The organism is Lacticaseibacillus zeae DSM 20178 = KCTC 3804, assembly GCF_000260435.1.
GTDB classification, from domain to species: domain Bacteria; phylum Bacillota; class Bacilli; order Lactobacillales; family Lactobacillaceae; genus Lacticaseibacillus; species Lacticaseibacillus zeae.
In genome coordinates this window covers 1-88,594 of record NZ_BACQ01000014.1, presented here as the reverse complement: position 1 = coordinate 88,594, position 88,594 = coordinate 1, and the positions used below count along the sequence as shown (strand labels likewise).

The following is an 88,594-nucleotide window of genomic DNA, read 5'->3' as shown; positions in this document are numbered from 1 at the left end:
GCCAAACCCGGGCCATCACGCCCAAGGCCACTTACACTCCGGTTTCTAACCGGGCTGGTTCGCGCTCTTGAAACTTACTAACTTTTTGTCTATAATTCAACCCAGTCTAAATAACGGAAGGGGCCGGCTGATGATTTATTTTGATAATAGTGCGACGACTAAGATTTCGCCTGATGCGTTGGCGACTTACAATAAGGTCAGCACGGATTTTTTTGGTAATCCGAGTAGTTTGCATGCGCTGGGGACGAAGGCTGATGAGGTTTTGCAGAGTTCGCGGGCACAGATTGCCAAGTTGATTGGGGCTAAGCCGGATGAAATTTATTTTACCAGCGGCGGTACGGAAGGCGATAACTGGGTGATTAAGGGAACGGCCATGGCGAAGCGTGAGTTTGGCCGGCACTTGATCACGACCAGTATCGAGCACCCAGCCGTGATGAACAGCATGAAACAACTTGAGAAGTTGGGCTTTGAGGTCACATATCTGCCGGTTGATCATCGCGGTTTTATTCATATCGATGATTTGAAGGCCGCGATTCGGAAGGATACGATTCTGGTTTCAATCATGGCGGTGAACAATGAGATTGGCAGTATGCAGCCGATTGTTCAGGCTGCACGGGTTTTGGATGCTTATCCCAATATTCATTTCCACGTCGATGCGGTTCAGGCGGTTGGTAAGGGCTTGGATAGCGCATTGCAAGATCCTCGGATTGATTTTCTCAGTTTTTCCGGGCACAAATTCCATGCGCCGCGCGGTACCGGATTTATCTATGCCAAGGAAGGCCGCATGATCGATCCACTGCTGACCGGTGGCGGCCAGGAGCGTGATTGGCGTTCGGGAACCGAAAATGTGCCGGCAATTGCGGCGATGGCGAAGTCGTTGCGGTTGTTGTTAGCAAACGAAGACGACAATGTTGCCCAGCAGCAGGCGGTTCGCAAGCGTATTTATGATCATGTCAGCCAAAAGCCTAAAGTGACAATGTTTAGCCAGTTAACGCCGGACTTTGCGCCGCATGTTCTGTGTTTTGCTATTGCTGGTGTCCGCGGCGAAACGATTGTCCATGCGTTTGAAGATCATTCGATTTATATCTCGACAACTAGTGCCTGCTCAAGTAAAAAAGGCACGGAAAGCAGTACGCTGGCAGCGATGCATACTGATCCGAAAATTGCGACGTCGGCGATTCGGATTAGCCTTGATGAAGCCAATACGCTAGCCGAAGCTGATGCGTTTAATGACGCATTTGACCAGATTTACGCCAAGTTTGCCAAGCTTGATAAGGCGACCGTCTAACTGAAAGGATTTTAAGATGCAATATTCAGAAATTATGGTTCGTTACGGCGAACTTTCGACCAAAGGCAAGAATCGCCAAGCTTTCATCGGGCGCTTGAATGGAAATGTGACCCGTGCGTTGCATGAGTTTCCTAAGCTGACAATTCGGCCAAAACGCGACCGGATGCATATCGAATTGAATGGCGAACCGAGTGATCAGGTGATGGCACGGCTATCGCAGGTTTTTGGCATTCAGAATTTTTCCCCAAGTATTGCCGTTGAAAAAGATATGACCAAAGTGCATGAGGTTGCCTTGCAGCTGATGAACGAAACGGCACCTAAAGGCATTAGTTACAAGGTGAATACGCGGCGCAGTGACCATGATTTTGCGTTGGACACGAATGCGATGAATCTGGACCTCGGTGACTTTTTGACGGATAAGCGGCCGGATTTGGTGGTCAAAATGCATCATCCGGATATGATTTTGCGCGTCGAAGTTCGGCGTGAGGCCATTTATCTGTCAACCAAGACCATTCAGGGTGCAGGTGGCTTACCGGTCGGAACGGCTGGGCGTGCTGCGTTGATGCTTAGTGGCGGCATTGATTCGCCGGTGGCAGGTTATTATGCGTTGAAGCGTGGCGTGGACATTGAAATGGTGCACTTTTTCAGTCCGCCTTATACCAGTCAGCAGGCGTTAAATAAGGCCAAGCAGCTGACGGCCAAATTGACTCCGTATGTCGGGCGGATTTACTTTATTGAAGTACCGTTCACCGAAATTCAGGAAGATGTCAAGGCAAAAGTTCCGGAAGGCTATCTGATGACGGTTCAGCGGCGGATGATGTTGCGCCTCACCGAAGCAATTGCCAAGCAACGTGGCGATCTGGCCATTTTCAACGGTGAATCGGTCGGGCAGGTGGCGTCACAGACACTGGAGTCCATGGCAGCGATTAACGATGTGACGACCATGCCGATTATTCGGCCAGTGGCGACGATGGATAAGAATGAAATCATTGCCGAAGCGGAAAAAATCGATACGTATGACTTGTCGATCATGCCGTTTGAGGATTGTTGCACGATTTTTGCGCCGCCATCCCCAAAGACGAAGCCTAAGACCGATCGCGCGCGCTATTACGAAAGCAAACTGGATGTTGCCGGGCTGATGACGCGGGCATTAGCCGGAATCAAGATTCAGGAAATCAAGTCTTCCGACCAGTTTATGAATCAGGATCAGGACGTTATTGCAGAGTTGCTTTAAAGCTTGATGACACCGGACGCAGGTGGTGACGCATTTGTTGCCTCTGATGTCCGGTGTTATTTTGTTGTCTAAGGGAAAAAGTTCACAAAAAATCTCATTATTTTAGCCGTGGCTTCGCGGAACCGCTTTCGGATGCTTATAGATGCTGGGCTCCTGCATCGTTGGTAACTGAGTCAACATGAAGCAGAATCTGCCATTAGCCAATCTTTCGGCATGAAAAAGGTGGCTAAAATCGCTTACATCTGTTAAAATGAATATGTGAAATATTTAACAAATAGGTGCGGAGGTGTTCATCTTGGTCGTCAATAAACAAGCATTGTCGCAAGCAACGATTAAGCGCATTCCGGTTTACTATCGAACGGTCAAAGCTTTACAACAATCGGGTGTCAAACGGGTGCGCTCGGATCGGTTAAGCAAGTTGGTTCATATCGCGCCAGCCACTATTCGCCGCGATTTTTCCAATTTTGGCGACCTGGGCCGCAGTGGTTACGGCTATTCGGTTGATTTGCTTGCGGAAGTTTTTGGCGAGCTATTAGAGGTTCACTCCGAAGAGCAGATGCTGCTGGTAGGGTGCGGCAATCTGGGGCGGGCGCTGCTGACCAACAATTTTCGGCGTAATCCCGATTTATCCATTGTGATGGGTTTTGACACGGATCCCAGCTTGATCGGGACAACGATTGCGGGTATTCCGATTTATAACTTGGCGACCTTATCCGAAAAAATCCGTCCGGGCATGCACACCGCGATTGTCTGCGTGCCGAGTTCTGCGCAGGCAGCAGTGATTAGCGAACTTGAAGCTAATGGCATAACGGCGATTTTGACCTTTGCACCCAAGCCCGTTCCCGCCCAACCCGAGACAACAATTCGCTATATTGATCTGACCAGTGAATTACAGGCGTTACTATTTGTTGACCATCAAAATAAGTTAACGCAAGAGCGAAAAGCACCTTTGAAGCAATCATGACAAAAGCACCTTTGAAGCAATCATGACAACGTTGACCCTGCCATGTCCGCGGGTTATAATGCAGCTAATGCAATGATCAAGAGGGTCATGATCTTTTTTCCCAGCGACGAGATGGTTGGTGTGAATCTCGAAAAGGGGTCGTGATTGTAGCTTGTGAGCTGCCGTCCTGAAGTGAGTAAGGAACGGCCGGTGACAGCCGTTATCCTGAATTAAGTGGGGAAGTCATTCCCAATTTAGGTGGTACCGCGAGTGAAATCGTCCTAATTTTGTATAAATTAGGGCTTTTTTTGTGTGAGCGTGAGCTGGCGCGCTTAGGAGTCGGAGTATAAGCGACCTTGGGCGTAATGGCCCGGGTTTGGCCATTGCGACCAAGGTCCTTATACGCAGACTCCTGCGCCAGCGAACGCGTTATGGTGTGAGCGTGAGCCGGCGCGCTTAGAAGCTGGAGTGTAAGTGGCCTTGGGCGTGATGGCCCGGTTTAGGTCATCGCGACCGAGGTCCTTACACGCAAGCTTCTGCGCCGGCGAACGCGTTATAGGAAGCGCAAACCAACGCAGGCGACAAACTGTATACCGCGGTTCTGAAAACCTGGATGGACAGAAAAAATTTGTGAGGTGGAGCCAGTGAGTGATGAAACATTAGCACCAAAATATGATCATAAAGCGGTCGAAGCAGGCCGATATCAGGAATGGCTGGACGAAGATGTTTTTAAACCAAGTGGCGATCCAAAAGCCAAGCCGTATTCGATTGTTATTCCGCCGCCCAATGTAACCGGCAAGCTGCACATGGGCCATGCCTGGGATACAACCTTGCAGGACATTGTGATTCGCCAGAAGCGGATGCAAGGCTTCGATACGCTATGGCTGCCGGGGATGGACCATGCCGGAATTGCCACGCAAGCGAAAGTTGAAGCCAAGTTGCGCAAGGAAGGCATCAGTCGCTATGACTTAGGCCGCGAAAAGTTTGTCCAGAAGGTGTGGGAATGGAAAGATGAATTTGCCAAAACCATTCACGGTCAATGGGCAAAGATGGGCTTGTCACTGGATTACAGCCGTGAGCGATTCACCTTGGATAAAGGCTTGAACGAAGCCGTTCGAAAGGTGTTTGTCGAACTCTATAAACAAGGCCTGATTTACCGCGGTGAATATATCGTTAACTGGGATCCGCAAGCCCGCACGGCATTGTCCGATATCGAAGTCATCCATAAAGACGATAAAGGTGCTTTTTATCACGTCAAGTATCCGTTTGCCGATGGTAGCGGCTATATCGAAATCGCCACGACTCGTCCGGAGACAATGATGGGCGATACCGCGGTGGCCGTTCATCCTGGTGACAAGCGCTACAAAGATATGGTCGGCAAGGAATTGATTTTGCCGCTGGCTAACCGCAAAATTCCAATCATTGAGGATGCCTACGTTGATCCTGACTTCGGAACCGGGGCCGTTAAAATCACCCCAGCGCACGATCCTAACGACTTTCAGGTTGGCAATCGCCATGATCTCAAGCGCATCAATACCATGAATGACGACGGCACGATGAATGAAAATGCCGGCAAGTACAATGGGATGGATCGTTTCGAAGCCCGTAAGGCCATGGTGGCGGATTTGGATAAGGAAGGCCTGTTACTTAAAGTCGAACCGATTGTGCACAGTGTTGGTCACAGCGAGCGGACCGGCGTTCAAGTCGAAGCACGGTTGTCGACGCAGTGGTTTGTCAAAATGAAGCCACTTGCCGAAGCAGCCATTAAGGCGCAACAGGAAAGTGATAAGAAAGTAACTTTTGTGCCTGAGCGTTTTGAGCACACTTATTTGCAATGGATGGAAAACATTCATGACTGGGTCATTTCCCGCCAATTATGGTGGGGTCACCGGATTCCGGCTTGGTACAACAAGCACACCGGTGAAACTTACGTCGGTATGGAAGCGCCGAAAGATATTGAAAATTGGCAACAGGATCCTGATGTACTGGACACGTGGTTTTCCAGTGCCTTGTGGCCATTTTCAACGATGGGGTGGCCGAATACCGATGCGCCGGATTATAAGCGGTATTATCCGACCAACACCTTGGTTACCGGCTACGACATTATTCCATTTTGGGTTGCCCGCATGATCTTCCAAGGATTGCACTTCACGGGTGAGCGGCCATTCCAATACACGCTGATTCACGGCCTGATGCGGGACGAACAAGGCCGCAAGATGAGCAAGTCGCTAGGAAACGGGATTGACCCGATGGACGTCATTGAAAAATATGGCGCCGATGCTTTGCGATGGTTCCTGATCACAGGTAATAAGCCAGGACAGGATACGCGATTTAGTTACAAACAGGTTGAAGCTGCCTGGAATTTCATCAACAAGATTTGGAACATTTCACGTTTCGTGATGATGAACCTGGGCGATCTGGACAAGCCACAGCAGCCTGATCCAAGCACGTTCGACTTATCCGATAAGTGGCTCTTTTCGCAATTAAACGAAACCATTAAACAGGTCACCGATCTGTCCGAACGGTTTGAATTCGGCGAAATGGGCCGGACCCTGTATAACTTTACCTGGAATGTTTTTGCCGATTGGTATGTTGAAATGAGCAAGGAAGTCCTATACGGTGATGATGAACAGGCCAAGGCAGCAAAGCGGGTTAATCTGGCCTATGCCCTTGATCAGATTTTGCGGCTTTTGCACCCAGTGATGCCGTTTGTGACCGAGAAGTTGTGGTTGGCTTTGCCGCACACTGGCAAGTCCATTGTGACTGCCAGCTACCCGGTTGAAAACACTGCGTTTGAAAATGCCGACGCAACCAGTGCGATGGACGCCATTATTGCGCTTATCCGCGGCGTTCGCAGTATTCGTAAAGAAGCAGGTGCACCACTGAAGACCAAGGTTGATATTATCGTGAAGTTGACAGATCCAGCTTTGAAGCCGATTTTTGACCAGAACTTCGATTTCATCGATCGGTTTGTCAACAGTAAAGAATTCACCGTTGGCACCGATGTAGCAGAGCCGAAAATGGCTGGCAGCGCCGTCATTACCGGAGCAACGATTTTTGTTCCGCTCAATGAGTTGGTCGATCTGGACGAAGAAAAGGCCAAGTTAACCAAAGATGCTAAGAAGCTTGAGCAGGAAATTGCCCGGATTGACAAGAAACTCAACAATCAAGGCTTCCTGTCCAAAGCACCTGAAGCGGTTGTCGCCGAACAGTGCACCAAGCGCAGCGACTTCGCTGACCAACTCAGCAGCACCCAGCAGCGACTTGAGCAGTTGCAGCAGGCGTAAGAGGTCGAAGCTCTTTCTTGCTGTTAAAGTATTTTGCCCGCCAACATTCAAGTGGTGAGCGTGAACAATACGTTAGGCTACTAAAAAAGATCGCCTCCCAAATTGGTGCGATCTTTTTTGTACACGTAAATCCGTGTGTTCACCTGAATCTGACAAAAATTTCTGTTGTCAGTGAACGAGCCGACCAGCATTTTCTGGTATGATTAAGCCATATTGAGGCGCTGCAAAAGCGGTGTCTGCATGGATGTCACGATTGAAGGAAGTTAACGATGAACTACTCTGAAAGTGTTGCTTATATTCATTCTTTTCCGCGTTTAGCCAAAACCGGCGATCATCATCGTATCCTGACGCTGTTGCATGCGCTCGGTGACCCGCAGAAAGAAGGTCGCTATATCCACATTACCGGCACGAACGGGAAAGGATCGACGGCTAATGCCATTGCCCATGTGCTGGAAGCTAGCGGGCTGAAAGTGGGGTTGTTTACCTCGCCGTTTATTATGCGTTTCAATGAACGCATGATGATTGACCATAAGCCGATTCCCGATGATGAACTGGTACAGGCGGTTGCGGTCGCCCGGGCAGCACTTGATGGCTTGCGCACCGCTCAGCCTGACTTTAATGTGACCGAGTTTGAATTTGTCACCGCTTTGGCTTTTTGGTATTTTCGCCAACGTCGCGTTGATGTGGCGGTCATTGAAGTCGGCATTGGCGGAGATACGGATTCAACCAATGTCATCACGCCGGTTGTGAGTGTGTTGACAGAGGTGGCGCTGGATCATCAGAAGTTGTTAGGCAATACCATTACGGCGATTGCGACACATAAGGCTGGCATCATCACGCCGGGAGTTCCGGTAGTCACCGGCGACTTGGTACCCGATGCAACGGCAGTGGTAGCGGCCAAAGCGCAATCCACCGGCAGTCAGTGGTTTCGCTTCGGTCGGGATTTCACGGTTCCCAAAGCCAAGCTGCACGGCTGGGGACAGCGTTTGACATACCAAGACGAAGACGGATCGTTACCGGATCTGATCGTTCCATTAGTTGGGGACTATCAACAGCGCAATATGGCGATTGCGATTAAAACCGCTAAAGTTTATGCGCAGGCAACCCACTGGCCATTGACGGCGCGCGATATTCGCCAAGGACTTGCGGCTAGTCGCTGGCCGGCGCGGCTTGAAAAGATTAGCGATTCACCGTTTATTGTACTGGATGGCGCGCATAATCCGGACGGTATTAAGGGCCTGGTCGCTGCGTTGCAAGAACTGTTTTCCGGACCGGTCACGGTGATTGCCGGTATTTTGGCTGACAAGGACTATGAAGCGATGGCAGATATGCTGACACGGGCATTTGCGACTGTTTACCTCGTGCCAGTGCCGGGGACACCACGTGCATTACCTGAAGCCGGATACCAAAGGCTTCATGAAGGACAGTTAAGAGACTCATGGCAGGCGGCATTGGCAGCCAGTTTGGACGATGATCCGGAGCAACCGATTGTGATCACGGGATCCTTGTACCTTGCTGCTGCCGTGCGCCAAACTTTATTGGAGGGAAAGTCGTGACAGCAACCGTGATTTTTGATCTAGACGGGACCTTGGTTGATACCGAAGCAATTTATCTTCAAAGCAATGTGCGTGCTGCAGCTGAGTTGGGTTTAAAGCGAACCGAAGATGATTTTCGCCCGTTAGTCGGTTCGGCGGGGCCAAACGAAGCCAAGATTATTGCAGATCTTGTGGGAGCGGAAAACGCTGCGTGGTTTCAAGAATTTTCGACCAAGGATGTGTTGGATCGGATTCGCAATGGTGCGGATTTTGTGTTGCCTGGAGCTGATGAAGCCTTGAGAACGCTGCGGGCTGCTCATTATCGGCTGGCATTGGCAACCAGTAGTGCTCAGCATTATGTTGATGTGGTTTTGGCAGCAGCCGGTTGGCAAGACTGGTTTGACCCGATTTTGACTGGCAGTGATGTCAAGGCGCATAAGCCAGATCCCGAAGTGTATCAGGTCATGAAAAGACATTTAGGCGCTGGCCCGGCGATCGTCATCGAAGACACGCACGTCGGGGTGGCGGCCGCAGAGGGTGCCGGTCTGCCTGTGATCATGATTCCCGGCATTGCCCAACAACCGGATGAGAAAGCGACGGCCATTTTATCGGCCATCACCGAACTGCCGAACTGGCTGCAAAAACATACCACATTTGCGTAATCTTCCTAATGAGTCATGAATTGGCTTAAAATCGCAGCGCGCAACCAGGATATTCAATTAGTATCAGCTCGAAACGCAATGTGCGACTTGAACTGATGCGACCTGCACGTGTGCTACCAGGGGGAAAACGATGGCAGATGCAACTGAACAACCGCGTGAACGGTTATTGGCGCATGGACCGGCAGCACTGACAGATGCGGAATTGCTGCAACTGATTGTGCGGGCGGGAAACCAGCATTATCCGGTCAAAGAAATCGTGAGTGAGGTGTTGGCAACTTATCCGGCTTTGCAGGGTTTGGCAGAAGGTGATTGTGACTCACTGGATCACATTCGCGGACTGGGCGCCGCCAAACGCGCCAGCATTTTGGCTGGTGTGGAATTGGGCCGCCGGGTGATGCGCCGACAATCCGTGCGTTATGGGCAGATTAAAAATAGCGAACAGTTGGGTAAGACCATGGTTTCGCGTTTTGCCGGTGCCAATCAGGAGTCCATGCTGATTTTGTTTTTAGATGTTAAAAATCAGATTATTACCGAACAGACGGTGGCGATTGGTACAGTCGATTCTGCATTGGCTGATCCACGGGTGGTATTTCGTGAAGCCTTAAAGTTGAGTGCCACGAATCTCATTATGGTTCACAATCATCCCAGTGGCGATCCGGCGCCGAGTCAGGCAGATCGCGACACGACAACCCGTTTTCAGTTGGCAGCAGCGTTGCTAGGGATGAATTTGCTGGATCATTTGATTATCGGCGGGAAGGCGTTTTATTCTTTTGCCCGAGACGATCCGGACTTTAATTAATTCAAGAAAATTGTAAGGTTTTTTGAAATTGGCGGTAAGGTGCCAAAATCAGGCGGTTTCACATTTTGTCACAGAAATAAATATGCTATAATGCATGGAGTTAATACGAAATGAGTCAGCATAAGGAGAGAACGTCTTGTTTGGATTTGGATCAAAGAATATCGGGATCGATCTTGGCACCGCAAATACCTTAGTTTACGTCGACGGCAAGGGCATTGTCTTAAATGAGCCTTCCGTGGTCGCGAAGAATACCCAGACGGAAGAAGTCATTGCCGTTGGTGAAGAAGCCCGCGACATGATCGGTCGTACCCCGACCAATATCGTGGCGATCCGACCAATGAAAGATGGGGTCATCGCTGACTACGACACAACTGCGGCCATGTTGAAATACTTCATGCAAAAAGCATTGGGTAATGGCAGCCATCCGCAGGTAATGATTTGCGTGCCAAGTGGGGTTACCGAAGTTGAAAAACGTGCCGTCATTGATGCGGCTAAAGTAGCTGGCGCACGGGATGCGTTTGTGATTGAAGAACCATACGCCGCGGCGATCGGTGCGGGCTTGCCGGTCATGGATCCGACAGGCAGTATGGTCGTTGATATCGGTGGTGGCACAACCGATGTTGCCACGATTTCATTAGGTGGCATCGTTTCGAGCCGCTCCATTCGGGTGGCCGGCGATAAGTTTGACGAAGCCATTATCAATCATCTGCGCCAGAATTTTAATTTATTAATCGGCGAACGAACCGCTGAAGCGATGAAAATTCAAATCGGTTCGGCATCGGTTGAAAAAGCTGCCGACATTGACGGGATGACCGTACGCGGCCGTGACTTATTAAGTGGCCTGCCTAAGACGATCGATATTTCGGCAACGGATATTGCGTCGGCGATTCATGAAAACGTGCTTGATATCATTACCGCCATTAAGGAAACGCTGGAAGAAACATCTCCGGAAATTGCGGCTGATGTGATTGATCACGGTATCGTCTTGACTGGTGGCGGGGCGCTCTTGAAGCATCTGCCGGATGTCATTTCCGATGAAACCAAGGTACCGGTTTTCATCGCGCAGGACCCGTTAGATTGCGTTGCGATCGGAACTGGCGAATCGTTGAAGAATATTGACGTTTTAAAGAAACGTTAACAGCCCATAAATGAAGATGGTTTGCGTGTGGCAAGAGGCTGGGATGAAGGATCCTGGCCTCTTTTCGCGAGTGTGACGGAGGAACCAATGCAGAAATTCTTTTCCAATAAAAAATTGATCGCCCTCATGATCGCTTTGCTGGTCAGTATTGGTCTGGTCGCTGGGTCGATTTATGCGAGCAATAATCGCAACACCCCGCCGTTTATTCAGCGGATTGCCAATGATGTTGTTGGCATCGGTGGCCGCCTGGTTGCCTTACCGGGGGATTTTGCCCGCAACGGGTTGGATGACGTGCATAGCCTGATGGATACGTTCCAGGAGAATCAGCACCTGAAACAACAACTAGATAGTCTGGCCCAGACCAAAGTTCAGGTTCAAACCCTCAAACGCGAAAACAAACAGCTGAAACAACAGTTGAAATTGAATGGTACTTTGACTGATTACTCGCAGATCAGCGCCGCCGTTATTTTGCGAACGCCGAGTGATTGGCGGAACATGGTGGTGATTAACCAAGGAAGCGCAGCAGGGGTTAAAAAAGGCATGCCGGTGATGGCCGGATCCGGATTGGTTGGCCGGATCGTTGAAGTCAACCGAACCAGTTCAAAAGTCGAAATGCTATCGACTGCCAATAAATCCAGTGATCGCGTCGCTGCCGCCGTTGAAACAAGTGAGGATAAAGAAGTTAACGGGATCATCACCGGCTATGATGAAAAGTCGGGTGACTTGGTTCTTGGCGAACTGAACAGCGAGCATGCGATTAAAAAAGGCGATAAAGTCGTGACCAGCGGCTTGGGCGGTATGACTCCTAAAGGCCTGCTTATCGGCGAAGTCACTAGTGTTAAAAAAGATGACTATGGGCTTGCCAATACCGTTTATTTGTCACCGGCTGCGAATCTGAATGATGTAACGGTTGTGACGGTCATTTCGCGGACAATCAAGGGTGACTGATATATGTTGAACGAAAAACACTTTACAGGGCATTGGTGGATTATTTCAATCCTGCTTTTGCTGTTATTAATTGATGGCAGTCTGGCATCCGTGTTAGCTCAGTGGATTATGCAGCCGAGTTTCATGGGTACCCCGCAGCTGACCTTGTTAGGCTTGGTCATGGTGACCTTGCTGGTGCCAGAAGAGAAGTACACGACCTGGATTGCCGCTTTGATCGGGTTGATTTTCGACAGCTTTTACACTGGCATATTAGGCGTCAATGCTTTATTGTTCGCGCTAGTGATTTATATCGTTCGCCAGATTCGACCATACATTCCGCACACTGCGGTTTTTGTCGGGATGGTGTATATCATTGCGCTGCTGCTGTATGGTGTCGCCAATTATTTTGTGAATCATTTTATTGGCTATGGTAGTTCCAGTGTGGTGATGCTGATTGCCAATCATTTGGGGCCGGGGTTGACGGTCAATCTGATTCTTTTCGTCATTGTGTATGGTCCATTGCATCGGGTATTGATTAACTTAGCGGAAGAATAGTTTGGGGTGATGATGTGGACAGTGTGGTCTTAAAAGGTCGAAACGACAGTCTGGCACTGCAGCTTCAGGATACGGCGGATTTTATGCAGATCATCAGGACGCTGAAAACGTTACTGGGGAAGCTGTATGAAGAAACGCCGACTGGTGAAGTCAGTTATCGCTTGGAAACCGGTAATCGTTTGTTGACTGAAGAGCAGCTTGCCCAAATTCAATCGGTTTTCGCTGATTATCCGCGTTTTTCAATCAATGGCATTACCAGTGCGGTCGTTGATAAAGATGTGGTGGCCGATATGGTGACGGCCAAAATGACGCATCGTATTGGTGGCGTGGTTCGGTCTGGCCAAACGATTGACATCATGGGTGACGTCCTGTTCTTGGGCGATCTGCATTCCGGTGCGACTCTATGTGCTTCCGGGAATGTTTTTGTGATGGGTAAGGTCAGCGGCGTGGTGCAGGCTGGCAGCCAAGGGGATACGCGCGCCGTTGTGGTTGGCGATCTTGAAGGGGCCAGTCAGGTGCGGATTGCCGATGTGATCGAGATTGTCGCTGATCACTATGATCCCCTCAAGCCGGTTGCTTATTTAAGTGAGTTACATACAATGACACACGCCAAAATGGCTGAACTGGCGAATCTTCGGCCGCGATTATTCAAGCAAATGGAGGCAATGTAGATGGGTACAGCGTTAGTGGTTACTTCCGGTAAAGGTGGCGTCGGCAAAACGACCACCTCGGCTAACATCGGCACCGCATTGGCTTTGCAAGGCAAGCGGGTGGTTTTATTGGACCTTGATATTGGCCTGCGTAATTTGGATGTGGTCATGGGGCTCTCTAATCGGATTATTTATGACATTGTCGATGTCGCTACCGGCCGGGCTAAATTGCATCAAGCCTTGATCAAAGACAAACGCTTTGATGATCTTTTATACTTATTGCCAGCGGCGCAGAATGCTGAAAAAGATGCCATAGAGCCAGAGCAGGTTGTCGAAATTGTTGAACAGTTGCGGCCGGATTTTGACTATATCATTCTTGATTCGCCTGCTGGGATTGAGCAAGGCTTTCGCAATGCCACGGGGGCTGCTGATGGGGCGATTGTGGTCACCACACCGGAAATTTCGGCAGTCAGTGATGCCGATCGGGTGGTTGGTTTGCTTGAGCAGCGGGATATGCCGCTAAAACCGCGACTGATCATCAACCGCATTCGGCAAAATATGCTGGCAGATGGCCGCTCGATGGACATTGACGAAATCACCAGTCATTTGGGGCTCGATTTGTTGGGGATCATCGTTGATGACGACGGTGTGATTGAGAGCTCCAACAAAGGTGAAGCGATTGTCATGGATCCCGATGATTTGGCCAGCAAAGGTTATCGCAATATTGCCCGGCGACTTTTGGGTGACAGTGTACCGCTCATGGACATTCGCCTTAAAAAGCAAGGCTTCTGGTCAAAGCTTTTTCATCGGCATAACTAATTAATCCACGCGGGGTGGTGCGTCGACGCTAGGATTCGGCCATCACGTTTCCGGGAAAAGCTGCACAAATTTTTAGCAATAGTTGACTTTCGCTGATTTTCGGTGTAATTTAGTGACAATTCATTAAAGCGTTGAGTGGAATCGATCAGCGGTCATGATTTTAAGCGAGTCCGGGTTGATGGGAACCGGATAGTCATCCGTTGATCACACATCCATGAGTGGACGATTGAACTTTAGTAGGTCGTCTCGGTTGGGCTCGTTATCGCCGTGGTTGAAACAACTACATGAGACTGATTGTGTGAGCAATTGGTAAATCTGAGGTGGAACCGCGGTTTAAGCCGTCCTCTTACAGCAACTTGCTGTAAGAGGATTTTTTTATGACTGCGATTTCGAATGAGGCTTATGAAGTTGATTTCAACCACATGAGGTCGGCTGTGTGAACAGTCGTCAAACTGAGGTGGTACCGCGCAAAAAAGCGTCCTCTTGCAAGCAGAGCAAGAGGGCGCTTTTTTGCATTATTAGTCGGTCACCGGGTGCGGCCCGCCAACCACAAAACGCGTTTAATAAAATGAACAGAAACCATGGCAGTAAAGTTGCCACGGATTTGAAGGAGGAAGCACCATGACTTATATTTTTCAGATTTTACCGGCCTTATTATCTGGTGTGAAAATGACTTTGGGGATTTTTGCCATCACGTTGGTAGGCGCCATTCCACTTGGCTTGATTTTGTCAGTGGGACTCATTCCCAAGCCTAAATCGATTCTGGGCAAGGCAGGGAAAGGTCTTTTGGAAGGCTATGTTTGGGTCTTTCGGGGCACGCCATTATTGTTGCAATTAATGTTTATCTTTTACGGCTTACCGATTATCGGGATTGTTTTTGATCGGTTCTCAGCGGCCTTAGTTGCCTTTATTCTGAATTACGCCGCCTACTTTGCAGAAATCTTTCGTGGCGGTTTTGGCGCCGTTGATGAAGGGCAATTTGAAGCCAGTACCGTTTTGAACATGACGCGCTGGCAGGCATTGCGGTATGTCGTTATCCCGCAAGTCGTCAAAATCGTGCTGCCGTCCATTGGTAACGAAGTCATCAACCTCGTGAAAGATTCCAGCTTGGTTTATGTCATCGGATTAGGCGATCTGTTGCGGGCCGGGAACATTGCCAGTGCCCGCGATGTCACCTTGTTGCCGCTTGTGCTGGTCGGGGTCATTTACCTGTTGCTGACGCTGATCCTGACGTTCCTGCAAAAACGGATCGAAGCAGCATTTTCATACTATCGCTAGGAGGTGGCGAACATGTTAGAGCTGAAAAATATCAACAAATCTTTTAACGGCCGACCGGTCTTGAAAAATGTCACAGTGACGATTGAAGACCGCAAGACTCTAGCGATTGTGGGCCCAAGTGGTGCCGGGAAAACCACCTTGCTGCGGATTATCAGCGGATTGGAGCAGGCTGATTCAGGCACCATGATCTGGAACGGCGAACCGACAACTGCTCAGGCTATGCGTAAACAAGGGATCATCGGGGTTGTCTTTCAAAACTTCGAACTTTTTCCGAATTTGTCAGTGATGCGGAATATTACGTTGGCGCCGACACTGCAGGGGATTGACCAACAGCAGGCAGACGCGACTGCCAAGAAATTATTGGATCAATTAGCGCTCACCGATCAAGCAAAGGCGTACCCGTATTCACTCTCCGGTGGGCAAAAACAACGGGTTGCGATCGCGCGGGCATTGGCGTTGAATCCGCAAATTCTTTTGTATGATGAACCAACCAGCGCACTAGATCCGTTGTTGCGGGAGAACGTGGCCGAAATGGTCAATCAGTTTAAGGCTTCCGGGATGACGCAGGTCGTGGTCACCCATGATATGGACTTTGCCAAAAGTGTTGCGGACACGACTTATCACGTTGGCAAAGGCGGTGATGGCCAATGAAACGGCGAATTTTATTAGCCGTCATGGTCGTTTTGGCCATGGCAGGTTTCATCATCAGCGGCTGTGCGCGAGAAACCGTCAGCAATTCCTGGCCGCGGATTGAGCGCACGAAAAAAGTCGTGATCGGTTTAGATGACACGTTCGTACCGATGGGTTTTCGGCAAAAGAATGGTCAGCTGGCCGGATATGACATTGATTTGGCAAAGGCAGTCTTTAAGCGCTATGGCATCAAAGCTGATTTTCAGACAATTGACTGGTCCATGAAAGAAACCGAACTGAAAAATCAAACCATTGACCTGATTTGGAACGGTTATTCCGTCACGCCGGAACGCAAAGAAAAGGTTGCTTTTTCCGATAATTACCTGATTAATCACCAGATCCTGGTGACCAAAACCAAGAGTCAAATCAATTCGTTGCAGGATATGAAAGGGAAAACCCTAGGCGTGCAGACGGGATCAAGCGGCGCGTTTGACCTGGATGCCCAACCGAAAATCTTAAAGAACATGATTGCTAACAAAACCCCGATTCTTTACGATACGTTCAATGATGCCTTTATTGACTTAGATGCAGGGCGAATTCAAGGCATTTTGATGGATGAAGTGTATGCGCGTTATTACATTGCCCACAAAGCGGACCCGTCAAGCTATCACATCGTTAATGATCCGTTTCCGCCAGAAGATTTTGCTGTGGGGATGCGTAAATCTGACAACGTTTTGCGCGGTAAAATTAACGCTGGCTTGAAGGCGCTGAAGGCCGATGGCACCATCGCAAAACTGCAAAAGAAGTGGTTCGGCAAGGTTGAAGATTGATTGGCGAGCGTGGCCAAATGAGCTTTGTTTAGTCATGTGTCATCGTTGATCAATCATTTATAAACGCTGAGAGAAATGCTGTGTCAGATACTGATTCATCTGATCGTAGCATTTCCCCCGGCGTTTTTATTGTCAGAAGATGTGGGTAGGCACCAATCTTTAGAAAGAAAACGGAGCGAGAATGAGCCGTCGTTACGTCAGCGCCACTGGACTTTTACGCTGCCTTGTCGGTAAAGTAGAGTATAATCATTGCCATCTGATTGGCTGACAAGCAGTCTGATATGGCATCATTTAGCGCGAATCTGGCGAGGAGGCAAGTTTATGTGGCTTGGGCTGATTTTTGGCGGGCTTTATCTTGTGAATGCATTGATTGCGATTGTGACGGTTTTTCGCTCGCATCGTGACATCTCCGCGGTATGGGCGTGGTTGTTGGTATTGATGCTGCTGCCGTTTGTGGGTTTTATCATTTATTTTGTGTTTGGTCGTAAGCTGCGGGCTAATCGCATGCAAGACTTGATGACGCAACGACTTTTAGGCATCAATGACTTGGTCGTTCAGCAGCAAGAAGCCCTTGCAGCCGGCCAGCCGTTAATTGGCACCCCTGGTAGTGGCGGCGTTTCCGAGTTGGTTCGCACGTTACTGCGGGCCGATGATGCTTTGGTGACCACCCATAACGAGGTTCAGGTTTTGGCGTTGCGCGAAGCTTTTTTCAAGCAACTGTTTGAAGACATCGGATTGGCGACTGAGCATATTCATATTGAAGCTTACACGATTCAGCCGGATGCTGTGGGCCGGCAGTTACGGGATCTGTTAATTGAAAAGGCCCATGCCGGCATTACCGTGCGCGTTTTGTACGATACTTTTGGCTCTCACGGCTTGCCGATCAGCTTCTGGAAAGGCTTGACCGATGCAGGTGGCCAGGTTGAGCGGTTTGTGGCGACGAAACTTGGACGGTGGAATCCGCGAATTAACTTTCGGAATCACCGTAAGCTGATTGTCATCGATGGGCATCTGGCATACTTGGGGGGCTTTAATTTAGGCAAAGAGCATCATGGCTTGCCCACGTTACGCGATACCCAGCTGCGGATTCAGGGTAAGGCCGTTGCCGTGATTCAAGCGCGTTTTCTGATGGACTGGAATGGTACCAGCCGAAAGCAACAGGTTAAAAATGTTGACGTTCTTTTCCGTGAGCCGGTTGTCACTGGTAATACGACGATGCAGGTGGTTGCCGGGGGACCGGAGCAACAGGTTGAGGCGATTAAACTAGGTTATCTGGGTCTCATCAATCAGGCTAAGCGCAGTATCTGGATTGAGTCGCCATATTTCGTGCCGGATGACAGCTTGCTGGATGCGTTGACGATTGCGGCCAATGCTGGTGTCGATGTCCGCATTATGATTCCGAAGAAAACCAATCAGGAATTGATGGCCAAAGCTTCGCAGTTTTACCTGAACCAAGTCGTGGCTAATGGTGGTCAGGCGTTCTTGTATGAGAAAGGTTTCCTGCATGCCAAAACGATTGTAGTCGATGGTAAATACGTTTCTACCGGAACCGCCAACTTTGACATTCGTTCCTTTAAACTAAACTTTGAAATTGCCGCGTTTATTTATGATCATCGGATCGGCAAAACATTCCAGAAACTTTTTCTTGCCGACATGGAGCGGGCGATGCCGTATACGCAAAAGGTTATCGATGCCAAAAAACGGCCTGCCCGACTGGGAGAGGAACTCTCGCGGTTACTGGCACCGATTCTGTGAAAGGGTTGGTGCGGAGGTCGAAAAAGTGGCTGGATCAAAATTCACATGAGCAATATAAAACGAACATACTCTTGCAGCTGCATAGAGTATGTTCGTTTTTGTTTTCCCGAGAGTAATTTGTTGGGGATGTTAAGATGTTAGTGCCAAAGCGGAGCAATCGTAGGCTAGATGGGGCTCAGCCGTGCAAACAACACAGCGACTGGTCTTGTCGCTGATGTTGTTAGGCGACTTTGAGACAGCGGTTTTTCTGGCTCAAAGCGCCGTCACAGCGTTCCAGCACCATCTGGCCGGAGATTGCGGAGTTTGGCGCGACTTGGAACCTAATTGCCTGAGCCTTTTCTATATCGTTCGAAATTTATTAAACTGTCAATGCTCTTACAGAATTATGGCTCAGCCTCTTGCAAGTCATTCCACTAAAGTCCTTGGGTAATCGGTTTAGATAAGTTGTAAACTAGCGAGGGCACCGAGAACGACGCCGAGCACAGTAATGATAATCATCACCCAAGCGCTGATGATCGTCATTTTTTGAAATTTAGACTTTTTCTTTTTCTGCACCGAAAACACCACCTTTGTTATTCTGCTGGCTCTCATTGTACTGGTTTTTGCAAGGATCGGCAACTGAGATGCTGGATGGATTTTGAAAAAAATTGTCATTTTTAACGGTTCGCAAAGTTCTACTTTTTGACGAATGACAGTAGCGTTGAAATTGTTCGACATGAGTTGGCACTGCGACCGGCCATCTTTCAACTAAATCGAGCTTGACGCTTATCCTTGCTTTGGGTAGGGTTAATTAGAATAGTATCAACAGACAGCGCTTCAGGCGGCTGCCTCCAGGAGGACTCATCATGGTGTTTCTTGCGTTGGGATTGCCGATTTTAGTGTGGTGCATGGTTGTCGCGGCAGTTGTGTACTTTGATTTTCATGGCGGTTCTTGGTTCTTCTTATTGACGGTGGTTAATTTTTGGGCGATTTTTCAGCTGACTTTTACGAAAACCCCGAATTTTATTTGGGTGATTTTGTTTACGGCTATGGTGATCGCTTTGATCCTGGTTATCTGGCAGGTCGTTCGTGAATATGATCTCATTATCCACCGTTATTGGCGCATGTTGACCCGAATCCTCTCATTGGCCACCACTTGTTGGTGGTTCGGCGGTATATTGATCTATTTTTTGGGATAAGCCCCCACTTTCTACCCACGTTTTAAAAAAGTCCGTGATCCTTGTGATCACGGACTTTTTTGCGTCTTAAAAGTTTTTTAAAACATAAAATAACTAAATTTTGTTTCAATTGTGGTTAGATGTGGAGAAGAGTGGGGCGTTGTGGTAGACTAAAAATCGTAGGGAGGTGCCAGCTATGCTCATGGGTGAATTTGAACGCAGTATCGACGCAAAAGGGCGTCTGATTATTCCAGCCAAATTCCGTGAGCAACTGGGGGCATCGTTTGTGTTAACCCGCGGCATGGATGGCTGTCTTTTTGGTTATCCAATTGCCGAATGGGACAAGCTGCAGGCCAAACTGGCAACGTTACCGTTAGCCAAAAAAGATGCCCGTACCTTCACCCGCTTTCTTTTTTCGGCCGCAACTGAGTGTGAAATTGACAAGCAGGGGCGGATTAACATTCCTAAGTCGCTGTTTAAGCATGCAGCATTGAAAAAGGAATGCGTGCTTGTCGGCGTCAATACTCGCATTGAAGTATGGGATGCCGAGCGCTGGCAGGAATTTGCTGACACGGCTGAAGAAAACTTTGATGATATTTCGGAAAACTTAACGGACTTTGGGTTGTAGTGATGACAGAATTCAAACATGAAACGGTTCTATTAAAAGAAGCAACGGCAGCTTTAGCCGTGAAACCTGATGGTACCTATGTTGATGCCACGCTGGGTCGCGGTGGCCATACCCGGCAGATTTTAAAGCAACTGACAACAGGGCGCTTGATCGCGTTTGATCAGGACGAAGCCGCTATTGCTGCCGTGACCGCTAGCTTTGGCGATTTACCGCCGCAACTGACGCTGGTTCACCGTAACTTTCGGGAACTAACGGCAGCACTGGCTGATTTGGACATTTCCGATGTCGACGGTATTTTGTATGATCTGGGCGTTTCATCACCGCAATTTGATGATTCCAAGCGCGGCTTTTCCTATCGCTTCGATGCACCGCTGGACATGCGCATGGATCAGCGTCAAACACTCGATGCCAAGACTATTGTGAATGAATGGCCCTACGCGGAGTTGGTTCGTATCTTTTCGCGTTATGGGGAGGAGCATTTTTCCAAACAGATTGCGCGGCGGATTGAGCAAGCCCGAGCTGAAGGTCCGATTACCACGACCTTTCAGCTTGTGGATTTGATTAAAGCAGGGATTCCTGCCAAGGCCCGGCGCACCGGTGGCCATCCTGCCAAGAAAGTGTTTCAGGCGATTCGAATTGCGGTCAATGACGAATTGTCAGCACTGGAATCATCGTTGGAGCAGGCATTGAAGTTACTCAATGTCAATGGACGCATCAGCGTGATCACTTTTCAATCGTTAGAAGATCGGCTGGTTAAGACCATGTTTAAAGAAGTTTCGTCAGTTCAAGACGTTCCACGCGGTTTGCCGGTTGTTCCGGCATCTGCCCAGCCGCACTATCGTTTGGTCACACGCAAGCCGATTTTACCAAGCACTGATGAGTTGGCTGAAAACCACCGTGCACATAGCGCTAAACTCAGAGTTATCGAAAAAATTCGCAACTAGGGGGTACAATAAATGCTTGAGAGTACAGCAAGACCTTTGGTGCAGCAACCGGCGCCTAAACCGGTACATAAACCAGCTAACGAACCCGCACCACATACACATATCGCTTTTAGCGGGTTTGAAAAAACATTGATGTTCGCTTGTGGTATTTTGGCGACGGTTGTTTGTGTGGTCTGTCTGTTCATGCAAAACCGCCTGAGTAATACCCAGCGCCAATATGAAGATCTACAAGCGCGCATTATGAAGCAGTCGCAGGCAACGGCGAATCTCAAGCAGGAAATTGGCGAGCTCTCTAATTCGGAACGACTCGATGCTTTTGCAAAAGCGCATGGGTTCAAAGTCATTAACGGCAATATAAAGCGTGTTGATAATCAATGAAACTTTTCAAATCAAAACGATCAACGAATGCACATCCGGCCCGGAATCGTAAACTGTTTGGTATCGGACTGATCGGGTTTACCCTCCTGATTCTCGGTGGCTTCGTTCTTCGTTTTTCTTTTGTTGCCACGGTAGGCGAAGTGGGCTCTAACAACCTCGCCAAACAGCGGCAAAAACAATATCGTACCGACACGGTTCTGCAGGCGCAGCGCGGTGCCATTTTGGATCGCACCGGAAATGTCATTGCCGAGGACTCAAATACGTACACGATTTATGCCATTCTTGATAAACAAAATAAGAATGGTGATAAGCCTGATTACGTTACGGACAAGGCAAAAACGGCCAAAGTGTTGAGCCGTTATTTGGCGATCAGTGAAGATAAGATTTTGGCGCGGTTGAATCCGACTAAAAAGCACGTCTTTCAAGTCGAATTCGGCACGCCGGGAACCAAATTGAGTTTGGCGATTAAAAAGCAAATTGACGCGGAAAAGCTGCCAGGTATTCATTTTCGGGAAACACCGTCGCGGCTTTATCCCAACGGCGTGTTTGCCAGCCACGTGATTGGCATTGCCCAGGCTCAGGACAAAGGCGGCGGATTAACCGGAGTCATGGGACTGGAAAAGCAGTTCAATACCGTTCTTGCGGGCGATAATGGTTATCGTCGCAGTGAAACCGATGCTTACGGGTACAAGTTGCCTAATGCCAAAACTAAATTAAAGACGCCGGTTAATGGCGGGACAGTTTATACCACGCTCGATAGTGGTCTTCAGTCATACTTAGAAACCCTGATGACCGATGTGCAGACGAAATATGAGCCTAAGGCGTTGACGGCGGTTTTGATGAATGCCAAAACCGGCAAAATTTTGGCAGCCAGCCAGCGACCGACATTCGATGCGTCAACCGGTGAAGGGTTAGGCGACATGTGGCGGGATTCCTTGGTTGAGGACAATTACGAACCGGGGTCCGTTATGAAAATTGTCACCTTGGCATCGGCTATTCAGAGCGGCAAATATCACCCAAATGAATATTACCAATCCGGTTCCGTGAAGCTTGACGGCGGAACGGTCAATGACTGGCGCACTGGCGGCTGGGGTTCGATTCCGCTGAGCAAAGCTTTTCCATTGTCGAGTAATGTCGGCATGGTGAAAATCGAACAGGAAATGGGTGCCGGCGTCTGGAAGAGTTATTTAGATAAATTTAAATTTGGCCAAAAAACCGGCATCACTTTGCCAGGCGAAACCAATGGGCGGATCAGTTTTTCCCAGCCGCTGGACCAGGCGATCACCTCGTTTGGACAAGGCATTGAAGTGAATGTCATGCAAATGATGCAGGCGATTAGTGCCGTTTCAAATGACGGTAAAATGCTGAAACCACAAATTGTGTCTAAAGTCGTGCACAAGAATGGCAAGGAAACAGTCTATAAGCCTGAAGTTGTCGGCCAGCCCATTTCCAAAGAAACCGCCGCTCAAGTCATTGACGCCATGCGACACGTGGTTAACGATGAAGATGGCACCGGGGTTGCGTATAAAATGCCAGGCATTGATTTAGCGGTTAAAACGGGTACCGGACAAATTGCCAGTCCGCAAGGCGGTTACCTCACCGGTGATTCTAACTACATCTTTAGTGTGGCCGGTATTGCGCCTGCTTCGGATCCAAAATATGTGCTTTATATAACTATGAAACAACCACAGAAAATGACGGAACCGGCTGAAACGATTTTGGCCAGCATTTTTAAACCGATGATGCAACGGGCACTGGATACCACTGCCAATGGCACCGTGTCAAAAGATACCAATACGGCAGACGTTCCTGCGGTCACCAACGCTGCGTTAACAACGGCCCAGGATACCGTGAAAAAAGCCGGCTTTGATGTTGCTACGATAGGTACCGGCAATAAAGTTGTTCAGCAACTGCCGGCAAGTGGAACCAAGGCACTGCGCGATTCGCGTGTGCTGCTTTTGACCAATGGTGCCATGACCATGCCTGATCTTACTGGTTGGTCGAAATCCGATGTGTTAAAATTTGTACAATTGACCGGTAAGAAATTCAAACTTGTCGGTGACGGCTTTGTTGTTCGGCAAAGTATTGCCAAAGGGACTCTTTTAGGTGATGCCAGCGGAACAATCGAGTTCAAACAACAATAGAATTGGGGATAGTCATGCAACTTGCACAGATGCTCATTCCGATGGTTTCGGCTTTTGCCATTACAATTATGTTTATGCCGCTATTTATCGGGTACATGCGTTACAAAAAAGAAGGCCAGGTGATTCGCGAAGAAGGGCCGAGTTGGCACGAGAAGAAATCAGGAACACCGACAATGGGCGGGCTGGTTTTCATTGCCGCGATGATTATTTCGGCTATTTGGGTGAGCATTTGGCAACATCAACTGACGCTGAGTGTCTGGATTTCCTTGTTTATTTTGGTTCTATACGGCTTGCTGGGCTTTTATGATGATTTTGAGAAATTGGTTCATCATCGCAACGAAGGATTGAAGGCTTGGCAAAAGCTGGCAGGTCAGATTCTGGGCGCCGTGATTTTTCTGATCGCGTATTTTCATGAAGGGTTCGATCATACTTTATGGATACCGGTGATTGGCAATGTCAGTGCCACATGGTTCTACGTTGTCTTTGTCATTTTCTGGCTGGTCGGTTTTAGCAATGCGGTTAATTTAACGGATGGCCTGGATGGTTTGGTTGCCGGGCAGACAACGATTTCGTTTGCTACCTATGCCATCATCGCTGCCCGCGAAGGCCGGACGGATGTGTTGATTATCTGCCTTGTCACGGTCGGCGCCATGCTTGGCTTTTTGATGTTCAACCATAAACCGGCGCAGATTTTCATGGGCGACCTGGGTTCCTTGGCGCTGGGCGGCATGCTGGCAGTCGTGGCCATTCTGCTTCATCGCGAGTGGTCGCTATTACTGATTGGGATCATTTATGTCATTGAAACTGCCAGTGTCATCTTGCAGGTGGCCTCGTTCAAGTTAACCGGCAAACGAATCTTCCTAATGTCGCCGATCCATCATCATTTTGAGATGAAGGGTTGGTCCGAGTGGCGGATTGATTTGACGTTCTGGCTGGTCGGGTTGATCGCTAGCGGCATTTATCTGGTATTTTTTCTTTAAAGTCATGCTATAAAAAGAAGGATCAATTGTGAAAAATATTTCGGATTATCGTAATAAAAAGGTGCTTGTGTTGGGTCTGGCAAAGAGCGGTGTCAACGCTGCTCGTTTACTACATAAATTAGGTGCCTTGGTGACGGTTAATGACAAGCAGAAATTCGATAACAATAAGGATGCGCAGGAATTGTTAGCAGACGGGATGCGCGTGATTACCGGCCGGCATCCGGTCGAATTGCTGGATGAACATTTTGAGTTGATGGTCAAAAATCCCGGCATTCCATACAGTAATCCCATGGTAAAGCGGGCGCAGGAGCTTGGCTTGCCGATTATTACCGAGCCGGAGTTGGCTTATCAGGTATCCGAAGCCGAATGGATCGGAATCACAGGCACGAACGGCAAGACCACCACAACCACATTAATCGGCCTGATGTTGAACCAGCAGCGGCCGCACCATGCGTTTGATGCTGGCAATATCGGCATTCCCGTCAGTCAGGTCGCCCAAAAGGCAGGCAAAGACGATACGATTGTGGCAGAGTTGTCGAGTTTTCAGCTGTGTGGCATCAAAACCCTGCATCCCCACATCGCGGTTCTGACCAACATTTATGAAGCGCATTTGGATTGGCATGGCAGTCGCGCCAATTATGTTGCAGCCAAAATGCGGATCACGATGAACCAAACGCCGGATGACTATTTCATTATGAATTGGGATCTTCCGGAAATGCATAAGCTCGCCAAGCAAAGTAACGCCCAGATTGTGCCGTTTTCCCGTAAGCAGGCGGCTGGTGCCCGTGCTTCGCTGATTGATGGCTGGCTGACGTTTGATGGCGATAAAATCATGCAAGCCAGCGAGATGCAGATCCCGGGTCTGCACAACATCGAAAACGCTTTGGCAGCAATTGCTGCCGCTAAACTAAAAGGGGTCGAAGATGACGCGATTCGCGAAGTGCTGCGAACCTTTTCCGGGGTCAAACATCGAATTCAGTATTTGGAAACGCTGGAAGGACGCCGGATTTATAACGACTCCAAGGCAACCAACGTTGAAGCTGCGACTGTTGCGCTTAACGCGTTTCATCAGCCGATCGTTTGGTTGGCAGGTGGCTTGGATCGCGGACTGCCAATGGATGCCTTAACGCCGTTGGTCAAGGAACATGTTAAGAGCATGGTTGTGTTTGGGCAGACAGCGCCATTGATGGCTAAAATCGCCAAGGATGCCGGGGTACCGGTTCAAAAAACCGACAATGTGATGACCGCGGTACCGTTGGCTTATGAAGCCAGTCGACCGGGCGATGTCATTTTGCTATCACCGGCAGCGGCCAGTTGGGATCAGTATCCAAATTTTGAAGTCCGTGGCGATGATTTCATCAAGGCGGTTCATCAGTTGCAACAAACGGTCGAAAGTGAGGGCAATTAAATGCGGCTGGTTATTTCCGGTGGCGGTACTGGTGGCCATATTTATCCGGCCTTGGCGTTAATCGAGGCGTTGAAGGCGGAAGGTAAACTCGATGATGTCCTTTATGTCGGCACCGAGCATGGCTTGGAAAGTCGGATTGTGCCAGCAACCGGCCTGAAATTTGCAACGCTCGACCTGCAAGGCTTCAAGCGCAGTCTTTCCTTGAGCAATCTGACAACAGTCAAAAAGTTTATCGGCAGTTTAGGTCAGGCAAAAAAGTTGCTGCGCGATTTCAAGCCAGATATTGTAGTCGGTACCGGTGGTTATGTCTCCGGCGCGATTTTATTCGCTGCCGCGCAAATGCATATTCCAACCGTGATTCATGAATCGAACTCGGTTGCCGGTGTGACAAACAAGTTTCTCAGCCATTTTGTCGATCGCGTCGCCATTGTTTTTCCTGAAGTGGCTTCAGCGTTTCCGGCAAAAAAAGTGGTGGTAACCGGCAATCCCCGAGCGCAGCAGGTTGCCGGGTTAAAACCGAATGACCGTCTAAAGGATTTCGGACTTGATCCTCACAAGCGTACTTTATTGGTTTTCGGCGGTTCACGCGGAGCACCCAAGATCAACGAGGCGGTTTTAGCCGCATTGCCGATTTGGGGCAAAGCGGATTTCCAAGTGCTATTTGCAACTGGACGCAGCCACTATGGTACGATCAAAAAATCTCTGCCACCGTTGCCGTCTTCGATTAAGGTGGTGCCATATATTGATGATATGCCGTCAATCTTACCGGATATCGGTTTGTTGATTAGCCGGGCCGGGGCGACGACGCTTGCGGAGATCACGGCATTGGGCATTCCGGCCATCCTGATTCCGAGTCCTAACGTAACCCACCACCATCAATATTTAAATGCACAGAGTTTAACCAAACAAGGTGCGGCGCTGACGATTACCGAACCTGAATTAGGTCAAGATTTTCCCCAGCGGGTCGTGACCCTCATGGAAGATGATGCCAAACGTGCCGCCATGGCGCAGGCATCAAAGAAACTAGGTGTACCGGATGCCAGTGATCAGCTGATCGCTGTGATGACAACACTCCTTTCGAAACGTAGGTGATGACTTTGGCTTGGCTCCGAAAAAAAGAACAGCAATCTGATCCGCTGACACCCTGGCAGCAATATCAAGCGCGTCAGCAACAGAAGCCGCGACATGATCGGCGCCGAAAGCCGAAGCTGGATGTTGAGCTGCCGAAGATTCAAAATTTGCGGCGGCGTAAACTGATCAAGAACCTTGCGTTGATCCTGCTCCCCCTGCTATTTTTGCTGGGGGTTTTTGGCTATTTTGCCAGTCCGCTATCTAAAGTCGGATTGGTAAGCGTCCAAGGGGTCACAACGGTTCCTGATCAGCAGGTCATCAATGCAACTAAACTGTCGGATAATGATTTAATGCTCAGTGTGCTGGTGCATAAAAATGACATTGCGCAACGGGTGCAAAAATCTTTACCGGAAATTAAAGAAGCCAGTCTGACCATAAAAGGGTTCAACCGAATTATCATTCGCACCAGGGAATATCAGACCATTGGTTATGTATATCGGAATCATGCTTACCATAAGGTTCTGGTTACCGGCAAAGTGCTCAAGGCGGGCACACAGACGCCTGTCGACACTTATCCCGTGTTTTCCGAGTTTACCGCCAAGGAATTACCCAAAATGATTGAGCTGCTGAATCAGTTCCCGGACGCGATTCGTCACGATATCTCGGAAATCGACGCAAGCCGCGGCGACGCCAACCCCAACCAGATTGCCTTGAATATGAGCGATGGCTATCGGATCATAGCCGATTCGCGTACCATTGCCAAAAAAATCAAGTACTATCCGGCAATTGTTTCACAGGTCAAGAAAAAAGGCGTCGTTGATTTAGAAGTCGGGGCTTTCTGGCGACCATATTCAAGTGGTGAAAAGTCGTCAAATGACTGATTTTGTAAGGTTTGTTTTCTCATCAGAAAATGAGTGTGTTACACTGATGATGGCACCGTTTTAATATGAAAATTAAGTTGATTAAAAAGTTACACAAGGAGGTTCCCGATACATGGATAATCAAGGTATTTACGTTGGACTTGATATCGGAACCACCTCAATAAAAGTCATTGTTGCCGAAGCAGTACAGGGACAAATGAATGTTATTGGTGTGGGAAGTCAGCGGTCTGAAGGCGTTAGTCGTGGGGTGATCGTTGACATCGATAAGGCAGTCGCGGTGATTCAGGCGGCCGTTGCCCAAGCTGAAGACAAGGCAAATATCAAGATCGATCGGGTTGTGGCTGGCATCCCTGCCAATATGCTGCAAATTGAACAGGTTTCGGGGATGATTGCCGTTGGTGAGGAGAACAAAGAGATCTCCGACAACGATGTCCGCAGTGTTGCTGCGGCTGCATTGGTTCGCAACCTACCGCCTGAGCGTGAAACATTATCACTGGTTCCGACCGAATTTATCGTTGACGGGTTTGACGATATCAAGGATCCTCGTGGGATGTTAGGCGTTCGGCTGGAAATGCGCGGCATCATGCTAACGGTTCCCAAAACCGTGATTCATAACACGAAAAAAGCTATTGAAAAAGCTGGGTTACGGGTTGGCGGACTGGTTATTTCGCCACTGGCGATTGGCCGGTTGGCGTTGACTGATGGGGAACAAGACTTCGGTACGGTCTTGATTGATATGGGTGGCGGCCAAAGCACAGCGGCCGTTATTCATGACCGCAAGCTCAAGTTTACGTCGGTCGATCAAGAAGGCGGCGAATATATCACCAAAGATATTTCCGTCGTACTAAACACGAGCTTTACGGATGCAGAGAAGTTAAAACGTGAATACGGCAATGCCGATTCGCTAGCTACTAGCGAAGAAGAAACCTTCCCCGTAACCGTTGTCGGTAAACACGAACCGGCGATGATTTCGGAAAAATACTTATCGGAAATCATCGAAGCGCGGGTCGCACAAATATTTAAGCGTCTCAGAAAGGCACTCGATGCCGTCAACGCACTTGAGCTACCGGGTGGTGTTGTGATCACCGGTGGTACAACGGCACTGCCAGGGGTGACAGAATTAGCACAGGATATTTTTGATCGCCCAGTCAAACGCTTCATTCCGGATGACATGGGTCTTCGCCATCCTTCATTTACGGAAGGACTGGCACTGATTAAATATGCTGCTCAGATGACCGATATCGAAATGCTAGTTTCCAGCGTTCTGCCAACGCCGTTTATGGTTGACGGGGCGCAGATACCATCATCGTCACCATCACCGGCACCGCAAAAACAGCCAGAACAAACCGCTGCTTCGGAAGGCCAACGTCTCGTCAAGCGCAAGCCCGACAAGCAGACAGACAAAACCAAGTCTAAGGAGCCATCTGCCTTGCGCCGGTTCTTTGGTAATTTCTTTGAATAAATCTCGATTCTAGGAGGAACACGAATGGATTTTCAAATGGACGCACAGAGTGAAAAAGGCGCCAACATCAAAGTTATCGGTGTTGGCGGTGCGGGTGGCAATGCCATTAATCGCATGATTGCCGAAGACGTTAAAGGTGTTGAATTTATCGCTGCCAATACCGATTTGCAGGCGCTGAATGCCAGCAATGCAGAAACCAAGATCCAGCTTGGACCGAAATTAACGCGCGGCTTGGGCGCCGGTTCCAATCCGGAAATCGGGCAGAAGGCTGCGGAAGAAAGTGAAGAGGCGATTGGTGCCGCATTACAAGGTGCCGATATGATCTTTGTCACGGCCGGCATGGGTGGCGGCTCCGGTACCGGTGCAGCTCCGATCGTAGCTAAAATTGCCAAAGACCAAGGTGCTTTGACGGTTGGGGTGGTTACCCGACCATTCACCTTTGAGGGGCCTAAGCGGGCCAAAAACGCCACTGAAGGCATTGCTCAGTTAAAGGAACATGTCGATACGCTGGTCATTATCGCCAATAACCGCCTGCTTGAGATCGTGGACAAGAAGACCCCGATGCTTGAAGCGTTCCATGCAGCGGATAACGTCTTACGTCAAGGGGTTCAGGGCATCTCCGATCTGATCACCAGTCCTGGATACGTTAACCTTGATTTTGCCGATGTTAAAACTGTGATGGCCAACCAAGGTTCCGCCTTGATGGGAATCGGCAGTGCCACCGGCGAAAACCGGACGGTCGAAGCGACGAAAAAGGCGATTTCCAGTCCATTATTGGAAGTCAATATCAGCGGAGCCAAACAGGTGTTGCTGAATATTACAGGCGGACCGGACCTCAGTTTGTTTGAGGCACAGGATGCTTCGCAAATTGTTGCCGATGCTGCCAAAGACGACGTTAACATCATTTTCGGAACTTCCATCAATGAAGAACTTGGCGATGAAGTCGTTGTGACCGTCATTGCCACTGGTATTGAAGAAGAAGACCAGCGTCGTGAAAGCTCACGGCGGCCGGCTGCACAGACCCGGGGTGCTGATCGCGACAAAGGGAATGATGCTTATCGCCCGGCATTTGCAGGCAGCGATCAGCATGACGATCAGTCAGCGCAGAGTGACGATCCATTTGGCAATTGGGATTTGCGGCGCGAGCCAAGTAAACGACAAACACCAAGTTCCGATGACATGAACAATGTGAAGAAAAAAGATTTTGATATTTTTGAAAATCAAACCAATGCAGACGATGCCGGAAGCGACGACCAGCCGCCGTTCTTTAAGCGTCGGCGTCAATAGTCAGGAGGTCATGGAACATGGCGTTTGGTAAGTTAGGCGAAAAATTCAACAACTTCTTTGCCATGGATGATGATGAAGATGATTATCAGGACCAAGAAGACGAACAGACGCAGGCAGCGCAGCCGGAGGATCGGGATGTGAATCATTACCGCGGTAACAAGGTCGTCGCGATGGCTGCACCGACCGGGAAGGCTGCTAAAATTGTGGTGTTTGAACCCAGAATTTATTCAGATGCCAAGGAGATTGGCTCGCATCTACTGAATAATCGGGCGGTCGTTATTAATTTTGATCGGATTGGCGCAGATGATGCCAGACGGATTGTTGATTTTCTTACGGGCACGGTCTACGCGATTAATGGTGAGATTAAGCGGATCGGTGAGTCGATTTTCTTGGTTACGCCAGCCAATTTTGAAATTGATGGCTCCTTAGCCAGCACCATTGATTCTGACGGTTTGGATCTTTCATCACAACACTAAACGAGGTGTCAAGTGTTCAATTTTCTGTATGCATTATACCGAGTCGGTGACTGGGCGATTTACTTATACATGATCATGGTGTTTGTTTACATTCTGATTTCATGGTTTCCTAACGCTCAAGGGACGGCGATTGATCGCTTCCTGGAACGGTGGGTTGATCCGTTTTTAAGTATTTTCCGGCGGTTCATTCCCGCAATTGCCGGGTTGGATCTTTCTCCGATCCTGGCGTTCTTCGTGCTTTCGCTGATTAAGTTCGGCTGGTCGCGTTTATTCCTGATACTCGTTCAATTAATTGGGTGACAAATCATGGACGCCATCTATCAACATTTTCGAAAAGACGAAGCAGCACTGATCGACCATTTCGCTGAATTAGTCGAAACGGCTCGGACCGAGTATCGAGCTGTATTGACTGATTTTACCGATCCCCGACAGCGTTTAATCGCTGACAGTCTGATCAGTGCCCACGATGACATGAAACTCATGCATTTTGGCGGATATCCGCATGCTGAGCGCCAACGGTTGATTTTTGCACCGGATTATTATGAAGCACAACCGGATGATTTTGACATTCGCTTGTTGCAGATTGTGTATCCGGAAAAGTTTGCCGAGATGCATCATAGTACGATTCAAGGAACATTATTAAACGCCGGACTGGATCGCGATGTTTTTGGCGATATCATTACTGACGGGCAAACGTGGCAATTCTTTGTGGCCGCCCACATGGAAGACTGGGTCATGAGCAATATCACGAAAATCGGCCGTGTCGGCGTTCACTTTACCGACTATCCGTTAGATCAGGCGGTCACTCCCGAGAACGACTGGGAACCGATCGATTTTTCAATCAGTGCGTTGCGACTCGATACGGTTGTGGCGCATGGTTTCAATATGTCGCGACAACGCGCCAAGGTTTTGATTCAAGGCGGAAAAGTCCGGTTGAATTTCGGTGAAAACGAGGCGCCGGACGCTGAAGTTGCGACGTCGGATATCATCTCGGTTCGCGGTTTCGGCCGCTTGCGACTGGATGCGATTCTTGGTGAAACTAAAAAAGGTAAGTTGCGCGTGTCGGCGGCGGTTATTCATAAGTAAGGATGAGCGCGAGCTGGCGCGGTTAGAAGCCGGAGTGTAAGTGACTTTGGGCGTGATGGCGGGGTCTTTGCCATTGCGACCAAGGTCCTTACACGCAGGCTTCTGCGCTAAGGGAGCGCGTTAAGGGAAGTGCGAACCGGCGGCGCAAGAACCAAGCTGGCGCTCATCTATACAAGGAGGACCATTTTATGGCTTTAAGTCCACTGGACATTCATAATAAAGAATTTAGCAGCAAAATGCGCGGTTATGACAAGGATGAAGTGAATGACTTCCTTGCCCAGATCGTTAAAGATTACAGCAGTCTGATTAAGGACAATGAAGGACTTAAAAAGGAACTTGCAGATGCCAAGGAAAAGGTTCGGTATTTTACGGACATGAAGGAAGCCTTGAACCAGTCAATCATTGTGGCGCAAGAGAGTGCTGAAAAAGTCAAAAATAGTGCGCATCAGGAAGCTGATCTGATCAAGCAACAAGCACAGCAGGATGCCCAGGCGATTCTGAATCGGGCGAAATCCGATGCCGATCAAAAGATGCACCAGGCGCAGGCGCAAACGGAGCAGACGTTGCATGATGCGGAACTGAAGCGGCAAAATATTTCCGTTCAGACCGAGGATCTCAAACGCCAAAGCCGGGTTTTCCGTCAGCGATTGCAGGTCATGCTAGAATCGCAGCTTGAAGTTGTGAAGAGTCCGGAGTGGAAAGAATTGCTTTCCAGTTCACCTGAAGCCCCGGATACCACGGACCCGAGTCAGGAATCACTTGACAATTCGCCAGCTGGTTTCGTAAACTCTAAGGGAGCAGCTTCCGGTGCCGATGCCTACACGGAGATTATTTTCCCAGATGATCAAAGTGCAACCTCAAGCTCAGCAAATGCTGAAGCGACACCGGCTGATTCAGCGACTGCCGAATCGGAATCAGAATCAAGTGAATCAACCAGTGACGATTCTGATGCGACAACCGATCAAAATGTCTAAAAACGTATGAACACGCGTCGTTTAGCGGTCCCCTTTGCAGCGAGCCAGGAATTAGGTGTGAGCCTGGCACGTACCGCTTGATGATATCAGTTCGCAGTTGTCTCGCCGAGTCAATAAGCGGGACCGGTTGATCACCGTTAAGCAATCACTGAGGGGGACTTGTTCCCTGAAGTTAGGTGGTACCACGTTTGCTCGTCCTAATATAGGGCGGGCTTTTTTCATTCAATCAACAAAAGGAGCGGGACACGTGAAAATTAAAGATACGTTGAATATGGGGAAGACAACTTTCCCGATGCGCGCCGGATTACCAAAGAACGAACCGGTTTGGCAGAAAAAGTGGGACGAAGATCATGTCTATGAGCAGCGACAGAAATTAAATGAAGGCAAACCGACCTTCATGTTGCATGATGGCCCACCATTTGCTAACGGCAATATCCATATGGGCCATGCCTTGAATAAGATCAGTAAGGATATTATTGTTCGGTACAAGTCAATGAACGGTTTTCGGGCACCCTATGTTCCTGGCTGGGATACTCACGGACTGCCGATCGAACAGCAATTGGCCAAACAAGGGGTCAAACGCAAAGAGATGTCCATGACGGATTATCGGGAGTTGTGTCGGCAATTTGCCATGAAGGAAATTGATAAGCAGCGGACCGATTTTAAACGGTTAGGTGTCATGGGTGACTGGGAACATCCATACATTACGCTGCATCATGCCTATGAAGCCAGCGAGATCCGGGTCTTCGGGGCAATGGCGAAAAAAGGCTACATTTACCATGGCTTGAAGCCAGTTTACTGGTCATGGTCATCTGAATCGACGTTGGCCGAAGCCGAAATCGAATATCATGATGATAAATCACCGTCGATTTATGTTGCGTTTCCGGTAGTTGACGGCAAGGGCTTGCTGGATCAGGATACGTCGCTGGTTATCTGGACAACCACGCCTTGGACCATTCCGGCCAATTACGGCATTGCGGTTAATCCGCGGTTTGATTATGTTCAGGTCCAAGTTGGTGACCACAAGTATGTTGTGGCGGCTGAACTGCTTGACCGCGTCGCCGAAGAAATCGGTTGGGATCAGCCTAAGATTCTCAAAACTTTCAAAGGCACTGCCATGGACAAAATGACGGCTAAGCATCCTCTGTATGATCGTACGAGCTTGGTTATGGAAGCTGACCACGTCACGCTTGACGCTGGGACCGGCTTGGTTCATACCGCTCCTGGACACGGGGAAGATGACTACAAAGTCGGCATGAAATATGGCTTGCCCGTGATTTCAGTCGTTGACGCCAAAGGTTACATGAACGAAAATGCGCCGGGATTTGAAGGGGTCTTTTATGATGATGCCAATAAGCTCATCACCAAAGCCTTGACCGAAAAAGGCGCACTGTTGAAACTGGATTTCTTCACCCATAGTTACCCGCATGATTGGCGGACCAAAAAGCCGGTCATTTTCCGGGCCACAACGCAATGGTTTGCTTCAGTTGAAGCTTTCCGTGATCAGATTTTGAAGGCGATTGATACGGTCGACTTTAAGCCTAGTTGGGGTAAGACCCGTCTGTATAATATGATTCGTGATCGCGGTGACTGGGTCATTTCTCGTCAACGTGCATGGGGGGTTCCGCTCCCGATTTTCTACGCTGAAGATGGCGAACCGATTATCGAAGAAGAAACCATTAACCATGTCGCCGACTTGTTTGGCAAATATGGATCCAACGTCTGGTTTGAACGCGAGGCTAAGGATCTTTTGCCGGAAGGGTACACGAACCCGCATAGCCCGCATGGCCAATTTACCAAAGAAAAGGATATCATGGATGTCTGGTTCGACTCAGGTTCATCGCACCAGGCAGTCTTAGCCCAACGCCCGGAATTAAGCTTCCCGGCTGATCTGTATCTGGAAGGATCCGACCAGTATCGCGGTTGGTTTAACTCTAGCTTGATTACCAGCGTTGCCGCAACCGGGGTCGCCCCATATCGCGGCATCCTGTCGCAAGGCTTTACGCTTGATGGCAAGGGTCGGAAAATGAGTAAAAGCCTAGGCAATACCATTGTGCCTGCCACAATTGAAAAGCAGTTTGGCGCCGAGATCATACGGCTGTGGGTTGCAACCGTGGACTCTTCGTCTGATGTTCGCGTTTCAGTCGACAATTTTGCCCAGACATCCGAAGCTTATCGTAAAATTCGCAATACGTTGCGGTTTATGGTGGCTAATACCGGTGATTTTGATCCGCAAAAGGATGCCATTGCGTATGACGACCTCGGCTCCGTTGATCGTTATCTCATGGTTCGGCTCAACCAAGTCATTGCTAAGGTCAAGGCGGCTTATGATGTCTACGATTTTGCAACGGTTGAAAAAACCATCAGCAGTTTCCTGGTCAACGATCTGAGTGCTTTTTATCTCGACGTTGCCAAGGATGTGGTGTATATTGAGGCCCAAAACGATCCTAAGCGGCGGAGCATGCAGACAGTGATGTATACTGCTTTGCTAGATTTGACGAAGTTGTTGACGCCAATTTTGCCGCATACAGCGGAAGAAGTTTGGCCGTATCTGAAACAGGATACTGCTTACGCTGCCTTGTCTGACATGCCGGACGTCACGCATTTTGACGACGAGGATCAGTTACTCGACATTTGGTCAGCATTCATGGATTTCCGTTCCGAAGTGCAAAAGGCGCTTGAAGTTGCGCGAGACAACAAGGTGATCGGCAAGTCCATGGAAGCAGCAGTTACGGTGTATCCATCCGGGCCGGTTCGTGACATGTTGGATGATGTTGAAGCTAATGTGATGCAACTGTTGATCACCAGTCACTTTGAAGTTGCGCCAAGCGATGCCAAAGCGCCAGCCAATGCTGAACAGTTTGAAGATATGGCAGTGGTTGTGACCCACGCTAAAGGGGAAGTATGCCCACGTTGCCGGATGGTTCGGACAGACATCGGCACCGATCCTAAATTGCCGGAATTATGCAGTCGCTGTGCCGCCATTGTTGAAGCCAACTACCCTGAAGCAGTTGCAAACGGGTTTGACAAATAAGCAGGTGACAGCATGCAAGGACGAGTTAAAAATTTCAATGTCGACAAAGGCTATGGTTTTATCGAGGCCGATGGTCAGCCGGATATTTTCGTTCATTTTTCGGCGATTAATGAACCCGGTTTTAAAAGTCTGACACCGGGCGAACTGGTTGACTTTGTTATCGTGGAAGGTCCCCGTGGCCCTCAGGCTGCCAATGTGACGGTTCATCATGAGGCGGATCATTCAGACGATTAAGGACCGGCAGATATGACGCTGCCACAATCATTTAATTAAAAAAATCAGCATGAGCCGCAAACTTTGGGTATGCTGATTTTTTGTTGTTCAAAAGGTCGATCACCACTGGCGCATTTTCCAATATAACGCGTTTGCGACCGCGTGAATGGCCCTCATGAGAACAAAAAAGGAACGCACTTGCATCGTTGCAATACGTTCCTTTTATTTTAGGGGTCATGAATGATGACCGAGTTCTTTGTATACAGCCTGTTTGTATGGTAGAAATATGGAGCAGGTTACTTGTTGACTTCTTCGATTTTGCCGTCGTACGTGCGGGCAACGGTCATTTTGGTGATGGGGATGTAACCCAGTTTTGGAACCAGCGTCTTTTGAACATTCTTTGATTGAATGTAGTTGATGAACGCTGCGGTTGAAGCATTAGGCTTACCCTTGGTGTACATGTGCTCGTAAGCCCAGATTTTCCAGGTGTTGGTTGTAACGTTTTTGTCAGTTGGTTGCACCTTGTCCAGTGCGAGCTTTTGGACGCCATCTTTAATTGCCGAGAAGGCTAGATAGCTAATCGCACCAGGCGTTGAGGAAACCATCTGATAAACGGTACCGCTTGAATCCTGTTCCTGACTGGTCTTGACTTTGTCCGTCTTGATGCCGAACTGTTCAAAGGTGGCACGGGTACCGGAGCCTTGTGCACGGTTAATCAAGACAATTTGTTGATCTTTACCGCCAACATCTTTCCAGTTAGTGATTTTGCCTTGGAAGATATCGACCAGCTGCTGGGTTGTAATGTTTTTAACGCCGGCATCTTTGTTAACAACCGGGGCAATGGCAACCACCGCGACCTGATGATCAACCAGATCGCTGGCTTTCAAGTCTTTCTTTTCCTGAGCGAAAATGTCTGAATTGCCGATGGTGACCGACCCAGCCGCCACCTGACTTAATCCGGCACCGGAACCGCCGCCTTGAACGGTGATTTCGGCCTTAGGATTGTCGGTTTGATATTGCTTAGCAGCCTGCTCAACCAGCGGCTGTAGGGCTGTGGACCCAACGGCAAGGATTTTACTTTGCTTCGCTGGTGCCGCGCTTGACGAGCTTGAACTGCTGGCGGATTTCGACCCGCAACCCGTTAATACCAAAGTGGCAGTTAAGGCCACGGTCAAACCGACTAACAACTTCGAATGCTTCATTACTTTTCCCTCCAATACTTGAATAACTTAAGGATAAAGAATGAGTGTAAAGACTTCGCCACTTTGATGTAAAGAATGCGTTTTGCTTTTGTAAATAAGGTGTAGGTTCCTTTGAAAAAGTAACAAGATTCGGCGTATAATGGTGCAGCTAGGCGTTTTAGAAGGAGCGGAAAATGTGAAAAATTACATTGATAACCAAAAAGTCCAGAAAAACCGGTGGTGGATCATCACGGCTATCGGGATGTTTACCATCATGTCGACGCTGGACGGTTCTATTGTCAACATTGCGTTGCCGGTGATGAGTCGTGATTTGAAAATCCCAATGAATCAGGCTGAATGGGTTGTGTCCATTTATCTGATGATGATCTGCGGACTGCTTTTATTTTTCGGAAAATTAGGCGACTCGATTGGCAAGATCAAAGTGTTTCGTATCGGGATGGTGCTGTTTCTCATCGGTTCATTGTTTGCCGGTTTTAACAATAGTTTGGCCTTGTTGCTGGCGGCGCGGATTGTGCAGGCAACTGGCGCATCCATGACGATGGCGAATAACAACGGGATCGTGACAGAAATTTTTCCGATGAACGAACGTGGGCGTGCCTTGGGTCTCATCGGGTCGTTTGTTTCCATTGGTGCGATTGCCGGACCTGGGATTGGCGGGTTGATTTTGGGGCAACTGCCGTGGGGCTATATTTTTTGGATCAATATTCCAATCGGCATTGTTGCGTTGATTCTCGGATCCGTTGTTTTACCGAAGGATTTACCCAGCAAGCGGGTTCCGATTGACTGGGCAGGCTTCATCAGCTTCTTAGGGTTTATTCTGGCGCTGTTCATGGGTATTTTTCTGGGTCAGGAGCGTGGTTTTACGGATCCGGTGATTCTTGCCTTGTTCGTCATCGCAATGATCGCTTTGGCTGCTTTTATTCGGATTGAAAATCATAAGACCGATCCGCTAGTTAGCTTTAAGTTATTTCGGAATAGCGCGTTTACGTTAAGTTTGTTATCGGCTTTCTTTATTTTTGTGACGAACTTCTTCTTTAATGTGATTTCGCCATTTTATTTACAGAATGCGCGCGGATTATCGCCAGAAAAAGCCGGTTACTTGCTCATGATTTTCCCGATTGTCCAAGTGATTGTGGCACCGGTGGCTGGTTCAATTGCCGACCGCATCGGTCCTTACCGAATTACCATGGTGGGGTTGTTGTTCATCGTAGGCAGCCAAGTCGGCTATGCGTTATTCAATTTGCAGACGTCATTTGTTTTCGTGGCATTGATGATTGGCTTAGTTGGGTTTGGTAATGGCCTGTTCCAGGCGCCGAATAATACGGTCGTGATGTCGAGTGTGGCACCGCAAGATCTTGGAATTGCAGGCGGATTGAATGCATTGGCACGTAATTTAGGTATGGTTGTCGGTATTTCGACGGCAACGACGGTTTTGTTCTCCTCAATGAGTCACACAGCCGGGCGGAAGGTAACGACTTATTTAAACGGCCGTCCTGATGTCTTTATCGCAGGGATGCACGTGTCGTTTTGGGTCGCAACCGGTTTATGCCTCTTAGCCTTGGCGCTGACAGGGTATCGGATGTGGCAAATTCGTGGCGTAGGCGATGCTTAGTCAGGGAAGCCCATTCAACTGAAAATTGGCGGGAAACGAGCCAAAACAAAAAGTCCGTGATGACGAAATCACGGACTTTACGCTATTCAAGGTTAATTAAGAATTTAGGCCCATTAAACGTGCGGCGTGACGTCTTTAGGATTTTGATTATCCATATCGCCGTGGGTATAATTTAGCAGTTGCTGCTTAAGTTCGCCTTCCATTTGGACAAGTTGTTTTTCGGCATTCTGACGCTTGACGCGACCATCTTGCTGAATCTGCAGCGTCTGCTTCAAGGTATCGATCAGATCGTTTTGTGTCTGTGTCAGCGTTTCGATATCGACAACGCCACGTTCATTTTCTTTGGCAGTTTCAATTGAGCTGATCTTCAACATCTCACTGTTCTTCTTAAGCAAATCGTTGGTCGTTTCTGAAACCTGGCGCTGTGCCGTGACCGCATTTTTCTGACGCAAAAGGGTGAGGGCAATGGCCACCTGGTTTTTCCATAAAGGAATGGCAGTATTGACACTGGCTTGGATTTTTTCTGCTAGTGCCTGATTGGTGTTTTGAATCAGGCGGATTTGCGGGGCCTGCTGAATGGTAATTTGCCGCGCCAACTGCAGATCGTATGCGCGTTTTTCCAAACGGCTGGCGAACTGCCGCAGATCGTTGACTTGCTGAATTGCCATTTGGTCATTAGCTGCTTCAGCGGTCTTGGCTGCTTCAGGAATCGTTTTATCATTTAATTCGGTCAGCTTCAGGTTCGCCGCTTCAATGTAAATATTCAAGGCATCAAAATACGCCTTGTTTTGGTCGTAAAGCTCGTCTAAAAGCTTGTTATCGTTTAATAAACCCTGTTGTGATGTTTCGAGCCGGTTGGCAATCGTATCGATTTGGGCACCGATTTTTTGGTACTTTGCGGTGATTTCATAAATAGATCGCTTGACACGGCCAAAGATTTTGCGGAAAATATTGTTATTTTCTGCTTTGAGTTCGTCAGGATTGGCTTCATTTAGACGCGTCATCAGGCTGGTCAAAGCGTCACCAACGGCACCGGTATCCTGGCTTTGCACCTTTGTCAGCATGTTTTGGGAGAAAACCCCAAGCTGTTTTTGGGCGTCGGCGCCGTAGTTTAAGACAGTTTCGCCTTTGGTGACATCAATTTTGCTGGCCAAATCCTGCGCTTTGGCTTCCTGTTCCGGGCTCAGTTTTGGCTTAGCTGTTGCTGCCTCGGGGATTTTTGGGTCCGCATCGCTTGCGCCGGATGAGGTGCTGAAGGGATCCGCTAATAGGTCATCGGTCAAATTTGTTTGTTTATCGTCGCTCACGTTGGTCACTCCGTTTCATGCATCTTATTAGGATCAAGGTGTTTCTTGGCAAGGCGGACATCGCTATCCAGGTCATCCAAGTCATCTTTAATGAAGGCTTGATAATCGGTACGGATCTTGCCCGCCATCCCGGTCATCGTTTCAAAAGCTTTATCTAACGTTTCGTAGGTATCAGCCGTTTTGACTTCATGGTGTGTGATTTGGGCATATTTCTGCATTAAATCCAACAGATTCGGGACCTGTTGATAGACAAAAGTGCCGGCGTCTGTCAGCCGCTGCGGAGCTTGCACCAGCGCCTCAAAATAAGCATGCAGCAAATCGATCAAATCGGTATTAAGTGTGAGCGCACGAAGCTTTGGCACTTGCTTGGTCAATGCTTCAATGGTCCGAATTTGATCGGCAAGTTCAGCCATGGTCTTTCTAAAAAGTTTGATTTCTTCATCACTTAATCCGGAAGCCGCATAGTGTTCAGCCATTTTTGGATCCAAACTTGGCAGACTGGTGGATTTTGGCTTCGGCCGGCTTAGTTCACCGATAAAGCGAGCGAAGGCAAACACAACGCCGACAAAAACAGCGATTGCCCAACGCCCGGATAAGGCACCTAATACCGCACCCATGGCGGCCCAGAGTATGATTCGCCAAATGCGAATACGTTTGCTTGTGGCCACGAGATCACTTCCTCTTTCGTTTGAGTTTAGTTTAGCACAGTCCTATAGGTTGACTATCAGCCGGAAGTTGGATATTCGCAAATTTTTTGTTAAGATCAAGCATTGCATCGTTTGCTGGTGTAAGCTGATGACATGATCTTTCATAAAAGTAGTGTTTGGCAACGTTTTGAGTCGGTTAACGATTCGTTGATTGACGGCTTGGCACTTGTGACTAAATAGGACGAGGAGGCGGCTGCGATGGAGGAAAAACCGATTGCACAACAACGGGTATTTACGGGTGAATTGGTAGCAGTAGATGAACTGACGGTTAAACTGGCCGATGATCAGACAGCTAAGCGGGAAATCGTGCGTGCACAGCCGGCTGCGGGCATTTTGGCGTTGAGAGGACATCAAGCCTTGTTTGTCAGTCAGTTTCGGTCGACTGTTGGCCAGGCAACGCTGGAAATTCCTGCTGGTAAGATCCACCAAGGCGAGATGCCACTGGCTGCTGCCCAACGCGAATTAAATGAAGAAACCGGTTTAGAAGCGTTGAATTGGCAGCCGCTTGCCAGTTATTTTCAATCACTTGGCTTTTCGGATGCGACCATGGCACTTTTTTTGGCTCGCGAATTGACCCCCGCTGATCAGCGCCTGCCGCAAGATGCCGATGAATTTGTGAACAGTCATTGGCTAACCTTTGATGAAGCCCAACAAGCAGTCGATGATGGCCGAATTTGTGACAGTAAGACGTTGTTAGCCTTGTTTTATTGGCAGCAGCAGGAGGAACAGCATGGCAGAAGTTAACACGCGTAAAGCCTACCGTGAAGCCCAGAAGAAAAAGAAGCAGGAAGCTCGTGATCGCGAAGCCAAACGGGTTGAAGTGGAAAAAGAATACGCCCGGCAGACGCGGGACAAGCCAGAGGTTAAGGCGGCACGTTTTGATGAAATCACTTTTCGTAAAGTGAATAGTCTCAAGAAGCGGCTGAATTGGGCGATTGGCATTGTCTTTGGATTGATTGTGATTGTCTTTTTGGTTCTTTATTTTGGCTAAGGGATGTAGCGGACCTACGAGGCGTAAAAATAGCGTCATATTTTGTAGAAAGAACGAGGGGATTTTTTGATTAAAGTCGGTGTGATTTGTGCGATGGAAGAGGAAATTCGCACGTTGTTGGCGCGGCAAACCCAGCAAAAAGAGACGGTTATTGCCAGTCAACATTATTTTGAAGGTAAAATCGGCGATGTCGATGTGATTTTGGTACAATCCGGCATTGGCAAGGTGCAAGCCGCGATGACAGCGGCATTGCTGTTGGCGACTTATAAACCTGACGTTGTCATTAATACCGGTAGTGCCGGTGGCATTGGCCACGGCTTGGCGATCGGCGATGTGGTTATTTCCAGTGGCGTGGCTTATCACGATGTGGATGCTACGGCCTTTGGCTACTTGCCGGGGCAACTTCCGCAACAGCCACAGATCTTTGAAGCAGGCATGTCATATGTGACGCAAATTCAAACAGCGGCTGCGGCAACTGGTTTGACGCCTAAAGTAGGCTTGATTGTATCGGGGGACCAATTTATTAACGGGAAAGAAGCCATTGCCCGTATTTTGAAAACCTATCCGCAGGCACTTGCCAGTGAAATGGAAGGTGCGGCAGTCGGCCAAGTTGCCAAAGAGTTCCACACGCCATTTGTTGTGATTCGCGCCATGAGTGACGTGGCCGATGAGCAATCCGGGGTTGATTTTGACAAGTTTGTGATTAAAGCAGGTGAGCAAAGTGCCGCGATGTTGTTGCAGTTCTTTGCCCATTTACAGGCATCTCAGCATGACTAGGAGCTGATTTTTTATGCAACATATTTATCTTGATAATGCAGCTACAACACCAACGGCGCCTGAGGTTATTCAGACGATGACGGATCAAATGCAGCATGACTTTGGTAACGCGAGTTCGACGCACTGGTTTGGTCGAGAGGCACATACGGTGATGGATAAGAGTCGGAAAGTTCTGGCCGACTCGATTCATGCCCAACCTGGCGAGATGGTGATTACCAGCGGTGCCACCGAAAGCAACAATACGGCCATTACCCAGACGGCGCATGCCCGCGCTGCTTTGGGAAAGCACATCATTACAACTGCGATTGAACATCCCTCGGTCTTACAGCCACTGAAGGCTTTGGAAAAAGAGGGCTTCCGGGTCACCTATCTGCCGGTTGACGAAAATGGGCGGATTCGGTTGGCTGATTTTGACGCGGCCTTGGATGATGATACGATTCTGGTTACGATCATGATGGGCAACAACGAAGTCGGTAGCCGCATGCCGATCACTGACATCGGCGAACGGCTGGTTGATCATCAAGCTTGGTTCCACACAGATGCCACCCAGGCATATGGATTACTGGATATTGATGTCAAAGCCCAGCACATTGATATGTTGAGTGTGTCCGCGCACAAAATCAACGGACCAAAGGGGATCGGCTTCTTATATCGCGATCCCAAAGTGCAATTTCCATCTTTGCTAAAAGGCGGCGAGCAAGAACTAAAACGCCGTGCAGGCACCGAAAATATTGCCGGTATCGCCGGTTTTGCAAAGGCCGTTGAGCTGATCACTTCTGAAGAAAAGGCAAAGCGCCAGACCAAATATCTTGGCTTCAAGAAACAAATCATGAACGCTTTAGATGATGCCGACATTCCTTACGCAATTAATGGCGACATCAGACCTGACAATGTCAATCATGTTTTCAACTTATGGCTGAAGGACATTTCCACCTATGCCTTACAAACCAACCTCGATTTGGCTGGTGTGGCTGTTTCAGGCGGATCTGCCTGCACGGCGGGGTCGCTGGAGCCTTCGCACGTCCTGACCGCAATGTTTGGTGCGGATAGCCCGCGGTTGGGCGAATCAATCCGTATTTCATTTGGGGCACAGACCACTCAGGAAGATATTCAAGCCTTCATTGATACGCTACTGCCGATTGTGCAACGGCTGGCTGCTAAACAAGCCGCACAGTAGCCGCATGATATGCTAAACTTAATGTTAGTAAAGCGTGTTCACGCTCATATTAACGCGCCGGTTCACGCTCACACATTAATGCGTTCGCCAGCGCAGGAGTCTGCGTGTAAGGACCTCGGTCGCAATGGCAGAGACCGCCATCACACCCAAGGCCACTTACACTCCGACTCCGAGCGCGCCGGTTCACGCTCAGGAGGATGTTTCATAATGGCATTAGCACCCACAGGATCTGCGCAAGGCGATCCGAAGACTTATCGAATTGGTTCAGAGTTGAAACGGTTCACGTTGATCGATCTTGGCTTTGTTCAAACCAAGAATGGCAATTTTCAGTTGCAACGGTCTCTGGATCCTAACTCACCGTACACGACGGCGAATAAGCTCAAAATGACGGTGGCGAAGAACCTGGACAAGTTTCAACTTGATGTAACTACTGGGAACGGCCTAAAGGCGATTAACATTTTTAAAAACGACCGTACCAAAGAAAATGTTGAACAGTATCAATACTGGGTTAACAATTTAATTGAACGCGGCGTTATTGAACCTAAGTAATCGGGTTTGAAACCAGCAGTAATCTTCTTGTGTGAGGAGATTGCTGCTTTTTTCGTTGAGCATGAATGATTGAATCGCCGTGATGGTCATGTCTGCAAATCAAAAGTGCTAAGCTGGTATTATTAAAAGTTTTTTTAGCGTAAGCCGGCGCGTTGTGATGAGCGCGCGTCAGCAAGCACAAGAATGGTTAGGGGGACGCTAGATGTTCGAACACGGCTTCATCGAAGTTCATAACGCCAATCAGAACAATCTGCAACATGTGAATATTAAAGTTCCAAAGTACGCCATTTCCGTTTTCGTCGGGCGTTCTGGATCAGGCAAGTCGTCGTTGGTCTTTGATACCATCGCGGCTGAATCGCGCCGGGAACTAAACGAAACCTTTCCGAGCTTTACCCAGCAATATCTGCCCAAGTATGGCCAGCCCGACGTGGGTTCGATTGACCATTTACCGGTGGCCATCGTGGTTGAGCAAAAACGAATCGGGAAAAATGCGCGGTCGACCCTAGCTACCTATACCGGGATTTATTCACTTTTAAGGCTGTTGTTTTCCCGGATCGGCAAACCCTTCATCGGTTATTCGGATACCTTTTCATTCAACCTGCCACAGGGGATGTGTCAAACCTGTCAGGGACTCGGCTATGTCGATGATATTGACGTTAAAAAGTTGATCGATCCAAACAAATCATTAAACGAAGGGGCTATCACATTCGTCAGCTTTGGGCCGGATACTTGGCGGTGGCGGCGCTATGCCTATAGTGGGTTGTTTGACAACGATAAACCGTTGCGGGATTACACACCGGAAGAAATGAAATTATTGTTATATGCGCCGCAGCAGACGCTCCAACATGCGCCTGCCAAGTGGCCACGAACGGCGCTGTATGAAGGGGTTGTGCCGCGCATCAAGCGGTCGATTATTGGTAAGAAAGAAGCGGAGCACCATAAGGCAGCACTTGCTGAAATCGTGACGCGCAAACCCTGCCCTGCATGCCATGGCACGCGCTTGCGTCCGGAAGTGTTGACTTGCCTCATCAATCAGACCAATATTGCGCAGGTCCTAAAAATGGATCTGATCAATGTGCGGGAGTTTTTGAAGAAAATTCAGGTTCCATTAGCGCAAGATGTGATTCGCGAACTGCTACGGAAAATCGATGCTTTGATTGATATCGGGCTAGGGTACCTTTCATTAGATCGGCCGACAGAAACACTTTCCGGCGGTGAGACCCAACGCATCAAAATCGCTAAATTCCTGACCAGCGCCTTGGTTGACATGGTTTATATTCTTGATGAACCCAGCGTCGGCCTCCATCCGCATGACATTGAATTAATTAAGCGGGCACTAGTGCGGTTAAAGCAAAAAGGCAACACGATTTTGATTGTCGAACACAATCCGGCGTTAATTGCATTAGGCGATTACATTGTCGAAGTCGGTCCCGGTGCCGGCACAACCGGTGGCCACATCACGTTCACCGGCACTTATCCGCAGTTGCTGGCTAGCCAGGCGCTCACTGGGCGACTGCTTAAACAGCGACTGACGTTTCGCAAGCCGCGGCCAGCCAAGACAACGCTGGATTTGCCCCACATTCACCGGCACAATCTGAAAGACGTCCACGCCGTTATTCCCCTGGGTATCGAAACCGTGATTTCCGGAGTCGCCGGATCAGGTAAAAGTACGCTGGTCAGCGCATTACGCGATCATCTGACGGTGCCATACATTGATCTGGCGCAGACCGACATCGGCGCCAATATTCGCTCGACGCCGGCAACTTACCTGAAAATTCTTGACCCGATTCGCAAAGTTTTTGCTCACGCTAACCATGTTGGTAGCAGTTGGTTTAGCTACAACGGTCGCGGCGCCTGCCCACGCTGCAAAGGTAAAGGTGTGACGATCACGAATATGGCCTTCATGGATCCGGTTGTCTCCGTCTGCGAACAGTGCCACGGGCGCCGTTATAACGATCAGGCACTGAGTTACACCTATCACGGCCAAAATATTGCCGACGTGTTACAAATGCCGATTGCCAAGGCGCAAACCTTTTTCGCTGAAACAAGTGAGATTGCCAAGCCGTTACGGAATATGGCGCGCGTGGGGCTTGATTACCTAACACTCGGTCAGCCGCTGACAACGTTGTCCGGTGGGGAAAAGCAGCGCCTTAAGCTGGCGGTTGAATTAAACCGCACCGGTGAAGTGTACTTACTCGATGAACCGACAGCCGGCCTCCACCTACAGGACATCACCAAATTGTTGCGCTTGTTTGACGATTTGGTGGCTGCCGGAAATTCACTGATCATTGTCGAACACAACTTGCAAGTCATCAGTCAGGCAGACTGGTTAATTGATATGGGTCCTGATGCTGGCATTTATGGTGGGCGGATTTTATACGCCGGAACCCCGGAAGCTAGTATGCAGGTCAAACAATCCCGTACTGGCCAGGCATTGCGCCAATATAACGAAGCTCCGGAACGGCGGGCATAATGCCAGAAGCAGGGTGGCCGCAGCCTTTTAACCGTCACAGTGCGTCTGGGCGATTTAAAAAACTTGGTCCACTTTAACCCAAAAGTCGGAAAAGGCTTGTGCAGAGCTGTGCTTGCTATCTTTTTGTGGCCTGCTATAATAACACTTACTGGAATTCGACCTTCAAATCGGATATCTCCAGAATCTGATGAAATGATGGTGATTGTTTTGGACAATTCCAACACCCGAGTTGTTGTCGGCATGTCCGGCGGCGTTGACTCCAGTGTCACGGCGCTTTTGCTGAAGCAACAGGGATATGATGTTGTCGGTGTCTTTATGAAAAATTGGGATGACACCGATGAAAATGGCGTTTGTACGGCGACCACGGACTACGAAGATGTCGCTAAGGTAGCAAGTGAAATCGGGATCCCTTATTACTCGATCAATTTCGAAAAAGAGTACTGGGACCGGGTTTTTCAGTATTTCCTAGACGAATATAAAGCCGGCCGGACACCGAATCCCGATGTTATGTGCAACAAGGAAATCAAGTTCAGGGCATTTTTGGACTATGCTGAGCAGTTAAATGCGGACTACATTGCGATGGGTCATTATGCGCAGGTGAAGACCGATGAGGATGGCGTGATTCACATGTTGCGTGGAGCTGACGGTAATAAAGACCAGACGTATTTCTTGAGTCAGCTCTCCCAGGATCAGCTTAAGAAGTCAATGTTTCCGATTGGCCATCTGCAGAAGCCGGAAGTACGTAAGATTGCGGCTGCTGCAGGACTTGCTACAGCGAAGAAGAAAGACTCGACCGGGATCTGCTTTATCGGTGAGCGCAACTTCAAGCAGTTTCTAAGTACCTATCTGCCAGCGCAGCCCGGTAAGATGATGACCGTTGACGGTGTCGAGATGGGCACCCATGACGGGCTGATGTATTATACGATCGGTCAGCGTCAGGGACTTGGTATTGGCGGCAATTCGCAAAATTCCGAGCCTTGGTTTGTTGTTGGCAAAGATTTAGACAAGAATATTCTTTACGTGGGCCAAGGCTTTGATAATCCTGCCTTGATGGCCACAAGCCTCAGTGCGTCAAACCTTAATTGGACAACCGGAGAGGCGCCGGCAGAAGGCACCCACATGACCGCAAAGTTCCGTTATCGCCAGCGCGACACGGGCGTTACGATTCGTTATCATGATGACGGCACCGCCACGGTCGACTTTGACGAGCCGGTTCGCGCTATTACCCCCGGCCAGGCCGTTGTCTTTTATAACGGCGACGAGTGCTTAGGCGGCGGCACCATTGATGCAGCATACGCCCACACGAATGAGTTGCAGTACGTTTAGTAACGAGTAATGACCGATTAGAAAAGCTTCAGAGGCTGGGTCATAATTCACAGCCAGACTAAAAAAGATGAACATACTCTTTGTCGTTATCGAGAGTATGTTCATCTTTTGTTTCTATGGGGTAATTCAGTGAGGTCATTTAAGCTATGAGTGCCAAAGCGGAGTAATCGTAGGCCAGATGGGGCTCAGCCGTGCAAACAACACAGCGACCGGGCTTTGTCGCTGATGTTGTTAGGCGACTTTGAGACAGCGGGCTTCTGGCTCAAAGCGCCGTCTCCGCTCTAGCTTCGCGTCGCCAGCCCCAGCTGGCCGGAGATTGCGGAGTTTGGCACGACTCGGAACTTATTGCCTCAGCTTTTTTGATTGTTCGTGATTCATTAATCCATGAACGTTCTCGTAAAATTATGGCTCAGCCACGATTTTTTAAGCGTGAGCCGGCGCGCTTAGGAGTCGGAGTGTAGGTGGCCTTGGGCGTGATGGCGTTCTTTGCCATTGCGACCAAGGTCCTTACACGCAGACTCCTGCGCCGGCGAACGCGTTAAAGGTACCACTTGTCAGTTTTGATCCATCCCTGAGTGTGCTTGATATTTATGGCGAAAATACTGATAATGAAAAGGTTAAGACGTAAAAGGAGTGCGGCTCGTGACCAAATTATATTTTGTACGCCATGGCAAAACCGAATGGAATAATCAAGGACGTTATCAAGGCGGAAATGGGGACTCCCCGTTGCTTCCGGAAAGTTTTGAGCAAATCAAGGCATTAGCCGACTATTTGCGTGGCATTCCTTTTGCCCACGCCTATGTGAGTCCGCTCAAACGTGCGCGGGTGACGGCGCAGACTTTAATCAAAGATTTAAATGAGACGATTCCGTTAACGGTTATGCCGGCGTTGCGCGAATTCAACTTGGGCAAAATGGAAGGCATGACGTTCAGTGACGTTGCCAAGCACTTTCCGCAAGAGCTACATGCTTTTCGGCATGAACCGGCTGCTTATGATCCGCGAAAAATTCATGGCGAGTCGTTTCCCCAGCTGATCAATCGCGCCATTCCGGCCATTGTTGCGACGGTCGCAATGGATCGAACCGGTGAGGCCAATTTGTTGTACGTCAGTCATGGCGCCGCGTTGGCTGCAGTCATTCAAAGCTTGCTGGGGACGCCATTAGCCGAGATTCGCAAAGACGGTGGCCTTACAAACAGCAGCGTGACGATTTTACAGGCAGATGGACCAAGTTTGCCGTTTAAATTAATCGACTGGAACGAGACCGGCTTTTTACCAGAACCGCCAAAACCAACCGACACCATTTGATTTTTGACACAGCATGACCACGATATGAGTAAAGAGGTTGTTATGGATTCAGATATTTTAACCGCATTTAACCAAGGAAAACACGAAGAAGCCATTCATGCAGCAGTCAAAGCCATTGATGCTGCACCTAAAGATCCTAAGCGCTATGCCATGTTGGCAACAATGCTCATCAGTTTGAAAGCTTTGGATCAGGCGGGTGAACTCCTTGCCAAAGCCCGCAACCTTTTCCCGACTGATATTGAACTCCAATACACGGCCGGCTTATTTGCCTATGCCCAGGCGGATTATCCAGCCGCAGCAGCCTGGTTTGCCAAGTGTCGCAAGGACAAGCACCTCAAAAATGATGCCACCTATATGTTGGCGTTGAGTTATCAACAAGCGGGCCAGCCCAAGAAAGCGTTGGCATTTGCCCTCACTGCCCACGAATTGGCGCCTAAACAAACCGACGCGGCCTTACTTGCAGCCGATCTGTTGTTGGCAGCGCAGGCATTTGACGCGGCAGCGGACATTTTGAAGCCGTTGCTAGACGACAAGCAACCACAAATTCTGTTTACTTATGGCATGGCGTTAAGTGCCGCTGGCAAAGATGGCAGCCATTATCTGGATGAAGCCAAGCGACTCGATCCGAAGGGTTATGATCAAAAGGCCAGCGCCGTTGCCGACATCAACCGGTTTTTAAAGCTACAGGAGGGTCATGATGGACAGGCATGAGGATAGTGTCACCGGCCGGGTCAAAAGCATTTTCTTTCAGAATCCAACGAATTTTTTTAAAATTCTCCTGATTGATATTACGGCTACGACCATCACCTGGACAGAACCGGATATTGTCGTGACCGGAACATTTGGTGATATCAAGGAAGACGAAACTTACACCTTTACCGGTCATGTGATTAACCATCCCAAATATGGCCAAGAGTTTCAGGCAGATAATTATCACGTTGATCAGCCAACCAATAAAACCGGTTTGATCAATTACCTCAGTTCGGATAAGTTTCCGGGCATCGGGCCTAAAACTGCCGAGAAGATCATTGATAAGCTCGGAGTGGATGCGATTAATCAGATTCTCGACGACCCGGCATCGCTTGAGGGACTTGGCATCACCGCTGCAAAGCGAAAAATGCTGGTTGACAATCTCAAGACGAATCAAGGCATGGAACGCGTCATCATCGGACTGAATGATTACGGCTTCACCAGTAACATGGCTGGGCGGATTTATCAGCAGTACCGAAATGATGCGCTAGAAGTGATTAAGCAAAACCCGTATCAACTCATCAATGATATTGCCGGCATCGGGTTTACCCGCGCCGATCAAATTGCTGCCAAATTGAATATCGCACCGGATTCGCAATTGCGTCTCGGCGGTGCCGTCATGGACACGCTACAACGCCTGACCGATGGTGAAGGGGACACTTTTGTCGAACTGCGCACACTGGTTACCCAGACACTTGATTTGTTAGAGCGGGCACGGAATATTGCCGTTAAGCCGGATGACGTTGGTCAGGCCATTGTGACTCTGGCTAAAGATAATGAGCTGGTCGCTGAAGGTAAGCGGATTTCTCCTAAACGGCTCTATGATTCAGAGTGGCAGATTGCCCGTCAGTTGAAGGGATTAGCCGAAGCAGGCGCGAAGGCTGAAGAACCTGAGCTGCCAGATATTGAAAAAACGTTAGCGGAAGTGCAGGCAGACACCGGCATTGCCTACGATGATGTCCAAAAAAAGCAATTGTCACGGCTTTACGCTCGCCGATTTTTCTGTTGACTGGCGGCCCCGGTACCGGAAAAACGACCGTGACAGATGGTATCGTTCGCACTTATGCGCGACTACATGACCTCTCGTTAGATGCCAATCAGTATAACTCGGATGATCCATTTCCAATCATGTTGGCAGCACCGACTGGCCGCGCAGCTAAGCGAATCAGTGAGACGACGCAATTACCGGCCAGTACCATTCATCGATTATTGGGACTGGGCGTAGATACGCAGGATTTTGCGCCTAATGATCTGCCGGATGGGCTGTTGATTATTGATGAAATGTCGATGGTCGATACGTATTTATTTCGGACGCTGTTGACCGCGCTTCATCCCGGCATGCAGATTGTTTTGGTCGGGGATAAGGATCAGTTGCCTAGTGTGGGTCCGGGTCAGGTTTTCGCGGATCTTTTACGCAGCGGCGCATTGCCACAAGCAGCTTTAACCCATATTCATCGCCAGGACGCCGATAGTTCGATTATTCCGTTAGCTCATGCGGTGAATGCCGGTAAACTTCCTGACGATTTCACGCAACCGCAAGTGGATCGCAGTTTTTTGGCATGCACGCCTAGCCAAGTGCCGGAAGTCGTGGGTCAGGTCGTGAAGCGGGCTGCTGTTAAGCAGTTTTCGATCGCCGACATTCAGGTTTTGGCGCCAATGTATCGCGGAACGGCGGGAATTGATCGCCTCAATCCAATGCTGCAGAATATTTTAAATCCTAAACGTAGCGCGCGGACCAAAACCGTTCATTTTGGCGACACCGAGTATCGAATCGGTGATAAAATCCTGCAACTGGTCAATGATCCTAATCAGAATGTCTTCAATGGCGAAATCGGCCAGATTGTCGGGATTACGTTAGCAAAGGAAGCACCTAGCAAAACCGATGAGCTGACGATTGATTTTGACGGCAATGAGATCACCTATAAGCGTAGCGATTTTAGCAAAATCACGCTTGCCTATGCGACATCGATCCACAAAGCTCAAGGGAGCGAATTTCCGATGGTGATTTTGCCGTTAACCTTGCAAAGTCGCCGAATGTTGCGGCGAAACTTACTCTATACCGCCATTACCCGGGCAAAGTCATTTCTGATTCTGGTTGGCGAACTAGCGGCTTTTGAAACGGCGGTTGGTGAAGTGGCCGTCAATCGGCACACGGGGTTGGTTCAGCGGTTGCAGCAGGTGTTTGACATCGAAGGATCACAAACGACTGTTGAAGAAGCTGCGGAGCCACAACCAGCTTTGCCGCAACAATCCGCACAAATTGACACAAATGGTTCCGACTCGGATAATGAAGTTAGGCCTGCCAAAACGGCGCCTCACCAGTTAACGCCGGCACTGGCAGCCTCACAGAAAATTGATCCGATGATTGGAATGGATGGTATAACCCCGCAAATGTTTATGACGAAGGAGAATTAATTTTGTATGGAGGACAACATACGCAAGTCACTGGTCATTAAGCCAGTGACACCTAAGGATCTTGAGCAGTTCAACGATCTTTTGACTTATGTGTTTCAGGTCACGCAAAAAGACTTAGAACAATCCGGCTATGAAGAAGGCGAGTTGGAGCGGGCCAAGCGTCCGGTTTTGGAAAAGTCAGATGTGTTGGGGTGGTTCCATAAAGATGAGCTTGTTAGCTCGCTTGCTATTTATCCTTGCACGGTGAACATTCATGGGACGTTGTATCAAATGGCCGGACTAACCGGCGTCGGGACTTATCCGGAATACGCGGGTCATGGGCTGATGCATGATTTAGTTAAGTTGGGCTTGGAGCATATGCGTAGCCACAAACAATGGATTTCGTATCTGTATCCCTACAGCATTCCGTTTTATCGCAAAAAAGGCTGGGAGATTATGTCGGATCATCTCACGTTTGACGTCAAAGATACTCAGCTGCCGAAACAGGTTAATGTGCCTGGCCACGTTGAACGTCTGGAAATTGATGATCCTGACGTGATTGAAACGTACAACCGCTTCGCCATGAAAAATCACGGCGCCATGATTCGCAACCAGTTAAACTGGGATGAGTATTGGCGCTGGGAAAATGAAGAAGAACGGACAGCCGGTGTGTATTATGATGCCGATGATCAACCTCAAGGCTATGTTTTGTATTGGATTGCGGACGAGGTTTTCCACGTGAAGGAAATGATCTACACCAATCAGGAAGCCCGCGTCGGGTTGTGGAACTTCATCAGTGCCCATTTTTCGATGGTGACACATGTTAAAGGCAATATTTACAAAAATGAGCCGTTGCATTTTCTCTTGGATGACGGGGATATCTATCAAACCATCAAACCTTACTTCATGGCGCGGATTGTGGATGTCAAAGCCTTCTTGGCACAATACCCGTTTGCAACCGAGACGACGGAACCATTCCACTTTATTGTGAGTGATCCGTTAGCGCCATGGAACAACGGCACCTTTGGGGTTTATTGGGATGAAAATCAGCAAGTGCATATTACCGATCGGCCGGTGGGCGAAGCCATTACGACAGACATTCAGACACTGACAACCATGCTCATGAGTTATCGGCGGCCTTCTTATTTGGCCCAAATCGAGCGGCTTTCGGCAAGTAAACACGCCATTAAATTGTTGGAAAATGCCGTCCCAATGGAAGAGCCTTACTTTTCGGGTTATTTCTGATTGGATCTTGGTAGCAAAATTTAAGTAACCGGTTTAGCGCACGTTGATCAATAAGAGCACTGAATAGCACAAAACGGCACCGATCCTTGTGAAATTTCACAAAGAATCGGTGCCGTTTTGTCATTCATTTAAATACTGCGGTCAATCCAAAAGCGCTGGCTGGCCACTGAGAAGTCAATTTCAAATGGTCGCGTTCCCATCTCTTCGCCATCCATCTGGCCGAATTCCAGGGAGCTGGTCTCGACCGTTAGTTTATTCGCATGAAAAAGGTGAACGGCTTTACTGGTCGGTGTTTTGCCGCGCAGCAGTTGCAGCATCGCCAAGGCCCAGGAGACGATATTGAACCATTCCACGATCACTAGGTCTAACTGGCCATCAGTCGGATCGGCGGGTTTGTAAAGCCGGATACCGCCGCCGAAGTAAGGAATATTCGTGGTTGTGCAAATATAAGCATGGTGAAAAAAATGGCGGACGCCTTTTTCATAAACTGCCACCGGAAAAGGGCGGCGAGTCAGTAACATGCCGAGAACATGGAATAAGTAGGTTAACTTGCCGAGGTGGAATTTGTTTAACAGTTGTTTGCTGTCGCTATGATTGGCGGCATTGACGACGGCTGCATCAAACCCGATGCCGATATTGTTGACAAAATATCCGGATTCATCGCGGGTTCGTTCGTGGTAGCGACCGATATCAATTGTAACCGGGTTAGAAGCTTGCAGAATCTGTTCTAGCGCATGCATCGGGTCCTCTGACATACCGATGCCGCGGGCGAAATCATTGCCCGATCCGGCTGGTACATAGGCAACCGGGATGTCATGTTGGCGAGTGCCGATTAATCCATTGATAGCCTGATTCAACGTGCCATCGCCGCCGATCACCAACAGAACCGGATGTTCATGCGTGTTAAAGTTACCGATCTGTTTGGTAATAACGTTGGTATGGCCAGGATAACGCGAGGTTTTGATTGCGTAAGGCAACTGGCGCTGGTCCAAGACGGCCTTAACCTGTTTAAAAATCGGGATGGCCGCACCGCCACCAGCCGCCGGGTTATAGATAAGATAATAAAAAACAGCCGCCATCAACTTTCCTCCTAATCAGACACGCAATCAATTATACCGAAAAACTGAAGAAAAACAATGCAATGACGTCTTCTCCAGAGGCCAAAAAAATACCGTACTGCCGGCAACAATGCGGCAGTACGGTCATGATCGACATTTTGAATGACGATTGTTTTTGACAAGTCGGCTTTAAAGTAAAATCAACATCGGCAAAATAACTGGATGTCGTTCGGTTTTATCGAAAAGAAATTCCTGCAAGTTACTGATAATTGCGTCTTTTAAACTTGCCTCGGTTACTTTTTCATTATTGGAAAAAGTGGATTTGATCGTGCGATAAACCCGCCGCTGGGCTTGGTTGATCAATTCGCCTGATTCACGCATGTAGATGAACCCGCGTGAGAGCAAATCCGGGCCAGCCAAAACAGCTTGCTTCTGCATGTTGATGGTTGCGACTACGACGACCAAACCTTCTTCTGACAACATGCGACGATCGCGGATAACCGCATTGCCGATGTCGCCAACGCCGCTGCCATCGATGTAAACGTCGCCAGCAGGGAAGTGGCCCGCGATCCGCGCACTTTTTTCCGTGAGTGCCAATACGTCACCATTTTCCATGATGAAGCAATTCTTTTCCGGAACCCCGCATTGTTGAGCGAGTTCACAGTGAATCTTTTGCATCCGATATTCACCATGGCAGGCCATGAAGAATTTCGGTTTAATCAGGCGCAACATCAATTTCTGATCTTCTTGACCACCGTGGCCGGAAGTATGGACGTTGTTGACTTTGCCATGAATCACTTCGGCACCGGCTTCGCTCAGTTGGTTAATCACGTGGTTGACGCTAACCGTGTTACCCGGAATCGGATTACTGGAGAAAATGACGGTGTCGCCGGGCTGGATGCTGATTTGGCGATGGGTACCATTCGCAATCCGACTTAAAGCAGCCATTGGTTCACCTTGCGAGCCGGTACACAGAATCATAACCTTATCAGCAGGTAGTGAATTCAACTGATGGGCATCGATTAAAACATCGTCAGGGATATTCAGATAACCCAGCTCACGGCCATTGACCATGGCTGTTTCCATCGAACGGCCAAAGACCGCAATCTTGCGGTCATGTGCCATGGCGGCATCAGCAGCCTGCGCAATTCGTGAAATGTTGGACGCAAATGTCGCGAAGATAATACGCCCATCAATCCGATCAAAAATATGGCGAATCGACTTGCCGACAAACCGTTCAGATTTGGTAAACGTCGGGATCTCGGCATTGGTCGAGTCAGACATTAAGACTAGGACGCCTTCTTCGGCGAAACGACACATTTTTTGAAAATTCGGTGAAGGTTGGTCACCAACCGGCGTCAGATCAAACTTAAAGTCACCGGTCTGAATGACAATTCCCTGTGGCGTGTGGACGGCAATACCCAATGTATCCGGGATACTGTGGGTGGTGCGGAAAAACTCGACACTCAGTTTTTTAAACTTTAAAACGGTGTCTTCATTGATCTCCGTCAGCTTTGTTGTGCGTAACAAGCCGTGTTCCTCGAGCTTGCCGCGAATCAAGGCAGCTGCTAACGGCCCAGCATAAATCGGGACGTTTGGAACCTGCTCAAGGAAGTAGGGAATGCCGCCGATATGATCTTCGTGGCCATGGGTAATAACCAAAGCCTTGATCTTGTCTTTGTTCTGAACTAAATAGGAATAATCGGAAATGACATAATCAATACCAAGCAGGTCATCTTCAGGAAATTTGATCCCCGCATCGATGACGATGATTTCATCTTGGAATTGAACCCCGTACATGTTCTTCCCGATTTCACCTAAACCGCCGACAGCAAAGACGGCGGTTTCGTTATTTTTAATATTTAATTTCATATGATTAGAAGGTGGTCAGCTTAAAGTTGGCTGACTTTTCCTCATACTCCAGGAAATTTCCGGAGAGTTCCTGGATAAATTCAATGTTGTAAGGCGTGTTCGCTTCTACAAGTGCACGCGCTTCAACCGCAGATGGCGCCTCGAGGTAAAGCGTCTGGGTTGTTTCCCGCCGCGGATTTTGGACCTTGTCTTTTTGATATAAGACTTTGTAGATCATGATTGGACTCCTTCCGTGGTACAAAAAGAAAGGAAGTGTGACAAAATGGCTTCCGAAAAAAGGGACACACCACCGAGATAACGAACCATAAAAAAACATGGTCGATCTCCTTGGAATGGCCGATATTTCGCACCGATTGAACCGCAAAATGGCAACAAAACACCCTTACTGTGGTTCATTTCTTGCCACAACTCCTAAAACCTTTATGACCGATCGATTTGTTGTGAACACAACAGCTAGCAACAGTTTAGCATAATCAAGAAGGAATGAACAGAGAACGCATTTTGAAGAGGGTAGTTACATGTTGAACAGCAGGATTGGACGGTGCGCAGCGGATTTTAGTGATTACCATCACCACTTTTATACGTCAGCTTCCGCGTTAACAAACGCGATTGCGAGTTGAAAAATCAGTCAGCACTTTTCAGAATTTTAGATTAAAGGCGATGACTGCCAAATGTTTTTGTCTGATTAGCGAGTTGCGACTGGTTTTAGGTATAATAATGATAGAAGACACGAAGGTGCGATCTAGAAGGGGGTGGACGTCATAGTATGGTTTTTAGTCGTCTTGTTACTGGTTGTCGTGGCAATTCTCTTAGCATTTAGGAAACGCTGGCGGCGTAACAAAGCCATTCAAATATTACTTCATCACAGCCAACGATTAACAGATCAAACAATGGCGGCAGCTTTACAGACACTGGATTTTCCCGTCGCTAAGCCGTTGGTGTCAAAACCGATGGCAGACATATGGGGACATGGCATCATGGCATTTTCATATCAATTACCGTTACAAACAAAAACCCTCAAACAGCAGCCCCTTGAAAAAGCTTTGCAGAACGCAGCCGAAGAACTGGACATTGCCAGTTCGGATCCTGCATTGCCGCCTTTTGTGATCACCGATTTTTTTGTGTTGGACGGCCAATTACATGTCGATGTCGCGTTCATCACCAACCAAGCAACCATTGAGTATGTCCGTGATGTCAATCGCGTGGCGTGAGAGAATGATGTAGAAGGTGCAGTGCACAGTCATTGTTGTTGGGCAGATCATCCTTTGCAGTGACCAAGCGGTTAAAAGGTAAAATTCCCAACTCCCCAGAAACTTCAAAATGAAAGGAACCGATCCAAGGCTGAGGAATAGTGCTTGGATCGGTTCTTTTTTAACGCCATTATACGTTTTAACATCGAGCGGGTTCCGCACTATGCTAATAAGTAACAACACGAACCAGAGAAAATGGGAACAACAACATGACCATTAAGCGTACAGAAAATTAAATGCTTTTTTATTGAATGCAGCCTTTGGCGTACAAGATGTTTCATGCTTTGCTTTTCACACTTGCAGCGGTGTGCTAATCTAGTAAAAGAAATGAACGGAGGTACGGATCTTGTATTTAATGAAGGATATCACTCGTGACGGCGCTAAAGTTTTGCGTGAAAGAGCTAAGCCGGTAACGTTTCCTCTTTCTGATGAAGACAAAAAATTGGCTCACGACATGATGGCCTATCTGGTGATTAGTCAAGATGAAGAGCAAAACGAAAAATACCATTTGCGCCCCGGCGTTGGTTTGGCAGCACCGCAAGTCGGCCAGAGCAAAGCGATGGCTGCGGTTCTCGTGCCCGGAGAAAATAACGAAATCCTTTTCAAGGAAGTTTTGATCAATCCGCGGATCATCAGCAACAGCGTACAGCACGCTGCTCTTGCTGAAGGTGAAGGCTGCTTGTCTGTTGATAAAGATATTCCCGGTTATGTCGTTCGGGCCGATCGCATCACGATTGCTTATCAAAACGAGGCCGGAGAACATAAAAAAGTCCGCCTTAAGAACTATCCTGCCATTGTGTGCCAGCACGAGATTGACCACTTGAATGGTGTTTTGTTTTACGACCACATCAATAAGGAACATCCCTTCTCAATCGATCCAAATGCTGTTTTGATTCATTAAAACAGCTGAATTTTCATTGCGGTCGGCACAATTGTGGAAGAGGGTTCGTGTTATTGTTGACATCCCTCTTTTCATCGGCTACTATAGATTACGGTAAATAAATACGGTGCTTTCCGTTAGGTGAGGCTCCTATACGAACAATGTTGCTGCTCAGAAACATCGAGAGATGCCAATTGAGTCAACTGCGTTTGCCCATTAAGGCTTACGCTAACGCAACTGAAGCTCGCTTCTAGGCGTATAGTGCTAAAACTAAACGATTGGGATGCTATTTCTGCACGTCCTCAATCGGCGTGCAGTTTTTTTATCTGAGGGAAAGTAGAAAAGGTGGTGAGCATAATGGAACAATCTTCAAAGAGTAGCGGTAGTAGCAGCGATTTAGCGGATCCCGGAAGGCCCATTATGCTGCCGCTACGATCTCTTAAGTGAAATTAATGGATTTGGCAGCATCGCGGCTCTTTTCGGGATATACGGAAAGGAGTTTGTCGATGTTGATGATGATATCAAGCGGCCTGACGCGCTATGAAGCGCAAAGGGCTCAAAAAGCAGTGACATCCCACCAGAATCCGATCAGCAAGACAAAACTCTTTTTGCCTTTGCTGGCGGTACTGGCTGGTGTGAGCAGCCTAATTAGCTTTGTCAGTCACAGCTGGCTTTTAACTGCTATCATTGCGATACTGCTTGGATTTTTGATAGCTGTGGTCGTTTATTTGATCACAGCGTTGACTCGGCATCAAAGCAATCCCCAACAATCAGTGTTGGTCGTGCGTGAAGGACTGGTTCGTCAGGTTCAGGCGAAAGACCTTGTCGTTGGTGATGTTTTGATGCTGACAGCGGGAGAAAAACTGCCTGTTGATGTTGCATTGTCTCCTGAAGCGCACGTAACCTTGCCAAGTGACATGGCCGGGCTGCTGGTTTTGTTGAATCAGCGGGTGCCTGCTGGAGTGGGCGTAGCTGGTGCCGTGATGGCGACCGACGCCCAAGCAACTGTGACTGCAGTTTGGAATAATGGTCTACTGGACCGTGCGTTAATGCAGCTTGCGAATCAATCCACAAATCTAGCGTCAACTTCACTTGTAATGAGTGCGGTTACTGCTATGACGCTTGCGTTGAAACAGATTTGCTATGTGGCTCGCATGACTGTATCAGTTCTCCCAGCAGAATTGTTCAAAAGCAAACAAATAAATCGTGCAGTGCAAACTCATTTGGATATGGATTTTGCACGCCACGCCACCTTGGTTGGCGCCATGAAACATCATAGTAAAACCAGTGATTTCTGGCACAACCAAGATCCGGTCTCGTGATGCACGGACAATGTTTTGAAGATGAAGAGGCACGTGCTTGTGAAGTAGCGTGCTCTTTTTGTGTCTTAATGAAAAAGGCCGTCTGTTATAGTCTGATAATGACATAACGGGCGGCCTTTTTTCGCAAAAAGTACTTCTTGTGTACCTTGAAATAAAACGCTTGCAACGACAATTTTGCAATGTTACGCTTTATTTGTAAAGATTTTCATTAGTACAGTTTTCCTGGGTTAATAACTACAGGAATGGAAAGAGGTTCTGATTATGGCAAAACAGCATGCTGCAGTTGATTTTAAACGACTGTTAGACAATCAAGATGCCGATTTTAAGCCAACAATCCAGATTCTGGATGAAGTCGGCAAAGTCGTTAATCCTGATATCATGCCCGATCTCAGTGATGATCAGTTGGTTGATTTAATGTCCAAGATGGTTTGGCAACGGGTGCTTGATCAACGAGCAACAGCGCTAAACCGGCAAGGGCGTTTAGGGTTTTATGCGCCGAGTGCAGGCGAAGAGGCCAGCATGATTGGCAGTCATGCGGCAATGAAAAAAGAAGATTGGCTGTTGCCGGCTTATCGTGATTTACCGCAGCTGATCCAGCACGGACTACCATTGGACAAGGCATTTCTCTGGTCACGTGGTCATGTTGCCGGCAATGAATATCCGGACGATTTCCATGCATTGCCGCCACAAATCATTATTGGGGCGCAATATGTGCAGACTGCCGGCGTTGCGCTTGGCTTGAAGAAAAATGGCAGCGATGAAGTCGCGTTTACGTATACCGGTGATGGTGGTACGTCACAGGGGGATTTCTATGAAGGCGTTAACTTTGCCGGACACTTTAAAGCACCGGCACTCTTCATCGTTCAAGACAACGGCTTCGCGATTTCCGTTCCGCGTGCCAACCAGACGGCAGCCAAGACGCTGGCTCAAAAGGCGGTAGCTGCCGGGGTTCCTGGTGTGCAGGTTGACGGTATGGATGCACTGGCTGTTTATGAAGTTACCAAAGAAGCCAGAGCTTGGGCCGCGGCCGGCAATGGTCCGGTTTTGATTGAAACACTGACTTATCGGTATGGTCCGCATACGCTGTCAGGCGATGATCCGACAAGGTATCGTTCAAAGGAAACCGATGAATTGTGGCAAAAACGCGATCCGCTGATTCGAATGCGCAACTTCCTCACCGATAAAGGTTTGTGGAGCAAGGACAAGGAAGATGCCTTGATCGAAAAGGTTAAAGACGATATTAAGAATGCCATTAACGAAGCCGATAAGGCACCGCAGCAGACAGTATCGCGGTTCCTGAAAGATACCTATGAGGAATCACCGCAGAATGTGGCTGAGCAACTGGCAGAATTTCAAGGAAAGGAGTCGAAGTAACCATGGCACAAAAAACAATGATCCAAGCCATCACTGATGCGCTTGATGTTGAGTTGGCGAACGACCCTAAAACCTTGGTATTCGGCGAAGATGTAGGTAAAAACGGCGGAGTCTTCCGGGCAACGGATGGCTTGCAAGCTAAACACGGTGAGGATCGCGTCTTTGATACGCCCCTTGCCGAGTCAGGCATTAGCGGATTGGCCATTGGATTGGCCTTAACCGGCTGGCGGCCGATTCCCGAAATCCAGTTCTTTGGGTTCGTTTTTGAAACCATGGACAGTATTGGCGGCCAGATGTCACGGATGCGGTATCGAATGGGTGGTACGCGTTCCATGCCGATTACCATTCGGGCACCATTTGGCGGCGGGGTTCATACGCCAGAAATGCACAGTGATAACTTTGAAGGCTTGATCGCTCAATTTCCTGGCATGCGGGTCGTTATTCCAAGTAACCCGTACGATGCTAAAGGTTTGCTGATTAGTTCCATTCGCAGCAATGACCCAGTGTTATTCCTTGAACACATGAAACTTTACCGGTCGTTCCGTCAAGATGTTCCAGAAGGGACTTACACGGTGCCGCTGGATAAGGCAGCGGTAACGCGTGAAGGAACCGACGTGTCGATCATCACTTATGGTGCGATGGTTCGTGAAGCGCTCAAGGCGGCTGATAATTTAGCTAAAGATGGCATCAATGCTGAAATTGTTGATTTACGGACCATTGCCCCACTTGATGTTGAGACCATTATTGCATCGGTTAAGAAAACACATAAGGCAGTGGTCGTTCAGGAAGCCCAGCGGATGGCCGGTGTTGCCGCCAACGTCATCAGTGAAATTTCTGAACGGGCAATTCTGTCACTTGAGGCACCGATCGGTCGGGTTGCGGCTCCTGATACGCCGTTCCCATTTGGTCAAGCCGAAAATATTTGGCTGCCAAATGCCAAGGATATTGAAGCTAAAGTTCGGGAAACCGTTAATTTCTAGAGAGAAGAGGTGCCAACATGGCTTTTGAATTCAAACTGCCAGAACTTGGCGAAGGTTTGGCAGAAGGTGAAATCGTCAAGTGGGACGTTAAACCTGGTGATGAAATCAAGGAGGATGACACCCTTCTTGAAGTTCAGAGTGATAAAAGTGTCGAAGAAATTCCGTCGCCAGTATCCGGGAAAATTTTAAAAATTTTAGTACCGGAAGGCGAAACAGCTTCTGTCGGTGATTTGTTGGTTGAAATTGATGATGGCTCAGGCGCGCCTGCACAGTCGGCAGCACCAGCAGCACCAGCAGCTTCAACCGCTGCACCGGCAGCACCTGCGCCGGCCGCGGCTAAATCGGTATATCAGTTTAAGCTTCCGGAATTAGGCGAAGGCTTGGCAGAAGGCGAAATTGTCAAGTGGGATGTGAAGGCTGGCGATGAAATCAAGGAGGATGATACCCTTCTTGAAGTTCAGAGTGACAAGAGTGTCGAAGAAATTCCATCTCCAGTTACCGGAACAGTTGTCAAGATTCTGGTTCCTGAAGGGGAAACGGCATCTGTCGGCGACGCACTGGTTGATATCGATGCTCCAGGGCATAACGATACGCCAGTTGCCGGTGAACCGGCAGCCACACCGGCAACAAGTGCTGCTGGGGCAGAGAGTGCTTCCGCAACAAGCCCAGCAGCAGGTGCCGTACCAGCCATAACAGATCCAAATCGCGAAATTTTGGCAATGCCGTCTGTTCGGCAATATGCGCGTGAGCAAGGTATTGATATTTCGCAAGTGCCTGCAACTGGTAAGCATGGCCGCATTACCAAAGCTGACGTTGATGCATTTAAGGCAGGCGCTTCAACTACGACCGCAGCTTCGGCACAACCAGCGCCAGAAGCAGCCAAGTCTGCTCCGGCACAACCAGCACCGGCAGCACCGAAACCACAAGCAATTACACCATATGTTTCGAGTGGCAGTGAAGCCGAACTTGAAACACGTGAAAAGATGACGCCAACTCGAAAGGCAATTGCGAAGGCAATGCTGTCATCTAAGCAGCGGAGCCCGCATGTCACGAGCTTTGATGAAGTCGAAGTTTCCAAGTTGATGGCTCATCGCAAGAAATACAAGCAGTATGCGGCTGATAAAGGCATTAAGCTGACCTTCTTGCCATACATCGTCAAGGCATTGGTCACCGTCTTGCGTGAATATCCTGAATTTAATGCGTCTATTGACGATACCACTGACGAAATTGTCTACAAACATTACTTTAACATCGGGATCGCGACCAATACGGATCACGGCTTGTACGTTCCGGTTATCAAGAACGCCGATGCCAAGAGTATGTTTGAAATTGCCAAAGAAATCAGTGACAATGCGCAGAAAGCCTATGACAGCAAATTGAAGCCAGATGAAATGCGTGGCGGTTCCATGACCATCAGTAATGTCGGATCAATTGGCGGCGGCTGGTTCACGCCGGTTATTAATCAGCCGGAAGTCGCGATTCTTGGTGTCGGTAAAATTGCCAAGGAACCATACGTCAATGCCGATAACGAAATTGTTGTCGGTAATCTGCTGAAGCTGAGTTTGAGTTATGATCATCGTCTGATTGATGGTGCGCTGGCGCAAACAGCATTGAATCTGATGGACAAATTGTTGGCAGATCCTGATCTGCTGTTGATGGAGGGATAAGTATGGTTGTAGGCGATTTTGCAATCGATTTGGATACAGTTGTGATTGGCTCCGGCCCCGGCGGTTATGTGGCTGCCATTCGGGCTGCTGAAATGGGTCAGAAAGTTACCGTGATCGAAAGTACTTTCATCGGCGGTGTTTGTTTGAATGTTGGCTGTATTCCATCAAAGGCGTTGATTAATGCCGGACATCGTTATCAAGATGCTTTGGACGCCAGCACATTCGGCATTAACGCTAAAGGTGCGGATCTTGACTTCAAAAAGACACAGGACTGGAAGCAAAATAAGGTTGTTCACACCTTAACCAGTGGTGTTTCAATGTTGTTCAAGAAGCACAAGATTGATTCGATCATGGGTACGGCTTTCTTAAAGGATGACCATAGTTTACGGGTCATGCAAAAAGATTCTGCCCAAACTTACACTTTCAAAAACCTGATTATCGCAACCGGCAGTCGACCGATTGAAATTAAGGGTTTTAAATTTGGTAAGCGAATTCTTGATTCGACCGGTGGCTTAAACCTGCCGGAAGTCCCTAAAGAATTTGTTGTTATCGGCGGTGGCTACATCGGTTCTGAATTGGCAAGTGCCTATGCAAACTTAGGCGCACATGTCACGATTCTTGAAGGGACCAGTTCGATTTTGCCAAACTTTGAAAAGGATATGGTTCAGCTGGTCTTGAACTCCTTTAAGAAGCGCGGTGTCACGGTTATCACGAACGCGATGGCCAAAGAAGCCGAAGATACCGGTAACGGTGTCAAGGTAACTTATACCGCTGACGGCAAAGAACAGACACTGGCGGCTGACTATGTCATGGTCACTGTCGGACGTCGGCCAAATACGGATGATTTGGGACTGGACATTGTCGGCATCGAAACGACTGACCGCGGTTTGATCAAGGTTGATGCACAAGGCCGCACCAACAAGCCAAATATTTATGCGATTGGCGATGTTGTTCCGGGCGCAGCATTAGCCCATAAGGCGAGCTATGAAGGTAAAGTGGCAGCTGAAGCGATCAGCGGCAAGGCAAGTGCGGTTGATTATAAAGCAATGCCAGCTGTTTGCTTCACCGACCCCGAACTTGCCACGACTGGCATGACGGTAGCAGAAGCCAAAGACAAAGGCATCAAAGCCAAGGCCAGCAAGTTCCCATTTGCTGCTAATGGTCGCGCCTTGAGTTTGGCCCAAACAGAAGGCTTTGTCCGTCTTGTTACCAACGAAGAAGGCACAGTTATCGGCGGTCAGGTAGCCGGTGCCGGCGCCAGTGATCTGATCTCCGAGCTGACTGTCGCTGTTGAAGGCGGTCTGAACGTCGAGGATTTGGCGCTGACCATTCACCCGCATCCGACCTTAAGCGAAACGATCATGGACGATGCCGAAGTTGCATTAGGCTTACCAATCAATATTTAGCAAGTGGGTCGGTCATTTTCGGAAATCGGTTTAGTTTTGGATCACCATTTGCGCGAATAACTAAGCGGACACCGGATTTTTCCGGTGTCTGTTTTTGTGTGCACACATTTTAGAGGGGCGGTCTTGTTAACTTTGAAAATTTCAGAGTGGTTTATGACCAAATGTCAGAAGATAATCATGATATTTTTATATGAGAAGGCGTTAATATTTCAGTTAGTTAACAATTGCACCTAAAGCCCTTTTTAATTTTGTCTTAAGATTGCGCTTCCGCTAGAATATAGGTAACGCAATTGAGGGGAAGGGGTTTCATGCAAAGAGTCGTCGTTCACGGAGCCAGTTGTAGTACACAAGCACTTTTGCAAACGTTAATTGCGTCACCACTTGATCTGGAAATTGGTTGCTACGAACCGGATACGACATTGGTGGATGTTGCCGGTTTGGCGGCACTGAGTCAAATTTGTCACAATACGTTTATCAAGGTAACCCCGAAAGTTCTTAAAACGGCGGATGTGTTGATTCTAACTGATACCGGAACGCCGGCTGATGAAAACTTTGTGGCAACCAACATTGCCTCAATTCGTAAGGTTCTGAATTCAGCGATGGCAGCAGGCTTTACCGGGCGGGTTGTCGTGGCGATGACGCATGATGAACGTTTCACTTATTTTGCCCAGCGATTCTCCGGGCTGAATAAACGGCAGATTGTTGGGTTAGGAACTTTTGGTGCAACGTGGTGCTTTGAACAATTTTTGGCGGATCGACTGGCTGTCCCGGCTAAACAAGTAACGGCTTATGTCGTTGGTACCAGTCAATCACCGGTATTAATCTGGAGTCGGGCGTATGTCGGGGCAACGCCAATATTGCGGTTATTAAATGATGACCAAGCCGTTTTTACCGAAGCAGCTTCGGCTATTCAGGCCTTTTTGGCAAGCGCCTTGACCGTCCTGGTAGGTCGACTTGTCGAACCGATTCTAGCTGCGTTTGCCGGTGAAAAGCTCATTGGTACGTTCGCACATCTGCGAGATTCTGACGATGAAACCGGGCAGGTGGACAGCTCGCCGATTTTGCTGGACGAACGCGGCGTGGTCACACTGGCGACAGTTGCGGGGTCCGATGATGAAGAGGCGGCTTTGAGCACAGCAATTCAAGCTGTTCAAGCCGAAATCGAAGCAATCGAACAAGGAGCAGATAAAAATGAAACCTAATTACAGCTATCCTCTAGACCTTGACTGGACAACTGACGAAAAAATTAAAGTGACGACTTTCTTTGCACTCGTTGAAGATGCGTATGAGCATGGCGTCGATCGGGATAACCTGTTGGCAGCCTACCGTGGATTCAAACAGGTGGTGCCGGATAAGGGAACTGAACGTCAACTGGATCGGGAGTTTGAAGCACTGTCCGGATATTCCATGTATACTGTTGTACAGATGGCGCGCCAAGGTGTGAGCCAAAAGATTAAGGTGAAGGTGAGTTAAGTATGACGCAAGATCCAGAAAAAATCCGGCAGACACTGATCAGCTGGTTTGCTGAGAGTCGTAAGCAAATTTTGGCGGCAATGGCGAAACCGTTGGACGTGGCCCGTAAAAGTAACCGCAATGATTTAGTGACTAATGTTGATAAAGCCAACCAGAAATTTTTAATCAATCACATTAAGACTGATTACCCTGAAGCAGGCATCATCGGCGAGGAAGGCCATGCTCATGATGATACGGATCTCAGCGGTTTGGTCTTTTTTGTCGATCCGATTGATGGGACGATGAATTTTGTCAAACAACAGGCTCATTTTGCGATCATGATTGGGGTTTATCGTGATGGACAACCGGTTGTCGGGGCAATTATGGACGTCATGCGTAATGAGGTGCTGAGTGGCGGACCGGAAATGCCCGTTACGTTTGCTGGACGAACATTGACAAAATTACCGGATTTGCAACTGAAAGACGGGTTGTTGGGTGTGACCGGTCCGATGACAATCAAGAATCGTCTGCACCTAGGTGATATTGCGTTGGCGAGTTCCGGGCCAAGAATGAGTGGCAGTGCCGGCATGGAGTTTATCGAAATCGCGTTAGGCCGACAACTTGGCTACGTTTCATATTTACAGCCTTGGGACGTGGCGGCTGGCATGGCGATTACAAAGGGGCTGGGCGTTCAATTCAGTCGCGAAGACGGTTCTCCGATTGATTTGCGCCAGCCAGGTGTCGTTGTGGCTGCCACGCCGCAAGCGCATCGCACGATTCTCACAATGATGGCTGGCAAGTGATCTCAAGCCACAATAAGTAGCGTTCACAAACGAGCAACGACGACCGGCGACTAATCGAGACGCCGGTTTTTCGTCTATTTATTAGCCTAACAGCGGTTCTTTTACGAAAATTCAGCTAAAATAGCTGCGTGAAGCAATTCACTTTTCAGAAAATCCAGACAGATTGGGTAGAGTGTGTTATAATTCAAAATCGTATAACTGTGTCAGTTGCTGGCACTTTTTTAATGTGGTAAGCGGCCTGTAGTGCCAGCAGAAAGGAAGTAGAAACGTGAAAACACGTGACGATATTCGCAATATTGCGATCATTGCCCACGTTGACCATGGTAAGACAACTTTGGTTAACGAGATGCTTAAACAATCGGATACACTTGATCAACACATTCAATTACAAGATCGGGCGATGGATACCAACGCCATTGAAAAGGAACGTGGTATCACCATCCTGAGTAAAAACACGGCGGTGAAGTATGGCGACACAACGATCAACATTCTTGATACCCCGGGACATGCCGACTTTGGCGGTGAAGTAGAACGGGTTATGAAGATGGTTGACGGGGTTTTGCTGGTTGTCGATGCCTTTGAAGGCCCGATGCCGCAAACGCGCTTTGTTTTGAAGAAGGCGTTGGAACAGCATTTGACGCCAATCGTAGTTATCAACAAGGTTGACCGTCCGGGTGCTCGTCCGGAAGAAGTCGTGGACGAAGTACTTGAATTGTTCATCGAATTAGGTGCCGATGACGCCCAATTGGAATTTCCTGTGGTCTATGCTTCCGCCGTTAACGGGACTTCCAGCATGGATTCCGATCTGTCAACGCAAAAGCACACGATGAACCCGCTTTTTGATACCATTATCAAAACAATTCCTGCGCCAATCGATAATAGTGACGAACCGTTGCAATTCCAGGTGGCAATGCTGGATTATAACGATTATGTTGGCCGAATCGGTATTGGCCGGATTTTCCGCGGCAAAATTAAAATCGGCGACAATGTTACCGTTATGAAATTGGATGGTTCGCAAAAGAACTTCCGCGTGACGAAATTATTTGGTTTCTTCGGGTTAACCCGGACTGAAATCAATTCCGCCAAAGCCGGAGATCTGATTGCCGTTTCCGGGATGGATGACATTTTTGTCGGTGAAACCGTGACGGCTGCCGACACGCCAGAAGCGTTACCGATTTTGCGGATTGACGAACCGACGCTGCAAATGATGTTTGTGGCCAATGACAGCCCGTTTGCCGGTCGCGAAGGTAAAAATGTCACTGCGCGCAAACTGGAAGAACGCTTGAAGTCCCAGCTGCAGACCGATGTGTCGCTACGTGTTGACGATACCGATCAGGCTGGTGCCTGGATGGTTTCCGGTCGTGGGGAACTGCATCTGTCCATTTTGGTTGAAGAAATGCGGCGTGAAGGATTCGAGCTACAACTCGGCCGGCCAGAAGTTATCTATCGCGATATCGATGGCGTGATGATGGAACCGTTTGAAAACGTACAGATCGATACGCCGGAACAATATACCGGTACGGTTATCGATGCGATGAGCCAGCGTAAAGGCGAAATGCAGAATATGGAAAATGAAGGCAACGGGCAGACCCGCCTCACTTTCCTGGCACCTTCCCGTGGCTTAATCGGCTACTCGACTGAATTTCTGTCATCCACTGGCGGTTACGGGATCATGAACCACACCTTCGAAAAGTATGCGCCGGTTATCAAGAACTGGGAACCTGGTCGTACTCAAGGCGCTTTGGTTTCGATCAACGCCGGTACTGCTACCACTTATAGCTTGCAGTCGGTTGAAGATCGTGGGCAATTGTTCATCAATGCCGGAACCGAAGTTTATGAAGGCATGATTGTTGGCCAAAACTCCCGCGAAAATGACATTGCTGTCAATGTCACCAAGGGGAAGAACCTGACCAATACACGTGCTGCCGGGAAAGACCACGCAGCTGCGATCAAGACGCCAAAGAAAATGACGCTTGAAGAATCCATTGAATTCTTGAATGATGATGAATACTGCGAAGTAACGCCAAAGAACATTCGCTTGCGTAAGAAGATCCTGAACACAGGCGAACGTCAAAAGGCAGCCAAGCGTAAGAAGATTGCTGCATCCAAATAGTCTATTTTCTGAAAACCGCCAATTTTGGCGGTTTTTTCTTTGGCATAAATAGGCGAGTAGTGCAGTGAAAAAATGGTAATTGCCTGCAGCGAAGCCGACAAACTGGCTGTTTTCGAACCGTCCTGTTGCACTAATTCAGAAAAAACAGCTGCCGATTCTCACGTTTGGTATGCATAAAATTAAGTTAAAACAAATTAAACTTAGCAATAACTGTCTTTAAAGCGCCTTGGCGGGTGTAGTCGGTATGCTATAATAAATCCAATCATTGCTTGAAAGGCCGCGTTTTTCTTGAGGAAAAAATTACGCCATGTGGATTACTTCATTTTGGTACCCTATCTGGTTCTGTGTGCCATCGGGATCGTGATGGTTTATTCCGCTAGCGCTTATTGGGTGCAGCGGCAATATGGTGCCGCAGAAACTAAATACTTATTGCAACAAATTGTTTTTGTGGTGCTCGGGATCGGAACCGTGTTCTTCTTTGACAATATGGCCCTTAAGATTTTGCGTAATCGCTGGGTGCTATTTGTCTTGATGTCGGGTTTGTTTGTCATGTTGGTGTACCTAATCATACACGGACGGGCGGTTAACGGGGCCGCCGCATGGATTTCCATTGGCAGTTTTCGCTTGCAACCGTCCGAGTTTGCCAAAATGATTTTGATTTTTTATCTGGCCCATATGTTGACGTCGCGCGAGGACAGTTTTCGGCAGGAAAATTTTCGGCTGCGTCAGATGTGGCAGCCGCTATTTATTGCCGGTATGATGATGTTGCTGGTTTTCGTCGAACCGGATACTGGCGGTTTCGCCATTCTCTTTTTGATCACGCTGGTGGTGGTGATGTCTAGTGGGATTCCAATGCGCTATGGCTTACTTTGGCTGGTTGCGCTGATTGCGACAGGGGTCTTGGGGTATTACATTGTGTCGCATTATCACTTCCCGGGGCTGGAGCATAATTATGCTTATCAGCGGTTGGTCGCTGCCATTCATCCTTTTGAAAAAGCAAATGCGGCTGGTAATCAGGTGGTCAATTCGCTGTATGCCATTAATCATGGTGGCTTCTTCGGCGTGGGTTTGGGGATGAGCAGTCAAAAACTGGGGTATCTACCTGAACCTTATACTGATTTCATTTTGGCTGTCATTGCAGAAGAGCTGGGCTTAGTCGGCACGGTGGTCATACTGGGCTTACTGTTCTTCTTGGTGATGCGGTTTTATTTGATTGGCATTCGTTCCAAAAATACGTATCACACACTGATTGCTTATGGCATTGCGACCATGATGCTGGTTCAAACGGTTTTCAATGTCGGCGCCGTCGCCGGTGTATTGCCGGTCACCGGAGTCACGTTGCCGTTTATCAGTTATGGCGGCTCAAGTATGATTGTTTTGTCGATGGCAGTCGGGATTATGCTCAATATCAGTTATCATAGCGAACGTACGCAACGAAAGGTAGAGAAAACGCATGCATAAAGTTTTAGTCGCGAATCGTGGCGAAATCGCCATTCGGATTTTCCGTGCCTGTGAGGAGCTGGGCCTCAAGACCGTTGGCATTTTTGCCAAGGAAGATGCCTTGTCGATTCACCGGTTCAAAGCTCAAGAAAGTTACCAAGTAGGCGCAGGCAAGGCACCCATTGCCGCTTATCTGGATATGGATGATATCATTCGCATTGCCAAACAAAGCGGGGCGGATGCGATCCATCCCGGCTATGGGTTGCTTTCTGAAAACGCAACGTTTGCCCGTAAAGTTCGGGCTGCGGGTTTGACGTTTGTTGGCCCCCGATCGGAGTTGCTTGATGTGTTCGGCGATAAAGTGGCAGCGAAAGAAGCAGCCCATAAGGCCGGGTTGGCGACGATCCCGGGAACACCTGAGCCAACACGTGACTTCAGCGAAATTCAGGATTTTACCGCAACACACGGTTTCCCGGTGATGCTTAAAGCAGCCAGCGGTGGTGGCGGTAAAGGCATGCGTATCGTTCACTCCAAGGCAGAGCTGGAAGCAGTGTATCAAAATGCGGTTAATGAAGCCAAGGCTAGTTTTGGCGATGATCGCATGTACGTCGAAAAATACATTGCCTCGGCTAAACACGTTGAGGTGCAGGTACTGGGCGATGAACACGGACATCTTTTGCATCTTTTTGAACGTGACTGCTCAGTCCAGCGCCGCCAGCAAAAAGTCGTCGAAATTGCGCCGGCAGTTGCTTTGCCGGTCGCTTTGCGTGCGAAAATCTGCCAAAGTGCCGTGGACTTGATGGCCAGCCTGCATTATGAAAACGCCGGAACCGTTGAATTTCTGGTTGACGGCGATCAGTATTACTTTATTGAAGTTAACCCCCGTGTTCAGGTAGAGCATACGATTACGGAACTCATCACAGGTGTCGATATTGTTCAGTCGCAATTGCGCATTGCTGCGGGAGCGGATTTGTTTGCCGATTTGCACCTGCCGCAGCAAGACGAGCTGCGTGAAAATGGCGCTGCAATTCAGTGCCGGATTACGACCGAAGATCCGGAAAACAATTTTATGCCGGATACCGGAACCATCAATACTTATCGTTCTCCGGGTGGTTTTGGCATTCGGTTGGATGTCGGCAATGCTTATGCCGGCGCCGTCGTCAGCCCTTATTTTGACTCTTTATTGGTCAAAGCCAGCGTCCATGCGCCGAATTTCCCGGCGGCAATTGCCAAAATGCAACGCGCTTTACACGAATTTCAAATTACCGGCGTTAAAACCAACGTTGCTTTCTTAGAGCATCTATTGGCTACTAAAACCTTCCGAACAGGTGAGGCAGAAACAGCATTCATTGACGCCCATCCTGAGTTGTTGCAGGTGCAAGCCAAGCCAGATCTGGCCTCCCGGTTATTGTGGTATATCGGTGATGTCACGATCAACGGGTTTAAAGGCGTTGAGCGCCAAACGCAAAAATATTATCCGGAGCTGCAATACGATAGCCATTTTCCAACAGCCAAGCCGCAGAATGATTTAGTGGCACTGCTTAAGGACAAGGGTGCAAATGGCGTTACTGATTGGGTAAAAGACCATCAACGGCTGTTGTTGACGGATACGACTTTTCGCGATGCCCACCAGAGTCTGTTTGCTACCCGCATGCGGACTCGCGATATGCTGACGGTCGCTAAGGATATGGGCAACGGCTTGCCTAATCTGTTTTCGATGGAAGTATGGGGTGGTGCGACGTTTGATGTTGCTTACCGCTTCTTGAATGAAGATCCGTGGGTCCGATTGAAAAAACTGCGCGCAGCATTACCGCATACGTTGTTACAGATGCTGTTCCGTGGCAGTAATGCCGTTGGTTATCAGAACTACCCTGACAATGTGATTAAAGCCTTCATTCAACAAGCAGCTGATGATGGTGTTGATATTTTCCGGATATTTGACAGTCTGAACTGGCTGCCGCAAATGACACTGAGCATTGACACGGTCAAACAAACCGGTAAACTTGCGGAAGCAACCATGTGTTACACCGGCGATATTTTAAGCGATGCCCATCCAAAATATCAATTGGCTTATTATGTGGCACTGGCCAAGCAACTTGTTGATGCCGGCGCGGATATGATTGCGATTAAAGATATGGCGGGACTGCTTAAACCACAGGCGGCATCAGTCTTGATTGGTGCGCTAAAAGATGCTGTTTCGGTACCGATTCATTTGCATACCCACGATACAACCGGCAACGGCATTGCTACTTACTTGGCAGCCACGCACGCTGGGGTCGACATTGTCGATGTCGCCCAAAGCAGCTTTTCGGGGACAACCAGTCAGCCAAGTCTGGAAAGTCTCTACTATGCTTTGAGTGGCGATCAGCGTCAGCCTGAAGTGGCGATTGAAAAAGCCCAGTCGTTGGATCGTTATTTTCAGGCAATCCGGCCTTACTATGCCGACTTTGGCAACGGCGTGACCGGTCCGCTGACCGATATTTACACCGTTCAGATGCCAGGTGGCCAGTACAGTAACTTGCAACAGCAAGCCCGCAGTATGGGCATTACGGACTTTGAAGCCGTGAAGGCCATGTATGCGCAAGTCAATACGTTATTCGGCGATATCATTAAGGTAACCCCGTCGTCAAAAGTGGTTGGCGATATGGCGCTGTTTATGTTGCAGAATCACTTAACCCCAGAGATGGTCAGGGACCATGGCGAACAATATGATTTTCCGGCATCCGTGGTTGCCTTTTTCAAAGGCGATTTAGGCCAACCGGTTGGCGGTTTTCCCAAGGAATTGCAGGAAAAAGTTCTCAAAGGACAAAAGCCGCTGACTGTCAGACCGGGTCAACTGGCTAAACCGGTAGATTTCGACGCTGTTCGGCAGGAGCTGATCGCGGCGGGTGTGGCTGAACCAAGTTCTGAAGAAGTTTTGAGTGCCATTTTATATCCGGATGTTTTCAAAGCCTTTGTTCGCAAGCAGAAGCAGATCGGACCGGTCACCAAACTCGACTCGCCTTCTTATTTCCAGGGGATGCGAATTGGCGAAACCGTTTCGGTGCCGATCAAGGCCGGTAAGACGCTGATTATTCAGTTGAATGCGATCGGGACGGCAGATGCCAGTGGCATGAAGACCCTTTATTTCACGGTTGATGGGCAAAAACAGGAAATCCAGATTCGCGATGCCCATCAAAAGAGTGCCGGATTGCAGCATCAGCTAGCAGAACCGACCGACAAGAACCAAATTGGTGCACCAATGGCCGGCAAAATTGTTTCAGTCGCAATAAAACAAGGGCAGCAGGTTGCAAAAGGTGATGCTTTGTTTGTCATTGAAGCCATGAAAATGGAAACAACGGTCCACGCACCATTTGCCGGTACTGTTACCCACCTGTATGTTGAAGCAGGTGCATTAATTAAAAGTCAGGAACTGTTGGCCAAGCTTCAGCCCGGTGCCACCAAGCAGTGAGTTTAGAAGGTGAAAGCATGTTTTCAATGAAACAGCGGCAGGGCCTAGTTGTTTGGGTGTATTCACTTAAGCAACTTAAGACGCTGCGGCGCTACGGCACTATCATGTATGTTTCGCGGCGCATGAAATACGTTTATTTGTATATGGATCGCGACGAAATTACGGCAGCGAGCAATAAATTAAGTAAGTTGCGGTTTGTCAAACGTGTCGAACCGTCGCATCGTCCGGAATTAAAAACCGAATTCGGCAGCGATATCGGTAAATTCAAGCCGACAGAAGAAGATCTGGAAACCAAAGCAAAGCAGCGGCGGCGCGACCGGATGACAACCGATAAGCCAAAAGGGGATCATCATGCGAGTCATTAGCGGAGCTTTTCGCGGCTTGCGATTGAACGCGGTTCCGGGTAACCAGACGCGACCGACAGCCGATAAAGTTAAAGAATCCATGTTTAATATGCTTGGACCATATTTTGATGGCGGCCATGCTCTTGATTTATATGCAGGTACCGGGGCACTGGGAATCGAAGCGGTGTCACGCGGGATGCACGATGCTGTTTTAGTGGATCGCCAATATGCAGCGATCAAAACGATCAAGGCCAATGTGGCACTGACCAAACATCCGGAAAGTTTTACGATCTTGAAGATGCCCGTGGCCAAAGCAATCGACCATTTTGCTGCTGCTGAGCAATCGTTTGATCTCATTTTGATGGATCCGCCTTATGCGCAACAACATGTGATCGCCCAGTTAGCTGCATTTGTCAGTGGTGATCTCTTGGTACCCGGCGGCCGGGTCTTGGTTGAAACCGGACTGGATGTCGTTTATCCAGAGGTCATTTCCGGATACACCAAACTGCGGCGCCAGACCTATGGCGTGGCGCAGGTTTTGATTTTAGAGCGAAACGAGGAAGATCATGACTAAAAAAATCGCTGTATTTCCCGGTAGTTTTGATCCGTTTACGAATGGTCATTTGGACACTGTTTTGCGGGCTAGTCGTTTGTTTGATGAAGTGGTCGTGGCGGCGATGACGAATACCAGCAAAAAGGCACTTTTCTCAAGTGATGAAAAATTGGCATTGATCGCGGCCAGTACTGCCGACTTGCCAAATGTCAAAGCAGTAGCGGCACCTAGACGTTTGACGGTTGAATTTGCCAAGTCCATTGGCGCCCAGTTTATTATTCGTGGCATTCGCAACGTTGCGGACTTCGGCTATGAGGCTGATATTGCCACGGTTAATCATGACTTGGACAATCAGATTGAAACGGTCTTTTTGCTCGCGGATAAGCAGTATGACGCCTTGTCCAGTACGATTATCAAGGAAGTCGCGGCGTTTGGTGGCGACATTCATCGGTTTGTGCCGGCGCCAGTCGAAAAGGCCTTATACAAGAAACTAGGTGAGCCTCATCAAGCCAACTAATCGGTTAAAACAGAAAAAACGCTGGCGGTGGCTCATTGGTATTTTGGTTGGCGTTATCGTGCTAGCGGCGCTTCTTTTCTTCCCGACGAACTATTATCTGGAAGTGCCGGGCTCGGCGGAGTCGTTGAAGCCTTATGTTAAGGTCACCGGCAGTAAGGATAATGCCAAGGGGAGTTATATGTTAACGACGGTGGGCGTGGTCGGTCCCGCCTCACCCGCGTTATTACTGTTTAGCAAAACGCAGGCCCACACCGATATTGTCTCCAAGCAAGATTTGATGGGCAATGACAGTAGCGCCGAATACGATCAGTTGCAGGCCTATTATATGAAAAGTGCTGCCAATAATGCGGTCGCAGCAGCGTTCAAAGCTGCCAAGAAACCGTATCAGATCCACCATCGCGGCATTTATGTGATGTCGATTTTACCGCAGTCGCCTTTCAAGGGAAAATTGGCCCTCGGTGACACCATTACCAAATTAAATGGTAAATCATATAAAACTGCCGACGCTTATGTGAATGCGATTAAATCGCAAAAAGTGGGCACGGCCATTACGCTGACGTATCAACATCAAGGTAAGACCAAACAGGCCACAGCAAAGTTGATTCGTTTGCCGCAGACGAAGCGCGCCGGCATCGGCATCACGCTGACCGAGAATACGTCAGTTACCAGTGATCCTAAAGTTAAGATTGATGCGGGGAATATCGGTGGACCGAGTGCCGGAACGATGTTTGCCTTACAGATCTATACCCAGATCACTCATCAGAATCTGCGCCGCGGGCATGTGATTGCCGGAACCGGCACCATCGATCCAGCGGGTCACGTTGGCCAAATCGGCGGCATCGATAAGAAAGTGGTCGCCGCGGATGCCAAGGGGGCCAAAGTTTTCTTTGCCCCGAATCAGCCTGCCACCAAAAAGCTGAAGCATTATGATCCGAATTATGTCAACAACTATACGGAAGCGGTGCAGACTGCTAAGCAAATTAAGACCAAAATGAAAATCGTACCGGTCAAGACTTTAAGTGATGTGATTCGATATATGGAAAACTATTCGAAAACCGCCGAGTAGCTTTATGCGTTTGAAACGGGAACTGTCAATTTGGCAGTTCTTTTTAGATGGCTTGCGTAATGTGTTGTTGAGGTGAGAAAAATGACGACACTGACGTATTGGCTCAAAACATATTGGTACGCGCCTTTGATTATCGTCATTGGCGGGTTCTTTTTTTGGCAACAAGCACAAGGTAGCTCGGCCAGCCAGCCACTGTCCGAGAATGTGCGTGCAAGCGGCAGTTCCCAGGTGATGATGTCCGGTTCTTCTGGCAGCGCAAGCAGTCGCAGTCGGCCAGCACAAGGATTTGTACATCTCAAAGGGGCAGTCTTGCGTCCCGGTATTTATCCGGTTCGGGAAAACACGCGGTGGGATGAGGTCGTCAAAGCTGCCGGTGGGTTGACGGCCAATGCCGATATGCAACAGGTTAATTTAGCCAAGATTGCCAGTGACCAGGAAAGCCTGCATGTACCGGAAAAAGGGGAGACGGTTGCTGCGCCGGCTACAACGGCAACTTCCGGGGTTGCTTCAAGCGGCGAATCGAAAGCTCAAGCCGGTAGCGGTGGTGCTATTGATCTTAATAAAGCAGACGCAACCCAGCTGCAAACGATTAGCGGAATCGGACCGAAAAAGGCGGCCGATATTATTAATTATCGGGATAGTCACGGCGGCTTTAAAGAGATTGCCGAGCTCAAGGAGGTTCCGGGAATCGGCGATAAAACGTTTGAAACCTTGGCACCACAGTTTACGCTGGGACCATGAGCGGTCGGCTTATTTTGGTGACAGTTGCTTTACTTGCTGGTATCATAGGCGGCATCGGGTTTTGGTGGGTGACGGGGTTATTGGTCATTTGGCTGATTATTAAAACGGATCGAACGATTTCTATTTGTGTTGGTTTGTTTTTCGTGATTGGGTTGGGACGCGGCATTATGGATGTCCTTCAGTGGCGCCATCCGCCCCAACCACATGGCAGTATCGCTATTCCGACATCGGCCATCAAACTTAAAGAGGGTTATGTTAGTTTTATCGGTCGGGCGGCTAACGGCGTCAGTGTCAGCGGTCGTGGTACGGTCTCTCAGGCGGTTGCTGATAAGTTGGCAACGAATGATCAGCCCGTGCGGCTAGAGGGTGCTTACGAAGTTACACGTCTAGCTCCAGCGCGCAATCAGTATGAATTTGATTATGCGACTTATGCGTGGCAGAGTCGGCAACTTGCTTATGAATTAGTTAAACCAACCTTAGATTTTTCATTCCAGCCGAAACGGCAGCTACAGGATGTCATCGACGGTTGGCGCGTTAAGATCTTTGCTTATTTTGCCCAATTGCCGCCTAAGGTACGCCAATATGCAAAGGGACTGTTATTGGGCCAAATGGATGATGACTTTATGACCCAGCGGCAGGCATTTGTCGACTTAGGCGTTTTCCACCTTTTTTCCATATCCGGATTACATCTGTTTGCATTTGTCGCGGCGCTATACTGGTTCGCTGCCCGGCTTCGGATACCTCAAGGCGTTGTTGATTTGGCGCTGATGGGCTTGTTGCCGCTTTTATTGCTCTTGTTGCCATTGGGGGCAGGTTTGTGGCGCGCTGTCTGGATGCGACTAGCCGGCATCGTTAATCGCTATCTTCAGTTAGGCTTTACCGGTCTAGATTTATGTGGCATGGTGCTGATGGTGAATTTAATTTGGCAGCCGCGAATTTTAATGACGATGGGTGGGCAGCTGACTTATTTAATGACCGGTTTACTCATTAGTTTGCCGGCCATGCATAAATGGCAGCTAAATTGGCGGTTGGTTCTGGCTGGTATGCCGGTTATTGCCTGGCATACATTTAGCTTTAATGTACTGACAGTGATTTTTAATTGGTTGTTGATGCCAATTTTTGAACTGGCGATTATGCCTGGTCTGGTTGTGGCTTTGGCATTACCACATTCGGGGCTGACACGCCTTTTCAATGATGCCCTCCAGCTGTTGGAAACTGTGTTGATCGGACTGAGCCGACTGCCGGGACAAATGATCATCGGCGCTTTTCCTAGTTGGTTAGCTGTTGCCGGTGTGCTCGTGATGGCCATTGTCATTACTCGGCAGAAGTGGCCATTAGCCATTAGCTGGTTTTTGGTTGTGCTGGCGTGGTGCTGGTATCAGCCGAATTATCGGGTAGTGATGTTTGATGTGGGTCAAGGGGACGCTATTTTAATCGAAGCGCCTTTTCGCCGTGGCGTGATGTTGATTGATACAGGCGGACGTATCTTTGGCCAAACCAGTCATCCACCTGTTAGCCGAGCAATTGTTCCCTACCTGCATGCGCGCGGATATACGCGGTTAAATACATTGGCCGTGACCCATCCGCATATGGATCATTTGGGAGATGCCCCGTTACTGGCGCGACTCATGCCAATTGATCGCCTAGTCACGACGCCAACTGCGCAGGGTCATCCCATAATTCGCAAGATTCGGCAACGCGTGGCGAAGGTACAAATTGTTACGGCTGATCAGCAGCTTCAGGTGGGCCCGTTACAATTTCAGGTGCTCTGGCCAACGGTAGACGCGCGCCCGAATCCACAAGATAAGAACGCTGATTCGATTGTGCTCTATGGTAAAATAGGCAAAAGTAACTGGTTGTTTACCGGTGATGCGGATCAGGTGATTGAAAGGTCACAAGTTTTACCGCGCCAACTTAAAGCTGATTTTTTAAAAGCAGGGCATCACGGTTCAAAAACTTCCAGTGATCCCGCGGTTGTTGCAAGTTTAGATTTAAAGACAGCGTTAATTTCTGCTGGAGTTGCCAATCGTTATGGCCACCCGCATCGGGAGACACTTGAGACGTTTGCCAAAGCCGGCGTGCCAGCGGTAAGCACGCATGAGCAGGGGATGATATGGGTCGATTCAAGTCCCTATCGGCAAGAAGACAAGTTATTCAGTTGGTTAAAAATAAAGGAGTCTAGGTCACATGCAGGTCCGTGATTTTATCAAACATCTAAAAAATGGCGATCGCCCGCCACTGACGCTCATTCTTGGCGAAGAACAGGCACTGCGCGAACAGGCCCAACAAGCAATTGCTAACATGATTCCTGAAGATCAAAAGGCAATGAACTTTGGTCGTTACGATATGCATCAGACACCTGTGGGCGTGGCTTTAGACGACGCTACTTCGATGCCGTTTTTCGGCGATTATCGCGAAGTAGTGATTGACGCACCTTACTTTTTAACCGGCGAGAAAAGTACGGATAAAATTGATCATGATCTTGCCGGATTACAGGCCTATTTTGAAAATCCCGTGCCGTCAACCATGATGGTGTTGGTGGCACCTTACAAGAAGTTGGATGAACGTAAGCGACTGACGAAAGCACTGAAAAAGTCCGCGTTGATTGTTGACGCGGCGCCACTTGATGAACGGGCTGCCCGCATGGCATTGGCGCAAATTTTCAAGCAACATAAGGTAAGCATTGAAGCGCCAGCACTGGACACACTTGTGCAGCGTACGAATGGCCAGTATTCCATCATGATGGGAGAAGTGCGTAAACTTTTGACTTATGCCAGTGATGGCAGTCCGCTAACCGTTGCGGCGGTCTCGGCACTCGTACCAAAGCAACTCAATGACCGTGTTTTTGATTTGGTCACGGATGTGTTACGCAAACATGCAGCGGATGCTTTGGCATTGTACCGGGATCTGCTTGCCCAGCGAGAAGAGCCGATTCGGTTAAATGCCTTGATGCTTGGCCAATTTCGTTTATTACTGCAAGTTAAGCTGTTGGCACAAAAAGGGTATGGCCAGGGGAATATTGCCACAACGCTTAAGGCGCATCCTTATCGCGTCAAGTTGGCGTTGCGACAAGTTGATCGATTGCCTTACCAACAGCTAGCGCAGGCTTATAGTGGTTTGGTTGATACCGAGACAGCTATGAAAACCGGAACCATTGATAAGGAATTGGCGTTTGAACTTTTTATGCTTAAATATACGGGACAGTCGGCGGCTGGGCATCGTGGTCATCGGCGCGAATCCAATGCGGTACGTTAACCAGACAATGAACGGCATCTAAATAAATCGTGCGGCTCGTTCATTAAGATAGTCGTCATCTGTCAATCAAATGCTTGGCCATCAAAAAAACAGCTACCACGTGTCGAAAAACACATGGTAGCTGTTTTAAATTGGCTTAACGCCTTGATTACTTGTTGAGTAGGGCTGAAAGACGGCTCTTATCGCGGCCGGCCTTGTTCTTTTTGATGAGGCCCTTGCTGTTTGCCATGTCGATGGCACGAGTTGCTGCCTTGTAAAGATCCTGACTGTTGTCAGCATTTTGTTCGGTTGCACTCTTGAACTTCTTAACAGCAGTACGCATTGCGTTCAACTGAGCGATGTTGCGTTCGCGAGCGGCTTCTTGTGTCTTAACACGCTTGATTGCAGATTTGATTTGTGGCATGAGATGTTCACCTCCAACAGTGGATTATGATAAAACTGCATAAGTTTCAACAGACGCTATTATACAGAAGCCAAGCGACCAATGCAATAAAAAGTTGTAAAGGAAAATTGCTTGATAGCTAAAATGACTTGCAATCGCCGGTCAACTCCGGTAAAGTTAGACAGTACTTTGAACCTGATACTTAGTTTGGCGATCCACCGACGCTTTACTCAGTTTCAGGCAATATTCAGAAAGGTGGTACACAACATTGGCAATTGACCAAACTCAAAAGAACGAAATCATTAAGCAATATGCACGACATGATGGTGATACCGGTTCACCAGAGGTTCAGATCGCGGTTTTGACAGCAGAAATTTTGGCATTAAACGATCACTTGTCCGTTCACAAGAAAGATCATCATAGCTACGTCGGCTTGATGAAGAAAATCGGCCATCGTCGTAACTTGCTGGCTTATCTGCGTAACAAAGATATCATCCGCTACCGTGACTTAATCAAGTCATTAGGCCTGCGTCGTTAAGCTATTCACCAAAGGTCGCCTGTTGAGGCGGCCTTTTTTGGTGTGAGCGTGAACCAGCCCGGTTAGAAACCGGAGCATAAGCGGCCTCGAACCTTAATGGCTGGGCTTTGCCATTAAGGTTCGAGGTCCTTATGTGCAGGTTTCTGGGCTGGTGAACGCGTTATGGTAGTAGCAAGGGAAAGCGCGGTTTTGGCCATTTAGCCTTGAGGTCCTTACACGTAGCTTTCTGCGACTGCGAAGCGTTATAGAAATCAGAAGAGGGGTATCGTATCAGGCCTTGAATAGTACACTTTTGCCCTAATTGCAGTTTTTGGCCATTGCGACCAAGGTCTTTATACTCCGGATCCTGCACCCATAAGCGCGTGATGTCATCTTGGCTATTCCTAGGTCAAAATGCTATAACCAACGTAACAGCAAGACAAACCAGCTAAGGAGATGGGCGATTATGTACGAAGAATACCGGCAACGCTATCAAAATCAACTATTACGGGTCACTGTTTTGGGCGCTACCCCAAACAGCGCTTGGGTGCTTGCGGCAATAAACGGTCACTGGGCATTTGTTGCCGTGACCCGCGATGAGCAGGATCAAGTTATTTCGTCTCAAATTGATCCGGCAATTGTGCAGTTGATCCGGCTGATCGCTAACCGGTTGCTCGGATTTAATCCGGACACGTCCATGCTGCCGGAGTCGCTTAAAGCAATGGTAACGGCACTTTCACCTGATGAAGCCAGCCGGCCACGCAAGACTTTCCCGTTGACTTTAATTCGCCAACCTGCTGGCACGTCTCTGGACTTCTGGTCCTTGGGCGAAGCAGCGTTTTTAACGGTGCCTGATCAAAAATTACAACCAGCTGACTTGCGCGCGTGGCTAGTTAATCTGCTGCCGCATGCTCACGGTGTCGGGTTTGGCCCAGTAACCGATCGCGCGGCTTTGGCAGTCATGGCGCTTGATCATGGGCAACAATTTGCTGCTGGCAGTTCGCCTGAAGTTGCCGTGGTTTTAGCGAATGGCCGCGAAGTCGCCGAGTACCATTTGGATGCCGCACAAACTAGCGATGCCGGTTACCAGGCTGCACTTGAAGCGGCCAAGCAAAATCAGGCAACTGTTCGCAGGTTCTTTGCCGACGAAGTGTGAATGGATGGCAGTACAAGCAACTAAAAACGACCATTGAAAAAAGAATGCTAGTAGTCACGTTACATGCCTGTTCGAATAAATCCGTCTTATGTAGCTCGCTGACTTGCTACCAGCTCATCAAACGTTGCTAGGCCGGCAGTTCGGGGAGGCTTTTTGCATTCAAACATCATTGGATCAGGTGCCGGCAATGTCGGTTCTATAGGTTTTCAACGCTTCGTGTGTTACACTGGTAGCAGAATTTATTCGGCGGAAGCATGTTGCAACGCACAGTTGGCAACGATGCTTCCATAATTTAACCACGAGGTGAAACCATGACGAAGATCAATCTGGTCGCTCTTGGTGGGGTACGTGAAAACGGAAAAAACATGTACGCCGTCGAAGTTGACGACCAAATTTTTGTATGCGATTTTGGATTAAAATATCCTGATAATGAGTTACTGGGAATTGATGTTGTTATTCCCGATTTTAGCTACCTAACCGAAAATGCTGATCGCATTGCCGGTATTTTCCTGAGCCACGGGCATGCAGATGCTGTTGGGGCGCTACCGTATTTTCTGGTAGACCATCCCGTACCGGTTTTTGGTTCGGAATTGACGATTGCCATGGCCAAAGTCTTCATGCAGCATGACAGTCAGGCAAAGAAATTTAAGGACTTTCATGTCATTGATGAAAAGTCCGTGATCGATTTTGGCGATGTGTCTGTATCGTTCTTTAAGACCACGCATAGTATCCCGGGTTCTTTGGGGATCGATATTGAAACCAGCGAAGGCCAGATTGTCTACACCGGGGACTTTAAGTTTGACCCAAGTGCAACTCCAATGTATCAAACGGACTGGTCGCGGCTGGCACAGATTGGCAATAAGAAGGTTCTGGCGTTGCTGTCAGACTCAGCCAATGCGGAATCGCCTTATCCGAATGCCAATGAGCATGAAATCTACGACCATATCAAAGAAACATTTGAATATCAGGATGGTCGGATTATTGTGGCAGGGGTTGCCAGCAACATTCAGCGGATTCAGCAAGTCATTAATGCCGCCGCATCACTCGGCCGCAGGGTTGTCTTGACCGGGCGGGATGTCGAAAAGGTGGTTAAGACGGCTATTCGCTTAGGCTATATCAAGCTGCCTAATGACGATATTTTAGCAAAAACCAAGGAATTAAAGGCGTTAGCGCCAGAAAAAACCGTCATTCTCGAAACTGGCCGGATGGGCGAACCGATGAAGTCGCTGCAACGAATGGCAACATCACGCCATCGCCTCATCCACATTCATGACGGCGATCTCGTCTTCATCACGACGACCATTGCTCATGCGATGGAAACCATGGCGGCGCGGACAAAAGATATGATTTATCGCGCTGGTGGGGACGTTAAGGTTTTGGGCGATGATATTCATTCCTCTGGCCATGCTTATAAGAACGATCTTCAATTGATGATCGACCTGTTGAAGCCAGAATATCTGATACCGGTCCAAGGCGAGTATCGGCTGTTGGCGGCGCATGCGGAAATTGCGCATGAAGCCGGGATCCCACTGGCAAATATCTTTATTGTCGGCATGGGCGACATTTTACGCTATGAAAAAGGCCAGATGAATGCTTCCGGTCATGTCAATGCCGGCAACACCATGATCGATGGCATTGGCGTTGGCGACATCGGTAATATTGTGTTGCGCGACCGTAAAATGCTCGCCGAGGATGGCATCTTTATTGCCGTAGTAACGATTGACCGCAAGAAAAAGCGGGTCGTTTCCACGCCTAAAGTAACCAGTCGTGGATTCGTTTATCTGAAAACCAGCCGTGACTTACTTGCGGAAAGTGGCACTTTGGTTACAGAAACAGTTCAAAAGAATCTTGATAATAAGGAGTTCGATTGGACCCATCTTAAACAGGATGTTCGCGATAAGCTCAGCCGCTTCTTGTTTGAGCAAACCAAGCGACGTCCCGCGATTTTACCGGTGATTATGGAAGTTAACCAAAATAGTGCCAAGCGCCAATAGCTAAGTAAAAAAATTCGGAACAGTATCCGGATTTTTTTGTTTAACTTGGAGACAAGTGATTATCAACAAGATAGGAGGATTGTATGGCAAAGATGGTATCATTACCGGACAACGAAAATCGCCACTTTGTTATTGGTGAGAAAGCTCTACAAAAGGGCAACTTTGCCTCAGCAGCCGCACATCTTGAAAAGGCCTATGAGGCGGAGCAGAATTTTGCCATTGCCCGGCCATTAGCGGCCAGTCTGAACGGACTTAAGCAATATCATGAAAGCCTGAATGTGATCCTGCCGCATTACAAGACATTTTTAGAAACCGATGCAGACACCCAACTAGCACTGGAGGCCTGGCTGGGTACATTGAATTTCGTCATGGCGCGGACGATGGTGCGTGAGCTGGAGCCGGAGCGGCGGCAACATTTTCTGAAACAAATCGAAAAGGCTGAAGAACTGGTCTTAAAGCAGCGAGGCGAACAAATTGCCGACTTGGTGAGAAAACTAAGCCATTTAGGCGGCTTTTCACGGCAAGAACAGCAAGATCTGTTCAGCCAGGTCGGACTTCTGCCAAAAGCACAGCTGATTGAAGCCGCGGTACCTGATTTGACCGACTTGTCAGTACCGGTTGCCATGCGTGTCTCATTGTTAGATTTGCTGACAAATGTCGGGTATGATCAACCGGTACAGTATCAAGCTTACGATCGACAGGAGACTCTGATTCCCAGTGAACTGCCGGGGATGGCGGAGGAAACGGCGGGACCGCAGATTCTGGCGCGCCTTCAGGAGGCACTCGGCGATGACGATCAAGAGTTAGGCAAGGCACTTGTCCAGATGGCGCGAGTGCAAGTCGCATTTTTGTATCCGGATATCGAACGTTTGATTCCGGATCAAGCGGCGTTTGTGCAGGCGTACCTTGATCATCATCAGGGAAAAGCAACTGGTTTTGACAAACTTTTCGCATGGCAGGCAGCCGAAACGGCGAAATTGTCCGAATAGGCGAAATGATACGTTTTCACTGTAAATGAAAGAAACTTGACGCTATCTGTTTACAAAGTGAAAATGACCATGTATACTCATTGCTGGAATTCATTTCCAGCGTAGATATTTGTTTTGGTATTTACGCTCAAATGTAGTACACTTAAACGTAAAGGATTATCAGGGTACACAAACGTATCCTGTATTCTTACGAAAAATACAGGAGGTTCGTTTTTTCATGGCTGAAAAAGAACACTATGAACGCACAAAGCCCCACGTAAACATTGGTACGATCGGGCACGTTGACCACGGTAAAACAACATTGACCGCGGCTATTACCAAAGTATTGGCGGAGAAAGGCCTTGCCAAAGCGCAGGACTATGCTTCGATTGATGCTGCACCAGAAGAAAAAGAACGTGGCATCACCATCAACACCGCCCACGTTGAATATGAAACGGAAAAGCGCCACTATGCACATATCGATGCACCAGGGCATGCTGACTACGTTAAGAACATGATCACCGGTGCTGCGCAGATGGACGGTGCGATTCTGGTCGTTGCCGCAACTGATGGCCCAATGCCACAAACACGTGAACACATTCTGTTGGCACGTCAGGTTGGTGTTGATTACATCGTTGTATTCCTGAACAAGACTGATTTGGTTGATGATCCAGAATTGATCGACTTGGTTGAAATGGAAGTTCGGGAACTCCTCAGCGAATACGATTATCCTGGTGATGATATTCCTGTCCTCCGTGGTTCTGCCTTGAAAGCACTTGAAGGCGACAAGGAACAGGAAAAGGTTATCATGGAATTGATGGATACCATCGACGAATATATCCCAACCCCAGTTCGTGAAACCGACAAGCCATTCTTGATGCCTGTTGAAGATGTCTTCACCATCACTGGTCGTGGTACCGTTGCTTCTGGCCGTATCGATCGTGGTACCGTTAAGGTCGGCGACGAAGTTGAAATCATCGGCTTGAAGCCAGATGTTCTCAAGTCCACCGTTACGGGTCTTGAAATGTTCCGTAAGACCTTGGATCTTGGTGAAGCCGGCGATAACGTTGGTGTTCTGCTTCGTGGGATCAACCGTGACCAAGTTGAACGTGGTCAGGTTCTGGCAAAGCCAGGTTCCATCCAGTTGCACAACAAGTTTAAGGGTGAAGTTTATATCTTGACAAAAGAAGAAGGTGGCCGTCATACGCCATTCTTCTCCAACTATCGTCCGCAGTTCTACTTCCACACCACCGATGTTACCGGTGTGATCGAATTGCCAGAAGGCGTTGAAATGGTTATGCCTGGCGATAACGTTACTTTCGAAGTTGACCTGATTGCTCCGGTCGCTATCGAAAAAGGTACCAAGTTCACCGTTCGTGAAGGCGGTCGTACTGTTGGCGCCGGCGTTGTTTCCGAAATTCTTGACTAATTTCTGAATAAACGTTTCAAGTCCGCAAGCTTGCTTGTGGGCTTTTTTTGTTGAGCGCGTTATAGAAAGCGAAAGTCAACCGCCCCATTGCCCAAATAGAATAATCCCCATCGAGCCGCGCCAAATTTTGGCCATTGCGTCCAAGGTCCTTACAAGTAGGTTTCTGGGCTGGCGAACGCGTTATAGAAAGCGCACATAAGATACTTAATTGCCTCAAATAGAATAGCTCCTTTTAACGTATCTATGGACGTGACGACCACAAACCTTCACGCAAACTCGTACGTCAGCGAAAAAATACCTATTTCAAACAACTAAAAAAATCTCAAGTCGAGTAAG

At 48.6% G+C, this 88,594-nt stretch carries 78 protein-coding genes, 1 pseudogene, 1 riboswitch and 2 other annotated features; of the genes and pseudogenes, 71 read left to right on the top strand and 8 right to left on the bottom strand.

The window, feature by feature from the left end; genetic code table 11:
• Positions 1-130 precede the first annotated feature (130 nt).
• The 16 genes from GSO_RS02780 (at position 131) to cls (ending at position 18,330) form a co-directional block, all read left to right on the top strand.
• Positions 131-1,288 (top strand): cysteine desulfurase family protein, encoded by a 1,158-nt coding sequence (locus tag GSO_RS02780; protein ID WP_010488710.1) that lies wholly within the window; start codon positions 131-133, stop codon positions 1,286-1,288.
• Between the two features lie 16 nt (positions 1,289-1,304).
• The gene (thiI, locus tag GSO_RS02775) at positions 1,305-2,522 is read left to right on the top strand and encodes a tRNA uracil 4-sulfurtransferase ThiI (RefSeq protein ID WP_010488708.1); all 1,218 of its coding nucleotides are present in this window, start codon (positions 1,305-1,307) and stop codon (positions 2,520-2,522) included.
• Between the two features lie 295 nt (positions 2,523-2,817).
• A complete protein-coding gene (locus GSO_RS02770) occupies positions 2,818-3,486 on the top strand; it encodes a redox-sensing transcriptional repressor Rex (RefSeq protein ID WP_010488707.1) in 669 nt (222 codons plus the stop codon).
• 63 nt (positions 3,487-3,549) lie between these two features.
• Positions 3,550-3,752, top strand: a binding site (T-box leader).
• 357 nt (positions 3,753-4,109) lie between these two features.
• Positions 4,110-6,752, top strand: a complete 2,643-nt coding sequence (locus tag GSO_RS02765) for a valine--tRNA ligase (RefSeq protein WP_010488705.1) — start codon at positions 4,110-4,112, stop codon at positions 6,750-6,752.
• A gap of 269 nt (positions 6,753-7,021) precedes the next feature.
• Positions 7,022-8,308 carry a bifunctional folylpolyglutamate synthase/dihydrofolate synthase gene (locus tag GSO_RS02760; RefSeq protein ID WP_010488704.1) on the top strand — a complete coding sequence of 429 codons (1,287 nt, stop codon included), beginning with the start codon at positions 7,022-7,024 and terminating at the stop codon, positions 8,306-8,308.
• On the top strand, positions 8,305-8,949 hold the full coding sequence (locus GSO_RS02755; protein WP_010488701.1) for an HAD family hydrolase: 645 nt from the start codon (positions 8,305-8,307) through the stop codon (positions 8,947-8,949). Before GSO_RS02760 ends, GSO_RS02755 begins: the two co-directional genes overlap by 4 nt.
• Before the next feature lie 130 nt (positions 8,950-9,079).
• Positions 9,080-9,748 carry a RadC family protein gene (gene radC, locus GSO_RS02750; protein ID WP_010488699.1) on the top strand — a complete coding sequence of 223 codons (669 nt, stop codon included), beginning with the start codon at positions 9,080-9,082 and terminating at the stop codon, positions 9,746-9,748.
• A 136-nt stretch (positions 9,749-9,884) separates the two neighbouring features.
• Positions 9,885-10,886 carry a rod shape-determining protein gene (locus GSO_RS02745; protein ID WP_005684795.1) on the top strand — a complete coding sequence of 334 codons (1,002 nt, stop codon included), beginning with the start codon at positions 9,885-9,887 and terminating at the stop codon, positions 10,884-10,886.
• Between the two features lie 87 nt (positions 10,887-10,973).
• Complete coding sequence (mreC, locus tag GSO_RS02740; RefSeq protein ID WP_010488695.1) at positions 10,974-11,834, top strand: rod shape-determining protein MreC; 861 nt, start codon at positions 10,974-10,976, stop codon at positions 11,832-11,834.
• Positions 11,835-11,837: 3 nt separating this feature from the next.
• Positions 11,838-12,368 carry a rod shape-determining protein MreD gene (gene mreD, locus GSO_RS02735; protein ID WP_010488694.1) on the top strand — a complete coding sequence of 177 codons (531 nt, stop codon included), beginning with the start codon at positions 11,838-11,840 and terminating at the stop codon, positions 12,366-12,368.
• A 14-nt stretch (positions 12,369-12,382) separates the two neighbouring features.
• On the top strand, positions 12,383-13,039 hold the full coding sequence (locus tag GSO_RS02730; RefSeq protein WP_010488691.1) for a septum site-determining protein MinC: 657 nt from the start codon (positions 12,383-12,385) through the stop codon (positions 13,037-13,039).
• Positions 13,040-13,837: a septum site-determining protein MinD gene (gene minD / locus GSO_RS02725; protein WP_010488690.1), complete on the top strand. Its 798-nt coding sequence runs from the start codon at positions 13,040-13,042 to the stop codon at positions 13,835-13,837. It abuts the gene before it with no gap.
• Positions 13,838-13,959: 122 nt separating this feature from the next.
• Positions 13,960-14,186 (top strand) — a binding site (T-box leader).
• 272 nt (positions 14,187-14,458) lie between these two features.
• Entirely contained in the window at positions 14,459-15,115 is a 657-nt protein-coding gene (locus tag GSO_RS02715) for an amino acid ABC transporter permease (RefSeq protein WP_010488686.1), read from the top strand.
• 12 nt (positions 15,116-15,127) lie between these two features.
• Positions 15,128-15,766, top strand: coding sequence for an amino acid ABC transporter ATP-binding protein (locus GSO_RS02710; protein ID WP_010488684.1), 639 nt, complete (start codon positions 15,128-15,130; stop codon positions 15,764-15,766).
• Entirely contained in the window at positions 15,763-16,575 is an 813-nt protein-coding gene (locus GSO_RS02705; protein ID WP_010488681.1) for an amino acid ABC transporter substrate-binding protein, read from the top strand. Before GSO_RS02710 ends, GSO_RS02705 begins: the two co-directional genes overlap by 4 nt.
• A gap of 321 nt (positions 16,576-16,896) precedes the next feature.
• Positions 16,897-18,330 (top strand): cardiolipin synthase, encoded by a 1,434-nt coding sequence (gene cls / locus GSO_RS02700; RefSeq protein WP_010488679.1) that lies wholly within the window; start codon positions 16,897-16,899, stop codon positions 18,328-18,330.
• 435 nt (positions 18,331-18,765) lie between these two features.
• Here the strand turns inward: cls and GSO_RS16435 are convergent, their stop codons facing one another.
• On the bottom strand, positions 18,766-18,885 hold the full coding sequence (locus GSO_RS16435; RefSeq protein ID WP_003565145.1) for a DUF4044 domain-containing protein: 120 nt from the start codon (positions 18,883-18,885) through the stop codon (positions 18,766-18,768).
• 290 nt (positions 18,886-19,175) lie between these two features.
• On the opposite strand from GSO_RS16435, the gene GSO_RS02690 reads away from it, so the two are divergent.
• The 17 genes from GSO_RS02690 (at position 19,176) to GSO_RS02610 (ending at position 36,474) form a co-directional block, all read left to right on the top strand.
• The gene (locus GSO_RS02690; protein WP_010488675.1) at positions 19,176-19,508 is read left to right on the top strand and encodes a hypothetical protein; all 333 of its coding nucleotides are present in this window, start codon (positions 19,176-19,178) and stop codon (positions 19,506-19,508) included.
• A gap of 175 nt (positions 19,509-19,683) precedes the next feature.
• Positions 19,684-20,115 carry a division/cell wall cluster transcriptional repressor MraZ gene (mraZ, locus tag GSO_RS02685; RefSeq protein WP_010488673.1) on the top strand — a complete coding sequence of 144 codons (432 nt, stop codon included), beginning with the start codon at positions 19,684-19,686 and terminating at the stop codon, positions 20,113-20,115.
• A gap of 2 nt (positions 20,116-20,117) precedes the next feature.
• On the top strand, positions 20,118-21,059 hold the full coding sequence (rsmH, locus tag GSO_RS02680) for a 16S rRNA (cytosine(1402)-N(4))-methyltransferase RsmH (protein ID WP_010488671.1): 942 nt from the start codon (positions 20,118-20,120) through the stop codon (positions 21,057-21,059).
• 12 nt (positions 21,060-21,071) lie between these two features.
• A complete protein-coding gene (gene ftsL / locus GSO_RS02675; RefSeq protein WP_010488669.1) occupies positions 21,072-21,437 on the top strand; it encodes a cell division protein FtsL in 366 nt (121 codons plus the stop codon).
• Positions 21,434-23,581 carry a penicillin-binding protein gene (locus tag GSO_RS02670; protein WP_010488667.1) on the top strand — a complete coding sequence of 716 codons (2,148 nt, stop codon included), beginning with the start codon at positions 21,434-21,436 and terminating at the stop codon, positions 23,579-23,581. The genes ftsL and GSO_RS02670 overlap by 4 nt, the downstream gene beginning before the upstream one ends.
• A gap of 14 nt (positions 23,582-23,595) precedes the next feature.
• A complete protein-coding gene (mraY, locus tag GSO_RS02665; protein WP_010488664.1) occupies positions 23,596-24,561 on the top strand; it encodes a phospho-N-acetylmuramoyl-pentapeptide-transferase in 966 nt (321 codons plus the stop codon).
• Between the two features lie 28 nt (positions 24,562-24,589).
• Complete coding sequence (murD, locus tag GSO_RS02660) at positions 24,590-25,969, top strand: UDP-N-acetylmuramoyl-L-alanine--D-glutamate ligase (protein ID WP_010488663.1); 1,380 nt, start codon at positions 24,590-24,592, stop codon at positions 25,967-25,969.
• Positions 25,970-27,061 (top strand): undecaprenyldiphospho-muramoylpentapeptide beta-N-acetylglucosaminyltransferase, encoded by a 1,092-nt coding sequence (gene murG, locus GSO_RS02655; protein ID WP_010488661.1) that lies wholly within the window; start codon positions 25,970-25,972, stop codon positions 27,059-27,061. It abuts the gene before it with no gap.
• A gap of 5 nt (positions 27,062-27,066) precedes the next feature.
• Positions 27,067-27,921 (top strand): cell division protein FtsQ/DivIB, encoded by an 855-nt coding sequence (locus GSO_RS02650; RefSeq protein ID WP_029345506.1) that lies wholly within the window; start codon positions 27,067-27,069, stop codon positions 27,919-27,921.
• Positions 27,922-28,033: 112 nt separating this feature from the next.
• Positions 28,034-29,383, top strand: a complete 1,350-nt coding sequence (gene ftsA, locus GSO_RS02645) for a cell division protein FtsA (RefSeq protein WP_010488658.1) — start codon at positions 28,034-28,036, stop codon at positions 29,381-29,383.
• Positions 29,384-29,407: 24 nt separating this feature from the next.
• Entirely contained in the window at positions 29,408-30,670 is a 1,263-nt protein-coding gene (ftsZ, locus tag GSO_RS02640; RefSeq protein WP_010488656.1) for a cell division protein FtsZ, read from the top strand.
• Between the two features lie 17 nt (positions 30,671-30,687).
• The gene (locus tag GSO_RS02635; RefSeq protein ID WP_010488654.1) at positions 30,688-31,146 is read left to right on the top strand and encodes a cell division protein SepF; all 459 of its coding nucleotides are present in this window, start codon (positions 30,688-30,690) and stop codon (positions 31,144-31,146) included.
• 12 nt (positions 31,147-31,158) lie between these two features.
• A complete protein-coding gene (locus GSO_RS02630) occupies positions 31,159-31,446 on the top strand; it encodes a YggT family protein (protein ID WP_010488652.1) in 288 nt (95 codons plus the stop codon).
• A gap of 6 nt (positions 31,447-31,452) precedes the next feature.
• Positions 31,453-32,232, top strand: a complete 780-nt coding sequence (locus tag GSO_RS02625) for a YlmH family RNA-binding protein (protein ID WP_010488650.1) — start codon at positions 31,453-31,455, stop codon at positions 32,230-32,232.
• Positions 32,233-32,420: 188 nt separating this feature from the next.
• Entirely contained in the window at positions 32,421-33,206 is a 786-nt protein-coding gene (locus tag GSO_RS02620) for a DivIVA domain-containing protein (protein ID WP_010488648.1), read from the top strand.
• Positions 33,207-33,453: 247 nt separating this feature from the next.
• Positions 33,454-36,240 (top strand): isoleucine--tRNA ligase, encoded by a 2,787-nt coding sequence (gene ileS, locus GSO_RS02615; protein ID WP_010488646.1) that lies wholly within the window; start codon positions 33,454-33,456, stop codon positions 36,238-36,240.
• Positions 36,241-36,252: 12 nt separating this feature from the next.
• On the top strand, positions 36,253-36,474 hold the full coding sequence (locus tag GSO_RS02610) for a cold shock domain-containing protein (RefSeq protein ID WP_010488644.1): 222 nt from the start codon (positions 36,253-36,255) through the stop codon (positions 36,472-36,474).
• A gap of 275 nt (positions 36,475-36,749) precedes the next feature.
• Here GSO_RS02610 and GSO_RS02605 read toward each other — a convergent pair whose 3' ends face one another.
• A complete protein-coding gene (locus GSO_RS02605) occupies positions 36,750-37,655 on the bottom strand; it encodes a phosphate ABC transporter substrate-binding protein PstS family protein (protein WP_010488642.1) in 906 nt (301 codons plus the stop codon).
• 175 nt (positions 37,656-37,830) lie between these two features.
• Between GSO_RS02605 and GSO_RS02600 the strand changes: the two genes are divergently transcribed.
• Positions 37,831-39,267, top strand: coding sequence for an MFS transporter (locus GSO_RS02600; RefSeq protein WP_010488640.1), 1,437 nt, complete (start codon positions 37,831-37,833; stop codon positions 39,265-39,267).
• Positions 39,268-39,380: 113 nt separating this feature from the next.
• Here GSO_RS02600 and GSO_RS02595 read toward each other — a convergent pair whose 3' ends face one another.
• Both GSO_RS02595 and GSO_RS02590 read right to left on the bottom strand, forming a co-directional pair.
• Positions 39,381-40,583 carry a toxic anion resistance protein gene (locus GSO_RS02595; protein ID WP_010488639.1) on the bottom strand — a complete coding sequence of 401 codons (1,203 nt, stop codon included), beginning with the start codon at positions 40,581-40,583 and terminating at the stop codon, positions 39,381-39,383.
• The gene (locus tag GSO_RS02590; RefSeq protein WP_010488636.1) at positions 40,580-41,242 is read right to left on the bottom strand and encodes a 5-bromo-4-chloroindolyl phosphate hydrolysis family protein; all 663 of its coding nucleotides are present in this window, start codon (positions 41,240-41,242) and stop codon (positions 40,580-40,582) included. Before GSO_RS02590 ends, GSO_RS02595 begins: the two co-directional genes overlap by 4 nt.
• A 237-nt stretch (positions 41,243-41,479) precedes the next feature.
• Here GSO_RS02590 and GSO_RS02585 point away from each other — a divergent pair, with 237 nt between their 5' ends.
• The 12 genes from GSO_RS02585 (at position 41,480) to GSO_RS02535 (ending at position 54,268) form a co-directional block, all read left to right on the top strand.
• Positions 41,480-42,025: an NUDIX domain-containing protein gene (locus tag GSO_RS02585; protein ID WP_010488635.1), complete on the top strand. Its 546-nt coding sequence runs from the start codon at positions 41,480-41,482 to the stop codon at positions 42,023-42,025.
• Positions 42,012-42,272 (top strand): hypothetical protein, encoded by a 261-nt coding sequence (locus GSO_RS02580; RefSeq protein WP_010488633.1) that lies wholly within the window; start codon positions 42,012-42,014, stop codon positions 42,270-42,272. The genes GSO_RS02585 and GSO_RS02580 overlap by 14 nt, the downstream gene beginning before the upstream one ends.
• A 66-nt stretch (positions 42,273-42,338) precedes the next feature.
• Positions 42,339-43,049, top strand: coding sequence for a 5'-methylthioadenosine/adenosylhomocysteine nucleosidase (locus GSO_RS02575; protein ID WP_010488631.1), 711 nt, complete (start codon positions 42,339-42,341; stop codon positions 43,047-43,049).
• A gap of 13 nt (positions 43,050-43,062) precedes the next feature.
• A complete protein-coding gene (locus GSO_RS02570) occupies positions 43,063-44,226 on the top strand; it encodes a cysteine desulfurase family protein (RefSeq protein ID WP_010488629.1) in 1,164 nt (387 codons plus the stop codon).
• 207 nt (positions 44,227-44,433) lie between these two features.
• Entirely contained in the window at positions 44,434-44,775 is a 342-nt protein-coding gene (locus tag GSO_RS02565; RefSeq protein WP_010488627.1) for a DUF1831 domain-containing protein, read from the top strand.
• Positions 44,776-44,977: 202 nt separating this feature from the next.
• On the top strand, positions 44,978-47,248 hold the full coding sequence (locus GSO_RS02560) for an ATP-binding cassette domain-containing protein (protein ID WP_010488626.1): 2,271 nt from the start codon (positions 44,978-44,980) through the stop codon (positions 47,246-47,248).
• Positions 47,249-47,440: 192 nt separating this feature from the next.
• On the top strand, positions 47,441-48,574 hold the full coding sequence (gene mnmA, locus GSO_RS02555; RefSeq protein ID WP_029345505.1) for a tRNA 2-thiouridine(34) synthase MnmA: 1,134 nt from the start codon (positions 47,441-47,443) through the stop codon (positions 48,572-48,574).
• 642 nt (positions 48,575-49,216) lie between these two features.
• A complete protein-coding gene (locus tag GSO_RS02550) occupies positions 49,217-49,879 on the top strand; it encodes a histidine phosphatase family protein (RefSeq protein ID WP_010488622.1) in 663 nt (220 codons plus the stop codon).
• Between the two features lie 42 nt (positions 49,880-49,921).
• Entirely contained in the window at positions 49,922-50,590 is a 669-nt protein-coding gene (locus GSO_RS02545) for a tetratricopeptide repeat protein (protein WP_010488620.1), read from the top strand.
• Positions 50,577-51,638 (top strand): helix-hairpin-helix domain-containing protein, encoded by a 1,062-nt coding sequence (locus GSO_RS18645; protein WP_439708961.1) that lies wholly within the window; start codon positions 50,577-50,579, stop codon positions 51,636-51,638. Before GSO_RS02545 ends, GSO_RS18645 begins: the two co-directional genes overlap by 14 nt.
• A complete protein-coding gene (locus GSO_RS18640) occupies positions 51,635-53,044 on the top strand; it encodes an AAA family ATPase (RefSeq protein ID WP_439708960.1) in 1,410 nt (469 codons plus the stop codon). Before GSO_RS18645 ends, GSO_RS18640 begins: the two co-directional genes overlap by 4 nt.
• A 6-nt stretch (positions 53,045-53,050) precedes the next feature.
• Positions 53,051-54,268: a GNAT family N-acetyltransferase gene (locus GSO_RS02535; protein ID WP_010488617.1), complete on the top strand. Its 1,218-nt coding sequence runs from the start codon at positions 53,051-53,053 to the stop codon at positions 54,266-54,268.
• A 128-nt stretch (positions 54,269-54,396) separates the two neighbouring features.
• Here the strand turns inward: GSO_RS02535 and GSO_RS02530 are convergent, their stop codons facing one another.
• The 3 genes from GSO_RS02530 to GSO_RS02520 form a co-directional block, all read right to left on the bottom strand.
• Complete coding sequence (locus tag GSO_RS02530; protein WP_010488615.1) at positions 54,397-55,347, bottom strand: diacylglycerol/lipid kinase family protein; 951 nt, start codon at positions 55,345-55,347, stop codon at positions 54,397-54,399.
• Positions 55,348-55,515: 168 nt separating this feature from the next.
• On the bottom strand, positions 55,516-57,198 hold the full coding sequence (gene rnjA / locus GSO_RS02525) for a ribonuclease J1 (RefSeq protein WP_010488613.1): 1,683 nt from the start codon (positions 57,196-57,198) through the stop codon (positions 55,516-55,518).
• A 4-nt stretch (positions 57,199-57,202) separates the two neighbouring features.
• Entirely contained in the window at positions 57,203-57,415 is a 213-nt protein-coding gene (locus GSO_RS02520; RefSeq protein WP_010488611.1) for a DNA-dependent RNA polymerase subunit epsilon, read from the bottom strand.
• 544 nt (positions 57,416-57,959) lie between these two features.
• Between GSO_RS02520 and GSO_RS02515 the strand changes: the two genes are divergently transcribed.
• From GSO_RS02515 to holA, 20 genes and pseudogenes are all read left to right on the top strand, one after another.
• Positions 57,960-58,409, top strand: coding sequence for a hypothetical protein (locus GSO_RS02515; RefSeq protein WP_029345504.1), 450 nt, complete (start codon positions 57,960-57,962; stop codon positions 58,407-58,409).
• 385 nt (positions 58,410-58,794) lie between these two features.
• The gene (def, locus tag GSO_RS02510) at positions 58,795-59,349 is read left to right on the top strand and encodes a peptide deformylase (protein ID WP_010488607.1); all 555 of its coding nucleotides are present in this window, start codon (positions 58,795-58,797) and stop codon (positions 59,347-59,349) included.
• 105 nt (positions 59,350-59,454) lie between these two features.
• Positions 59,455-59,618, top strand: a riboswitch (M-box (ykoK) riboswitch).
• A 216-nt stretch (positions 59,619-59,834) separates the two neighbouring features.
• Positions 59,835-60,650 (top strand): P-type ATPase actuator domain-containing protein, encoded by an 816-nt coding sequence (locus GSO_RS02505; RefSeq protein WP_010488606.1) that lies wholly within the window; start codon positions 59,835-59,837, stop codon positions 60,648-60,650.
• Positions 60,651-60,911: 261 nt separating this feature from the next.
• Positions 60,912-62,024, top strand: coding sequence for a pyruvate dehydrogenase (acetyl-transferring) E1 component subunit alpha (gene pdhA / locus GSO_RS02500; RefSeq protein WP_010488604.1), 1,113 nt, complete (start codon positions 60,912-60,914; stop codon positions 62,022-62,024).
• Positions 62,025-62,026: 2 nt separating this feature from the next.
• A complete protein-coding gene (locus tag GSO_RS02495) occupies positions 62,027-63,004 on the top strand; it encodes an alpha-ketoacid dehydrogenase subunit beta (protein WP_010488601.1) in 978 nt (325 codons plus the stop codon).
• Between the two features lie 17 nt (positions 63,005-63,021).
• Positions 63,022-64,671, top strand: coding sequence for a dihydrolipoyllysine-residue acetyltransferase (locus GSO_RS02490; protein WP_010488599.1), 1,650 nt, complete (start codon positions 63,022-63,024; stop codon positions 64,669-64,671).
• Positions 64,672-64,673: 2 nt separating this feature from the next.
• On the top strand, positions 64,674-66,077 hold the full coding sequence (gene lpdA / locus GSO_RS02485) for a dihydrolipoyl dehydrogenase (protein WP_010488597.1): 1,404 nt from the start codon (positions 64,674-64,676) through the stop codon (positions 66,075-66,077).
• Between the two features lie 308 nt (positions 66,078-66,385).
• Complete coding sequence (locus GSO_RS02480; protein WP_010488595.1) at positions 66,386-67,279, top strand: Rossmann-fold NAD(P)-binding domain-containing protein; 894 nt, start codon at positions 66,386-66,388, stop codon at positions 67,277-67,279.
• A complete protein-coding gene (locus GSO_RS02475) occupies positions 67,269-67,550 on the top strand; it encodes a UPF0223 family protein (protein WP_010488593.1) in 282 nt (93 codons plus the stop codon). Before GSO_RS02480 ends, GSO_RS02475 begins: the two co-directional genes overlap by 11 nt.
• Positions 67,551-67,552: 2 nt before the next feature.
• Positions 67,553-68,332 (top strand): inositol monophosphatase family protein, encoded by a 780-nt coding sequence (locus GSO_RS02470; RefSeq protein ID WP_010488591.1) that lies wholly within the window; start codon positions 67,553-67,555, stop codon positions 68,330-68,332.
• Positions 68,333-68,600: 268 nt separating this feature from the next.
• Positions 68,601-70,445 carry a translational GTPase TypA gene (gene typA, locus GSO_RS02465; RefSeq protein WP_010488589.1) on the top strand — a complete coding sequence of 615 codons (1,845 nt, stop codon included), beginning with the start codon at positions 68,601-68,603 and terminating at the stop codon, positions 70,443-70,445.
• 288 nt (positions 70,446-70,733) lie between these two features.
• Positions 70,734-71,906, top strand: a complete 1,173-nt coding sequence (locus GSO_RS02460; protein WP_044112497.1) for an FtsW/RodA/SpoVE family cell cycle protein — start codon at positions 70,734-70,736, stop codon at positions 71,904-71,906.
• Positions 71,899-75,336 carry a pyruvate carboxylase gene (locus GSO_RS02455; RefSeq protein ID WP_010488585.1) on the top strand — a complete coding sequence of 1,146 codons (3,438 nt, stop codon included), beginning with the start codon at positions 71,899-71,901 and terminating at the stop codon, positions 75,334-75,336. The genes GSO_RS02460 and GSO_RS02455 overlap by 8 nt, the downstream gene beginning before the upstream one ends.
• Positions 75,337-75,353: 17 nt before the next feature.
• Entirely contained in the window at positions 75,354-75,701 is a 348-nt protein-coding gene (locus GSO_RS02450) for a YlbG family protein (protein WP_010488583.1), read from the top strand.
• Positions 75,688-76,254: a 16S rRNA (guanine(966)-N(2))-methyltransferase RsmD gene (rsmD, locus tag GSO_RS02445; protein WP_010488580.1), complete on the top strand. Its 567-nt coding sequence runs from the start codon at positions 75,688-75,690 to the stop codon at positions 76,252-76,254. The genes GSO_RS02450 and rsmD overlap by 14 nt, the downstream gene beginning before the upstream one ends.
• A complete protein-coding gene (gene coaD, locus GSO_RS02440) occupies positions 76,247-76,750 on the top strand; it encodes a pantetheine-phosphate adenylyltransferase (RefSeq protein WP_010488579.1) in 504 nt (167 codons plus the stop codon). The genes rsmD and coaD overlap by 8 nt, the downstream gene beginning before the upstream one ends.
• On the top strand, positions 76,728-77,816 hold the full coding sequence (locus GSO_RS02435; RefSeq protein WP_010488577.1) for a SepM family pheromone-processing serine protease: 1,089 nt from the start codon (positions 76,728-76,730) through the stop codon (positions 77,814-77,816). Before coaD ends, GSO_RS02435 begins: the two co-directional genes overlap by 23 nt.
• A gap of 258 nt (positions 77,817-78,074) precedes the next feature.
• Positions 78,075-78,557: pseudogene (locus GSO_RS02430) on the top strand (ComEA family DNA-binding protein); the annotation flags it as partial.
• Positions 78,554-80,758 (top strand): ComEC/Rec2 family competence protein, encoded by a 2,205-nt coding sequence (locus tag GSO_RS02425; protein WP_010488573.1) that lies wholly within the window; start codon positions 78,554-78,556, stop codon positions 80,756-80,758. The pseudogene GSO_RS02430 and the gene GSO_RS02425, both read left to right, overlap by 4 nt.
• Positions 80,745-81,812 carry a DNA polymerase III subunit delta gene (holA, locus tag GSO_RS02420; protein WP_010488571.1) on the top strand — a complete coding sequence of 356 codons (1,068 nt, stop codon included), beginning with the start codon at positions 80,745-80,747 and terminating at the stop codon, positions 81,810-81,812. The genes GSO_RS02425 and holA overlap by 14 nt, the downstream gene beginning before the upstream one ends.
• A 148-nt stretch (positions 81,813-81,960) precedes the next feature.
• On the opposite strand, the gene rpsT is transcribed toward holA, so the two are convergent.
• Positions 81,961-82,215 carry a 30S ribosomal protein S20 gene (rpsT, locus tag GSO_RS02415; protein WP_010488569.1) on the bottom strand — a complete coding sequence of 85 codons (255 nt, stop codon included), beginning with the start codon at positions 82,213-82,215 and terminating at the stop codon, positions 81,961-81,963.
• A gap of 247 nt (positions 82,216-82,462) precedes the next feature.
• On the opposite strand from rpsT, the gene rpsO reads away from it, so the two are divergent.
• The 5 genes from rpsO to tuf all read left to right on the top strand — a co-directional run bounded on the left by rpsO (position 82,463) and on the right by tuf (position 88,258).
• The gene (rpsO, locus tag GSO_RS02410; protein WP_005685642.1) at positions 82,463-82,732 is read left to right on the top strand and encodes a 30S ribosomal protein S15; all 270 of its coding nucleotides are present in this window, start codon (positions 82,463-82,465) and stop codon (positions 82,730-82,732) included.
• Between the two features lie 445 nt (positions 82,733-83,177).
• Entirely contained in the window at positions 83,178-83,867 is a 690-nt protein-coding gene (locus tag GSO_RS02405; protein WP_010488559.1) for a hypothetical protein, read from the top strand.
• 311 nt (positions 83,868-84,178) lie between these two features.
• A complete protein-coding gene (locus tag GSO_RS02400) occupies positions 84,179-85,861 on the top strand; it encodes a ribonuclease J (RefSeq protein ID WP_010488557.1) in 1,683 nt (560 codons plus the stop codon).
• Positions 85,862-85,944: 83 nt separating this feature from the next.
• Positions 85,945-86,850: a hypothetical protein gene (locus tag GSO_RS02395; protein WP_010488556.1), complete on the top strand. Its 906-nt coding sequence runs from the start codon at positions 85,945-85,947 to the stop codon at positions 86,848-86,850.
• 217 nt (positions 86,851-87,067) lie between these two features.
• Positions 87,068-88,258, top strand: coding sequence for an elongation factor Tu (gene tuf / locus GSO_RS02390; protein WP_010488554.1), 1,191 nt, complete (start codon positions 87,068-87,070; stop codon positions 88,256-88,258).
• Positions 88,259-88,594: the final 336 nt, after the last annotated feature.

Bases quoted from the DNA above. Each gene is read 5' to 3' on its own strand.
- cls (WP_010488679.1), top strand. From the start codon at position 16,897: ATGTGGCTTGGGCTGATTTTTGGCGGGCTTTATCTTGTGAATGCATTG.
- GSO_RS18645 (WP_439708961.1), top strand. From the start codon at position 50,577: ATGGACAGGCATGAGGATAGTGTCACCGGCCGGGTCAAAAGCATTTTC.
- GSO_RS02570 (WP_010488629.1), top strand. From the start codon at position 43,063: ATGCAACATATTTATCTTGATAATGCAGCTACAACACCAACGGCGCCT.
- murG (WP_010488661.1), top strand. From the start codon at position 25,970: ATGCGGCTGGTTATTTCCGGTGGCGGTACTGGTGGCCATATTTATCCG.
- GSO_RS02625 (WP_010488650.1), top strand. From the start codon at position 31,453: ATGGACGCCATCTATCAACATTTTCGAAAAGACGAAGCAGCACTGATC.
- GSO_RS02560 (WP_010488626.1), top strand. From the start codon at position 44,978: ATGTTCGAACACGGCTTCATCGAAGTTCATAACGCCAATCAGAACAAT.
- pdhA (WP_010488604.1), top strand. From the start codon at position 60,912: ATGGCAAAACAGCATGCTGCAGTTGATTTTAAACGACTGTTAGACAAT.
- GSO_RS02405 (WP_010488559.1), top strand. From the start codon at position 83,178: ATGTACGAAGAATACCGGCAACGCTATCAAAATCAACTATTACGGGTC.
- rsmD (WP_010488580.1), top strand. From the start codon at position 75,688: ATGCGAGTCATTAGCGGAGCTTTTCGCGGCTTGCGATTGAACGCGGTT.
- ftsA (WP_010488658.1), top strand. From the start codon at position 28,034: ATGGATAATCAAGGTATTTACGTTGGACTTGATATCGGAACCACCTCA.
- mraZ (WP_010488673.1), top strand. From the start codon at position 19,684: ATGCTCATGGGTGAATTTGAACGCAGTATCGACGCAAAAGGGCGTCTG.
- GSO_RS02545 (WP_010488620.1), top strand. From the start codon at position 49,922: ATGGATTCAGATATTTTAACCGCATTTAACCAAGGAAAACACGAAGAA.
- thiI (WP_010488708.1), top strand. From the start codon at position 1,305: ATGCAATATTCAGAAATTATGGTTCGTTACGGCGAACTTTCGACCAAA.
- rsmH (WP_010488671.1), top strand. From the start codon at position 20,118: ATGACAGAATTCAAACATGAAACGGTTCTATTAAAAGAAGCAACGGCA.
- minD (WP_010488690.1), top strand. From the start codon at position 13,040: ATGGGTACAGCGTTAGTGGTTACTTCCGGTAAAGGTGGCGTCGGCAAA.
- GSO_RS02585 (WP_010488635.1), top strand. From the start codon at position 41,480: ATGGAGGAAAAACCGATTGCACAACAACGGGTATTTACGGGTGAATTG.
- GSO_RS02455 (WP_010488585.1), top strand. From the start codon at position 71,899: ATGCATAAAGTTTTAGTCGCGAATCGTGGCGAAATCGCCATTCGGATT.
- GSO_RS02475 (WP_010488593.1), top strand. From the start codon at position 67,269: ATGAAACCTAATTACAGCTATCCTCTAGACCTTGACTGGACAACTGAC.
- coaD (WP_010488579.1), top strand. From the start codon at position 76,247: ATGACTAAAAAAATCGCTGTATTTCCCGGTAGTTTTGATCCGTTTACG.
- GSO_RS02395 (WP_010488556.1), top strand. From the start codon at position 85,945: ATGGCAAAGATGGTATCATTACCGGACAACGAAAATCGCCACTTTGTT.
- GSO_RS02450 (WP_010488583.1), top strand. From the start codon at position 75,354: ATGTTTTCAATGAAACAGCGGCAGGGCCTAGTTGTTTGGGTGTATTCA.
- GSO_RS02670 (WP_010488667.1), top strand. From the start codon at position 21,434: ATGAAACTTTTCAAATCAAAACGATCAACGAATGCACATCCGGCCCGG.
- GSO_RS02520 (WP_010488611.1), bottom strand. From the start codon at position 57,415: ATGATCTACAAAGTCTTATATCAAAAAGACAAGGTCCAAAATCCGCGG.
- GSO_RS02780 (WP_010488710.1), top strand. From the start codon at position 131: ATGATTTATTTTGATAATAGTGCGACGACTAAGATTTCGCCTGATGCG.
- GSO_RS02620 (WP_010488648.1), top strand. From the start codon at position 32,421: ATGGCTTTAAGTCCACTGGACATTCATAATAAAGAATTTAGCAGCAAA.
- rnjA (WP_010488613.1), bottom strand. From the start codon at position 57,198: ATGAAATTAAATATTAAAAATAACGAAACCGCCGTCTTTGCTGTCGGC.
- GSO_RS02470 (WP_010488591.1), top strand. From the start codon at position 67,553: ATGACGCAAGATCCAGAAAAAATCCGGCAGACACTGATCAGCTGGTTT.
- GSO_RS02715 (WP_010488686.1), top strand. From the start codon at position 14,459: ATGACTTATATTTTTCAGATTTTACCGGCCTTATTATCTGGTGTGAAA.
- mreD (WP_010488694.1), top strand. From the start codon at position 11,838: ATGTTGAACGAAAAACACTTTACAGGGCATTGGTGGATTATTTCAATC.
- GSO_RS02705 (WP_010488681.1), top strand. From the start codon at position 15,763: ATGAAACGGCGAATTTTATTAGCCGTCATGGTCGTTTTGGCCATGGCA.
- GSO_RS02690 (WP_010488675.1), top strand. From the start codon at position 19,176: ATGGTGTTTCTTGCGTTGGGATTGCCGATTTTAGTGTGGTGCATGGTT.
- mraY (WP_010488664.1), top strand. From the start codon at position 23,596: ATGCAACTTGCACAGATGCTCATTCCGATGGTTTCGGCTTTTGCCATT.
- GSO_RS02400 (WP_010488557.1), top strand. From the start codon at position 84,179: ATGACGAAGATCAATCTGGTCGCTCTTGGTGGGGTACGTGAAAACGGA.
- holA (WP_010488571.1), top strand. From the start codon at position 80,745: ATGCAGGTCCGTGATTTTATCAAACATCTAAAAAATGGCGATCGCCCG.
- GSO_RS02580 (WP_010488633.1), top strand. From the start codon at position 42,012: ATGGCAGAAGTTAACACGCGTAAAGCCTACCGTGAAGCCCAGAAGAAA.
- GSO_RS02565 (WP_010488627.1), top strand. From the start codon at position 44,434: ATGGCATTAGCACCCACAGGATCTGCGCAAGGCGATCCGAAGACTTAT.
- radC (WP_010488699.1), top strand. From the start codon at position 9,080: ATGGCAGATGCAACTGAACAACCGCGTGAACGGTTATTGGCGCATGGA.
- GSO_RS02425 (WP_010488573.1), top strand. From the start codon at position 78,554: ATGAGCGGTCGGCTTATTTTGGTGACAGTTGCTTTACTTGCTGGTATC.
- ftsZ (WP_010488656.1), top strand. From the start codon at position 29,408: ATGGATTTTCAAATGGACGCACAGAGTGAAAAAGGCGCCAACATCAAA.
- GSO_RS02605 (WP_010488642.1), bottom strand. From the start codon at position 37,655: ATGAAGCATTCGAAGTTGTTAGTCGGTTTGACCGTGGCCTTAACTGCC.
- mnmA (WP_029345505.1), top strand. From the start codon at position 47,441: ATGATGGTGATTGTTTTGGACAATTCCAACACCCGAGTTGTTGTCGGC.
- mreC (WP_010488695.1), top strand. From the start codon at position 10,974: ATGCAGAAATTCTTTTCCAATAAAAAATTGATCGCCCTCATGATCGCT.
- GSO_RS02535 (WP_010488617.1), top strand. From the start codon at position 53,051: ATGGAGGACAACATACGCAAGTCACTGGTCATTAAGCCAGTGACACCT.
- GSO_RS02530 (WP_010488615.1), bottom strand. From the start codon at position 55,347: ATGGCGGCTGTTTTTTATTATCTTATCTATAACCCGGCGGCTGGTGGC.
- GSO_RS02480 (WP_010488595.1), top strand. From the start codon at position 66,386: ATGCAAAGAGTCGTCGTTCACGGAGCCAGTTGTAGTACACAAGCACTT.
- lpdA (WP_010488597.1), top strand. From the start codon at position 64,674: ATGGTTGTAGGCGATTTTGCAATCGATTTGGATACAGTTGTGATTGGC.
- rpsT (WP_010488569.1), bottom strand. From the start codon at position 82,215: ATGCCACAAATCAAATCTGCAATCAAGCGTGTTAAGACACAAGAAGCC.
- tuf (WP_010488554.1), top strand. From the start codon at position 87,068: ATGGCTGAAAAAGAACACTATGAACGCACAAAGCCCCACGTAAACATT.
- GSO_RS02635 (WP_010488654.1), top strand. From the start codon at position 30,688: ATGGCGTTTGGTAAGTTAGGCGAAAAATTCAACAACTTCTTTGCCATG.
- GSO_RS02505 (WP_010488606.1), top strand. From the start codon at position 59,835: ATGTTGATGATGATATCAAGCGGCCTGACGCGCTATGAAGCGCAAAGG.
- GSO_RS02610 (WP_010488644.1), top strand. From the start codon at position 36,253: ATGCAAGGACGAGTTAAAAATTTCAATGTCGACAAAGGCTATGGTTTT.
- ftsL (WP_010488669.1), top strand. From the start codon at position 21,072: ATGCTTGAGAGTACAGCAAGACCTTTGGTGCAGCAACCGGCGCCTAAA.
- GSO_RS02495 (WP_010488601.1), top strand. From the start codon at position 62,027: ATGGCACAAAAAACAATGATCCAAGCCATCACTGATGCGCTTGATGTT.
- GSO_RS02760 (WP_010488704.1), top strand. From the start codon at position 7,022: ATGAACTACTCTGAAAGTGTTGCTTATATTCATTCTTTTCCGCGTTTA.
- GSO_RS02710 (WP_010488684.1), top strand. From the start codon at position 15,128: ATGTTAGAGCTGAAAAATATCAACAAATCTTTTAACGGCCGACCGGTC.
- GSO_RS02490 (WP_010488599.1), top strand. From the start codon at position 63,022: ATGGCTTTTGAATTCAAACTGCCAGAACTTGGCGAAGGTTTGGCAGAA.